General features: G+C 67.8%; 104 protein-coding genes, 1 tRNA gene and 4 pseudogenes (2 of these 109 only partly in view). 60 read left to right on the forward strand and 49 right to left on the reverse strand.

What is annotated here, in order from left to right; genetic code table 11:
* On the reverse strand, window positions 1–446 hold the 5' portion of the coding sequence (locus OG371_RS23150; protein ID WP_329072487.1) for a hypothetical protein. 1 nt of this gene lie to the left of the window's left edge; the window shows 446 of its 447 coding nt (coding positions 1–446); the start codon lies at window positions 444–446; the stop codon is cut by the window's left edge — 2 of its three bases fall inside, at window positions 1–2.
* Window positions 447–694: 248 nt separating this feature from the next.
* Between OG371_RS23150 and OG371_RS23155 the strand changes: the two genes are divergently transcribed.
* The 3 genes from OG371_RS23155 (at window position 695) to OG371_RS23165 (ending at window position 2,270) form a co-directional block, all read left to right on the forward strand.
* On the forward strand, window positions 695–1,078 hold the full coding sequence (locus tag OG371_RS23155) for a hypothetical protein (protein WP_329072488.1): 384 nt from the start codon (window positions 695–697) through the stop codon (window positions 1,076–1,078).
* A 232-nt stretch (window positions 1,079–1,310) separates the two neighbouring features.
* On the forward strand, window positions 1,311–1,730 hold the full coding sequence (locus OG371_RS23160) for a hypothetical protein (RefSeq protein ID WP_329072489.1): 420 nt from the start codon (window positions 1,311–1,313) through the stop codon (window positions 1,728–1,730).
* A gap of 21 nt (window positions 1,731–1,751) precedes the next feature.
* The gene (locus tag OG371_RS23165) at window positions 1,752–2,270 is read left to right on the forward strand and encodes a hypothetical protein (protein ID WP_329072490.1); all 519 of its coding nucleotides are present in this window, start codon (window positions 1,752–1,754) and stop codon (window positions 2,268–2,270) included.
* Between the two features lie 223 nt (window positions 2,271–2,493).
* Here the strand turns inward: OG371_RS23165 and OG371_RS23170 are convergent, their stop codons facing one another.
* Window positions 2,494–3,099 (reverse strand): TetR/AcrR family transcriptional regulator, encoded by a 606-nt coding sequence (locus OG371_RS23170; RefSeq protein ID WP_329072491.1) that lies wholly within the window; start codon window positions 3,097–3,099, stop codon window positions 2,494–2,496.
* 88 nt (window positions 3,100–3,187) lie between these two features.
* On the opposite strand from OG371_RS23170, the gene OG371_RS23175 reads away from it, so the two are divergent.
* Window positions 3,188–3,937 (forward strand): SDR family NAD(P)-dependent oxidoreductase, encoded by a 750-nt coding sequence (locus tag OG371_RS23175; protein ID WP_329072492.1) that lies wholly within the window; start codon window positions 3,188–3,190, stop codon window positions 3,935–3,937.
* Between the two features lie 53 nt (window positions 3,938–3,990).
* Here OG371_RS23175 and OG371_RS23180 read toward each other — a convergent pair whose 3' ends face one another.
* The 5 genes from OG371_RS23180 to OG371_RS23200 all read right to left on the reverse strand — a co-directional run bounded on the left by OG371_RS23180 (window position 3,991) and on the right by OG371_RS23200 (window position 10,310).
* Window positions 3,991–5,406 carry a M1 family metallopeptidase gene (locus OG371_RS23180; protein WP_329072494.1) on the reverse strand — a complete coding sequence of 472 codons (1,416 nt, stop codon included), beginning with the start codon at window positions 5,404–5,406 and terminating at the stop codon, window positions 3,991–3,993.
* 167 nt (window positions 5,407–5,573) lie between these two features.
* Complete coding sequence (locus OG371_RS23185) at window positions 5,574–6,353, reverse strand: ABC transporter ATP-binding protein (protein WP_329072496.1); 780 nt, start codon at window positions 6,351–6,353, stop codon at window positions 5,574–5,576.
* A complete protein-coding gene (locus OG371_RS23190) occupies window positions 6,350–8,155 on the reverse strand; it encodes a branched-chain amino acid ABC transporter ATP-binding protein/permease (RefSeq protein ID WP_329072498.1) in 1,806 nt (601 codons plus the stop codon). The genes OG371_RS23185 and OG371_RS23190 overlap by 4 nt, the downstream gene beginning before the upstream one ends.
* The gene (locus OG371_RS23195) at window positions 8,152–9,033 is read right to left on the reverse strand and encodes a branched-chain amino acid ABC transporter permease (RefSeq protein WP_329072500.1); all 882 of its coding nucleotides are present in this window, start codon (window positions 9,031–9,033) and stop codon (window positions 8,152–8,154) included. The genes OG371_RS23190 and OG371_RS23195 overlap by 4 nt, the downstream gene beginning before the upstream one ends.
* On the reverse strand, window positions 9,030–10,310 hold the full coding sequence (locus OG371_RS23200; RefSeq protein WP_329072502.1) for an amino acid ABC transporter substrate-binding protein: 1,281 nt from the start codon (window positions 10,308–10,310) through the stop codon (window positions 9,030–9,032). The genes OG371_RS23195 and OG371_RS23200 overlap by 4 nt, the downstream gene beginning before the upstream one ends.
* Window positions 10,311–10,462: 152 nt before the next feature.
* Between OG371_RS23200 and OG371_RS23205 the strand changes: the two genes are divergently transcribed.
* A complete protein-coding gene (locus OG371_RS23205) occupies window positions 10,463–11,383 on the forward strand; it encodes a LysR family transcriptional regulator (protein WP_329072504.1) in 921 nt (306 codons plus the stop codon).
* A 172-nt stretch (window positions 11,384–11,555) separates the two neighbouring features.
* Here OG371_RS23205 and OG371_RS23210 read toward each other — a convergent pair whose 3' ends face one another.
* The 3 genes from OG371_RS23210 to OG371_RS23220 all read right to left on the reverse strand — a co-directional run bounded on the left by OG371_RS23210 (window position 11,556) and on the right by OG371_RS23220 (window position 14,006).
* Window positions 11,556–12,185: a TetR/AcrR family transcriptional regulator gene (locus OG371_RS23210; RefSeq protein WP_329072506.1), complete on the reverse strand. Its 630-nt coding sequence runs from the start codon at window positions 12,183–12,185 to the stop codon at window positions 11,556–11,558.
* A 7-nt stretch (window positions 12,186–12,192) separates the two neighbouring features.
* Window positions 12,193–13,212 (reverse strand): NADP-dependent oxidoreductase, encoded by a 1,020-nt coding sequence (locus tag OG371_RS23215; protein WP_329072508.1) that lies wholly within the window; start codon window positions 13,210–13,212, stop codon window positions 12,193–12,195.
* Between the two features lie 170 nt (window positions 13,213–13,382).
* Complete coding sequence (locus OG371_RS23220) at window positions 13,383–14,006, reverse strand: TetR/AcrR family transcriptional regulator (protein WP_329072510.1); 624 nt, start codon at window positions 14,004–14,006, stop codon at window positions 13,383–13,385.
* Between the two features lie 176 nt (window positions 14,007–14,182).
* On the opposite strand from OG371_RS23220, the gene OG371_RS23225 reads away from it, so the two are divergent.
* Genes OG371_RS23225 through OG371_RS23235 form a run of 3 tightly spaced genes read left to right on the forward strand, consistent with a single transcriptional unit; the run spans window position 14,183 to window position 17,528 of the window.
* On the forward strand, window positions 14,183–15,850 hold the full coding sequence (locus tag OG371_RS23225; protein WP_329072513.1) for a class I adenylate-forming enzyme family protein: 1,668 nt from the start codon (window positions 14,183–14,185) through the stop codon (window positions 15,848–15,850).
* Window positions 15,847–16,731, forward strand: a complete 885-nt coding sequence (locus OG371_RS23230) for an amidohydrolase family protein (protein WP_329072515.1) — start codon at window positions 15,847–15,849, stop codon at window positions 16,729–16,731. Before OG371_RS23225 ends, OG371_RS23230 begins: the two co-directional genes overlap by 4 nt.
* Entirely contained in the window at window positions 16,731–17,528 is a 798-nt protein-coding gene (locus OG371_RS23235; RefSeq protein WP_329072516.1) for an SDR family NAD(P)-dependent oxidoreductase, read from the forward strand. Before OG371_RS23230 ends, OG371_RS23235 begins: the two co-directional genes overlap by 1 nt.
* Before the next feature lie 457 nt (window positions 17,529–17,985).
* On the opposite strand, the gene OG371_RS23240 is transcribed toward OG371_RS23235, so the two are convergent.
* Window positions 17,986–18,060, reverse strand: a tRNA-OTHER gene (locus OG371_RS23240).
* 229 nt (window positions 18,061–18,289) lie between these two features.
* Between OG371_RS23240 and OG371_RS47445 the strand changes: the two are divergent.
* From OG371_RS47445 to OG371_RS23255, 3 genes and pseudogenes are all read left to right on the forward strand, one after another.
* Window positions 18,290–18,470, forward strand: a pseudogene (locus OG371_RS47445) (IS66-like element ISFsp10 family transposase); the annotation flags it as partial.
* Window positions 18,471–19,007: 537 nt separating this feature from the next.
* The gene (locus OG371_RS23250) at window positions 19,008–19,130 is read left to right on the forward strand and encodes a hypothetical protein (protein WP_329072518.1); all 123 of its coding nucleotides are present in this window, start codon (window positions 19,008–19,010) and stop codon (window positions 19,128–19,130) included.
* 365 nt (window positions 19,131–19,495) lie between these two features.
* On the forward strand, window positions 19,496–20,386 hold the full coding sequence (locus OG371_RS23255) for a pentapeptide repeat-containing protein (RefSeq protein ID WP_329072520.1): 891 nt from the start codon (window positions 19,496–19,498) through the stop codon (window positions 20,384–20,386).
* 624 nt (window positions 20,387–21,010) lie between these two features.
* On the opposite strand, the gene OG371_RS23260 is transcribed toward OG371_RS23255, so the two are convergent.
* Window positions 21,011–24,772 (reverse strand): NACHT domain-containing protein, encoded by a 3,762-nt coding sequence (locus tag OG371_RS23260; protein WP_329072522.1) that lies wholly within the window; start codon window positions 24,770–24,772, stop codon window positions 21,011–21,013.
* 610 nt (window positions 24,773–25,382) lie between these two features.
* On the opposite strand from OG371_RS23260, the gene OG371_RS23265 reads away from it, so the two are divergent.
* From OG371_RS23265 to OG371_RS23275, 3 genes are all read left to right on the forward strand, one after another.
* Window positions 25,383–25,667, forward strand: a complete 285-nt coding sequence (locus OG371_RS23265; RefSeq protein WP_329072524.1) for a hypothetical protein — start codon at window positions 25,383–25,385, stop codon at window positions 25,665–25,667.
* Window positions 25,654–26,007 carry a hypothetical protein gene (locus tag OG371_RS23270; RefSeq protein WP_329072526.1) on the forward strand — a complete coding sequence of 118 codons (354 nt, stop codon included), beginning with the start codon at window positions 25,654–25,656 and terminating at the stop codon, window positions 26,005–26,007. The genes OG371_RS23265 and OG371_RS23270 overlap by 14 nt, the downstream gene beginning before the upstream one ends.
* A gap of 122 nt (window positions 26,008–26,129) precedes the next feature.
* Window positions 26,130–26,663 (forward strand): hypothetical protein, encoded by a 534-nt coding sequence (locus OG371_RS23275; RefSeq protein WP_329072528.1) that lies wholly within the window; start codon window positions 26,130–26,132, stop codon window positions 26,661–26,663.
* 168 nt (window positions 26,664–26,831) lie between these two features.
* Here OG371_RS23275 and OG371_RS47450 read toward each other — a convergent pair.
* Window positions 26,832–27,371 (reverse strand): annotated as a pseudogene (locus OG371_RS47450) (transposase family protein); the annotation flags it as partial.
* Between the two features lie 270 nt (window positions 27,372–27,641).
* On the reverse strand, window positions 27,642–28,538 hold the full coding sequence (locus OG371_RS23280; protein WP_329072530.1) for a pentapeptide repeat-containing protein: 897 nt from the start codon (window positions 28,536–28,538) through the stop codon (window positions 27,642–27,644).
* Window positions 28,539–29,217: 679 nt separating this feature from the next.
* On the opposite strand from OG371_RS23280, the gene istA reads away from it, so the two are divergent.
* From istA to OG371_RS23295, 3 genes are all read left to right on the forward strand, one after another.
* Entirely contained in the window at window positions 29,218–30,735 is a 1,518-nt protein-coding gene (gene istA / locus OG371_RS23285) for an IS21 family transposase (protein ID WP_329057900.1), read from the forward strand.
* Complete coding sequence (gene istB, locus OG371_RS23290; protein ID WP_442875988.1) at window positions 30,735–31,523, forward strand: IS21-like element helper ATPase IstB; 789 nt, start codon at window positions 30,735–30,737, stop codon at window positions 31,521–31,523. Before istA ends, istB begins: the two co-directional genes overlap by 1 nt.
* A 313-nt stretch (window positions 31,524–31,836) precedes the next feature.
* Window positions 31,837–34,107 carry a helix-turn-helix transcriptional regulator gene (locus OG371_RS23295; protein ID WP_329072532.1) on the forward strand — a complete coding sequence of 757 codons (2,271 nt, stop codon included), beginning with the start codon at window positions 31,837–31,839 and terminating at the stop codon, window positions 34,105–34,107.
* A 69-nt stretch (window positions 34,108–34,176) separates the two neighbouring features.
* Here OG371_RS23295 and OG371_RS23300 read toward each other — a convergent pair whose 3' ends face one another.
* Both OG371_RS23300 and OG371_RS23305 read right to left on the reverse strand, forming a co-directional pair.
* Window positions 34,177–35,199: a hypothetical protein gene (locus tag OG371_RS23300; RefSeq protein ID WP_329072535.1), complete on the reverse strand. Its 1,023-nt coding sequence runs from the start codon at window positions 35,197–35,199 to the stop codon at window positions 34,177–34,179.
* Between the two features lie 129 nt (window positions 35,200–35,328).
* Window positions 35,329–36,078, reverse strand: a complete 750-nt coding sequence (locus OG371_RS23305) for an SDR family NAD(P)-dependent oxidoreductase (protein ID WP_329072537.1) — start codon at window positions 36,076–36,078, stop codon at window positions 35,329–35,331.
* A gap of 865 nt (window positions 36,079–36,943) precedes the next feature.
* Here OG371_RS23305 and OG371_RS23310 point away from each other — a divergent pair.
* The 9 genes from OG371_RS23310 (at window position 36,944) to OG371_RS23350 (ending at window position 42,529) form a co-directional block, all read left to right on the forward strand.
* A complete protein-coding gene (locus OG371_RS23310) occupies window positions 36,944–37,171 on the forward strand; it encodes a hypothetical protein (RefSeq protein WP_329072539.1) in 228 nt (75 codons plus the stop codon).
* A complete protein-coding gene (locus OG371_RS23315; protein WP_329072541.1) occupies window positions 37,168–37,737 on the forward strand; it encodes a hypothetical protein in 570 nt (189 codons plus the stop codon). The genes OG371_RS23310 and OG371_RS23315 overlap by 4 nt, the downstream gene beginning before the upstream one ends.
* Before the next feature lie 208 nt (window positions 37,738–37,945).
* Window positions 37,946–38,215: a hypothetical protein gene (locus tag OG371_RS23320; protein ID WP_329072543.1), complete on the forward strand. Its 270-nt coding sequence runs from the start codon at window positions 37,946–37,948 to the stop codon at window positions 38,213–38,215.
* A 313-nt stretch (window positions 38,216–38,528) separates the two neighbouring features.
* Window positions 38,529–39,077 (forward strand): hypothetical protein, encoded by a 549-nt coding sequence (locus tag OG371_RS23325; RefSeq protein ID WP_329072545.1) that lies wholly within the window; start codon window positions 38,529–38,531, stop codon window positions 39,075–39,077.
* Window positions 39,078–39,447: 370 nt separating this feature from the next.
* Window positions 39,448–39,855, forward strand: coding sequence for an SseB family protein (locus OG371_RS23330; protein ID WP_329072547.1), 408 nt, complete (start codon window positions 39,448–39,450; stop codon window positions 39,853–39,855).
* A gap of 40 nt (window positions 39,856–39,895) precedes the next feature.
* Entirely contained in the window at window positions 39,896–40,237 is a 342-nt protein-coding gene (locus tag OG371_RS23335) for a hypothetical protein (RefSeq protein WP_329072549.1), read from the forward strand.
* A 2-nt stretch (window positions 40,238–40,239) separates the two neighbouring features.
* A complete protein-coding gene (locus OG371_RS23340; protein ID WP_329072551.1) occupies window positions 40,240–41,550 on the forward strand; it encodes a putative T7SS-secreted protein in 1,311 nt (436 codons plus the stop codon).
* A gap of 56 nt (window positions 41,551–41,606) precedes the next feature.
* Complete coding sequence (locus tag OG371_RS23345; protein WP_329072553.1) at window positions 41,607–42,014, forward strand: ankyrin repeat domain-containing protein; 408 nt, start codon at window positions 41,607–41,609, stop codon at window positions 42,012–42,014.
* Window positions 42,011–42,529, forward strand: a complete 519-nt coding sequence (locus OG371_RS23350) for a suppressor of fused domain protein (protein ID WP_329072555.1) — start codon at window positions 42,011–42,013, stop codon at window positions 42,527–42,529. Before OG371_RS23345 ends, OG371_RS23350 begins: the two co-directional genes overlap by 4 nt.
* A 115-nt stretch (window positions 42,530–42,644) precedes the next feature.
* Here the strand turns inward: OG371_RS23350 and OG371_RS23355 are convergent, their stop codons facing one another.
* A complete protein-coding gene (locus OG371_RS23355) occupies window positions 42,645–43,193 on the reverse strand; it encodes a hypothetical protein (protein WP_329072556.1) in 549 nt (182 codons plus the stop codon).
* A 770-nt stretch (window positions 43,194–43,963) separates the two neighbouring features.
* Between OG371_RS23355 and OG371_RS47455 the strand changes: the two genes are divergently transcribed.
* The 3 genes from OG371_RS47455 to OG371_RS23370 all read left to right on the forward strand — a co-directional run bounded on the left by OG371_RS47455 (window position 43,964) and on the right by OG371_RS23370 (window position 51,739).
* Complete coding sequence (locus tag OG371_RS47455) at window positions 43,964–47,158, forward strand: RHS repeat domain-containing protein (protein WP_442876134.1); 3,195 nt, start codon at window positions 43,964–43,966, stop codon at window positions 47,156–47,158.
* A 2,344-nt stretch (window positions 47,159–49,502) separates the two neighbouring features.
* Window positions 49,503–51,308, forward strand: coding sequence for an RHS repeat-associated core domain-containing protein (locus OG371_RS47460; protein WP_442876178.1), 1,806 nt, complete (start codon window positions 49,503–49,505; stop codon window positions 51,306–51,308).
* Window positions 51,308–51,739, forward strand: a complete 432-nt coding sequence (locus OG371_RS23370) for a hypothetical protein (protein WP_329072561.1) — start codon at window positions 51,308–51,310, stop codon at window positions 51,737–51,739. Before OG371_RS47460 ends, OG371_RS23370 begins: the two co-directional genes overlap by 1 nt.
* Window positions 51,740–51,765: 26 nt before the next feature.
* Here OG371_RS23370 and OG371_RS47465 read toward each other — a convergent pair.
* Window positions 51,766–51,846 (reverse strand): annotated as a pseudogene (locus tag OG371_RS47465) (hypothetical protein); the annotation flags it as partial.
* A 1,207-nt stretch (window positions 51,847–53,053) separates the two neighbouring features.
* Between OG371_RS47465 and OG371_RS23375 the strand changes: the two are divergent.
* The 4 genes from OG371_RS23375 to OG371_RS23390 all read left to right on the forward strand — a co-directional run bounded on the left by OG371_RS23375 (window position 53,054) and on the right by OG371_RS23390 (window position 56,210).
* The gene (locus tag OG371_RS23375; RefSeq protein ID WP_329072563.1) at window positions 53,054–53,245 is read left to right on the forward strand and encodes a hypothetical protein; all 192 of its coding nucleotides are present in this window, start codon (window positions 53,054–53,056) and stop codon (window positions 53,243–53,245) included.
* Window positions 53,246–53,586: 341 nt separating this feature from the next.
* On the forward strand, window positions 53,587–54,489 hold the full coding sequence (locus OG371_RS23380; RefSeq protein ID WP_329072565.1) for a hypothetical protein: 903 nt from the start codon (window positions 53,587–53,589) through the stop codon (window positions 54,487–54,489).
* Between the two features lie 85 nt (window positions 54,490–54,574).
* Window positions 54,575–55,573, forward strand: coding sequence for a hypothetical protein (locus OG371_RS23385; RefSeq protein WP_329072567.1), 999 nt, complete (start codon window positions 54,575–54,577; stop codon window positions 55,571–55,573).
* A 67-nt stretch (window positions 55,574–55,640) separates the two neighbouring features.
* A complete protein-coding gene (locus OG371_RS23390; protein WP_329072569.1) occupies window positions 55,641–56,210 on the forward strand; it encodes a hypothetical protein in 570 nt (189 codons plus the stop codon).
* 321 nt (window positions 56,211–56,531) lie between these two features.
* Here the strand turns inward: OG371_RS23390 and OG371_RS23395 are convergent, their stop codons facing one another.
* A complete protein-coding gene (locus tag OG371_RS23395; RefSeq protein ID WP_329072571.1) occupies window positions 56,532–56,921 on the reverse strand; it encodes a histone-like nucleoid-structuring protein Lsr2 in 390 nt (129 codons plus the stop codon).
* A gap of 746 nt (window positions 56,922–57,667) precedes the next feature.
* The gene (locus OG371_RS23400; protein ID WP_329072574.1) at window positions 57,668–58,333 is read right to left on the reverse strand and encodes a hypothetical protein; all 666 of its coding nucleotides are present in this window, start codon (window positions 58,331–58,333) and stop codon (window positions 57,668–57,670) included.
* Between the two features lie 960 nt (window positions 58,334–59,293).
* Here OG371_RS23400 and OG371_RS23405 point away from each other — a divergent pair.
* Together OG371_RS23405 and OG371_RS23410 are read left to right on the forward strand one after the other, a co-directional pair.
* Entirely contained in the window at window positions 59,294–59,425 is a 132-nt protein-coding gene (locus OG371_RS23405) for a hypothetical protein (RefSeq protein WP_329072575.1), read from the forward strand.
* 150 nt (window positions 59,426–59,575) lie between these two features.
* On the forward strand, window positions 59,576–59,929 hold the full coding sequence (locus tag OG371_RS23410; RefSeq protein ID WP_329072577.1) for a hypothetical protein: 354 nt from the start codon (window positions 59,576–59,578) through the stop codon (window positions 59,927–59,929).
* A 94-nt stretch (window positions 59,930–60,023) separates the two neighbouring features.
* Here the strand turns inward: OG371_RS23410 and OG371_RS23415 are convergent, their stop codons facing one another.
* The 5 genes from OG371_RS23415 to OG371_RS23435 all read right to left on the reverse strand — a co-directional run bounded on the left by OG371_RS23415 (window position 60,024) and on the right by OG371_RS23435 (window position 63,789).
* On the reverse strand, window positions 60,024–60,917 hold the full coding sequence (locus tag OG371_RS23415) for an aminoglycoside phosphotransferase family protein (RefSeq protein WP_329072579.1): 894 nt from the start codon (window positions 60,915–60,917) through the stop codon (window positions 60,024–60,026).
* Window positions 60,914–61,102, reverse strand: coding sequence for a hypothetical protein (locus tag OG371_RS23420; RefSeq protein WP_329072582.1), 189 nt, complete (start codon window positions 61,100–61,102; stop codon window positions 60,914–60,916). The genes OG371_RS23415 and OG371_RS23420 overlap by 4 nt, the downstream gene beginning before the upstream one ends.
* A 170-nt stretch (window positions 61,103–61,272) precedes the next feature.
* A complete protein-coding gene (locus OG371_RS23425) occupies window positions 61,273–62,034 on the reverse strand; it encodes a class I SAM-dependent methyltransferase (RefSeq protein WP_329072584.1) in 762 nt (253 codons plus the stop codon).
* Window positions 62,031–63,593: an asparagine synthase C-terminal domain-containing protein gene (locus tag OG371_RS23430; RefSeq protein ID WP_329072587.1), complete on the reverse strand. Its 1,563-nt coding sequence runs from the start codon at window positions 63,591–63,593 to the stop codon at window positions 62,031–62,033. Before OG371_RS23430 ends, OG371_RS23425 begins: the two co-directional genes overlap by 4 nt.
* A gap of 70 nt (window positions 63,594–63,663) precedes the next feature.
* On the reverse strand, window positions 63,664–63,789 hold the full coding sequence (locus OG371_RS23435) for a hypothetical protein (RefSeq protein WP_329072589.1): 126 nt from the start codon (window positions 63,787–63,789) through the stop codon (window positions 63,664–63,666).
* A gap of 210 nt (window positions 63,790–63,999) precedes the next feature.
* Here OG371_RS23435 and OG371_RS23440 point away from each other — a divergent pair, with 210 nt between their 5' ends.
* A complete protein-coding gene (locus OG371_RS23440; RefSeq protein ID WP_329072592.1) occupies window positions 64,000–65,478 on the forward strand; it encodes a helix-turn-helix domain-containing protein in 1,479 nt (492 codons plus the stop codon).
* 333 nt (window positions 65,479–65,811) lie between these two features.
* On the opposite strand, the gene mycP is transcribed toward OG371_RS23440, so the two are convergent.
* The 3 genes from mycP to OG371_RS23455 are packed head-to-tail and all read right to left on the reverse strand — an operon-like array spanning window position 65,812 to window position 68,155.
* Complete coding sequence (mycP, locus tag OG371_RS23445) at window positions 65,812–66,897, reverse strand: type VII secretion-associated serine protease mycosin (RefSeq protein ID WP_329072594.1); 1,086 nt, start codon at window positions 66,895–66,897, stop codon at window positions 65,812–65,814.
* Between the two features lie 20 nt (window positions 66,898–66,917).
* Window positions 66,918–67,682: an SGNH/GDSL hydrolase family protein gene (locus tag OG371_RS23450; RefSeq protein WP_329072596.1), complete on the reverse strand. Its 765-nt coding sequence runs from the start codon at window positions 67,680–67,682 to the stop codon at window positions 66,918–66,920.
* A 29-nt stretch (window positions 67,683–67,711) separates the two neighbouring features.
* Entirely contained in the window at window positions 67,712–68,155 is a 444-nt protein-coding gene (locus OG371_RS23455) for a hypothetical protein (RefSeq protein ID WP_329072599.1), read from the reverse strand.
* A gap of 482 nt (window positions 68,156–68,637) precedes the next feature.
* Here OG371_RS23455 and OG371_RS23460 point away from each other — a divergent pair, with 482 nt between their 5' ends.
* From OG371_RS23460 to OG371_RS23470, 3 genes are all read left to right on the forward strand, one after another.
* The gene (locus tag OG371_RS23460; protein WP_329072601.1) at window positions 68,638–78,111 is read left to right on the forward strand and encodes an HYD1 signature containing ADP-ribosyltransferase family protein; all 9,474 of its coding nucleotides are present in this window, start codon (window positions 68,638–68,640) and stop codon (window positions 78,109–78,111) included.
* Window positions 78,108–78,398 (forward strand): DUF6881 domain-containing protein, encoded by a 291-nt coding sequence (locus tag OG371_RS23465; RefSeq protein WP_329072603.1) that lies wholly within the window; start codon window positions 78,108–78,110, stop codon window positions 78,396–78,398. The genes OG371_RS23460 and OG371_RS23465 overlap by 4 nt, the downstream gene beginning before the upstream one ends.
* 246 nt (window positions 78,399–78,644) lie before the next feature.
* On the forward strand, window positions 78,645–79,358 hold the full coding sequence (locus tag OG371_RS23470) for an ESX secretion-associated protein EspG (RefSeq protein ID WP_329072605.1): 714 nt from the start codon (window positions 78,645–78,647) through the stop codon (window positions 79,356–79,358).
* Between the two features lie 316 nt (window positions 79,359–79,674).
* Here OG371_RS23470 and OG371_RS23475 read toward each other — a convergent pair whose 3' ends face one another.
* The 9 genes from OG371_RS23475 to OG371_RS23515 form a co-directional block, all read right to left on the reverse strand.
* A complete protein-coding gene (locus tag OG371_RS23475) occupies window positions 79,675–80,607 on the reverse strand; it encodes a phosphotransferase family protein (RefSeq protein ID WP_329072607.1) in 933 nt (310 codons plus the stop codon).
* 328 nt (window positions 80,608–80,935) lie between these two features.
* Window positions 80,936–81,430 (reverse strand): S1 family peptidase, encoded by a 495-nt coding sequence (locus OG371_RS23480; RefSeq protein WP_329072609.1) that lies wholly within the window; start codon window positions 81,428–81,430, stop codon window positions 80,936–80,938.
* Entirely contained in the window at window positions 81,427–81,840 is a 414-nt protein-coding gene (locus tag OG371_RS23485) for a trypsin-like serine protease (RefSeq protein WP_329072612.1), read from the reverse strand. Before OG371_RS23485 ends, OG371_RS23480 begins: the two co-directional genes overlap by 4 nt.
* Window positions 81,841–82,178: 338 nt before the next feature.
* Window positions 82,179–82,361, reverse strand: a complete 183-nt coding sequence (locus OG371_RS23490) for a hypothetical protein (RefSeq protein WP_329072614.1) — start codon at window positions 82,359–82,361, stop codon at window positions 82,179–82,181.
* Window positions 82,362–82,442: 81 nt separating this feature from the next.
* Window positions 82,443–82,604, reverse strand: a complete 162-nt coding sequence (locus OG371_RS23495) for a hypothetical protein (protein ID WP_329072616.1) — start codon at window positions 82,602–82,604, stop codon at window positions 82,443–82,445.
* A gap of 180 nt (window positions 82,605–82,784) precedes the next feature.
* A complete protein-coding gene (locus OG371_RS23500) occupies window positions 82,785–83,342 on the reverse strand; it encodes a hypothetical protein (protein ID WP_329072618.1) in 558 nt (185 codons plus the stop codon).
* 349 nt (window positions 83,343–83,691) lie between these two features.
* Window positions 83,692–84,288 (reverse strand): HAD family hydrolase, encoded by a 597-nt coding sequence (locus tag OG371_RS23505; protein WP_329072620.1) that lies wholly within the window; start codon window positions 84,286–84,288, stop codon window positions 83,692–83,694.
* Window positions 84,289–84,949: 661 nt separating this feature from the next.
* Entirely contained in the window at window positions 84,950–85,684 is a 735-nt protein-coding gene (locus OG371_RS23510; protein WP_329072622.1) for a helix-turn-helix domain-containing protein, read from the reverse strand.
* Window positions 85,677–86,558 (reverse strand): hypothetical protein, encoded by an 882-nt coding sequence (locus OG371_RS23515; protein WP_329072624.1) that lies wholly within the window; start codon window positions 86,556–86,558, stop codon window positions 85,677–85,679. The genes OG371_RS23510 and OG371_RS23515 overlap by 8 nt, the downstream gene beginning before the upstream one ends.
* A 17-nt stretch (window positions 86,559–86,575) precedes the next feature.
* Here OG371_RS23515 and OG371_RS23520 point away from each other — a divergent pair, with 17 nt between their 5' ends.
* Entirely contained in the window at window positions 86,576–86,875 is a 300-nt protein-coding gene (locus OG371_RS23520) for a hypothetical protein (protein WP_329072626.1), read from the forward strand.
* A 418-nt stretch (window positions 86,876–87,293) separates the two neighbouring features.
* Here the strand turns inward: OG371_RS23520 and OG371_RS23525 are convergent, their stop codons facing one another.
* A complete protein-coding gene (locus tag OG371_RS23525) occupies window positions 87,294–87,815 on the reverse strand; it encodes a hypothetical protein (protein WP_329072628.1) in 522 nt (173 codons plus the stop codon).
* Window positions 87,816–88,087: 272 nt separating this feature from the next.
* Between OG371_RS23525 and OG371_RS23530 the strand changes: the two genes are divergently transcribed.
* Together OG371_RS23530 and OG371_RS23535 are read left to right on the forward strand one after the other, a co-directional pair.
* Window positions 88,088–88,978 carry a helix-turn-helix domain-containing protein gene (locus tag OG371_RS23530; protein ID WP_329072630.1) on the forward strand — a complete coding sequence of 297 codons (891 nt, stop codon included), beginning with the start codon at window positions 88,088–88,090 and terminating at the stop codon, window positions 88,976–88,978.
* The gene (locus OG371_RS23535) at window positions 88,975–89,196 is read left to right on the forward strand and encodes a DUF397 domain-containing protein (protein ID WP_091629145.1); all 222 of its coding nucleotides are present in this window, start codon (window positions 88,975–88,977) and stop codon (window positions 89,194–89,196) included. Before OG371_RS23530 ends, OG371_RS23535 begins: the two co-directional genes overlap by 4 nt.
* A 136-nt stretch (window positions 89,197–89,332) precedes the next feature.
* On the opposite strand, the gene OG371_RS23540 is transcribed toward OG371_RS23535, so the two are convergent.
* The 3 genes from OG371_RS23540 to OG371_RS23550 form a co-directional block, all read right to left on the reverse strand.
* Entirely contained in the window at window positions 89,333–89,740 is a 408-nt protein-coding gene (locus OG371_RS23540; RefSeq protein WP_091629146.1) for an Imm1 family immunity protein, read from the reverse strand.
* Window positions 89,737–90,411 carry a DddA-like double-stranded DNA deaminase toxin gene (locus tag OG371_RS23545; RefSeq protein ID WP_329072634.1) on the reverse strand — a complete coding sequence of 225 codons (675 nt, stop codon included), beginning with the start codon at window positions 90,409–90,411 and terminating at the stop codon, window positions 89,737–89,739. The genes OG371_RS23540 and OG371_RS23545 overlap by 4 nt, the downstream gene beginning before the upstream one ends.
* Window positions 90,412–90,506: 95 nt before the next feature.
* Window positions 90,507–90,770 (reverse strand): DUF397 domain-containing protein, encoded by a 264-nt coding sequence (locus OG371_RS23550; protein WP_329072636.1) that lies wholly within the window; start codon window positions 90,768–90,770, stop codon window positions 90,507–90,509.
* A 294-nt stretch (window positions 90,771–91,064) separates the two neighbouring features.
* Here OG371_RS23550 and OG371_RS23555 point away from each other — a divergent pair, with 294 nt between their 5' ends.
* Window positions 91,065–91,673, forward strand: coding sequence for a GNAT family N-acetyltransferase (locus OG371_RS23555; RefSeq protein WP_329072638.1), 609 nt, complete (start codon window positions 91,065–91,067; stop codon window positions 91,671–91,673).
* A 76-nt stretch (window positions 91,674–91,749) separates the two neighbouring features.
* Here the strand turns inward: OG371_RS23555 and OG371_RS23560 are convergent, their stop codons facing one another.
* Together OG371_RS23560 and OG371_RS23565 are read right to left on the reverse strand one after the other, a co-directional pair.
* Window positions 91,750–92,223, reverse strand: coding sequence for a GNAT family N-acetyltransferase (locus OG371_RS23560; protein WP_329072640.1), 474 nt, complete (start codon window positions 92,221–92,223; stop codon window positions 91,750–91,752).
* The gene (locus OG371_RS23565; protein ID WP_329072642.1) at window positions 92,220–95,276 is read right to left on the reverse strand and encodes an orotidine 5'-phosphate decarboxylase / HUMPS family protein; all 3,057 of its coding nucleotides are present in this window, start codon (window positions 95,274–95,276) and stop codon (window positions 92,220–92,222) included. Before OG371_RS23565 ends, OG371_RS23560 begins: the two co-directional genes overlap by 4 nt.
* 201 nt (window positions 95,277–95,477) lie before the next feature.
* Here OG371_RS23565 and OG371_RS23570 point away from each other — a divergent pair, with 201 nt between their 5' ends.
* From OG371_RS23570 to OG371_RS23590, 5 genes are read left to right on the forward strand one after another with little or no spacing between them, the layout of a single operon-like run.
* Window positions 95,478–96,536, forward strand: coding sequence for a thymidylate synthase (locus tag OG371_RS23570; protein ID WP_329072644.1), 1,059 nt, complete (start codon window positions 95,478–95,480; stop codon window positions 96,534–96,536).
* Window positions 96,533–97,087: a nucleoside-diphosphate kinase gene (locus OG371_RS23575; protein ID WP_329072646.1), complete on the forward strand. Its 555-nt coding sequence runs from the start codon at window positions 96,533–96,535 to the stop codon at window positions 97,085–97,087. The genes OG371_RS23570 and OG371_RS23575 overlap by 4 nt, the downstream gene beginning before the upstream one ends.
* Window positions 97,084–98,346 carry a hypothetical protein gene (locus OG371_RS23580; protein ID WP_329072648.1) on the forward strand — a complete coding sequence of 421 codons (1,263 nt, stop codon included), beginning with the start codon at window positions 97,084–97,086 and terminating at the stop codon, window positions 98,344–98,346. Before OG371_RS23575 ends, OG371_RS23580 begins: the two co-directional genes overlap by 4 nt.
* Before the next feature lie 30 nt (window positions 98,347–98,376).
* Window positions 98,377–99,039: a 3'-5' exonuclease gene (locus OG371_RS23585; protein WP_329072650.1), complete on the forward strand. Its 663-nt coding sequence runs from the start codon at window positions 98,377–98,379 to the stop codon at window positions 99,037–99,039.
* On the forward strand, window positions 99,036–99,854 hold the full coding sequence (locus OG371_RS23590; RefSeq protein ID WP_329072652.1) for an aldo/keto reductase: 819 nt from the start codon (window positions 99,036–99,038) through the stop codon (window positions 99,852–99,854). Before OG371_RS23585 ends, OG371_RS23590 begins: the two co-directional genes overlap by 4 nt.
* A 357-nt stretch (window positions 99,855–100,211) precedes the next feature.
* Here the strand turns inward: OG371_RS23590 and OG371_RS23595 are convergent, their stop codons facing one another.
* From OG371_RS23595 to OG371_RS23610, 4 genes and pseudogenes are all read right to left on the reverse strand, one after another.
* Window positions 100,212–101,516 carry a helix-turn-helix domain-containing protein gene (locus tag OG371_RS23595; RefSeq protein WP_329072655.1) on the reverse strand — a complete coding sequence of 435 codons (1,305 nt, stop codon included), beginning with the start codon at window positions 101,514–101,516 and terminating at the stop codon, window positions 100,212–100,214.
* Window positions 101,513–101,923 (reverse strand): hypothetical protein, encoded by a 411-nt coding sequence (locus OG371_RS23600; RefSeq protein ID WP_329072657.1) that lies wholly within the window; start codon window positions 101,921–101,923, stop codon window positions 101,513–101,515. Before OG371_RS23600 ends, OG371_RS23595 begins: the two co-directional genes overlap by 4 nt.
* Before the next feature lie 332 nt (window positions 101,924–102,255).
* Window positions 102,256–102,594 carry a sulfite exporter TauE/SafE family protein gene (locus OG371_RS23605; RefSeq protein WP_329072658.1) on the reverse strand — a complete coding sequence of 113 codons (339 nt, stop codon included), beginning with the start codon at window positions 102,592–102,594 and terminating at the stop codon, window positions 102,256–102,258.
* 35 nt (window positions 102,595–102,629) lie between these two features.
* Window positions 102,630–102,812, reverse strand: a pseudogene (locus OG371_RS23610) (YkvA family protein); the annotation flags it as partial.
* A 1,369-nt stretch (window positions 102,813–104,181) separates the two neighbouring features.
* Between OG371_RS23610 and OG371_RS23615 the strand changes: the two are divergent.
* Both OG371_RS23615 and OG371_RS23620 read left to right on the forward strand, forming a co-directional pair.
* Window positions 104,182–104,373, forward strand: a complete 192-nt coding sequence (locus OG371_RS23615; protein WP_329072660.1) for a hypothetical protein — start codon at window positions 104,182–104,184, stop codon at window positions 104,371–104,373.
* Window positions 104,374–104,583: 210 nt separating this feature from the next.
* Window positions 104,584–104,937, forward strand: coding sequence for a hypothetical protein (locus OG371_RS23620; RefSeq protein WP_329072662.1), 354 nt, complete (start codon window positions 104,584–104,586; stop codon window positions 104,935–104,937).
* Between the two features lie 47 nt (window positions 104,938–104,984).
* Here OG371_RS23620 and OG371_RS23625 read toward each other — a convergent pair whose 3' ends face one another.
* Complete coding sequence (locus OG371_RS23625) at window positions 104,985–105,632, reverse strand: A24 family peptidase (protein ID WP_329072664.1); 648 nt, start codon at window positions 105,630–105,632, stop codon at window positions 104,985–104,987.
* Window positions 105,633–105,902: 270 nt separating this feature from the next.
* On the opposite strand from OG371_RS23625, the gene OG371_RS23630 reads away from it, so the two are divergent.
* A complete protein-coding gene (locus OG371_RS23630) occupies window positions 105,903–106,469 on the forward strand; it encodes a hypothetical protein (protein ID WP_329072666.1) in 567 nt (188 codons plus the stop codon).
* Between the two features lie 457 nt (window positions 106,470–106,926).
* Here OG371_RS23630 and OG371_RS23635 read toward each other — a convergent pair whose 3' ends face one another.
* Window positions 106,927–107,226 (reverse strand): hypothetical protein, encoded by a 300-nt coding sequence (locus OG371_RS23635; RefSeq protein ID WP_329072668.1) that lies wholly within the window; start codon window positions 107,224–107,226, stop codon window positions 106,927–106,929.
* Between the two features lie 377 nt (window positions 107,227–107,603).
* Between OG371_RS23635 and OG371_RS23640 the strand changes: the two genes are divergently transcribed.
* The 9 genes in view from OG371_RS23640 to OG371_RS23680 are tightly spaced (at most 57 nt apart) and all read left to right on the forward strand, a layout consistent with a single transcriptional unit that may run on beyond the window.
* Window positions 107,604–108,314 carry an SAF domain-containing protein gene (locus OG371_RS23640; protein WP_329072670.1) on the forward strand — a complete coding sequence of 237 codons (711 nt, stop codon included), beginning with the start codon at window positions 107,604–107,606 and terminating at the stop codon, window positions 108,312–108,314.
* The gene (locus OG371_RS23645; RefSeq protein ID WP_329072672.1) at window positions 108,314–109,246 is read left to right on the forward strand and encodes a MinD/ParA family ATP-binding protein; all 933 of its coding nucleotides are present in this window, start codon (window positions 108,314–108,316) and stop codon (window positions 109,244–109,246) included. The genes OG371_RS23640 and OG371_RS23645 overlap by 1 nt, the downstream gene beginning before the upstream one ends.
* A complete protein-coding gene (locus tag OG371_RS23650) occupies window positions 109,233–110,615 on the forward strand; it encodes a CpaF family protein (RefSeq protein ID WP_329072674.1) in 1,383 nt (460 codons plus the stop codon). The genes OG371_RS23645 and OG371_RS23650 overlap by 14 nt, the downstream gene beginning before the upstream one ends.
* Window positions 110,603–111,547: a type II secretion system F family protein gene (locus tag OG371_RS23655; protein WP_329072676.1), complete on the forward strand. Its 945-nt coding sequence runs from the start codon at window positions 110,603–110,605 to the stop codon at window positions 111,545–111,547. Before OG371_RS23650 ends, OG371_RS23655 begins: the two co-directional genes overlap by 13 nt.
* A complete protein-coding gene (locus OG371_RS23660) occupies window positions 111,544–112,434 on the forward strand; it encodes a type II secretion system F family protein (RefSeq protein ID WP_329072677.1) in 891 nt (296 codons plus the stop codon). The genes OG371_RS23655 and OG371_RS23660 overlap by 4 nt, the downstream gene beginning before the upstream one ends.
* A 57-nt stretch (window positions 112,435–112,491) precedes the next feature.
* Complete coding sequence (locus tag OG371_RS23665) at window positions 112,492–112,692, forward strand: hypothetical protein (protein WP_329073252.1); 201 nt, start codon at window positions 112,492–112,494, stop codon at window positions 112,690–112,692.
* A 2-nt stretch (window positions 112,693–112,694) separates the two neighbouring features.
* Window positions 112,695–113,141, forward strand: a complete 447-nt coding sequence (locus OG371_RS23670) for a TadE/TadG family type IV pilus assembly protein (RefSeq protein ID WP_329072678.1) — start codon at window positions 112,695–112,697, stop codon at window positions 113,139–113,141.
* A gap of 53 nt (window positions 113,142–113,194) precedes the next feature.
* Window positions 113,195–114,184: a hypothetical protein gene (locus tag OG371_RS23675; protein ID WP_329072680.1), complete on the forward strand. Its 990-nt coding sequence runs from the start codon at window positions 113,195–113,197 to the stop codon at window positions 114,182–114,184.
* On the forward strand, window positions 114,181–114,446 hold the 5' portion of the coding sequence (locus OG371_RS23680; protein WP_329072682.1) for a TadE/TadG family type IV pilus assembly protein. It continues 205 nt past the right edge of the window; only the first 266 of its 471 coding nucleotides appear in the window; the start codon lies at window positions 114,181–114,183; the stop codon falls past the right edge of the window. The genes OG371_RS23675 and OG371_RS23680 overlap by 4 nt, the downstream gene beginning before the upstream one ends.

Here is a 114,446-nt window from a genome sequence, read left to right on the forward strand (position 1 = left end):
CAGCCGACGACGCCGATGGCGAAGCTGGTCGAGCACACGTGCGGGCCGTCTCCCCGGAACAGGGCGAGGGTCGCCATCCCGGTTTCCCCGAGGTTGAAGTCGGCGACGAAATACGTGCCGTTGGGGTCGACCGAGTAGACGTGCGACCGGCCGGCCGCGCTGGTGACGACGGCGTCGCCGACCTGCGAGCCGATCCAGGCGCCGACGTTGTGGTACTCGATCCGGACGCCGAAGTTGTCGTCGTTGTCGGGCGGGCCGCCGAGGTAGCCGTGGTCGAAGGTGCCGCCGCAGTCCGGGTACGCGGGGGCGGCCGGGGCCGCGGACGCCGGGCCGGCCACGATGCCGAAGCCGAGCGTGGCCGCCGCCAGCACGGCGGCACCCTTGCCCAGCGTGGGCAGCAGTTTTCTCTTGATGGAACTCGAGTTCGATTCGGTCGAAATGGTCACCAATACTCCAATGATTCCCTGAGGGCACAGCAAAACCGCGTCGCGAAGAGCAGGTTCCGGTCGTCGCGAACGCGGGCACGAGAACAGTTCTCGTTGATCGAGAGGTGAGATGACGGTTTTTGCAGCAAGGCCAATCCTGGTGTCCCGCAGTGGGCGCGGCAACCCTTTTCATCGACGTCGAAACCTTTGTCGCGGCCGTGGTCCTGGCTGGAGGATCGAGTTCGACCACGACGAACAGGGGAGAGGTAATGAACAGGAAACGAACGATGCTGGCGGGTGCCGCGGTGGCCGGGCTCGCGCTGGCCGTGCTTCCCGGCGCCGCCTCGGCGGCCCCGGCGGATTCGGTGTACCAGTACTGTCCGAACACGACCCAGTGCGTAACCGGTGAATGGCAGGCCGCGGCCGGCACGATCTACGTCGACTACGACATCACCGCACAACACGTCGGCGGCGGACCGGCGGACACCGGCCAGGTGTGGCTGCTGTACAACAACGACTGCGTGGCGAACCTCGACATGACCAGCGGCCACCGGGCCGGGACCATCACCTGCCACACCGACGGCGGCACCGTCCAGGTCGTCGCGACCATGGGCAAGTTCGACGCCGACATCAACATCGGCTGGCACCAGTAACCCCGCGCGCCTGCCGCCGGCGAGCCGGAGGGCGACTTTGGTAACGGTTGCGGCCACGGGGCTTCAGCCGGTAACGGTCAAGTGGTCGGCTGCGTCATAGGCGGTACGACGAGTACGCATAGCCCAATTTGGCTGGAGGCCTATTCAGGACGGCCATTCTTTTTGCGTTCCGCAGGTAGTCGCGACACGATTGCCTGCGGTTCGTGAGTAACTCTCTGCCCAAAGAGGAATCATGCAGTTCACGGGTATGGCAACCAAGGTGGGAGTGCTCGCGGCGACCGTAGCCGCCCTCGCCATCTCGCTCACCGCATGCGGAGGCGCCGCCACTCCGGCGCCCGCGGCACCTGCCCAGCAGCCCGGAACCGCAGTGGGTCCCGGTGGTCCCGGCGCCTGGTCAAGCGATCAGCTCAGCAGTTTCGAGGCAACACCCGGCGCTGGGGCCGACGCCTGCACTGGGCCGGCAATCGCCAAGACCATGGCCTACGCCGACGCGATGAAGGTCGTGACCGTCCAGGTCGGGTCTGCTCCCACTCGCCAGGACGTCCTCACGGCCCTCACCGCCAAATACGGAGCCGCGGAGGCGCAGGTCGACTTCACCCAGTTCTTCGCGGCAGTCGACAACTCCGGCTGTCCCGGCACCGCCAACGGCTGAGACAGCACGAAGGCCGGATTGATGAAGAAAACCTGTTTCGCGGGCGCCGTCGTTTTGGCTTCGGTGCTCAGCGCGTGCTCCGGCGCTTCTCCGGCGAATTCCCCTTCGCCGCATCTGCCGCCCCCATCGTCCCCCGCCGCGCCGACCTCCCCGCCGAGCAGTGTGCTCGGGATCTGGAAGGGCACCTACACCTGTCAGCAAGGCCTGACCGGTCTCACACTCGACATCGCGCAGGCCCAAGGAAACGACGCCGGCCTCGACGCCGAGTTCGACTTCTACGCGGTGGCCGCGAATCCGGGCGTCCCGTCCGGCCGCGGCACTCAACGGGGGACGTACACGGCCGGACGCCTGATCCTGACCTGGCAGGCATTCACCACCCAGCCGGCCGGCTACGGCGGCGTCAACCTGAACGGCTCCCTCACCGGCTCCGGCACCACCCAGACACTCAGCGGCACCGTGGCCGCGGTATCCGGCGGAACCGCCTGCACGACTTTCTCCCTGACGCGCACCTCGTCCACGGGCACATCCGCCAACGGATGACCGGCCGTCAGAGTCTCATGTGGACGGTAGCTCCGAGGTCCACCCGAGAGTGTTGAAGCCCCACGCGCGCAGCTCCGGTACGAGTCCCTCGCGCAGCCATCGCCGGCGCGAGGATCCGTAACGATCGGCGAACAGGCCGGCGTTGTGGGGGTACCGCAGGTTCGTGTCGTCGGCATGGACGACGCCGATGGACAGGAACGGTTTCCATGCCAGGACCGCCGGATCACGCGGATCCGGTGCGCCCGGCCAGCGGCAGCGCCGCCAGTGAGGTCGTGGCGATCGTGGTCAGCTCGGCGCGGCCGACCCCGGCGGCGGCGACCACTTCCATCCCCCGGGTGACGGCGACGAAGTACGCCGCGAGGGCGTGCGGGTCGGCGTCGGCGGCGATCTCGCCGCTGTGCTGGGCGTCGATGACGCAGTGGCGGTAGATCCCTTCGAGCCGGGTGAATCCGTCGAGCGCGGACGCGGCGACGTCGGTGTCGCGGTGCCCCAGCTCGACGGTGGCCTTGGTGAACAACGAGCCCTGCCGGTCGTCGTCGCTCAGCACGATGGCGACCTTCAGCATCTGCGCCTTGATCCGCTCCAGCGGCGTGGCATCGGGGCCGGACAACGCCTCGTCGACGGCGGCGATGGCATCGGCGGTGCTCGCCAGCAGTGCCTTCATGAACAGCCCGCGCTTGCCGCCGAAAGTGTTGTACAGGCTCTGTTTGCCGAGCCCGGTCGCCTTCGTCAGGTCGTCGATCGTGGTCCCGCCGTAGCCGTTGCGCGCGAAGGTCTCGCCGGCCGAGGCGACCACCTCGTCCTCGGCGAACTTCCTCGGCCTGGCCATGACGGCGACCCTACACCTTTTTTGACTTTCTCGTCCATAACCGTATTGTGGACCATACAGTCAATAACTCGGGAGCCAAGGAGCCGACATGGCACAGCTGGATTCGAAGACCGCCCTCGTCACCGGCGGCACGTCCGGGATCGGGCGCGCGGTCGCGACCCGACTGGCGGGCGAGGGCGCGCACGTCTTCGTGACCGGGCGGCAGCAACCGCAACTCCAGACGCTCGTCGACGAACTCGGCGACCAGGTCACCGGTATCCGCGGTGACGTCTCGAACCTCGACGACCTGGACCGGGTTTACGCCGCGATCGCCGAACGCGGCGACGGTCTCGACATCGTCGTGGCGAACGCCGGCGGCGGCACGTTCGCCACGCTGGAAGAACTCAAGCCCGAAGACTTCGACCACACCTTCGGAATCAACGTCCGCGGCACCGTCTTCACGGTGCAGAAAGCGCTTCCCCTGCTCAACCCCGACGCGGCGGTGGTGATCACCGGATCGACCTCGGCTTCGAGGGCGACCGCGGCGTTCGGCGTCTATTCGGCGAGCAAGGCGGCCATCCGCCAGTTCAGTCGCGTGTGGGCGATCGAACTCGCCGAGCGTGGTGTCCGGGTCAACACGGTCACGCCGGGACCGACCGAAACCCCCGGGCTCGCCGGTCTGGCGGCCGATCCGGTCGAGGCCCGCGCGTTGCTGGACGCCGAAGCCCGCCGCGTCCCGCTCGGCCGGCTCGGGCAACCCGCCGAGATCGCCGACGCGGTGCTCTTCCTGGCCTCGCCCCAGGCGAAGTTCGTCACCGGCACCGAACTGTTCGTCGACGGCGGCGAATCCCAAGCCTGACCTATGTGGACGGTGCCGCTCGGGAAACACGCCCTGGCGGCACCATCACACAGTCAGAGCGTCGGCTGGCCCGGCTGGTAGAGCCAGGTCTGGAAGAACGAGTCGAGGTTGCGGTTGGTCAGGCGCTCGACGAACTGGATGAACTGCTGCGTCGAGACATTGCCGTATCGGTGAGCCGTCGGCCACTGCGCGAGAACCCGGAAGAAGTCGCGGTCGCCGATCTTCAGGCGCAGCGCCTGCAGTGCCATCGCGCCGCGGTTGTAGACCAGGTCGTCGAAGATGTGATCGCGTCCGGGGTCGGCGACGGCGCCGGTCCAGTCCTTCTCGTCGGCGTAAGCCTTCTCGAAGGTCTGTTGCACCGGGATGTTGTTGAACTTCTCCTGGTAGAGCCATTCCGAGTAGGTCGCGAAGCCTTCGTTGAGCCAGATGTCCGACCAGTGCACCGGAGTGAGGCTGTCGCCGAACCACTGGTGGCCGAGTTCGTGGGCGAGCAGGTCGCCGTCGACGGCGCTGGTGCTCTGGTCGTAGACCGGGCGGCTTTGGGTCTCGAGGGCGTAGCCGACGTTGACGTCGGCGAGGATGCCGCCGGTCGAGTCGAACGGGTACTGCCCGTACATCGAGGACTCCCACTGGACGACCTGCGCCGTGGTCTGGTTGAACACCTTGCCCTGCCCGGGTTTGGTGTCGATCGACTGGCCGATCGCGGTGATGTTCGGCAGACCGCCGGCCGCCACGCCGCGGGTGACGTTGTAGTCGCCGATCGTGAGCATGCTCAGCTCGCTGGACATCGGCCGGTTCATGCTCCAGCGGAAGGTGGTCTGGCCATCGTGCGTGGTGGTGGGCCCGGGTTCGCCGTTGGCCAGCACGGTGAGCCCGGCCGGGACGGTGATGGTCTGGGTGTAGGTCGCCTTGTCGTCGGTGGTGTCGTTCACCGGGAAGTAGGTGGCCGCGCCGATCGGCTGGTTGAGCGCGACCGCGCCGTCCTTGGTGGCGACCCAGCCGGACAGGCCCAGTGCCGGGTCGTCGATCTTCTGCGGGACGCCGGCGTAGCTCACCGAGACGACGAACGGGCTGCCCTTCCGCAGACCGGACGGCGGCGTGATCACCAGCTCCTGGGCGCCGCTACGGGTGAAGGCGGCGTTGCGGCCGTTCACCGAGAGCTTGCTGATCGTCAGCGGTCCCTGGAAATCCAGGTCGAAGCGGGACAGGTCCTGGGTGGCCGTGGCGAGAATCGTGGTGGTCGCGTCGATCGCCCCGGTTGCGGGGCTGAACGCCAGCCGGATGTCGTAGTGGCCGACGTCGTAGCCGCCGTTGCCCATGTCGGGAAAATATGGATCCCCGGCGCCTGGCGCGCCGGGGGAGTACCGCGGTGCCGCCTCCGCTGCCGGGCTCGTCGCCGCCACCAATCCGGCGGCCAGCGCACAGGAGATGATCACCAGGTGGCCACGTCTACGGTTGGCGCCTCGCATTGGTCCTCCTCGGCAGGTCATCGACGCTGAAGACTAGGACCGACCCGACACCCGGATCAACCCTGTTGCGGCGGCCGACGAACCGGGGCTCGACCGCACGGGCGCTGGAGGCGGGAATACGGCTCAGCTCGGCGAAGCGCACTGCGCACCTGTGTTTCCCTTGCCGGCTAGGGCGTTCGCCCGGGGACGGCGGATTCGCGATCCGGCCGGTCCCCCTGGGCACCGGAGTCACCGTGCCGCGCGGCGCCGAAGAACACGTCCATCAGATCCGGCTTGTCCCGGATCTCCTCGGCGGTGCCGGTGAGCACCACCCGGCCCGCGCTCATCACCGTGGCCCGGTCGGCCAGCGCCAGGCCGAACCGCACGTTCTGTTCGACCATCAGCACGGTGACGCCGGAGGCGTGCAGGGCTCGCACGCTGTCGCGGATGATCGCGAGGCTCAGGGGGTCGAGGCCGAGCGTGGGTTCGTCCAGCAGCACCACTTTCGGCTCGAGCAGCATCGCACGAGCGAATTCGACGGTGCGCCGCTGGCCGCCGGACAGGGAACCGGCCGGGGCGGTCGGCCGTTCGGCCAGGATCGGGAACTGTTCCGCCAACTGGTCGTACCGCTGCTCGAGGTGCTTACGCCGCCTGCGCTGGGTGTAGCCGCCCATCAGCACGTTGTCCCGCACGGTCAGCTTCGCGAACAGCGCGTTCTTCTGCGGGACCTGGACCACGCCGGCCCGCAGGATCGTCGCCGGCGGTTTGCCACCGAGGTCGACGCCGTCGATGACGATCGAACCGCGCCGAGGCCGGAGCAGTCCGCTGATCGTCTTCAGCACCGTCGACTTGCCCGCCCCGTTCGGGCCGACGACGCAGGTGATCGAGCCCTGATCCACACTCAGCTCGACACCGCGGAGGATGTCCAGACCGCCGTAGCCGGCCCACAGCCCGTCGAGGTGAATCATGCGAGGCCTTCCGCGGCTGCCGGGACGAGGGAGTCGCCGAGATAGGCGTCGATGACGGGCTGCTCCGCGCTGACGTCGGCGACCGAGCCGTGCGCGATGACGGCACCACGCGACATGACGTAAACCTGCCCGCAGAGGTCCGCGATGAACGCCAGGTCGTGCTCGACCAGCAGCACGCTGGCCCCGCGCCCGCGCAGGGACCGGACCATGTCCGCGAGCCGCGCGGAGAGCGCCGGGCTGATGCCCGCGGCGGGCTCGTCCAGCATGACCAGGACCGGATCCAGCCAGAGCACCTGCGCCAGCTCGACCAGTTTCCGTTGCCCGTAGCTCAGCCCGGCCGGGCTTTCGTCGGCGTAGGCGGCGAGTCCGAGCTCGTCGAGCACGGCCAGCGCCCGTGCGCGCTCGGCCGCGGTGACGCGTCTGGTCCAGAGCCGGCCGAAGGCGAACCGCCGTTCGGGAACGACGAGGTTTTCGACCACGGTGAGCCCGGCGAACAGCCGGGGGAGCTGGTAGGTGCGGGCGAGTCCCGCGTGCGCGCGCCCCGGGCGCCCCGTCCGTTCGAGCCGGCGGCCGCCGACGGTGATGGTGCCCTCGCGGCTGGGGACAGTGCCGTCGATGAGGTTGAACAGCGTCGTCTTGCCCGAGCCGTTGGGGCCGATCAGGCCGGTGATCTGCGCGCCCGCGAGATCCAGGTCGACACCGTCGACCGCACGGAGGCCGCCGAACGACTTGCGCAGACCCCGCACCACGAGTGCCTCGGGCGAATCAGTGCCGCGCCCGGCCGGCGAGTCCGCCGTCGGCGACTGGCCGGCGACCGTCGGGGAACGTCCCGCGCCGCGCGCGAACAGGCGGCGGAACCAGGACTCGACGACCGGCAGGACACCGCGGGGAAGGAAGAGGGCGACCGCGCCGAGCAGACCGCCGAACAGCAGCAGCCGGACGGCGCCGGCGTCGGCCCCGCCGAGGCCGGTGCTCGTGAAGTTGCTGATCGGCGCGACGATGAACGCGCCGAGGACGGGTCCCCACAGCGTGCCCCGGCCGCCGAGCAGCACCGCGAGGACGATCAGCACGCTCGTGATGATGTCGAAAACGGCCGCGGTGTTCAGGAAAGTCACGTAGTAGGCGTAGATGCCCCCGGCGATGCCGACGAAGGTGCCGCCGAGCACGAACGCGATCATCTTGTACAGCGCGGTCCGCAGGCCGAGTCCCGCGGCCTTGTCCTCGTCGTCTCGGATCGCGAACAGGCCGAGGCCCAGCTTGCTGCGCCGCACCCAGGCGGACACGGCGACGGTCGCCACCAGCAGGCCGAGCATCGGGTAGTAGAACGGCCAGTCCTGATAGGACAGACTCCACGTCGGCAGCGGCAGCGCCAGGCCCTGGCTGCCGCCCGTCAGGCCGGACCAGGTCGTGGCCACCACGCCCAGCAGCTGCATCGTCGCGAAGGTCACGATCACGAAGTACATGCCCCGGGTGCGCCGCGTGACCAGGCTGAGCAGCGCGGCGCCGATCGCGCACACCAGACCGCCGGCGAAGCAGCCGAGAAACGGCGAGATGCCGGCCTTGGCGGCCAGGATGCCCGTGGTGTACGCGCCCAGCCCGATGAAGGCGCTGTTGCCCAGCGACAGGTACCCCGCGTAGCCGCCCATGATGTTCCAGCCGCTGGCGCCGATGGCGAGCATGAACGTCATGATCAGCAGGTTCTGGTAGTAGAGATCGCCTGATACCAGCGGAAAGCCGATCAGCGCGGCGAGCGCGACCGGTATCCACGCGTAGCGGCGCCAAGTGGGAGCGGGAGAAGTCATGAGCCGGCGTCCTGCCGGGTCGTCCGGGTGAAGAGGCCCTGCGGGCGGATGGTCAGTACGACGAGGATCAGCAACGTGGGCACGGCGGTCGCCCAGCGCACCGAGACGTACGTCGTGGTCAGTGCTTCGGCCAGGCCGAGCAGCAGCCCGGCGGCGAAGGCCCCCGGGACACTGCCCAGCCCGCCGACGATCACCACGCTCAACGCCAGCCCGAGCCAGAAGTCCTGCGTGTCCGGGGTGAACTGGTAGAGGAAGCTCAGCGCGGCGCCGCCGAACGCGGTCGATCCGGTGGCGATGGCGAAGATCCACGCCCCGACGCGTGCGGGCTCGACGCCGATTAGGCGGGCGCCCTCCGGGTTCTCCGACGCCGCCGTGATCGCGCGACCCAGCCAGGTCCGCTTGATCGCCACCTGCAGCACCACCGTGATCACGATCGCGAGCAGGCAGCCGTAGAACTGCGCGCGCGGGATCACCAGCGGGCCGAGGTGGATCGCCTGGTTGAAGTACGCCGGGGTGGTCGTCTTCTGGTCGGGTCCCCAGATCAGCGCCAGGAACGCCTCCGCGATCAGCGCCAGCGCGAACGTGGCCACGATGGTCAGGCCCGGGTCGATGCGCTCCAGCCGCTCGATGACGAGTTTGTAGACCACGAGCCCGAGCGCGGCCATCGGGACCATCACCAGGAAGGCGGCGAGGATCGGGTCGAGGCCGAAATGCTGCCACAGCGCGTAGCACAGATAAGTGGACACGATCAGGAACGCGCCCTGCGCCATGTTGACGATCTTCATGACGCCGAAGGTGAGCGTGAGCCCGGTCGCCATCAGCGCGTACACGCCGCCGATGAGGATCCCGAAGATCAGCGTCTGGACGAGTTCGGTCATCGGGTGGACCAGCCCGGCTTCGGGTAGACGACCGTGCTGCTGGTGGCGGCCGACTTCGGCGCGACGACCTGCAGGGTGCCCTGCTGCCACTGCGCGAGCATGGCGGTGCCCACCGGAACGCCGGTGGCGTCCCACTTCAACGGCCCGACGATGGTGCCGACGCTGTGGGAGTGAAGCCAGTCGGCGAGAGCTTTCTGGTCTATCCGGCCCACCGCCTTGACGGCCGTCTCGAGCACCTGGGCCGCGGTGTAGGAGTTGGCCGCGTCCTCGTCGGGCGGGCTGCCGAACATCTTCGTGTACGCCGAAACGAAGGCGGCGTTGCCCGGATAGGCCGCCTTCGGGCTCCACGCCTCGGCGGTGAACACGCCTTCGGTGTTCTTCGCGCCGATCGCGCCCGGGTAGGTGTCGTCGGCCGGCGCCCTGGTCTGGAAGAGGATCTTGGGGCTGAAGTCCAGCTTTTCCAGCGAGCGGACGAAAGGCGCGCCGTCGTTGCTCACCGCGCCCTGGATGACCATGTCCGGCCGGGCGTGCGCCACCCCGGCGGCGATCGAGTCGAAGTTCGACGTGCTCGGGTCGTAGGTCTGGTCGTAGACGAGGGTGACGCCGAGCGCCTGGAGCCTGGTCTTGAAGATCGCGATCGCCGGACTCGCGCTCGGGTCGTCCTGGGTGAGGTAGGCGGCCGTCTTCGGGCGCTGGTCCGCGGGCAGCGAGCCGAACCACTCGAGGAACAGGTCGGGCAGGCTCTCCGTCGTCCCCGGCTGCGCGAAGAACAGGTTCGTGAAACCCCGGGTGAACAGGGACGCCGCGCCCCCGGACGGTTCGATGTAGAGCATCTGCTGGCGCGCGGCGATCGCCGAGGCCGGTGCGTTGAGCAGCGACGAGAACGTGCCGAGGAGCAGGTCGTCCTTGTTCTGGCTGATCAGCCGCGTGTAGTCGGTGCCGGTCTGGTTCGGATCGAACCCGTTGTCGAGGACGTCGAGGTGGACGTTGCGGCCCAGCAGGCCGCCGGCGGCGTTGACCTGCGCCGCCCACAGCTTGTAGCCCTGGTATCCCGACTTCGCCACGTCGGCGGCCGAACCGGTGAGCGGCAAGGACATGCCGATGTTGAGCGGTCCCGAACCCGGCCCGCCGGACGTCCCCGTCGCGGCGCAGCCGGCGAGCGCTATCGCCGTCGTGGCCGCGATGGCGATGGCGCGGGACGAGCCACGCCCTCGGCGGCGGTGGGCGACGGACCTGGTTCGAAGCGGCGTGCCTGGGGGATAGCGGTCGTCACTCATCGCGCGACTCCTTGGCGACCTCGTTGTCGGTGTGCTCGGCGTGTTCGGCGGAACCGGGGCACGCGCTGCTGACAAGTACAGGCACGCCGAGGCGCCGAAACAAGTAAACTGACGTTACGATCGATGACCCTGAGCGTTAGGGGAATTGACAGATGCTCGATGTCCGCAAGCTCATCACGTTGCGCGCGATAGCGGCCGAGGGATCCATCGCCGCGGCCGGGCGCGTCCTGCGGTACACCCGTTCCGCCGTCTCGCAGCAGCTGACGGCGCTGGAAAACGAGACGGGTACGGCACTGGTCGACCGGACCGGGAACCATGTCACGCTGACCCCCGCCGGACGCATGCTCGTCGAGCACGTCGAACGCATCCTCGTCGAGTTGCGCTCCGCCGAGGCGTCGCTGCCCAGTGCTGTCGCGGGTCTCACCGGGCTGCTGCGGGTCGGCGTGCCGTTCCACGAGGGCCCGCGCATCATGAGCCGCGCGCTGACGGAGGTCCGCCGCCGGTTCGCCGAGATGGAGATCAGGCTCGCCGCTGTCACCGACGAGGAAGGCGCCGACGCGGTGAGCCGTGATCAGCTGGACATGGTCATCGTGTCGCGGTACGGCGTCGCCCAGGCCCCGGCCGCACCGGGCCTGCGCGAATGGGTTCTCGGCAACGACCCGCTGCGCCTCTGCGTTCCGGCGGGACACCCCCTGGCGAACAGCCGCAGCTGCACAATGGCGCAGCTGCGGGACGAATCGTGGATCGTCTGTCCGGACAGCACGCTCGGCCGGCTCACGATGAGCTTGTGCATCACGGCGGGTTTCCAGCCGAAGGTGACCGCGACCGTCAACGACATCGGCACCGCGATCGGCCTGGCCGGCGTCGGCTGGGGCATCACGATCGCACCGGAGCTGACTCCCGTCGGCACCGAGGCCAAGCTGGTCCGGCTCCCGATCGACGGAGTCGACACCTTGCGGCACAACGTCGTGATCGTCCGCGACGGCGAACACCTCTCGCCGCGCATCGCCGCGGTGATCGCCGCCGTCCGCGCGGTCAGCGCGCTTCCGCCCGAGGCCGGCCAAGGCGCATGACAGGCCACGACGACGGGCGAAATCGGGTCGGCAAAGGCCTTCGCAGCCGAGGACCGCTGGTTGATGCGCACCCTCGTTTCCCAGCGAAGGTGGTCAGGCCGGCGCCATCCACGGCGACGTGCATTTTCACCAGCGGGTCCGGCTCGCGGCGAGCAAGCCGGCGTACCGGTGATCATCCGGTCGCGAACATGCCTCGCAGGTGTGCCAGGTCTGCCTCGGTCAGCGGCTGCCCGATGGCATTGCGCCAGACGACGGTCAGGTGCAGCGCGGTGAGATCAGGCGAGGCGGGAAGGGTTCCGGTGCGCGCGAAGTACAAGCCCGCCGACACGAGTATGTCGGCGAGCAGTTCGAGGCTTGCCGCCTGTGGGACGCGACCGTCCGGATTCGCCTGGAGGCCTCGTAGCACCGGCTCGACGTAGAGGTGCCGAAGCCTCGACCGGAGTGGTGCCGCGTCCTCCTCGAGTGCGATGACCTCTTCGAGCAACAGCCAGAGGCTGCGCTCGGGGGTGATGAGAGCGAAGAACTCCCGCAGGGTCATCCAGAGTCCTTCGACGCCGGGCGTGATGCGCCAGATCTCTCGAGCGCGTTGCCGGCCTTCTTCGGCCATGTCTTCGAGAAGGACCGACACCAGCTGGCGCTTGTTGGCGAAGTGGAGATAGAACGTGCCGTGTGCGCGATTTGCCCGCCGGGTGATCTGGACGACCGAGGTGCGGGCGTAACCCACTTCGCGAAGCAGCGAGCTTCCCGCCTCCAGAAGTGCCTGACGCGACTGCTCGTTTCGCTCCTTCTGGGTCCGCCTCACGGCCATATCATAGCGGGTCATCCGCCAACCGGATGATCGCCTTTCCGATGTTCGCGCCGGTGAGCATGCCCGCCAGCGCTTCGGGAACGGCCTCGATTCCTTGGCTAGCGGTCTCCCGATAAGTCAATCGGCCGGTCTCCAGCCACGATTCCACCTGAGCGCCGAATTCCTCCCGAAGGTCCTCGTGGTCGAACGCGATGAATCCCTGCAGGCGGAGCCGCTTGGCCACGATTTTGAAAGCATTTACCGGCACCGCGTCGTGTTCGGCCGAATTGTAGGTCGAGATGGTTCCGCACATCGCCACCCGCCCGGATTCATTGAGCACCTCGACGGCCGCGGCCAGGTGATCGGAGCCCACGTTGTCGAAGAAGACGTCGAATCCATCGGGGAACGCGCTCCGCAGCTGATCCAGAACGGGACCGTCCTTGTAGTTGAACGCCGCGTCATATCCCAGCTCGTCGACGAGGTACCTCACCTTTTCGGCACTCCCTGCGCTCCCGACGACCCGCGTGGCGCCGGCCAGCGAGGCGAACTGTCCCACCATGCTGCCCACGGCACCGGCCGCGCCGGACACGAAGACCGAGTCCCCGGGCTGGAAGCCCGCGCTGCGGAAAAGCCCAGCGAAGGCCGCGAAACCGGGCCCCCCGAGGACGCCGAGGTGGTAGGAGCTCGGATACCGCCCCTTGTCGACCACGCGACCCGCCGCGGCGTCGACGACCGCGTGCTCTCGCCACCCGGCTTGATGCACGAGCCAAGATCCCAGGGGGACCTCGTCGCTCCGCGTCTCGATGACCTCACCGACGGCGCCACCGGTCAGGGCCTCGCCGAGCTGGAAAGGAGGGACATAGGACGGCACGTCATCCATTCGCGACCGCATGTAAGGGTCGACCGAGAGGACGAGGTTCCGCACCAGGCACTGGCCTGGCCGCAGGGCCGGGAGCTCACGCTCGACCAGCCGGTACGTCTCGGGTGCAGGGAGTCCGGCCGGTCGTCGCGCGAAATGCCACTCACGTGTCGTCAGGGACATCGTCAGTCCTTTGTGGAGTCAGAGTGGGAACGAGTGGCCACCGTCGACCGGCAAGCCGGGACGACTTAATGACACGCATGTCAGTATAGCGACGGCGCGACAGGCCGGTCAACGCCGCCATCGTCCGCGCGCGGGACTGTCGCCGGCATCGATCGCCGGAACCAGCGCCACTAACGCGGTGTCGCGTCGTTCCCAGGTGTTGCCGCAGTGTCGTATCCGAGCGTGAGCGACCAGCTCGTGGCGATCTCCTCGGCCATCTCGTCCAGCGTCCAGCTGCGGTTTTCCTGATGGAAGGCGCGAGTGCTGTCGGAGAGCATGGCCGCGAGGATCTGCGCGAGAACCTCAGGATCGAGACCAGGCGGCAACGCCGGGGTTCCGGCGGAAGCCATGCCGTGCCTGATGCTCGTCACGAGCCGGCGGAACCATTCGTCGCTCAGCTTCTTGAAGCTCGGTTCCAGGCTGCTGCGCTGGTCGAGGAGCAGCCAAAGATCTCGGTCTTCGCCGTATGCCTCGATGAACCTGCGGACGGCCACTCGCACATCTGCCCCGGGCTCGTCCCATAACCACAAGGTTCTCGACTCGAGTGACCACCGGGCCATCGCGTCCTCGAGCAGGGCTTGCAACACCGCTTCTTTATTGGCGAAGTGCAGGTAGAACGAACCATGCGCGCGGCCGGCGCGTTTCACGATGTCGGCGACGCCGGCGTGGGGATAGCCCTTCTCCGCGAACACCTCACGGGCCGCGGACAGCAGCCGTCGCCGCGTCTCGGCGTTGCGCTCTTTCTGCGTGGCCACGGGACGAGCGTAGTGCGGTTCCCGCGCCGGTCCGCACTCACTGCGACATGGGTCCTGACGCTTCAGAAGCGCCCGCAGCGGCCAAGAGCACCGGTCTTGACACCTGCGTGACGCCTCGGCATAGTCGTCCACAGTTAATGACAGACATGTCAGTAAGTGCCGCCGGAGGGATTGCCATGGCCATCAGCCGAGAGGACACGCTTCTCACGCCGGAGCTGATCGAGAAGTACACGGCTGCGGGCTACTGGTCGGACGAAACCCTCGCCGATGTGTTCCGGCGCAACGCCTTGGACTCTCCCGGCAAGGTCGCGTACGTCGATGACCACTCGCAGGTCACGTGGGGCGAGTTGTGGCAGATCAGTGGCGAGGTGGCATCGGGTCTGGCCCGTCGCGGCGTCCGGCGCGGGGATGTCGTCGCGGTGCAGCTGCCGAACCGTCTCGAGTTCGTGTTCGTACTGGCCGCCGTGGCGCGCCTGGGCGCGGTGTTCTGCCAGTTCCCGCCGGACTACCGGGCCCGGGAGATCGAGTTCATCCTGGAATTCTCCGGAGCGCACACCATCGTGGTGCCCCACACGTTCCGGGGCTTCGACCACACCGAGATGATCGACAGCATCCGGGGCAGGCTGCCACGCCTGGCCAACACGATCGCCGTCGCCACGCCCGGTTCCGAGGTCGCGCTCGACCGGGACGCCTGGGTCACGCTCGGCCGGCTCCGTCGCGACCTGAACCCCGGAGATCCCGCCCCGGACCGGCCCGGCGACGCCAACGACGTCATGCGGATCGCGTTCACCTCGGGAACGACGGGCGAGCCCAAGGCCGTGATGCACACCGCCAACACCACGCTCACGATGACTCGACGCGAGAACGAGGCGCGGGGCGTCGACGGCGATGCCACCGTCCTGGTGCTCCTGCCGGTAGGCCTGAACGCTGGGTTCGGCGCCGTCGTTCAGGTGGCCAATGCCGGGGCCCGGGGAGTGCTGATGGAGAAGTTCTCCTCGGCTGCGTTGCTGGACCTGGTGGAACGCCACCAGGTGACGACGTTCCTGGCCGCACCCTCCGCCCTCCTCGCCATCCTCACGGACGACAGCCTCGACGGCCGGGACCTGTCCTGCCTGCGCGTCGTGCAGACCGGCGGGTCGTCGACGCCCGTGAAGGTGCTCAGCGAGGCCAACGAGCGGCTCGGCTGCCCGGTCATCGACCTGTACGGCATGCTGGAGACCGGCGTGACCTCGTGGACCGATCCGGGCGAGCCCTACCAGGAGTGGGTCGGCACGGTCGGCCGGCCGTATCCGTTCATGCGGGTACGCATCCTCGATTCCGATGACCGGGAAGTACCGGTGGGCGTCGAGGGCGAGATCGTGAACACCGGCCCGACCGTCTCGGTCGGCTACTACCGCAACCCGGCCAAAACCAGCGAGAGCTGGACGACGGACGGCTGGTTCCGGTCCGGGGACCGCGGTTTCTTCGACCCGGCAGGCAGGCTGACGATCTCCGGCCGTTCCAAGGACATGATCATCCACGGCGGCGCCAACATCTGGCCCCGCGAGCTCGAAGAAATCCTCGTCGGGCACCCCGACGTCGCCGACGTCGCGGTCGTCGGCATCCACGACGACTACTTCGGTGAGAACGCCTGCGCCTGCGTCGTTCCCCGGGCCGGCGCAGCACCCACCCTGCAGGACCTCATCGCCTTCATGAAGGACGACGTCGCCAAGTACAAGCTTCCCCAGCACCTCGAACTGTTCGAGTCCTTCCCCCTCGGGCCTACCGGCAAAGTCCTCAAGCACGACCTCGCGAACGACGTCGAGGCGCGACGGTCGGCCGCGTCCGAAGGCGCCGCACGATGACCACACCGCGGCCCCGGCTGATCGACTTTCACTCCCACTGGGGGACCGAGCAAGGCTGGAAGGGCAGTCCGTTCGAGACTTCCGAGGCCCGGGAGGCGATGCGCGGCTATTTCAAGTGGGACATGGCCTTCGTCAGCGAGGAGGAGCAAGCGGCCCGGTTCCGCCAGGCCAACACCAGGGTGATGCTCGACCTCGCCTACACGTACAAGATGGATGCCGGTGCGATGCGGGACCAGCATGACTACGCGTTCGACTACGCCCGCAGATACCCCGACGTGGTGCTCGGCAACTGGATCAGCATCGATCCGACCCGGCCGGATCATGTCCAGGAGCTCGAGCGCTGCCTCACCGAGGGGCCGGGCCTGGTCGGGATGGGACTCCACCCGTTCTCCGGGGCGGGCACACCGGACCAGCCGGCCTGGGAAAAGTGCCTGAATCTGTGCATCGAGGCCAACCGTCCCGTGCTGATGCTCGTGGGCATGTCGGCGAACGGCGCCGGAACCCGCGGTGGCTTCGGCCTCGAGCTCGAGACCTGCCACCCCCGCTACGTCGACCGGATCGCCGCCCGCTATCCGGACCTCAACGTGATCGCGGCACGGGTGGCCTGGCCCTGGCAGCCGGAGATGATCGCGATCGCTCTGCACAAGGCCAACGTCTGGATGGAGTTGCACGGCTGGGCTCCGCGCTATTTTCCCGAGGAGCTCAAGCGCGAGATCGGCCGAAGGCTCCGCAAGAAGGTGTTCTTCGCCGCCGACTACCCGATGCTCGGCCATGAGCGGCTGGTGAACGAGTGGCAGGAGCAGGGCTTCTCGCCGGAGGTCCTCGACGACGTCTTCCACGGTAACGCCGAAACGTTCCTGACCTCGATCGGAGCAGGCTGATGGACCTTGGGCTGGCAGGTAAGGTAGCCATCGTCGGCGGCGGAACCGACGGACTGGGCTTCGCAATCGCCGACCGATTGCTGAGCGAAGGTGCCTTCGTGACGATTTTCGGGCGCCGCGCGGAGAAGGCCGCCGCGGCCGTTGAAGAGCTTTCTCGCAGACACGGAGAGGGCAAGGTCCTCGGGCTGGCCGCCGACTGCTCGAAGGCGGACGACATCGACCAGGTCACGGCTTCGACGGTCGATCGGTTCGGGCAAGCCGTGCACGTCCTCGTCACCAACGACGGCGGGCCGCCCGTTCTCCCGATCGCGGAGCTGACCGACGACGTCTGGGCGACGGCTTTCGAGCGGCACTTCTACTACGTGGTGAGGTCCGTGCGAGCCACGCTGCCGTACATGACGAGCGAAGGCGGCAGCATCCTCAACATCGTCTCCGCGGTCGCCCAACGACCGGCCCTCGGCATGGCAGCCCCGGTGGCCGTGTGGTCGGCGGTGATCGGATACGCCCAGACGCTGGCCCTCGAGGTCGGAAGGCATGACATCAGCGTCAATACCTTGACCGCTGGGCTCTTCGACACACAACTCGTCGACAAGATGATCGACCGGCAACCGGAACTCTCGAAGGATCGGCTTGGTGCCAGGGTGCCGCTGGGGCGCATCGGAAATCCTCGCGAGCTGGCGAACGTCGCTGCGACGCTCGTGTCACCGAACTCGAGATTCATCACGGGGTCGGTGACGCCGGTGGACGGCGGGTCCCTCGTCGGAGCAGGCTTCGGGTCGCCGAGCACCTCGGGCTGAGTTCGAGACCGAGGCTCGGGGCGCCAGGAAATTTCTCCCCGGGGCTCCCCGGAAACCTCGCGGCTTATACCGCTCTTGCCGTCCTGTTCGCCGCGCGGCACGCCTGTCTGACACCAATGCGGTATCCATCGGACCTCAGGTGTGCTTACTGGAACCCGCCCCACCCAACGCAACCACGTCGGGCGTCCGGGGGCGAAGCCCACCGGGCGGGGTCTGGGGGTTGCACCCCCAGATAAAACAACGGGGCGATCCGGTTGGCGCTTTCCGCCAACACAACTCGCCCCGAGCGACGTGGACCTTGCGGGTGCTTACTCGAATCCCGCTCCACCCAACGCGACCACGGTTGGGGGTCCGGGGGCGAAGCCCTCCGGGCGGGGTCTGGGGGTTGCACCCCCAGAAAACACTACGAGCGAGGAATGTCCGCGTTTTCTGCGGACATTCCTCGCTCATGAGCGAGTGGAGCTAAGGGGACTCGAACCCCTGACCCCCTCACTGCCAGTGAGGTGCGCGCGGGCTTCTGACCTGGGCTTATGGAGAACCTGCTGGTCGGCTGGTGCAGTTGATTGCCGTTGGCTGTGATTCGACGGCGTTGGGCGTCGTTGTGATCGACGCTGTGCTCCAGATTTGCTCCAGGAGCACATGGTGGGCGCCATCGTCGGACCGGATCCAGGCTGAAGCCGGCGCCGGTGCGCGATCGGGCCGTGGACCCCGAACCCGCCGGTTAAGAGTTCGCTGCCCTCTCTGTCGGATGGTGTCGAGTGATGTCGAACAAGACCTCCGGCGGTGCCTGGCGCACCCTGCAGGGCCTCATCGACTTCGCCGTCATCCAGTCCTATCTGGACACTGCCACCAAATGGGGCCACGATAAACTCGACGCCCTCCGAGAGCTCTTCACGACTGCTCCCCTGGCCGCCGTCGGCGGAGTGCACGCCGCCACCAGGCCCGGTGCTGAGACCGGTCTTTGCGCGGTCCTGCTGGATCTTGGCCGCGTGGGAGACCGGTTCGCGCGCCCGGTTCCCGGCGGACGCGGACGCGGTGATGAATCAGCTCGGCTTCGCTCCGAGGGCCTCCGGCGCTGCGTGCCCGAGGCCGCGCTCGCCGATCTGGTCGGCCTGGTGCGCCTTGTGCATATCAGCGATACCTTGCGGGAGTAGCGCGGTGTTCTGTCTGGCGGGCCGTCACGCGGCTCCGGTCTTCTCGGTGTCGCCTGTCCGGTGATCGTGCCGCACTGGGCCGAGGCCGACCTGTTGGTCGCCTCCACGCTGATCGAGGTAAGAGCCGTTGCACAGCTCGACTGCGCCGCGATGTCTCGGTGGCTGTGGACGTTGCTCGCCCTTATGGGGCTCGACACCCACGATCGGCACGAGATCCGGTCGGTCGGCGTGTACCTGGCGCGCCACGGTGTCACCGCGAGCTGGGGCGCCATCACCTTCGCAGACCTGCTGCTCGGCGGCACGGGCCGGGCCGGTCGCGGTGCCCGTGGCGACTTCCTCCGCCTCGCCGGCGGTGATCGCCGACGAGGGCGCCCCTCCGCTGACCGCGTGGACACCCCGGGAGAAGGAGGCGCACCGCCCGCGGTACTTCGCGGGCAACGCCACGTGACCCGACTTGTCGCACCGACCACACGTTCCAGCCGGCGCAGCGCCCGTTCGTCTGGCGGGCATCTGGACGGAAAAGAGTGTCGACAGGTCGGGGGCCTGCCGACACTCCAACGCGGGACTTGCGTTGCCCGCTGTCCCGGGAATCGATCGCAAGGGCTCGGGCGTTGCGGGCTCCGTCGAGCTGGTGGGTGCGGATGATCCGGGTTGTCTCTGCAGTTGAGGCTACGGGCGACTCGGCTGTTTGGTGGTGCCGCGTAGCGGACCGCCAACCCGGACGACGTAGTCGGTATGAAGCTGATGAAGCAGGCACGAGCAGGTCTAGGACGGCACTGGCGCCGACGCGGGGGCACGTGGTGGTGGGCGATTATGGTGATCGTGGTCCCGGTCGCAGTGATCGCCGCGGTCGCTATGACGGTGCTGCTGACATTCGTCAGCAGCGGCGACCCGAAGGACCGGATCGAGCTGATCAAGACCGGACTCACGGTCGGAGCAGGCGCCGGTGGCGTTGTTGCGCTGGTCCTCAGTGGCCGTCGGCAGTGGTCGACGGAGCATGACGCCACGGAGCGGCGTCTCACCGACCTGTACGTCAAGGCCGTCGAACAGCTCGGTTCTGATCGAGCAATGATTCGCCATGGCGGTATCTATGCGTTGGAGCGCGTGGCCCAAGACAATCCCAGTCAACGGCAGACAGCAATCGACGTGTTGTGCGCGTACCTTCGTGCGCCGTTCTCTCCGCCGGCATTCGACGGGACGCGCCGCCTGGGGCGCACGCGGCCCGCGCACACCAAGAGGAAGGCCGGCGGGCCGACGGCGTCCGTCGCACAGCCCAGTTCGGCGACCTTGGTCCAGCAACACGAGGAAATGGAAGTGCGGCTGACCGCGCAGCGTGTCCTCGCGCGCCACCTGCGGCCTGGCCCCGATTTGGAACGGCCGGCTGACACCTACTGGCCAGGCATCAATCTTGACCTTACCCATGCAACGCTGGTCGACTTCGACTTAAGCAAATGCAGCGTCGGTCAGGCGCTGTTCTGGACCGCCACCTTCCACTTCGAGACTGACTTTGCTGATGCGACGTTCGCCGGAGTGGCGGACTTCTTCCGGGCTCGATTCACCGGTAGAGCCCGGTTCGACCGGGCCGTGTTTCACAACGGCGCGGGGTTCAACCTGACAGAGTTCTCGAACGAGCCCAGCTTCAAACACACGGTCGGGACACTTGCTGGATATGGGCCTCCGAGCGAAAAGAACCATCGCAAGTAAGAGGGCAACGGTCCAGGTGAGATCGGGCCAGCAACGGTCTTGGCCGGCGTCGACAGGTCGGCCATGGCCGTTTGCCGCCCAGAACAGCGCCCGTGCGGACCACCGCCCCCATCAGACGCGGAGCAACCGCGCAAGGGCCAAGTCCGACAACGGGATGGACACAGGAGCTGCCAGGCTTTGCGGCGGAGTCGGGCCTCCTCGACTGTCAACCGCTCCGCCGTGGCTGCTGGTGCATATGGGTGTTGATCCGTCCCAGCGGCCGTCTCGTCGGAGTTGGTGTCTCGGAAAGCCTCGGCGGGGCATGTTCACGGCGCCGCGCTCTTGGGGAGGTTCGTGGTCGGTCTGTATGGCGCCCACGGAATGAGCGGCAGGACGTGGTCGCTGCTAACTCCGGTCAACGGTGTTGAAGGAAGCAAGATGTTGGTGAACCGAGGCGAATGGCCTCGATGTCGTCTCAGGTGCGCCGTCGGACCACACTGGTGGCGGTGGAAGGCTCTGCTCAAAGCACCTTTGGGGATCCACCTGTTTGAGGGACGCTGCTGGGGCACTTCGCGTCACCCCATTTTGCCGCCGTCGGTACGGTGCTCCAGCCCCACCACGCTCTGAACGTGGTGCGCGACGGTCTCAGGCATGCGCGACGCTTCTGCACCTACTCCTCAAACCAACCCTCCTCTGAGGCGGCAGTGAACATCGGCCCCTCCTGAACGGACGATGCAAGCATCTTTCAGCCAAGGTAACCGCTCGCGGCGGGAATCGATCCGGTTCGCTAAAGATTCTGCGAGCGTGATCGATTGGGATCTCGAAGCCGGCTCCCTGGAAGTGTGGGATAGCTGAGGAAGGGCAGTCTTGTAGCGCTTTGACGGAATGCTCACTCGGCGTACGAAGGAGACGTGCCATGAGAGCGCAACCCGCGGTCCAGCCAGCCTGTCCCCGCGATGCCATCGCTGTGAGACTTTCGGTCTGTAGGGGCTGCAACGGATCGTATGCGACGGTGTTAGTCACGTAGTGGCTGAGAAGAAGGAGCACATCGGGACTATAGCGGCCCACGTCACGGAACGAAGTCAAGTCCAGGGGGCGACAGATTTGAGCCATGCCGAGGTTGCTTGATGAGACCAGAAGCGCCCGTAGGCGCTCGGGCGGCACGTCAGTGACGGCGGTCTGGAGCAGGTCGGGGCAGAGCTGGACCACAGCCGGTGCGGCTGCGGCAACCAGAGCGAGGCTCCACGTGCAGCGCGAGAGCGGGTCCGGGTGGTGATAAAATTGTTCAAGCCACCAAGCGCCTTCATTGGAATTCGCCCGAATTGCGGTCAGCAATCGGCCGTAGTCTGTAGCCGGCCCTAGGGAACTCGAGCCTGGAGTGATGTCAGCACTGGTCTTCAGGGCGTCGGGATTGCTTGCTGCGCCAATTACCGTGATCTCCGCGGCTAGCCAGCACGGTCCATAAATCGCTGCGAGAGAGCGTGCGGAGTTAGCCCACGGAGCAGTTGTGTTCTGCTGCCCCTTCCCGAAGAGCATCGCAATAGCCGTTTCGCTGAACCTCTCGTCACGTGCGACCAGGTTCTCCAGATCAGTCAGAACGCTTGATCGACGCGGCGACGACAGATCTGTTCCGCGAGCAATCTCTCCTCGATGAAGATTCATTATATTCTGAGCGGACGCGACAAAACCGCGGGGATCAAACACTCGCAACAGCTGGCGTGGGAAGCCTGCAAATTCCTTGGGAACAATCGTGCAATGCCCGTTTAGCACTTGATTGGTCAAAATTATCTCGGAGGGAGAGTTTTCGTGAATCGGAGCGCTCGTCGCCAGCAGGTAGCTTGCGGCGGCAGGGGCAGTCAAGGTCAGACGCGAGAGAATGTCTTCATGCCAGACTGTCTGAGGAATATCAGGGCTGACTGTTGTGAGGTGTAGCCACGCAGCCTCGGCATAGCCTCCCGCAGCCGAACGCATCTGCTCTTGCCACCAAGGTATGAATGAACTCTCGATCTCGTTCATTCGTCGCATAAGAGAGGCGCGTACGACGTTCAATTCGACTGCGGGCCGGTCCGAGATCAACGTGCGAAACCGGTCAAGCAGATATGCGCCACCATGATCGCTGCTCAACTGAGGTAGCTGGTTTGAGCCGCGGTGGAAGTTCGTCAAGATGGCCGCGCTAACGTCAGACGTAAGCAGTTCAGCTACCTCATTTTGTGTCCGTGGCCTTCGGCTGAATACTCCGTCAGCCAACAACGTCCACGTGACGAGCCGGAGGTGTGCTGGGCGATGGTCGACCTCGAATTCCTCCTTTAGAACGTCGGCAAGCGTGATCAGTTCGCTGACTGTCGCGAAGCCAGCGTAAAATCGACAATTGTTCATCCAGTAGGGCCGTCGCACGAGCTGACGAAAGATGCGAGTTTTGTCGAAGTCGCGACTCCCGGCGCCGGCGACATCGTATAGATGTTTGGCGGCGAAGTATTCCTGGAGTGGCTGGATATCGAACTGAAAGGTACCTTGCTGCTTACTGGACAGAGCCCAGACTCGATCAGTCACAGCTGTAAAGAGATCGTCAACTAGCGTCACGTCTTTTCCGACATCGTGGAGGTAAAGCAAGATAGATTTCTTTACGGCAGCGACAGTGAGTCGGCCGTGCACTTCGCCAGACTCGCTTTGCTCCTGTAGTAGCCAGCCAAGGTGGGCAGTGACCTCTTCTAGGTCCGATCGATGCCGGTGCACCGCTGCGCTTTTCTCTGCTTCTCTGTCCAGGAACGTCTGCATGTAAGAGGAGTACAGCTCGGTACGGGCGCGCGGAATGGATTCGCCGCGTTTGAGGATGAGAAAAAGTAGGATCGTCAGCTGCATAGGGTTCTCGGCCAGACTAGCGACGTGGGGTTCGACAGAGTGCGTGTCGAAAATCTGGCGTAACGACTCGCGGTCTTTTTCTGCTAGACCTTGAGCTCGGCTCCACAGGTCAAGATACGCGCTGCGCAACCCATGACTCAGCGGTTGAAGGCTGATGGTCTCAAACCAGTCGGACGAGGGCTCGGCGAATTCGCCGGCGTTCGGACGCATGGTGACTACGACCTGTGCTCGTTGATCTCCTGCGCGGGCGCGGGCGCAAAACTCACCGATCTGAGCGACGACCAGTCGCCGCTCGGCAGCCTCGGCGACCTCGTCCAGGCCGTCGAGGACCAACAGCAGCGGGAACCTGGCAAAGATGCGCTGCAGTGTCTTGCCGGTGACCGGTGTCGCGCCACTCTTTGCCTGGGCCAGTCGAACGAGGAACGACTCAAGAGACGGGTCGTCAACGTGCTCAGAGTGCGGGGGGTTGCGCGGCGCGGCGGCTGCGAATGGGTCCCCTCCTGAGAGCCACAATGCGTAGTCTCGGAGGTCTACTCGTAGCGGTAGTCGCGGTGTGGTCGGTGTCTGCACGCCGGGCGGGGTCGGGAAAAGGGACTCGTTGTCGAGGAAGATGGCGCGGTGAATCTGGCAGAGATACTGCCCGAGTGTCGATTTGCCCTGTCCTGGCGCCCCGAGTACTGCAGTATGCAAATAGTCCGCCTTGAGGAGGTACGCCGCGGCGCCGCCCAGTGCTAATGCTCCGCGGTGAGCGGAGTCTTTGTGCCCACTGCCGGGACTGTTAAATCGGGTAGCCTCGACGTCGACGAACAAGTCGCTCAGCGCGGAGGATGCGAGGTCGACTTGCTTGAACTTGACCTTGGAGTCCTCCTCCCACTGTGTCGCAACAATTTGACGAACAAGATCGCGTAAAACGTGGTCCTGTTCTGCCAGCGTGCCGGATCGGTTAAGGTAGCGAATAAGATCCCATCCGGCGAGCATGTCCCCGTAAGACCATTTCAGAGCGTCAGGAGCTGCGTCGATGATCGCGTCGAGGTTGGCGCGCCACCAGCACTCGACGGTGACTCCGAGTGTGGCGGAGTGGCGATTGAGCTCTTCGCGTAGTTTGTCTATTGTTCCCCTGCCAGGGACCGCGGTGCCGGCCACGCTGGTCAACAGGACGTAGGACTCCGCACCTTCGGCGACGAGCCGTTCGATGTTCGCGCGTTCCCCGTTGATTGCCTCGTTCAGCCATCGAACGGGGTTGCGAGGCGGGGACGCGGCCCACTTGACTTGGTAGACAATTAAACCTCGGTCGTCATCGGACCGCATGGCGTCGCGCCCACCGTCGCTGTGTCCTACCGGCATACAGGTGACACCGGGAAACCTGTGTACCAGGAGTGCGTTGCAGAGACGCTGAAAAGTCTTCTCACCCAGGCGCTCGTACAGGTACCGGCCAGAGGCGCCCGACAAGTGGCTGTACTCGATATCTTCAAGTACCCTTGCCCATTCTGGCTGTCCGGCAGCTTCTTCCTCGGACTGCTCTTCGGGGGAGTCTCCTTGAGCGCTCACATGCTTCAGACTAGCGAATCCCCGTTGGCGCCTGGCCCGAGTACGGCCGATGGCCGAGTTGCAGATCGAATCCATGTTCGACTACCCGTCGGAACGGCGCTCGACCAGCACGCCGAACGCCTCGACGTCGCCGAGTCTGGTTCGTCGGTCGAGGTCCTCGTCGAGGTCATCAGCTCCGTAGGTAAACGCTACGTGATGCGGCGGCCGCTGATCGTCAATCAGTACGGCGGTCGCCCGTCCGCCGCCAACCAGGCGAAGTCCACGATGCGCTCATCCTGTAGGTGCCGAGAAATATGTCTGTGCAGGTCAGCGGGTATCGGCGTGTGACTGGTTGCCATCCGGCATGATCGCGGCTCGTGCTGGTCCGCTTCGCTTACCTCGCCGTTGCCCACGCTTTTGCCGCGCGACGGCTACTACGCAAGAGCGACCTTCGGCGAAGATCGCGGTCTGTTTCAATCGCTGCTTACTGAAGTTCGTCGGCTGGTTTCGGTAGGGTGGCGCGGCGCGAGTGCGACACGACCTCTGGGTCGCGATCGGTCGCGTCCGTCTGCCTGGTGCCGGGTGGCCGATCACATGGGGCTCGGGCGGGCCCAAGACGGGGAGGCAGCGGATGAGCGAGACAGCGGCGGAGGGGCTGGCGTCGGAGCGGTTGCGTGAGGCGGCGGCGACGGTGCGGGTGAATGGGCAGCTGGCGATGCAGTCGCCGCTGGACACGGCGCTGCTGCGGGATGTGCCTGTGGGCTCTCTCGCCGACGTTCTGAGCGCTGCGGTGAACCACTTCGTGCTCTATGAGGGCCGCGGCTGGGACGAGGCGAAGATCAACAACCGGGTAGACGGCACCGCGCTGGCCGCGCTGCGGCTTGCCGACACCATCCTGGGCCGTGCGCGTGACTGACTTCCCCTGGCTGCATGTCGTCGCCGTCGTGAAAGGCACCGCTGAGGGAGACTCGACCCGGTACTTCGGCTCCCTGCTCGGATTCAGCGAGTACGTGGCCCGCGCGGCTTCGCTCGGGCTGGTGCGTCAGCGCCCGGCCGCCGAGCTCGGAGAAGACGATGACGAGCTCGTGCTCACCGAGCACGGTGAGGCCTACTACCGGGACTTCGCCCTCGGCGCGCTGCCGCGCGTCCGCGGCTACAACTGGCACACGCTCGCCCCGGAGCTCATCGGGCCTGCTGCGCAACAGCTCGCCGACCGCTGGGCAACAGTACGGGCGGCAACACCCGGGCCAGCCTGACGAGTTCACCGTTCGCTGCCAAGCAGAACGTGGCTGATCTGTCGGCGTGCCGGTGGGGGAGGGTATCTCGTCGGCGCACTGCGGGTGCTCTAGCCGTCCAGGCCCCGAGCAGGGTGGGCATAATGGCCAGCGTGAACATCTCAGAGGCGAGCCCGCTGCTGCAGGCGCAGGCACGTCTGGCCACGCACGTGACGGAGGCGGCGGGCATTCACCCACCGCGGCCAGAGTGGCGGCACAACAGCGTGGAAGCCCTGCTCCTGAGCCACGGACGATGGTTCCGGCCGGCGCCGATGCCTTCGGACCGGCCCCTCGGCGTCGAGGGGCTGTGTTTCGCCAACGCGGCTCAGCACGCCGCCCGGTTCGGTTTGGCGTATGTGGAGGGCTACGCGCTCGCGAGTGGCGTCGTCGGGCTGCCGCACGCCTGGTGCGCCCACCCGGACGGCACCGTGGAAGACCCGACCTGGAACACGGACGGCCATGCCTACCTCGGCATCCCCTTCACTGAACTGTACCTGCGGGAGCAGGAACAGCGCGGCAACATCAACCAGTTGTTGTTCGAGCAGCACCTCAACGGCTGGGACCTGCTCCGCGACGGCGTTGACGGAGCGATCGCAGCCAACGTCGGCCGGCCCTACACGACCGCGTCGAACGGTTGACCCTGTCAGCTGAGGGGTTTCGCGCCTGTCGGCTCGGATATCGCCGCATCGCAGTGGCGGCGACCGTGCAGGGTGAAATACGCGTCCGGTGAGTGCACGATGCGCGGCAGCGGCGTCAGATCGGGCAGATCCTGTCGGCACCACACCCTTGGCCTCGATCGGCGTGACTTACGGGAACCTCACAGTGGCCGCCATGTCGGAGCCCAATGCCGCTTCGCCGGGCCTGCGTGCCCGCTGGACTCGGTGTCGGTCCGTTGTCTGGTTGCCTGGAAGCCCGGTGGCCTGATGCTCAGCCTGGATTACGTTGGCGTGCAGGCTTTTGCGCCGAAAACGCTGAGGGTTGGCAGCGATCCTTGGATGGCGGAGTGGGCGAGGAGGATCGCGCCGGCGGTCCAGGTGGTGCGTTCTCGCGGCCACAGTGTCGTCCGGTCCACCTTGATACCCAGGTGTGCGGCCAGTCGTGCCCCGGCACTTCCGGCCAGAGCCAGGCCGACCTGCGCCAACGTGGCGAGCAACGGGACCGACCGGCGGCGGTGCCGTTCGGACAGACCCTCCACCTGCTCCACGAACGTTGCCGCCACACAGTCGGCGTTTGCGACAGTAGAAGCGACGCACAACCAACATGATCGTCACCGGCTGCCCGCCGACCGGGGCGTCAGACACGCGTCGCACGTAGCGGCTGTGCACCCGCTCGGACCACGCCGCGCACCCCCGGCACGGTCGCCCGTCGCATCGGACCGCGCGAAAACCGTTACACCGTCGCCCGCAGCCTCCACCCGCTCAACGACCAGCTCACCCAAATGCGGCAACAACGACTCAAGATCAACAGGACACTGGCGACATGATCACCGACCACGCTCACAGCCCGTCACCGGACCACGAAACCCGCGCCAGAGCCAAATTCGGAGAGCGCCAACATCCCCAACCAAGTCCCTGTCCGACGAACTCGCCAGCCAGGCCAGCAGGATCGCCCACAGCTCAGCGAGATGAGATCTCTCCCCATGAGATCGTCGCGGGCAGTACGGTGCCGTGGTTGAGCTGCGCCTGTCGGAGCTGCCCTGGGCTCAGCCCTTTCGCGGCGCGGAGATCGACGTCCTCGAGCACGGTGCCACGAAGATCGGCTCCGATAAACTGAGCGTTCGTCACCGTCGTACCGGCAAGGTCCGCTCCTGCAAGGTCGGCGTCGCGAAGGTCCGCGCCCGTGAGATCCGCTCGTTGCATCCGGGCGTCCGACAGGCGGGCGTGGGCCAGATGGCTATCGGTCAGGTCGGCCCCGCGCAACGACGCTCCGGTGAGGTCGCCGTTGCCGATATATGCCTTGCGTAGGTCCGCGTGATCCAGCGTGGCCCTCGCCAGCAGGATGCCGGAAAGCCTGGCTGCCGCGAGATCACATCGCGACAGGTCGCAATCAGAAAGGTCGATGGCTCCCGCCGGCGCGTGCGCGCCGAGTTCCTTGACCGCAGCCGCGAGGTCAGCGGTTGACCCGCGTCTCACTTCCGGATCCGCCGGGTTCCCGTCCGAGGTACGAGAACGGGCCCAGTGCAGAAGGAGGTCCCGGACCGGCCTTGCATGTTCTGGCGACTCCCGCCGCAGCATGCCTAGCGCGCCAATGCCACTCAATCGGGTGGCCATGTCGGGGCTGATGAGGTCTCCGGCGGCAGACCGAAATAGCTCGGCCCGCCGCAGGGCGTCGATCGCACTCTCCCCGCCCGCACTGCCACGGGCTACAGCGAGCCCGCCGGCCAAGACCACGATGAGCAGGAAGAGCACGGTCGCCCACAGCGCCGAGCTGCCGATGGAGCTCAGCGTGAGCACCCAGGCCGCAGCTCCTATCACTGTCGCGGTACCGCCCAACGCACCCCACCATTTCTTCATCTATCCATCAGACCCGGTCAACCCACTGAACGTCCAGCCCGGTGGGCACGGCCGCCGTTGCCTACGATGGCAGGCCCGGAGCCGGTTCCAGAAACGTTGGCGATCCACCCGCGCACGGTCTCGCAGCGCTGCGGCATTTCACCTGCGGCGGGCGACCGTGGGGTACGTCTTTCCCCTCGGCTCGTCGTTCGGGCTGGCCCTCCGCAGCGCGGACTGCGCCGGCTCGCATGCTTATTACGGTGCTCACATTGCAATCCCGCAGTTTCATGAGCGCTGACCCTGAGTAGTCCTTCCAGTGTGTTTGAGTAGTCCTACCTGGATCTCGTCGCCCATACGAGGTAACCATCTGCCGACCTGTTGTCAGGCGGAAGTTGATCAAGGTATCCATGACGGCAGGTGATCGCGCCGCCTCGTGGGGAGGGTGGCCGCGTGACTTCGGGTTCGCTGGCTGAGGACGCGGTCACCCGGTAAGGACAGTGTCATGAATAGTGTTCATTTTTCGGTTGTGGTCTTCTCCCAGCGACGTCGAATCACGACATCGCGCCCGGTGTCAGCGGCCAGTGAATACTCCCCATAGGCGGCCAGATAAGGCCCCGCTGATGGCCACCGGGTTCCCCGTGGACGGCCAGATATCTCCCCGGTAGACAGTCCGGGATGTCGTGCGGCGAGGCTGCGCGACGTGAAGAGCAGCAGGGAGATCATGGAGATCCTCGAGGCGTATGACCTCACGGGGAGTTACCGCGCCGCGGCAGAACTGGCCGGGTGCGACCACCACACTGTCGCGCGGTATGTGGCCCTGCGGGCGGCCGGCGAGGCGCCGGTGGCGCGGGAGCACCGGCTTCGCCCGATCGACGAGTACCTGCCCAAGATCGAGGAGCTGGTGGTGCGGTCGAACGGCAAGGTCCGCGCGGACGTGGTGCATCGGCGGATCACCGCGATGGGCTTCACCGGCGGTGAACGCACCACCCGCCGCGTTGTCGCGCAGGTCAAGCAGCGGCTGCGGGCCGGGCAGCGGCGGGTCTTCCGGCCATGGGTCGTGGAGCCGGGCCTGTGGTTGCAGTGGGATTGGGGCCACGGCCCGAAAATCGGTGGGCGGCAGACGCAACTGTGGTGCGCGTGGCTGGCCTGGTCACGGTTCCGGGTGGTGATCCCGGTGATGGACAAGACCCTCCCGACGATCGTGGCCTGCCTGGACACCACGCTGCGGCGGATTGGTGGTGTTCCGACGTATGCGTTGACAGACAACGAAAAGACGGTGTCGGTGGACCACGTCGCCTCGATCGCGGTCCGCAACCCCGACATCGTCGAGGTCGGCCGCCACTACGGGATGACGATCCGCACCTGTGTTCCGGCGGACCCGCAGACCAAGGGCGGGTCGGAGGCGACGGTGCGGATCGCGAAGGCGGACCTGGTCCCCACCGACACCAACCTGCTGGATGCCTATCACAGCTTCGGCGACCTGGAGGCCGCCTGCCGCGAGTTCTGCGAGCAGGTCAACGACCGGCCGCATCGCGAGACCCACCGCCGCCCCGTCGAGGCACTCGCGGAGGAACGGACGCGGCTGCATCCGTTGACCCGCAAGCCGTTCACCGTCGCGTTCGGCACCACCCGCCGCGTCAACTGGGACGGCACCGTCTCGGTCGAAGGGGTGCGGTATTCGGTGCCGCACCCGCTGGTCGACTCCCGGGTCTGGGTCCGCTTCCACGGCGACGACCTGATCATCACCGCGGTCGACGAGAACGGCCCGGCCGAGGTCGCCCGCCACGCCCGCTCGACACCGGGAAACCCGTCGATCCAGGACGAGCACTACCCGCCGCGCGCCGATCACCACGGCGATCGCATCCCGCGGGCCACCTCGCCCGAGGAAGCCGCGTTCCTCGCGCTGGGCAGCGGCGCGGCGGCCTGGCTGACCGAGGCCGCGGCCGCAGGCGTCCGCCGGATCCGCCCGAAAATGGCCGAAGCGGTCACCCTGGCCAAGCTGCACCCGGCTGCGGAGGTTGATCAGGCGCTCGGGATCGCGGCGATCGCCGGGCGGTTCGCCGAGAACGACCTGATCCGCATCCTGACCCACCACACCGGCCGCGACGCGGGCGAACCGGCGCGGGCCAGTGAGGACCACAGCCTGCAGCCGGGCACCTCCGCCTGGTCGAACTTCGGTCTTCCTGCCAGCGACAATGACTCTGAAAGTGATCTGTGATGACCTCTGGACTGCGTGTCGCCGGCTCCGCCGGCGACCCACTTGCCGAAGCTGTCGCTTTGACGAAACGGCTGAAGCTGCCGCACCTGCGGCGCGCGTTGACCGACCTGATCCCGACCGCGAAGGCGCAACGCTGGGACCCCGCGGAGGTCGTGCGGGTGCTGCTCGCGGAGGAAGCCGCTGGGCGGGACGCGGCGAACCTGCGGACCCGCCGCAAACGCGCCGCGTTCCCCGCGGGCAAGACCTTCGGCGACTGGGACGAGCAAGCCTCCTCCATCGCTCGCCCCACACAGGACTCCCTGAAGACGCTGGAATGGGTGCGGAACAAGGAAAATCTCTGCATCTGCGGGCCGTCCGGCACCGGCAAGTCACACTTTTGTGAGGCGCTCGGGCAGGCCGCGATCGAGGCCGGGCTGACCGTCGCGTGGTTCACCATCGAAGACCTCGGCGCGTTGGTCCGCCGGCACCGGGTCGATGACTCCATCACCCGCGCCCTGGCCCGGCTGATCCGCACCGACCTGATCATCATCGACGACATCGGCCTGCTGCCGGTCAGCCCCGACGCCGCCGAAGGGTTCTACCGCCTGGTCGACGCTGCCTACGAGCGACGCGCGCTGGCCGTCAGCTCCAACCTGCACCCCTCCGGGTTCGACGAGATCATGCCGAAGACCCTGGCTACCGCCACGGTCGACCGGCTCCTGCACCACGCCCACGTCGTCGTCACCCAAGGTGACAGCTTCCGGCTCGCGCAAGCCACCTCCGGCCAGGGGGTGAGACCACTGCACTGACCACGAGCTCCACCAGGCGGGGAATTATCTGGCCGCCGTTGGGGAGATCCAGCTGGCCGCCACTGGGGAGAACATCCGGCCGCCTACGGGGAGAACAAACTGGCCATTGACAGCCCGGTTCATCGTTGACGCAAGCACGATCGACACGGGCGCGCGGTGGCCTCAGTCGAGGCTGCCTCTGACTGTGCACCCACGTGTCGTTGCCACGTGCTCGCCACGCGGTATGGCTCGGCGCTCGATTCGATGCACGTCCACGTGATCAGCTTCAGGTAGGGATCTGGAGCGTGTCGCGTTGCCACGGGGAGAGCAACCGATGAGAGAAATCACTAGCTTTTCTGCGGCGTTTCACCGTATTCGCCGAAATCGCCACCTCAATGTCAGCGAGGTTGCGGCGAGGACCGGCTACAGCGCCAGCTATGTGTCCAAGCTGCTGCATGGCCATCGGGCCTTGCTGCCGGACGTTGTCCGGCAGCTGGACGAGGCGCTCGGTGCCGCGGGGGAGCTCGTGCGCATCGCGGCCGAGGCACACGACGGACCGGATCACTGGGTCCGGCCGGCGCAGCTGCCGTCGACTGTGCCCGATTTCATCGGGCGAGGATCCTTTCTGCGTACGCTGGACGGGCTGGCCTCCCTGCGCCACGACCGGGATTCCCCGCGGACGGCCGTCATCGAAGGCGGCTTCTGGGTCGGGAAGACCGCGCTTGCCGTGCGCTGGGCCCATCAAGCGCAGGCGGACTTTCCCGGCGGGTGCCTGTTCGCCGACCTGCATGGATTCGCCGCCGGCCCCCCTGCCGACCCCGGGCAGATCGTGAACGGGTTCCTGCGTGCGCTCGGCGCCGGGGGAGAGGCGTTCGCGGGCACGGTGGATGAGCGTGCCGCGCACTACCGCTCGCATCTGGCCGAACGGCCCGCGATCGTCATCCTCGATAACGCTGCGGACTACGACCAGATCCGGCCCCTGCTTCCCGGGGGAAACTCGGTTGCCCTTGTCACCAGCCGCGAGCACCAGACGGACCTCCTGGCGCGCAGCGGTGGTCTGCATCTGGAACTGCCCCCGTTGACCAAGGACGAGGCACTCGGGCTCTTACGCAAGCGTCTGGGCGAGGCGCGGGTTGCGGCCGACCTGCCTGCGGCCGAAAGCATCGTCCGGCGGGCCGGCCGTCTTCCGATGGCGGTGCTCATCGCGGCCGAGCACGCCGCGCATCGGGGTGTCAGCCTCGAGCGGGTCGCGGCCCAGCTGCGCAGCGCTCACGAGCGCCTGGAGATGTTCACCTCGCCCGATCCCGCGGTGAACATCTACGGCGTCATCGACGCCTCCTATCTCGCGCTCCCGTCCCAGCCGGCGAGGGTCTTCCGCCTGCTCGGCGCCAGCCCGGCCAGCCCCATCAGCGCCGCATCGACCGCGGCACTCGCCGACATCCCACCCGTAGCGGCACATGCGGCGCTTGACGTCCTGCGCCGGGCCCATCTCATCGAGCCCGCCGCTGGCACCCGCATGCGCATGAACCACCTGCTGCGCGCCTACGCCTACGAGCGCGCCGCCGCGGATGAGCACCCCCGCGAGCTGGAGCGGGTATGGCAGCGGCTCCGGCAGTGGTACGCGACCACCGCGGCATCGGCCAGCAACGCGCTCGCGCCGGGCTGGGCCGGCCCCGGACTGCTGCCCCCCGGCGCCGCTGACAGCACCGTCGCGGGCTTCGCCGACGGCGACTACGACGGCGCGATGGCGTGGTTCGAAGCCGAGGCATCCGCGGTCCTGCAGGTCGCGCGCAGCGGCCCGACCACCGAGCTGAGCTGGCAGCTCCCGGCGACCCTGCTGCCGTTTTTCTACCTGACCAAGAACTGGAGCACCTGGCTCTCGGCAGCCGCGCAAGCGCACAACGCAGCCCGCCACACCGGAAGCCGCCTGGGCACGGCATGCAGCGTGCTCAGCCTGGGATGGGTCCGGCACGAGATCGGCCACGCCGCCGACGCCGCCATCCTGCTGACCAGCGCGCTGCAGCTGCACGACCAGCTCGACAACGACTGCCTCGCCGGCTGGACCGCCGTCGCGCTGGCCGCCGCGCAGACCATCCTGGGACAGCACGAGGACGCCCGCACGCTCTACCTGCGTGCCGACGCGCTTTTCACCAGTGCCGGCCTGACCTTGGGCACGGCGGTCGTGCGGGCCATGCTCGCCGGCACCCAGCAGGAACTCGGCGACCCGCAGGCGCCGGCCACCGCGCACGATGCTCTTGCGCTCGCGCAGGAGGTCGCGTCGAATCCGGTCCTGAGCCTGGCCCATCACCAGCTCGGCCTGGTGCTGCACGCGCAGGGATCACACCGGCGCGCCCTGACGCACCTGGACAGCGCACTGCGGCTGCGCCGGACCGGCCGCGAGCGCTGGGGCGAGGCGGACACGCTCGTCGCCCGCGCCGGCGCGCTGCACGCTCTCAACGAGCCCGTCGCGGCAGTGGATGCCTATCGCGATGCCGCCTCGATCCTGGACACGCTGCACGACCCGCGCGCGTTCGACGTCCGGGAGCGCCTCACCGCCCTCCGCGCGAGCCTGGGATTGCTGGGCAACGCCGACGCCGCATCATGAGGCAGCGCCCGGGCCAGAACGGAACCCCGCACTGGGCCCGGTCCGCAGCATGACCGAGCGGGCGGCGCGCTAGCCGCTGTGCCGGTCTTCGGCGGGGGCCAAGCGGCAGAGGATGAACCTGCTGTGCGGATTCGCGCTGTCGCTGATACCGACCGCGTGGACTTGGGCGTGCCACCAGCTCCCGTCCTGTCGTCTCACGGCGGCCGGCACCGGCGGGACCCGATGCGCCGCCCGTGTCGCGGCATCGTGAATCAGGCGGAGGACCGCGTCCAGGCTCTCGGCGCGGACGACCGCGGCGAGGGCGCGGTCCTCGGGCAGGTGAAGGTCCGCCGCGAGGTAGTCGTCGCTGGTCATCACGATGGCGTCGTAGGTCGTGTCGACGACCATCAGGGGATCGGTGATGATCGCCGAGAGCCCGGTCAGCTGCCGTCGCAGCGGCGAGTGCAGCTCGTGCTCCAGGTCCTGGGCGCGCACCCGCATCGAGAACCCGCAGTACAGACGGTCGGCGGACTTCCAGCCCACGGCGCGGATGACCTGATACTCGCCGGTCGCGGCGTTGCGCTGTTCCATGATACGAATGATCGGCTGGTCGACGGCGGCGTTCCGGAATTCCTGCATGATCGCGGTCGTGGGAACGCGGCCCTCGTCGACGAGGATGTCGTTGATGAAGCGGAACGGGTCGCGGCCGCTGGGGCCGCCGGTCCAGCCCGGCTGTGGCGGGGCGACGCCGTAGAGCCCGGGAGCGTGCTCACTCCACCAGTGCCGAAAGGGCCCGCCGCTGCCGGGCGGCGGCTCCTGCCACTCCCACGCCGCCACCAGCGGCGGCGGCGTGAAGCCGGAGCCGGCCCGCGCGTAGCAGGCGAGGATCGCGATCGGTGTCCCGTCCCGGCCGCCGAGAACCGGCCGTAGCGCGATGTCGAACTCTTCGTTGGCGTAGTGATGGCGCTCGCGCAACGGTCTCCGGGTCTGCCGCACGATGGTTGCCGCGGGTGGCAGGAGTTTGCGCGCGATGTTGTCGGCATTGTTCAACGACAGCCCCGTATACAGCCGCTCAGCGATGGCGTACAGCCTGGCGTCGGCGTCGAGCACCATCCACAACCCCATGTCCCGGTGGGGAGACGGGGTCTCGCCGGACCTGGAAGTGCCCATCACCGCAGCGTAGGGGGTGGGCGCCGCTCGACTGCCGTGCCGCAGCGCACTGTCACCGATGGGATGACGCGATCAGAACGTGGCCCCGCCGTCGAGCTGCAGGACCGATCCGGTCACGAACGCGGAGTCGTCGCTAGCCAGATACAACGCCGCAGCACGGATTTCCCCGGGATCCCCGATGCGCCGCAGCGCAGCCGTCCGCTCGAGCAGCGCGACCGTCTTCTCATCCCACCCAGCGGCCATCTTCGTCCGGAACGGCCCGCACTGGATCGCATTCACCCGCACCCCGAGCGGGCCGAAACTCTGCGCGTGCGCCTGGGTGAGCGTGTTGACCGCCGACTTCGCCACGGCGTAGGGCACGAAGGGATCCTTGGGTCGCACCGCGCCGGTCGAGGTCACGTTGATGATCGACCCGCCGCCGGCCTTCGCCATGTGCGCTGCGAATCCTTGGGACAGCGCGATCGTGCCCATCAGGTTGACGTCCAGCACCTTGCGCCACATCCGCTCGTCGAGATCGTCGACGCTGCGGTACGGGATCGCCATCCCGGCGTTGTTCACCAGCACATCCGCACGGCCGAAACGCGTGTGCACGCTGTCCACCAAAGCACCGCACTCATCCCAGGACCCGACGTTGCACGAGCGCGCCAGAGCCTCGACACCATGGTCCCGCCGGACCTGCACCGCCGCCTCCTCGCAGGCGACGCCGTTGCGACTGGCGATCACCACGGCCGCGCCCTCGGACGCGAACACCTCGACGATCTGACGGCCCAGCCCCGTCGCCCCGCCCGTGACCACCGCGACACGACCTGCGAGCTTCCCCATCGAATCCCCTCGTACGCTGCGCTCCGACGACGGCTCCGGACGCTACCAGCGCACAACCTCATGATCCACTGACGCGCCCTCCGCGCAGGCGAACCAAAACATTCACCACAAGTCCCCCGGAGTGCCTGCAGAAGCAAGGTGGAAACAATTTCCATCTTGACAAGTCTGGCACACATTCAGCACAAGATCAGCACACATTTGTGCTCGTCATATCCTTCCCTCCGGGCGGCACATTCGCGATGGTTGATCCATGTGAATCGACCACCTCCCCCTCCGGCGATGCCCGGCCCCGGCGCCACTGGGTCACCGCATCGCCAGGCCGATTCGCAGCGCTGCTGGGCGGCACCCTCGGTGTCGTCAGGCGCCGCCCAGCAGCGCGAGCCGCACCGCCCGTGGACCTTGTCCAGCCCGGCAGAGCCACCACTGCCCGGGCATGCCAGACGCGGTGGACCCCAACGCCCACGCGGGGTCCACCGCGTCGCACCAACCTTGTCAACCTCGGAACCTCCATCCGGCCGCCCCTGGTGTCCAACCTGCGCCACCTAGAAGCCGGCACACGGATTCATCGCCGCGATGGACGACGTGGAGTCCATCGCGGGAAAATAGCCGCCCTCTCACCTCTCGCTATTCGACGTTCTTCTGAACGGTTTCCGATTCCGCAGATAACCTGTCTAGGGCGAAAACATGTTCACATCCGGTATTGTTCGCCGCTCACTGCTCATCGGGTTCGCCACCTTGGCCCTCGGAAGCGCGGCCGCCGGCGAGGCCTCTGCCGCCGTAGCCCCCGAAACCCGCGTCGGCCGCGGAAGCGTGCGGCTACCTCGGAGACGGCACGTTCCGGCACTGTGACGGTGGGACCGGCTCGATGGTGATGCTCGACGTCGAGGACCGCTGGGGGTCTATCTACCACTACTGCGTCGGCCCGGCACGACGGACATCCAGCCGGTCATTCCGTGGCGCATTGGGGACGCCTGGTGGAACAGCGGCGTCGGCTGCCAGCCCGGGTACGACGGCCCTGCCTGATCCCTCCGCGGCGTGGCGGGCGCCCCGTGCTGGGCCCGCCACACCGCCGACCGCGTGGAGGCTCCGATGACCCGCATCAGGTGCACGGTCGCAGGCCTGATGATCACCGCCACGGCCGTCGCCGGCTGCTCGAACACCACGGTACAGTCGGCCGTTCCGCCGAGCCTGAGTGTCGTGTCGCCCTCGTGGATTCCGACGCCCGAACACGCCATGGCAGGGGCCGCGCTGCAGGTGTACCGGCAGTACTGGCAGCTGCGCGAGCACGCCGAAGCATCCCCGGGCGCCCAGGACTGGCGGGCATCGTTCGCGCATCTCCTGGCCGAGCCGGCGCTGACGACCATCGTCGATGAACTCGCGGACCTCGCGTCCATCCCGGCGCACATGGCGGGGCAGTACCACCGCGCGCCGAAAGCCCGGTCCGTCTCCACCGTCGAGCCGGCCCGCGTGGTGATCGTCGACTGCCTCGACGCATCCGCCGAGCGCCTGGTCAGCGACCGGCCAGGCGATGCCGGTAAGAACCTCGCCAACCCCGGGCAGCCCCGCCGCTACCGGCTCGAGGTCGAGGTTGTGCGCTGTCCCGCGCCGTACCGCTGGCTTGTGCGCACCATCCGGCCACAGCTGGACGAGGCATGCTGAGTCATCAGCGTCAACCGCAGGGTCTGCGTGACGATCCCGGTCGGCGCCGCCCAGCGCGGGTTTCCTCTGCGGGGCGCCATGTGGCCTGCGGCGATACCGCAACCCGGCGTTGCGGCCCGCTACTTAGAGAGCGATGATATCGAACATGCGTTCGACATCATCAGGTCCAGCGGGCTGGCGGCGAATCGATCCACCTCGGCATGTCTGGGTGAACGTGCCGAAGTTGTTCCCGGTCTCCCCGCGCCACCTGCACGAGTCGATACCGGGCGGCGTTCAGACCAGCTACGAAGCTGCGGGGATCCTCGTGGCCGAGGTCTCGTGGGCGAGCGGCGGGCGGCTGGGCCTGGTGAAGTACCAGCTGCTCTCGGCGGACCGGCAATGGCAGACGGTGGTGGAGCACTACGTGCCAGCCCACATGTACCGGCCGATGACCCGACTACGGCAAGACCGGGACTACGGACGAGGACACGGCCACTAGAACGCCGCCCGGCTTCAGGAGCAGCTCGTCGGCGATCTCCGTGGAGGCGGTCATGTCGTCAATGCGGCGCACCTTCTGAGTGCCGGCGGCCGAGCCCGACTTGCACGACTGCCGCCCGGGTCGCCGCAGTCGACACGGCTGGATACAGTCTCGGACGGGCCGGCACGCAGGCCTCTCTCCGAGCGCCATGGTCGCCACGCCGACCTCGGGTGCGCCGAGGACAAGGTCCGTGATCGCGTGCCCCCGGATGCCAGCGACACGTGTTCGCGCGACCAGCGGGGAAGCGTGGTTCCTCGTGGTGAGGCAGCAGAACATGACCCACGATCAGGCTTTCAAGACCGCCGCCCGGGAGCGCGCGGCCAGCCGGGGCATCAACTACACCGCGGCCCGGCGGGAAATCCTCGACCAGCTCGCCGAAGTCGCCGAGTTCGGGCACCTGCCGGTGATCTGGGAGAGCGCCCGGGTTCGTGTCCCGTTCGTCAGGCCGCCCCGTGAGCGGCACCAACTGGCGCTCGGTGCGATCGAGCTTGCGATCCGCGAGAGCGGCGCTCTCGAGGGAGCGATGCACCGCGACCGGTGGCGCACGCTCGACAGCCACATCGATCTCGACTGGGACGGCGGCCCGTACGCGCACGAGGTGCTGCGCGAGCTGATTGCCTTCGCCGAGGCCCCGGACACCGGCACTGTCGACCCGGGGCAACTGCGGCCCGGGGTGAGCTTGTTGGGCGACCTCAACGCCGTGTGGATCAGCGGCGTGCGCGTGCGGTTCCGCCCGTACAAGCCGATCGGCGCCGAAACCGCACGTGCCCAGACGCTCGCCGGGATCCGCGCCCGGACAACCACCGGCGGAATCACGGCCTAGCGCCGTCGGGGTGCCGTCGCCTGCGGATGTGGTCCGGAGCGACGGCCCTTGAGCGCCGCGGTCGCGTTGGTGTTGGGCCCGTGGATGGCCGGCGGGCTCGGCGCGGCGACGGCTCGTCTAAGCGCCGGGGAGCGAGCCGGCGCCGGAGCTGTTCGAGCTGGCCCACGGGGACCCGGCTCCTCCCGGCTGCGCGTGCACCCCCGCGGCCGGGACGTTGCGCCCCACTCCACCCCGGAGCCCGCCGTAGTTCGTGGTGCGCCAGTCGTTCTGTCGTGAGCGGTCTGGAGAACGTGATGTCGATGTTGCTGCACGCGGGTGAAGTATCCCTCGGTTGTTGAGTCGAAAGATCACGGCCAGTACTGTTCCGCCCGTGAATCGTGACCGGGGGGAGGCTGAGTCACGTCTGGCGCTGATCGCGCGCGACATCCGGGCTGGCCTGCGTGGCCCCGGTGATTTCATGGATGCCTTCGCTGGCGCCAATGTGTTTGTCCGTCGGCCGGAGCAGCCTGGTCTGCTGGTGATGGATCTGGCGGAGCGTGGGCGATGGATGGTCGCGTTCTCGACGCTTGCGCGGCTTGCAGCATATGAGGGTGAATGCGACTACTTCGCCACGACGGGCGCGGATCTACTCGAGCTGATTCCGCCGGGCGTGGGCCTGATGGTCGATCCGGATGACCAGCACCGGTTTCCGGTGCTGGCCCGGATGGCGCCACCGGATGCCCTGGCGCGGGCATGGGCGCAGGTGCTTACAGCAGGGCGTACTACGGCGCCAGCGTGACGGGCTGGTCGTCGCGGTACGAAGGGGAGGAATAGCAAAAGTGGATGGGCCCGGCTTTCATGTCGAGGTCGACGTGCTGGAGAGCGCGTCGACGAGCATGGGCGAGATCGTGCATGACCAGAGCAGCTTCCAGTTGCGTGGTCTGTGCGGAGAGCCGCCGCTGTACGGGCACGACGGTGTCCACGGGGCGCTGGCGGAGTTCTGTGGCCGGTGGAGCGTGGGCCTGGACGCACTCGCCGACCGCGCCGGCGACCTCGGTGACCTGCTCGGCAAGGCAGCCAAGGCCTACCGCGGCGTTGAACACAGCAACACCGCAGCCCTGAAGGACGATCCAGGCCGGGACGCGGTCACCCCGGACGAGCCGGGCCGCGGGGCGGTTTGAGCGTGGCGGAACTCGGCCAGACGACCGACCCGAAAGCCCTGATCCCCGGCGACCCGGACGCGGTGTTCGAGAACGCCAGGGTCTTGCACGGACGCGCGCGGGAGGCGCTCGCCGCGGGTGATGCGCTCAACCGGATCGACACCGGGGCGTGGCGGGGACCGGCCTCGGACAAGTTCCACGAGGACCACCAGACCGAGGTCCCCCGCTGGGGCAACGCCGGTGACTCCCTGGACAACGCCGCTCTCGCGCTGACGGATTTCGCCAACTGCCTGTCCTGGGCACAAGGCCAGGCCGCTGAGGCGATCGCGCAGTGGCAGCAGGGCGACAACGCCACCCGCCAGGCCAGGACCGACCACGACCGCGCGGTCGCCGACGCCGACACCAGGACACGGGCGAATGCGCAGCACGGCGACCCGACCGTGGTCGCGGCCCCGCCGTTCACCGATCCGGGCGAGGCCCAGCGCCAGGCAGCCCGGGACCTGCTCACCCGGGCCCGTCAGCAGCTCACCGGCGAGGGCGACCGGTGCGCCGAGGCGCTACGCGCTGAGGCGGCGCTGGCGCCGCAGGACTCCCGCAGGCAAGCCGACGCGAACTTCTTCGGCGGCATCTGGGACAGCGTCAAAGGGTTCGGCGAGGGCGTCTACGACCTGATGTCCGACCCGGCCGGGACGGTCGCGGCGATGGCGGTCAGCGTGGCGCACCCGGTGGACACGTTCAAGGAGATCGTCGCCTGGGACGACTGGGCCGCGGGCCGCGGTGACCGCGCCCTCGGCAAGATCACCGGCGACGTGCTCGTCGGGTTTGCCACCTTCGGTGCCGGCAAGATATTCAGGGAACGCGTCGGCGGCCACAGCGAGGACGGCGAGCCGAAACCGGACGGACACGACGGTCCCGATCAGCCGGCCGCACCGGCACCCCGCCCGATCTACGAACCGACCCGCAACCGGGTCAAGCTGCGCGAGTCCACCAAGCGGGCGATCTATCGCGATGCAGAGCGGGAACCGGACGGGACGGGTGACTTCGTGTGCCAGGCGACCCGTGAACGGATCCCGGCCGCCCACAACCCGGACGGCAGTCTCGTCAAGGTCAGCCCTGACACCGGCAAACCGGACCCGAACGGGATGACCGTGCCCGAACCAGGCAAGGCCGAGTTCGGGCACCAGCCGGGCGACGAATGGTGGCGCTACAAGCAGGAAGCCGAAGCGGGTGGCTACGACCGGCAACGGGTGATCGAGGACCAGAACGACCCCGATCGCTATCGGCTGGAGAGACCCGAGGCCAACCGCAGCCACCGCTACGAGCTACCACCGTGATGACCGGTGACGCTGAGGTACCGTGGAAACGCGAACAGGGAGCGGGGTGAGACGAGATGACAGAGCTGGATCGGGAAGGCCGGGACCTGCTGCACTACGCCGCCAAGAACGACGACGTCGCCGGTGTGCAGGACCGCTTGGCCGCCGGGGTCGACGTCAATCTGGCCGAGTCGCGCAGCCAGTACACGCCACTGCATTTCGCCGTGCAGGACGGTGCCGTCAACGCCGCAAGGGCGCTGCTGGAGACGGGAGCCGACGTGCAAGCGGTCTACTCACCCGGCGCGACCCCGCTGCATCTCGCCGTGATCCGCTGGCGCAAGTCACCCGACGGCACGATGATCAAGCTGCTCCTGGAGCACGGGGCAGACACGTCGGCACCGGAAAAAAACGGCCGCACCCCCGCCGAGATCGCCAAAGGACAGTACGAGTTCCCTGACGAGCTGGCGGAGATGTTGCAGCGGTGAACGATTCCCGCATCGACGAGCACCTCACCCGTCACCTCGGAGCCGGCGAGGTCGACACCCGCATCGGGAACGTGGAGATCTGGCGGCACGAACGGCCCGAGTTCGTCAGCTTCGCCACCCACGGCCTCGCCGGGCTACCCATCGCCGCGGTGTATCCACAGGAATTCGTCTGCTCCGTCAAGCCAGGACAGGACGGCGCCGCCCTCTACATCGTGCGCGCCACCCTCGAGCTTGTCCTGCAGGGACGCAGAGGACTGGTCAACAACCAGATCATCCCGAACGGGCAGCCACTGCTGGCACGCACCGACATCAGCGGAATCCTGGTCGGACCGCACCCCTACCTGGAGGACACATTCAGCGTCGTCTTCGACGGCGATCGCCAGGTCCTGGCCGAGATCATGACCCTGATACCGCTGACCAGCACCGAAATCGCGCGAGCCAGCGAAGCAGGCGCAGACGCGCTCATCGACTTCCTCGAGGAAACCGATCCACCTCTGCTCGACGTGACACGGTAACCGCGAAACAGACCGGATCGCGACCGCGCGGGGGAAGCACAAGCCGAGTCGGCTGCCACGGGCCCGGCCGCGGCAGCCAGGGCACGGCCTGTGTCACCCTGCCCCGGCCGGGTGGTCAGCCGATGCCGAGGACGGATTCGGCGGTGGTCCAGTCGGTAAGGAGGGCGTGCTGGGCGGCGGAGAGGGTGGCCTTCTTCGCGCAGACGGCCTTCTTCACCGCGTTCTCGACGGAGTCCTTGCTGCGGGAGTTTTCGTTGCCGGAATGGGGTTCTGGCCAGAGGTTCTTCGGGTCCCGGGGCGCGCCACCGACTTCGAGCGGGAGGAAGTGGTCTTCCTCGTAGTCGCTCATGTTCGTGTCTTTGTAGCCGTAGTCGGCGATGCCCTGCTTCTTCAACGCATTGGTGTAGGACGTGGGCGGGCGGACCGTGGCGGTCCAGCCCGACACGCAGATCGTCGACCCGATCGTGGCCTGCGTGACGTCCGGGTTTGTGGCGCCCGGGGTGCAGGCCGGGTCCGGCAGCGGCAGGTAGGACTGCGAACAACTCGCCGCCCTGGCCGCCGGCGTGTGCGCGACGGTGGTGGTGGCATGCGCAGCCGGCATGACCAGGCACAGCGAACCGGCCACCAGGACAGCCGGCACCGCGAACCGTGAAAGTCGAGACATCGGAATGCTCCTCCCCAGAAATCAGTGCCCTCAGCGTCCGGCACAAGCAGAGCAAACGCCACCGACCTTCGCAGGAAGCCGTGAAGAATTTACCTACAGCTCAACCAATCTGACCGCAAAGCGTGCAATCAGGCAGGAATCGCCGCGACGACGCGGGGCGGTCCCACGCAACCCGAGGTTGCCGGAGGCCGCGGGTTTCGTCCTGGGCCTCGACGACAGCTGGCAGGATTCAGCAGTGGCTTCGTGCCCATGCGCGGCGCCACCGAGGACGGCGAAGTCCATGTCTCGCCGACGTTGTCATCCTCAAGATCGACCCTGCCGATCACGGCGACCAAGTCGCCTTCGCGAACGCCTTGGGTTACTCCGCCCACCAACACTGGACCGGCTTCCGCGTCCGCCACGACGAACCGGCCACCCACCTCGACTTCTGGCTCGACAACACTGCCCGTCTTCCACCACGGCGCAGGTCCGTCCGGGGGCGCGAGCGTGTCGGCCGAAGAGACATTAGGCGACGCAGAACAGCCTGTCCGCGCGCCCGCCGTCGGTGTTCTTCCACGTGGCGTGGGTGCTCAGCTGTTGCAACTCGGGTCCGGGTCGGCGGGCTGGCATGGATGGGCGGCGGTGGTTCCTGCCTATGGCCTATCGCTGTGTACTTTTTGCCCTGTTGCGTGAACATTGTGCTGTTTTTAGGGAAACAAATGCTGTTGTCGCCTAACGATGACAGCGGGCTGGCGATCACGTTCTCTGAGTGAGCGACTGGGGGGACGTCGATGGCCGGACGGTTGATGCGGTTTGTGCTGGTGTTGTCGTTGCTGGCTGGGTTGGTTGCTGCGTTGCCGGGGCCGGCAGCGGTTGCGGCGGGGCGGATGGGTGCGGCTGCGCCAGTGAACAGCGTGCCGGAACAGCCACCGGTGGATCTGGGCAAGGTCTCGGTCGGTTCGCGAGCGGTGACGGAGTTGCCGCCGGTGGGTTCGCCGCAGCGCAAAGACCTCGATGAAGTGCGCGCCGCGGCGGATGCCGCCGCGGCGCGAGAGCGCACGAAGTTGACGCAGGTGCACGTCGCGGGTGCCGCGGCGCCGGTGACGTCGGCAGCTCCGGCGACCGCACGGGTGTCCTGCGGGGACGGGGGTGTGCCCTATGACTTGCGTTGGCAGGACCTCGGGCTGACGGCACCGCCGTTTCTGCCGACCGGGGGCCGGCAGAAGCTGCGTTTGACCATGACCGGCGCAGGCTCGCTCGCGGCGGGCGCGGCATACGTGAGTTATCACCTGGGTGGGCCGTCGGGTCTGCCGTGGGTGCAGTACGACGGCAATCCGCAGCAGGACATCACTGTCGCGTTTGGGCAGGGACAGACGGTCGACGTCGAAGCTTCGTTGGCGGGCTTGAGCCCGGGCAGCCATTACGTGGCGTGGGACGTGTTCGTGCGCGGTTATGGCTGGCTGAGTGAGCACGGGGTGTGCGCACTCGGTATCCAGTACAACGTGCCGAATCGCCCGCCGAACATCACGGTGCTGGGGCCCCCGAACGGTGGTACCTCGCTGTCCCGGACGCCGACGCTGGCCGCGGTGGCGGATGACCCGGACAAGTACCCGAACGGTGAGTCGCGTTACCGGTTCACCATGTGCGGCGACCAGGCGATGACGGCGTCTTGTCGCGACAGTGGGTGGCAGGACCACTGGGCTTACCAGGTGCCTGACGGCTACGCGCGGTGGAACGAGACCGTGTGGTGGAAGGTCGAGGCCACAGATGGCGCGTTGACCACGACGTCGCCGGTGCTGTCGGTGACGGTGGTGCCGCCAGCGCCGGATCGGTGGCGGACTGTCGGCAGCGGTCTCAACCTGGCGACGGTTCAGGGTGTCGTGCTGCCGTTCGGGATGTATACGCGGCAGTCGACCGATCTTGCGGTGGCTACCGAATCGGCGCCGAAGCTGGAAGTGACACGTGGCTACAGCAGCGCCGCGACGGTGGCGGGCTACGTCGGTGCGATGGGGCGTGGCTGGTTGGGTTTGTTCGATTCCCAGGTCAGCTGGGACGAGGGGCAGCAGGCGCTGACGGTGACTTATCCCGATGGTCGTCAGCAGGTGTTCGGGAAGAACACGGACGGCAGTTATGCCTCCAGGTTGGATACCGGATCCAGCAACACGGTGCGGCTGGTGGGTGGTTTCTACGAGGTCCAGACCGGCGGTGGCGAGGTGCTGCGGTTCGCCGGCGGCACCGGCCAGCTCACCGAGATCGTGGTGCGTCCCGCGATCTACAACAAGAGCCTGCGGCTCGATCGGGACGGTGAGGGCCGAGTCGTCGGGCTGACCCAGCTCAACTCCGGCCGCCGGATGCAGGTCGAGTGGAACCCGCCGGGTGTCGACCAGGGCTGCCGGAGCCGGGAGTTGCTGAAGGCGATCACCACGGAGGCGCCGCAGCCGGGGCAGGCGCCCACCCGGATCGAGTACCACTACACGGGGTGCGACCTGCTAGACGAGGTGTGCCAGATCGGGGTGGGATGCGAGCGCTACAGCTACGACAGCGCCGGTCGGCTGGTGGGCGGGACATCACGGGCCGGCCGGCCGCTGGACCGGGTTGTTTACCGCGCACCGGGAGCCGCGGAGGTCGCGCGGGTCGAGGTTGCGGCCGACACTGCGCAGGGCACGGATTTCCAGTATTTCGATCTGCCACCGAATGATCCGGAGCAGCAGGACTATCTCGATCATGTCAACCGGTGGGCCGGCCGCACAGTGCAGACCAGCGACGGCAAGGACCAGACCTACAAGTTCGACGAGCTGAACCGGCTGATCGAACTGGACCATGTGCCGGTGCGTACCGCGACCACGAACTACCGGTTGTGGAACTACAGCCCCTACACCGGGCGGCTGGAGACGTTCTTCAACGAAAACTTCGAGGTTACCCACATCATCCCGAACCCGAATGGTGATATCGGCACGCGCTGGAGTTACCGCAGCCCCGATCACATCGTCGGCGTCAACTACTCCTACGACTATTTCGCTGACGCGACCGATCCCCGCAATAGCAGGATGACCTCGGCAGCACCTTATGATGAATACACAAAGCCGTATGTACCGGAGACCTTCGCCTACGCCGATTACCACGGTCTTCTGCAGTCTCGGACCCCGGCCCATGACACCGGAACGTCGGTGGGTGCGGAGCAATACAGCTACACCAACGGCATTGGCTCTCCGGAAGACCTGCTCTTCAGTGTGACGAACGGCGCGGGAACCACTACCTACGGCCGCAACGCGGCGGGCGATGTGACCGAACTACGCAATACCGCGACGGGCGCCCGGATAGCGGTGGAGCGGGACAATCTTGGCCGGATGCTGGCAAAGGTGGAGTACTCGGCGGCGTATCCGCAGGGCGCGCGCACCACCTACCGCTATGACACGGCTGGAAACTTGTCCGGTGTCACCGAGTCGTCCACCACCGATGCGGTGACCGGGGAAGCCCATCAGCTGGTAGTGGATCGCGTCTTCGACGGTGACGGCCGGTTGCGGTCCGAAACGGACTCCGACGTGCCCGCGTCGGCACGCTGGCTGGCGGCACATCCCGGGCAGGCCGATGCAGATCCCTATATCCGGGTGTCGAGCTACCAGTACGCCGCGGACGGCACACTGGCCGAGCTGAGCAACCCCAACGGAGCGGTCTACCGCTACACCTACGTGCGGGGCCAGGTCGCGACGGGTCACCGACCCGGCGGGCAACGTCGACACCTACCACTACGACAGCCAGGCCCGGCTGTTCCAGGTCGACCGGCGCAGCACGGACGGGGTCGTGCGACCGACATCGAAATACGGACACGACCCGGCGGGCAACCTGCTCTCCGAGATGGACGCCACCGGTCAGGTCACTCGCTACCGCTGGAGCAGCGACGGGCTGCCGACTCGCGCGGCCCGGGTTGTCCCCGCCAGCGGCACTACCGCGGAACGCGAAGTGGAGCTGTGGACCCGCGCTTATGATCAGCTGGGCAACGTCACGTCCGAGGTCGCGGCCGCCGGCACACGAACCACGACCAGCAGCTATTCCGTCGCGGGCCACCTGACCGACCAGGTCCTCGACCCCACCGGTGTGCGTCGCGCCGCCCACTACACCTACGACCAGTGGGGCCGCCCGATACAGGCCACGCTGTCGGACCAGTACCGCAGCGAAACGACCAAACTCGGGTACGACGACGGCGGGCGGCTCACCGAAACCCGCGTGGTCGCGTCGACCGGTGACCTGGTGACCACGAAGACCTACGACGAGTACGGCCGGGTGCTGACTATCACCGATCCCCGGGGCGCAGCCGGGACCCCGGAGGCCTTCACGACCAGTCTCCGCTACGACGAGACGGGCCGCGTCGTGGAGGAGCGCGGCCCGCCCCACGAGGTCGAGGACTACAACGAGGCCGCCGCCACGATCAGCTCGATCACCACGTATGGCTACAACGCGTTCGGGGAGCAGGAGCACCTGCGAGACCCGCGCGGAGGCGTGACGACCGCCGAGTTCGACCGCCTCGGACAGACCCTCGCAGTGCACAGCCCGACCTACACTGCCCCCGGCGGCGCCCCGACCGACGGGGTGGTGCGGTACCACTACAACCTGCTCAACCAACTGGACGCGAAGACCGACGCGGTCAGCGGGCTGGTGACCTACACCTACGACGCCTATGGCGACCTGACCAGCCAGACCGGCCCGAAGGACGGCGACAAGACGCCGGTCACCCGCTACGACTACGCACCGGGCGGCCTGCTGAGCCGGATGACCGGCCCGACCGGGGCAGTCGTCGACTTCGCCTACGACGCCTTCAGCCACGTCACCGCGAAGACCAGTGTGGTCCGCGTCGAGGGCTCCGAACCGGTCCGCTACAGCACGACGTTCGTCTACGACGACGCCGGACGCCTGATGTCCCAGACCGATCCCGACGACGTGGTCATCCTGTATGGCCACAACGGTGCGGGAGACACGACCAGCGTCGATCCCGGCCGCGGCAAGATGACCTACCGCTACGACTTCGCTGGCAACCTCGTCTCCCAGAGCGACCAGTTCAACCGGACGGCGGCCACCACTTACGACGACGCCGGTCGGCCTACTCAGACGAGCGTCTTCGGCGCCGGGCCGGGCCAGCAGCTTCCCGGTCCCACAACCACCTATGACGCGGCCGGGAACGCGATCACCATCGTCACCGGTGAAGGGCGCCGCAGCGAACGGACCTACGACTCGGCTAACCAGCTGCGCTCCATCACCGAGCACCCCGACCCGGACACGACCCTGACCACCTCCTTCGGCTACGACGCCGCCGGCAACCGCACCCGGGTCACCGACGCGGAGGGCAACACGACCTGGCAGACCTACACCCCGTGGCAGCTGCCCGAACGCGAGATCGACCCGCCGACCGCCACGTTCCCCGCCGAGGCCGACCGCACCTGGACCACCGGCTACGACCCGTCCGGTCTGCCGAACACCGAGCAACGCCCGGGCGGAGTCACCGTCAGCCGCGTCTTCAACGCGGCGGGCAACCTCACCAGCGAAACCGGCGCCGGCCCGAACACCCCTGCCGCAACCAGAACGCTCGGCTACGACCCGGCCGGTCGAGTGACCTCCGTCATCGACCCTGGCGGCACCCAGACGTTGACCTACGACGACCGCGGCCTGCTGCTGCACTCCGAGGGCCCCGCGGGCGCCTCCACGTTCGGCTACACCGCGGCAGGGCGAACCAGCGAACGCACCGACGCCAGCGGCACCTCCGACTTCTACTACGACCAGGTCGGCGACCCGTTTTTCGAGACCTACGCCAACGCCGGAGCAGTCACCACCCATTACAACGACGACGGCAGCATCGCCACACAGGACATCAACAACGCCACACGCACACCCAGCTACGACGACTTCGGCCGCACTACCGGGCACACCCTGTCCGCCAACGGTGCCCCCGTCGACACGTTGACCTACACCTACGACCGTGACAGCAAGGTCACCAGCAAGACCAGCACTGCCGACCTCACCTACGGCGGGACCTACCGCTACGACGGTGCCGGCCGGCTGAAGACCTGGACACCCGCGGACGGTGCACCCTCGCAAACCTACCGGCTCGACGGCGTCGGCAACCGGCTCACGACCACCAGCACCGCGACCGGTGCCAGCCCGGTCATCACCGAACACTCCACATTCGACACCCGCAACCAGCTGCTGTCCCGTGAGTTGCCCGGCCAGTCCACCACGACCTACGACTACACGGCGCGCGGCACCACCGCCGGACGCACCACCACCGACGCCGCCGGCTCCGCCGTGTCCGCCTCGACCGTGTTCGACGGGCTCGACCGGATGGTCAACGACCACGGCATCGGCTACACCTACGACTCACTTGACCGGATCGCCAGCCGTAACAACGTCTCCTTCGGCTACGCCGGCGGCGAAGACAACCCCGTCCTAGCCCCCGCCGCCGACCCGGCACAGCAGGAAACCATCACCCGCGGCCCCGGCGGCGCAGCCACGGGCGTGAGCAACTCGGGCGGCTCGAACCTGACCCTGCCCGACAACCACGGCGACATCCGAGCACTGCTGGGGGTCGGCAACACCTTCGAGGGCACCCGGTCGTTCACCCCGACCGGCGAGTCCCGTGCCGCCAGCGGAACCACGACCGCGGCAGGGTTCCAGGGCGACTGGACCGACACCGGCACCGGCTCGGTCTGGATGGGCGCCCGCTGGCTCGACCCGCAGAGCGGCCGTTTCACCAGCCGTGACAGCAGCGCGCTGTCTGCAGAGAACGCGGCCGGCACGAACCGGTACCTCTACGGGGCCGGCGACCCGATCGGCACCGTCGACCCCAGCGGGCACTCCGCCTTGCCGTGGGACTGGGGTGCCGGCAACTGGCTGGACGACGTCACCCGAACTATCGGCGGCTGGGCCGGGGACCTCGGTGCCGCGGTCGGCGACAGCCTCGAATGGCTCTCGAAACTCCCGGTATGGGCGAAAATCCCGGCCAAGATCGGCGGCCGGTTCGTCCCGGTGGTCGGCTGGGGCCTGCTCGCTCTCGACGGGATCGAGTTGCTGCAAGGACTGCTCGCCACCGGCACTGACGCCGTGAGCATCCCCACCGTCGCCGCACCCGTGCTTGCTCAGCCTTACGTCACTCCCGCCGCGGTCAGACCCCCACCACCGCCTCCGCCGACCGTGGTGAAGACCGTCACGCGGCGGGTCCCGGTGTCCTGGATGGAGCCGGAGAAAACCACCTACGCCCCCGGCTACCGCATTACGACCTACACCCAGCACATCGACACTTACAAATACATCACCCTCTACTGGTCCAACGGCTTCACCCAGCCACTCCCGGGGTTCCTCGACGAATGGGCCACCTACACCTGGTCCGACGCGATCCCCACCATCGACCCCAGTCAAGCCGAACGAGTCATCGTCGGCACCTCCGACGACATCTCCGGCCACACCGACGTCGGCTCACCGATGGACCATCTCGGCGGCTGCGGTCTGCAAGGCACCGAAATCGACTGCCTCGGCGAAGCACTCGGCCCCACCCTCGGCGGCTGCTTCACCCTCACCAGCACCATCCAAGGCTGCTACCCCAACACCCCCAACCCTCAGGCCGGCGCTGGCAAGCAAGAACAACGCGGCACCCACGAAGACTCGGTTGTGGCAGGTGCCGAGGGCCGAGCCGGTGCGCCGGCCGATCCTCCGACAACAGTTCCACCCGCAGGACCCGGTGCGGGATCCTGTATGCCCGATCCAGAGGATGGCGACTGGGTAGATCCGAACCTGATCAACTTCTCGCAGCGGACCGTTTCGCCGAACGATTACGTTTCATCGATGCTGGATGGAAGCTGGGACTGGAACCGGCCGGGCACAGCGCTGAAGGTACTTGACCGTGCTGGCCAGTTGGTCAGTTACGACAACCGAAGGCTGGACGCTGCGCGTGAAGCTCGGCAACAGATACCAGGCTACAAGGCTAAGGTTCAACGTCTCGATCCGAATTCGCCAAACCCGGCTAAGACGTCGGGAATGAACTGGGACAAGAGCTTTGAAAAACGCATGACTAGCAAGCGTAACCAAGACGAGAACGGGTGTCGGGTACCCTGGCAGGGCCTCTACGAGCGACCTGACATTGAGGGGAAGTAGTGAACAAACGCCTTCTTCGGCTGTGGGCCTCGGGCGCCACTCCTGCTCGCGACGGGCTCTACAGGGTCGACGGCCCTGCCTGGGCGGTCGACGTTGACGGTCCTGCATTGTCGTGGTTCGAGATCGGCGCCCCGCTCGACCTGAATGACGTGCTGGCCGACCCTGAGGATGTCCTCGATATCGATGTCAGCGCCGAGGCGTCCCTGCCCCGAGGAGGCTCGGTGGTCTGCGGTGAGGGTGCCATGGGATCGGAGGGCTTCTTCGCGCGCCTGGATGCCATGGGAAGCCTGGTCTGGGTCGTGTCACTGCTTCACTCCAACCCGTTCTACGGGGTAGCAGTGGAAGAATCGGTGGCGACGTTCACCAACAACCACGGGAACTCGATCGATATCCGGCTTGATGCTCCCGAATTTGAATTGATTGAGTTATGAGCCAGGAGGGTGAGGATGCCGAGCGGAACGGATGGGTTGCTGGCAACGTTTCGCCGTACGTCTGCGGACTCGTCTTCCGCGGGGATGCGCAGGATCGGCTCCGCCACCGGGGCATTTGACGGTCAGGTCCGCGCGGACCTGACCGTCACGCGACGGCGCCCAGCTGTTCGGGACGCGGCAGGCCCGCGCCTTGCGGTGGTCACTACAAGTGATGACTGCGCCCGGGCCAGCGCGTCACACACCGCACTGATCCTGGCCGCCAACTCCTGGACATCCGCGCCGTCAACACCAACCCACAGCGCGCCGTCCAGCCCCGCCGTAAGCGTCACCGCAACGCGGCCGGCTACCGGCGCAGCGCGCCCATCACGTCCCTCGCCAGGTCCGAGAATCGAATCGGTCGACATTTCTTCCCAGTCACCTCGTCCATGCACCCCAGGCTTCTACACAACCTGAGGTTACCCAGCTGAGTGCCCGGGCCGGTCCCTGCGTACCCCGAAGGTGGGCCGATACCAAGGCATGACGACAGCCCACCTGGGATCGTCTCGACACTGCCGTCGTGGCACGGTTGCGCGGTCTGTGAGCCCTGCCGTTCCCGGGCTCGGGCACAGTCGCGCTCCTACAGAGTCGACAATAGCGTCGGCCACGAGCGGTTCAGTTCCTTCGAGGAGAGAGCGTCACGATGACCAGTCGCAAAATGCCCCTCAACGCGGCTCAGCGGGAAGTCCTCGTGTGGGTGCGCGACGGGAGTCTACGACGATTGGTCACACCGTTCGGTGGCTCGGGCGCTGCACAACCGAGGCTTGCTCGCCGTGAAGGGCCACGGCCCATCATGGGTTGCCTCGATCACCAAGGAAGGCGTCTATTACCTCGAGAACAACGCATACCTGCCTATGGAAGACGGCCGCCACCGTTCGTCGCCTTCTGACGCCAAGAGACCTGAACAACCCCCCAAGGCTCCAGCGCCGGGCACGCGGAAGCGGCCCGAGCCAAGCACAGCCGGACCTACTGTCACGCCGGCTACGAAGCTGGTTGCGCAGAAGCGAGGACCGGTCGACAAGCTCATGCAGAAACTCCAGGACGCAGTCGATCATCGCGTCCTGGTATCGACTGACCAGGCACCCAAACAACGCCAGCTCGCGGCTTTAGCACGGCGGTTCGGGCGGATCCCAGAAGGGATGCGGCTGTCGTTCGAATACTGTCGACAAGACACCGGATACCGGCTGGCGATCACGCTGGAATCGCCGCCCGAATGGGAAACCAGGCTGCTGAATCAAGCCATGTCTACGACACCGCCGGACCCCGTTACGGCCGAACGTGGAGTGGCGCACCGATCAGGACGACTACGTGCTCGTGGCCCGCGACCCGCAGGCCACCTCCGCGCGCGTGACCGGGGTGCTCACCGAAGACAGCAACGACCTGACAACCCAGGGCGAGATGGCCGTCCCCACCGGTCCGCTCGTGGACGCCGCAGACCTGGTCAAGACGGCCTTCCTGAACGAGCACTGACTCTCGATCCGCGCGGACCTACATGCACCGGTCCGAACCTCGGGCGGACGCCGCCCTGACCGTTGGGCTACGCCTCGCCGAGTTCGTGCCTAGCGGGCTGCATCAGCGGCTGAGGCCGGTTCCGGCGGTTAGACTGCACGGCCGAGGGAGGCGTCTTGTTTGATCGCCGACAACTGGACGGTGCGCGACTTCAGCATCGCCGTGGTGGTGAGCAGTGGCAGGGGGGCATGTGAACGCGGAAGATGACGCGACGCCGTCGGCGTCGCAGAAGCACAACGACTGGCAGTATCGGCGGGCTCGCATCATCTGGCCGGGGACTGCGAGCCAGCACCGGGGCATCCGTGACGAGTGAAGTTGTTGATGGCACGACCGACGGCGAGGACACTCGGCCTCGCGCTGGTCGTACGGGTTTCGCAGCCGACCTTGGTGCGGTAGCGGTATTCGGCTCGGCCGCTGCGTACGCGCTCGGGTACGCAGCTCAGGACAGTTTCTTCAGCGCGTTCGGGCTGAACCCGGATGAGGTGGGCATCGACAAGCTCTCGGCGTTGCTGCGGATCGTGCCGCTCGCTTCGATTTTCGGGTTCTGCCTGGTTCTGCTGTTCACGATGGGCATCGGCGTAGGGAACCTCATCCACAAGAAGCTGCCCGAACGGCTCAGCGCACGCTGGCCAGTCGCGGTGACCGCGCCGGTTCTCGGCGTCGGCCTGGTTATCGTCATGGCAATAGATCAGTCGTTGCCTGACCTGCCCGTGATCAGTGCGGGGGTGAACGTGTTGTGCTGCTGGTTAGGGACTGCGGTCGTGTGGATGGTTTTTCGCGCGGTCTGGGGCCTCCGGGCTGCTTCCGCGGCTGCCGCAGCCGCAGTAGTGATCCTTGCGACGGTCATCCTCTACGAATGGATTCCAAGCGGCGCCCAGTTCCTTCGCGCATCCGGGCAGGCTTCCGTGCGGCTCGACTTGATCGGTATCCGCTCGGGCTGGGTCGACGTGCGCTGGCACGATCCGCGACGACGGCCGCCGGAGCTGGCGGCGAATCCCCCAGGTTATGCGATCATGCCGCCGCCGCAGGTGCAGTTGCCTCGCCTGTTGGTGGTGCTTAACCAGTCGGGCGGCGTGTCGACGCTGTGGGACTGCGCCGCGAGCCGCATCTACACCGTGCGCGACGCGGACGCCGACGTGGTGCACATCCTTCCTGGTCGTGCCAACGGGACGCTCATTGCCGCCTGGACCGGATGCGCAGAGTAGTGCTGGCCAGCGTCGTTTCAGCATTGAGCCGCCTGCCCTTGCCCATGAATGCCGAGGGGATATGACGTTTCCACGCTGGTTGAGGTTGTTGCTGCTGTCGCCGTCCGTGGTGGCGATTGCGGTGGCCACTAGACTATTGCTGATCGCGAACCTCGACCCGACGGTGGCGATGAAGATCGCGACCACCGGCGGTCTGGTCGGCACGCTGGTGGGTACGGTCGTGCCGCTGCTGCCTCCGTTCTTGCCATTGTTCGTGGTGTGGCTGGTCATCGCCCGCCGATACTTCCTGGCAGTCATGGCCGCCGTGTCGACAATTCTCGTGTCTTCGGCCAAGGTCACCTGGCGGGAGGGTTGGCAGCACATCCTCGATCAGGGGCCGGCGTTTCTGCCCGTCCAGTACACCTACCCGGGGTTGTGGGTCGTCGCGCTGCTGAGCTTGATCGCGGCGTGGGCGGCGACACCGAAACCGTTGAGGTGGCCCTCGATTGACGCCCTGGAGAAGGACATCGAGGAGAAGGTCAGGAAGATCGACAACGAGGCCACTAAAATTGATCTCCTCCAAGAGGGGTTCAACCATGTGACTGGTCGCCGTGAATTCACATCTGTCGATCTGCCATACATGAAGGCCACCCCGCAGCAGCGAAGGGAGTGGATTGCGTTGGAACGTGACGTGCTGCGGTTGGACGAGAAGGACAAGCGGCGTCGGAATGTCAAATGGCGTGTGCTCTATGCGATGGCTGTCGCTGCGTTCAGCGTCCCGCTGGTAGGTGTCGTCGCCGAGTTCTACGTGATCCCGGCGACCGGAAGCGATCCTGCGTTCATCCTCCGGCGGCCATGGGTGCCGCCGGAAATCGTGACCACGAAAGCCGGGCGGCCAATTGTGGGTTATGTGCTGTCCACTGCCGACAAGTGGTTCACCGTTCTCGTCGAAAAGGACCGGACGGTCAGCTATATCGCTGCCGACAACGTCATCGGACGTTCGGTGTGCACACTCGACCCGGGCGTCAGCGCGAGTGCCGGCCCTCTGGTCCGCCTGCGCGGCGTCACAGGCCCCAACAGCAAACCCTGCCCCCACGTTTCCTGACTTCGATAAGCGTTGGCTATTGGCGCTCCCTGAAAGTGGTCCTGTCGCTGATTGCGAGACCAACCCCATGTTGATCACGCAATCAGCGACAGGAACAAATTCGGAGAGCGCCGTCATCGATCCTCTCCAGACGTTGGCGCTTCTGCTCTGCGGCCTGCTCCGCCGCCAGTCGCTCCCGCTCCGCGACCTGCCAATGTCGTTGTTCCTCTTCCCAGCGCTGCCGGTCGCGCTCTGCTTGAACCGCCCACCGTCGCTGCTGCTCGGCGCGCTGTTGCTCGCGCTGCTGCTCCAGCCGGATTCTCTCGGCTTCGCGTTCGATCTCACGCTGCCGTTCCTCGGCTTCCCGGCGCGCCTCGGCTTCCTGCTGCTGCCGCTGCTTCCACGCCTCCTGGCGCTGACTTATCACCTCGTGGCATTCTTCGGCGTCGATGCTGGCAAGACTGGCCCAGAGCATTCGCCGCCGCGAATAGCTGGCGGCACTGACCCGGATCCGCCGGTACCGGGGCAGCACCTCGTGAAACACGACCGTCTCGTCCTGAACTCGACCAAGGTCACGCGCCGGGTCATCCCCCACGAGCCCTCCCTGAAGTTGAACTCCGCAACGCTGTCGACGACGACGAACGGGGCGCCGGCATGACCGCCGCCACAGGCCCAGGCAACGCCGATCAGGTCGCCGTCTTCATCGACTTCGAAAACCTGGCGATCGGTGCCGCCAACAGCTTGCCCGACCAGACCAATCCGGTGCCGTAGGCGGCGCTTGAGCTGGTCTGCCGGGGCCACAGCAATGCCTCCATCCGCCGGGCCTACGCCGACTTGGCTAAGCCACAGTTCGGCAAATATCAGCAGGACTTGGCCATCAACGGTGTTGACCTCATCCAGCTGCACCGCTTCGGGATCCACCGACGGATAGTTTCACGTCCATCGGTCGATCCGGTTTCCGGTTTCGAGTCGAAGTGCGCTATTTCTTGCGGCGCGTTCGCGATCGAGGCTGGGTGGTGACGGTTTCTTGCTGGGCGGTGTCGTACGCGGTGAGTACTTCGGCGGGGATGCGGCCCCGGTCGGAGATGGGCCAGCCGTTCTCGCGGGCCCATGCGCGGACGGCGCGCGTGTGTTCTCGGTTGGTGGCGACCTTGGTGCCGTTGGTGCTCGGTGTCGTTGAGCGTGTCTTGCGGCCCCCGGTGCGGCGTCCCGCCGCGACGAAGGGGGCGAATTCGTCGCGCAAGCGTGCGGCATTGTCGTCGGACAGGTCGATCTCGTAGGTGACCCCGTCCAGTGTGAACGGAACGGTCTGTGCGGCATCACTTCCGTCGATGTCGTCGACCAGGTCGACTCGGACTTTCTGCGCCATGGGCATCCTCCAGTCTTCTTTTATTCTCCGAACATAATTCCCCTGCGGGTAACAATTCACATTAGCTCCGGTCAATCAGTACTCTCGATGCGGGTCGCTATATCCTGTTGTGGTCCGGTCGGGAGCCGTGCGGCCGGTCGAGGGTCCGCTGCTCGCAGTGGCTGGTGGAAGGTCCGCGCAGGGTTTCCAGCGGCTGGTCAGCGGCAGCTGGACCGGTTGCCAATGCCAGCGTTGCGCGAGCATCCTCGGCTATCGTGCCTGCCGACTTGACTTGTTCCCCAGCCGCCTCCGCCTGACTCGAAGCCGAGCGAACGCCCTGCGCCAGCTCCCCGACGTACCGTCGCGTACCTCCTCGCCGACCTCGGAGATCACGACGGTACGTCGGCGTACCGACGAGACCGGCCAAGACGCAAGGAGCTGTATGTACTGCTACCAGGAAGAAGCGTTGCGGTCTGAGATCGCAACGCTTCTTCTGGTCTTCGCCGATGCGGGCCCGCTCGGTCCGGCCGTTTCGGGCTGGGTCAGCAGCCTGCAGTTTGGGCGGAATGCCGCGGCGCCGGCGGGTCTTGGGTCATGGCAACGGCTTTCAGACGGAAGGGCAAAGGGTGAGGGAGGCGGCCGGCTGGAGGGGGAATGTGCCTGGCCGCCTCCCTCGGGATGGTGTCCGTGGCACCACTCGATCCAGGTGCCGCGGCCACGAGCTCATCGGCCCGGCATGTGCCGGGCGACGGTCGCGACGGGGCACGTCAGCACCAGTTGACGTCTCCCGGGGAGTACGCGCGGTAGAGATCCGAACGCATCCATCCGTAGCTCCACGAGCCGTCGGAGTGCTGCACCCCGGTCCAGCCCCAGGTGTAGCCGCCGTTCGGGATCTGGCAGCTGACGTAGGCCGCCATCCCCGGGTAGGCCACGCCGGTCACCGAGCCGCTGGGCACCGACGAGCGCAGCCGCGCGCCACTGACCAGGATCTGGACGTAGGAGCTGTTCGCGCTCGCCGCGGGGAGCGCGAAGCGGCTGGCGTGTCCGGTTCGTTGGTGCTGGGTCAGCGGACCGGTGGTCGACGAGACCGACCAGATCCGCTTGCTGTCCGGCGCGGCGACGAACCGGGGCTGTGCCTCGCTGGCGACTCCGACGTCGAGGCCCCGGACATTCCCGGCGGCCTCCGGCGCCTGGTGCGCGCCGCCGGAGGTGGCAGCGCCCGCGGCGCTGACACCCGCTAGCAGGCTCGAGCCGGTTCCGCCGTCACAGTGCCGGTAATCGCCTCCGCCGAGGTAGCCGCACGCCTCCGTGACGGAGGCGTGCCGGACCGGGTGTGCGACGGCAGCGGAGGCCTCTCCGGCGCCAGCGCATCCGAGGGCGAGGGTTGCAAACCCGATGAGAAGCGAGTTGCAAACCATGCTGGATGCGGACATAGTTTCTCCCTGGGAAGTTTGTCGGATCGACTGAGAAACGTTCAGGTGAACGTCTACAAGTAATTTTTGGATTCTTTTTTCGCGGCAGATTAAAAATCGTCTATCGCAGCGGTGATTCACGTATCGGTTTCCCGTGGCGCAAGGTGGCCTCCGGGGCGACCAGATGGGAGCCGCGCCGAGGGCTGGGGGTGTCTGGCCGTCCTCACGTGCTTCTCGGTTCGGGCCAGAAGCCGGATTTGTCAGGCGAAGACTGCATGGCCGGCACGGAGCGGCGGGCCCCGCGCCGGGGCGAGGTCCACTGGGCCTGACTGCGTCCCGACCGGCCTGGACGAGACCCAAGGGAGACCTGGTTCGCGCTGCCGGGCGGCGTCTGACGACACCGATGGCGTCGCCCAGCAGTGCTGCGCGTCGACCGGGCGATGGGTTGACTCGGCAGTCCGGGGGCGAGCATCGCCGGGGAGATGGTTGATCCGCATGGATCGACGATCGCCGATACATCGCTCCTGGAAAAGAAAATGGCGAGCACAAATTTGTGCCGATCCGGTGTGAAAGTTGTGACACTCTTGTCAAGGTGGCAATGATTTCCGATAACTTGGAACGACGACCGAAAAGCCTAAGCTGAAAGTGTTTCGCATGTTCGGAAGTAACAACGATGGATCGTGAGATTTTTCGCTGGCAGCGTCGAGGATTGCCGTCGGAGTGTGAGCTAGGAGAAGCGCATGAACAAGCCGGTGAGGACAGCGACCGCGGACTTGTGCCTGAGTTATGGCCAATTCGTCATCAGGGACTACAGCCCGGACTATCCCGCCCCAGGCCTTGCCTATCCCCACGGCCTGGTCGGGGCGGATTTCAGGGGCGTCCGTCCTCGCCGGCATCGACACAGGCTGGGGCACCGTGCCCCTGCGGGGTGCTGGACTCCGAGCCTGACTCGGTGGAGCTCGACCAGTTCTGCAGGATGCCTTGTTTCAGGACAAGCACTACGAAGGGCTGCTCCATCGCCCGATCGCGTTGCCAGGCATGGGCGCCGAGGGCTGGTTCGGCGAGTTCGGCAACGTCCCGACCCGCGACCCGCAGCGCGGATTCCGCCGCTGACCATCCGCGCAACCTCCCGCAGCCGTAGACCAGGTGGAGAGGCCTGAACTGCAGTTATTCCGCGGCCCGGTCGTCTGCGCGGGTCGCGGCACGGCAGCGTGAGTGCGATCATGGATGGTCTATCTGTCGCGAGTGAATGGGGAGTTCACGATGGTGACGACGACGCGCGAGGATGTTCGGACCGGATTCTGCGCCGCGATCCTGCTCGGGATCGGCGACGACGACAGCGTCGATTGCGTCGCGGAGCGGGACTTCGGCACCGAGGACCAGGCCCGCCGCTGGATCGAGCAGACCCTGCCTGCCGCCGCGATGCCGGACTGGGTGCACCAGCGCCGGCACGGCACGGCCGGTGTGTTCCTGTTCGGCGCCTATCAGGAAGGGGTCCGCATCCATGAGGACGGCGTCTCCTACTGGGTGCCGTTCCCCGACGACGCCGAAGAACGGACCGCCGATCTGGTCGGCGGGACGGTCCGCTGGTGGCCTGCTGGTCGGAAACGATGGTGAACCGCCCAGCACGCCAGGCTCATCTTCGGTACCTCGGCCCCATACGGCCGTTCGCCGCGACGTTGACGTCGGCCGTCGGTGTGCGGCGGGAGGGTTAGGACGCAGGCGACCAGGACCAGGGGCGGGGCCCGTTCCGGCCGCGTAGGCAGGTAACACGGAGTCCGGCTTCGGGCTGAGCGCGGGGGTTTTCTGCGGCGTGTTGGGCGAGGTAGCAGGTCATGCGGAGTTCGCGGATGTCTCGCAGAAGCGCGAAGCCGTCCCAGGTGGTGACGTCGTGGCCGTAGCGGTGGCAGAAGTCGCGGTAGTCGGCGGCGGTGATCCAGGCGAAGCTGGTGTGTTTGATGGCGGTGGAGACGAGGTCCCATTCGGGTGGGCCGATCGAGGCGCGTTCGAGGTCCAGCAGCACGACCTGGTTGTCGTTGGTGGCGACGACGTTGCCGACCCAGGCGTCGCCGTGCAGCACGGTGTGCGGCAGGCCGGCGGGCAGCTGGTCGTAGCGGTCGCGCAATGTGGCGAGGTGGTGGTGCAGCCAGGGCGGTCGTCGTCGGTGAGGCTGGTGGCGGCGGTGATGCGTTCTTCGAGCCGGACGAACGGCTCCAGCGCGGAGAACGGGTGCTAGCCACTGACGACGGGCAGGTCGTGCAGCCGGCGCAGAGCCGTTGCGACTTGAGCGGGGGTGCCGTTGTGGTGCTCGGGCAGCTCGTGCCAGAAGGTCACCGTGCCCGTGCGCCTCAATGGGTTGGCCGAGGTCGTCGAGGGCACGGACGGCGGGGATGTCGTGGTCGGCGAGCCATCGGGCGATGCGGACTTCCCGGGCAGCAGCGGCGTGCTGGCCGGAGCGGGCGATGCGGGCGACGATGCCACCGGGGAGCCGGAGGATCGCGTTCTCCCCGAGCCGGATGGGCTCAGCGCCCCGCGCGTCGATCCCCGCCTGGTCACAGGCATCGCGCAGCACCTTTCCGGCCTTCTCAGTTCCGGTCGTGGTCACGACGCGGCGACCACCGTGTGGATGCGCTGGCGCAACGCGGCGACCTCGGGCGTGCGGCAGTGGCGGTGGGCGTAGCAGGACAGCTCGCGCAGATCGTCGGTGGCCCGGCGGGAGCGGACGGTGCCCGCGGTGTCGAGTGCGGCCTGGCTGATGACGGCGGCTTCGGCGGGGTCACCGGTGGCCATGGTCAGCGTGGCCAGCTTGGTCTGGGAGATCGCGCGGGAGCGGGCGTAGGCGTCGGTGTGCCCGGTGAAGGCATCCGAGAGCCGGGCCGCGGCCTCGCCCGGCCGGTATCCGTGAACGGCGAGGTCGAACAGGGCGTGGCCGGTGTCGCCGTCGAGCTGGCCGCGGACTGCTACTGCGGCTTCCGCCGTGCTGAGGTCCCCGCAGGGTCGTACGTGGCGACGAAGTGTGCGGTGGAACCGGTGAGTTGGCCGATGTGGTTCTGCGGATCGGTGAACAGCGCCGTGGCGCGGAATCCGGCGTGGGTGGCGTAAAGCTCGAGTTCGCGGGGGAACAGGATTCGGCGCCGGATGTGGTCGGTGTCGGTGGTGCCGTTGTCGTGGTGCCAGGTGCGGTGCAGGGTGGCGATCTGGGTGCGGGCGTCCCAGCCGTGCTGGGTGGTCACGTCGGCGTGGATGCCGGCGGCTTCGATGCGGCCGCGGGTGGGTGTGGTGGTGTGGGTGGGGGCGATTTGGGTGACGATGATCAGCAGGGTGCCGGGGTGGGCGTGGGCGGTGAAGGTAGTGAAGGCGGCTTGGATGTCGTTGTTGTGGTGCAGGTAGGCCAGGGAGTTGCCGAGGCAGAGGATCGTGTCGAAGGTGCGCTCGAGCCGGATGGTGCGCAGGTCGCCGACGTGCAGGTCCAGTTCGGGGTGCTGGTGGCGGGCGTGGTTGATGAGTGCGGGCTGGAGATCGACGCCGACGCGGTCGTGGCTGTGGGCGAGTGCGGCGAGGTCGCGGGCGGTGCCGCAGCCGAGGTCGAGCACGCTCCCCGCAGGACCGGGCCCGTGGTCGTTGATGAGGCGCTGGCAGGTGGTGGCGGTGGTGCTGTCGTGGGTGAGGGCGTCGTAGAGGTCGGGGCGCCGGTAGGCGATGTTGTGCTCGGCCAGGTTCATGCGACCGGCGCGGGGTCGGGGGTGAGCAGGGAGCGGAGGCCGACTTCGAGGGCGAGGGTGTCGCACAGCACGGACGGCACGGTATCGCTCTGGTGCGCGTCGCGCACGGTGCGCTGGAGCGCGTCGGGGTCGATGAAGCCGTGGTCGGTCAGCAGCATGCCGTCGCCGAGCAGGCGGTTGGCGAGGGGGAGTCCGTGGTGGCGCAGGCCGTGTTGCATGAGGTCCCGGAAGTTCTCCGTGCGTTCGGGGTGGGTGACCGAGCGGGGGAGACCGGCACGGGTCAGGAAGTCCCGGTAGAGCTTCTTGCCGCGGCGCATTTCGAGCGGAAGTTGTTCGGCGAACCGCACCAGGCGGGGGTGGGTGAATGGTGTGACCGGCCAGATTCCCGCGCGCAGGTAGGCGGGGTGGTGGATCGCGAACCCCATCAGGGTCGGTGTCGGCAGCACGGCCGACGGCGCCAGGTTGTCATCGATCGTAGCCAGGGCGTCGCGGGCGCGGGGCCCGAGCCAGGACACCTCGGCCAGGCTCTGGGGCGGTGGCGGGGGTAGTTCGTCGGGGCGGGGTGCCATGATCTCGTCGCCGCCGTTGCCGGTCAGCATGATCGTGACCCCGTGGCGGGCGGCGCGGTCGGCAAGGGCCTCGAACGCCTCGCGGTAGAACTCGCCGCCGGGATCGTGCGCAGCGCCGCGGGCGCGGATGCCGCCGGCGCAGAATGGGGCATGCTCGTGCGCTCGCAGGACATCGTCGGTCGCGCGGACATGCTCGGCGATCGTGAGCCGGCGGCGGTGCTGCTCCGTGCCGAGGGCTCCCTCGATGAGGAGCCCGAAAGTCCGCAGCGCGGGCCCGGCGGGCTCGTGTGCGGCGATCGCGACGGTGGCGGAGTCCAGGCCGCCGGACAGTTCCAGCCCCATCAAGGCCCCGCCGGCGCGCCACGGATGGATTGCCTCGGTGAGCAGGTGGGCGAGCGCGTCGAAGGGGTCGGCGCCGGAGCGCAGTTCGCGGGCGCGGGTGACGTGTTCGGCTGGGGGCGGGTAGGTGAGCTGGAGGCCCGCGGTGGTGAACGTCGCGGTCGCGCGTTCGGTCAGCATGGTCACGTCGGTGAACAGGGTGTCGCTGCTGTAGCGGTGCCGCCGCGTCAGGGCACGGGCCACGGCACGATCCCGCAGAGACGAGGACCGGAGGAGACGACGTAGCGCGGGTAGGTCCCACGTGCCGTACAGGAACTCGCCCTCAGCGGCCAGGTACAACGGCACTGTGCCGCCGATGCCGGCGCTGATCGTGATCCGTCCCGGCTGCAGATGCAGGACCACCGCGTCGCCGCGGGCAGCGCCGTGTGTGCCCTTGCGGCCGGGTTCGGGAGGCGTCGGTCCCGCCAGGGTCACCGGGCTGGCGAGGTCACGCACCAGGATGGTGGTGGTGTGCTGGGCGTGGTGGATCTCGTTGCGCAGAGCGGGATGGGAGATCGGCTGGACCCAGCTGCCGCCGCACCGCCACCGGTCGTGGTCCCCATGCCAGGCTGCTCGGGCGAGGTCGCTCAGCGCCAGGCGGAACGAGAGCATGTCGGGTCCCTAAGGTTGGTGCGGCTCGGGCAGCGGAAGCTGCCCGAGCCGCAGTGGGTGTGGCGTCCGGTCAGCTGGCGCAGTGGTCGCCCTTGTTGTTGCCGTCGGCGTCGCCGGGCATCTTCGGCGTGTAGAGGCTCTCCGTCGAGGGCACATCGAGCACCAGGTCTCCGGTGAACATCGCGTCCAGGTCCATCTCGACTCCTTCGTGTACTGAACCCGCGGCGAGCGGGGTGGGCCCGCCGTGGTGAACGCGCCGGTCGACGCGCTCACCTCATTCCACCAGCGGTTTTGCCGCTGTTCGAGCCCGCATGGTGGGCGGGCGGTACCCGAATCGTGGACGGTGTGGGGACGGGTGGCGGACTTCGGCACCTGCGGGGCATCCGGGCTCGCTTACTGTGTGCGTATGGCTGGTTCCTCCGATGCGTTCCGCTCGCCGAACGAGGTTCTGATCGCCCTGCGGGCTGCGCAGGCCCTGTCTCAGCAGGAGCTGGCCGGGGAACTCAACCGGCTGGCGACCACCCAGCACCACCGGCACTTGACGCTGACGAAGAAGTCGGTGTACCGGTGGGAGTCCGGGGAGACCGAATCCCCGAAGCGGTTCTATCAGCGGCTGCTCGCCGAGTACTTCGGGGTCTCCATCACCGAGCTCGGGTTCCACCGTCCCCAGCACCAGCCCGGCCGGTCCCTCGACATCGACGGGGCTGCCGTCGCGCCGGTAACGCCGGGCCAGGACCCGGATGTCGTCGAGGACCGGCGGCGGTGGGTCGCGGTCCGTACCGCGCTCGGCAGTACCCGGCGGGCCCTCGCGCTCGTCGCCGAGGGCCTCTACCCGGACTATCGTGTCGCCGGGCTGGAACACACCGGCGTCATCGCCCGGTCGGACTGGATCCCGGCGCTGCCCGTGCCGCTGGCTGACGTGGCGCTGAGGCTGGACGTCGACGCAGCCCGTCCCGTGCTCACCGGCGGCGAGCCCGAGACCGCGCCGGCGCGCCCGCTAGCCAACCCTGCGCACCGTTTTCGCCGCTACCACGACGCGATCCGTGAACTCGCCGCACCGCGATTGTTCGAGAACAGGTTGTGCTTCCGGCTGACCGGCCTCGACTGGTCGGCACCCACGATCCGGATGACCTTCGGGCACATGGGCTTTTTCGACTCGATGGACACCAACGAGGCCCTTGCCCACGAAACCGCCCTGCACCACCTGGCCAGAGATCAGCACGAGCAGGTGATCACCACCAAACCGTCGTGGCGCAACCTGGCGTTCCGCAAGCTGATCGCGGACCCGTTCGACCTGTCCCGCCGCCCGCTGATGGGTGCCGTCGGTACGCTCACGATCCGCGGCGGCGAATCCCCCAGCATCGTGCTGCACCAGCGAGACGGCGGCAGAGTCGCCGGCGGCGGGGGCATGACCCACCTCATGCCAGCCGGGATCTTCCAGCCCTCCAGCGTCCTGCCCGCCGCCGTCGCCGAAGACTTCTCCCTGTGGCGCAACATTGAACGAGAATTCGCTGAGGAACTGCTCGGGCACGACGAGTACGACGGCAGCGGGCACCCCATCGCCTACAGCGACCTCGAACCCTTCGCCACCCTCGATGACGCCTACCGTCGTGGCGACATCCAGGTGTGGTGCCTCGGTGTCACGCTCGACGCGCTGACCCTCTGCGGGGACATCCTGACCGTCGCCGTCATCCAGCCAGGCCTCTACGACACCCTGTTCGCCGGCGCCGTCAGCTCGAACTCCGAAGGCACGGTCTCGACCCACGCCCTCCCCTTCGAGGAAAACACCCTGCGCGAATTGTACGAACACGGGAACCTCTCACCCGGTGCGGCCGCAGCGCTGCATCTGGCGTGGACTCACCGCGCGACCCTCTTTCCCCGATAAGGCCAACCGGCACGAGATGCACCGAACGGCGCGGGCACGTTAGTTCAGAGCCCGGCACCGGTTGCTGTCGAATTGCCCTGGCTCGATGTTCTCGCTCACCGACCCGTGACGGCATGGTGACGCCCGTGCCGAAACCTGGCGGCATGGCCGAGTTCGCCGCGCCCTGCCCAAGGCCGCGCCGCCGGAGGTGCACGACGTGCTGCGGTCGCCGGGCGAACCGCGCCAGTTTGTTCTGCGGGATGCTTGGGCGACCAGGTCGAGTAGGCGGCTGACACAGGGGACGCCGGGGGTCGCCGTCGACGGCCCGGTGGGTGCTGGGCGTAAGAGCTCATCTCATGGGGCTCGTCTTCTCCGCCTACGGCGGCTGAACATGAGAACTCCGGCCAGGACGAGGACTGCGGCGAGGGCTGCTCCGCCAATCACGAGGAGCCAGTTCGGTCCAGGAGCGGCCGGCTCGAGGACGGGTATTCCGGAAGTGGTTGTGACTGGTGTGGTGAGTGCTCGTAACGGGTTGACAGTTCCGAATCCGAATTGATCGTCACGCTGGTTGCCGTCGTGGCGGTCGGCGGTGTTGATCATCTGGCGGGTGACTTGTCCTGCCGTCATGCTCGGGTGTTGTGACCACAGTAGTGCGGCGGTGGCCGCTACGTAGGGGGCTGCGTAGCTGGTGCCGTCACCGTGCAGGTAGCCGCCGTGGTCGTTCGCGGAGCGGATGTCCACGCCCGGGGCGGCCAGTGTGGTGTGCGGTCCGGAGGCGCTGCTGGGCCAGAACTGGTTGCCGGAGTCGATACCGCTCACTGCGACGACTCCGGGAAAGGAGGCCGGATAGTTGGCGGAGTTTCCCGTATTTCCGTTGTTGCCGACAGCGGCGACGACCAGGGCACCGCGCTGGAAGGCATGCTCGACCGCGGCGCGGACGTTCGGGTCGGGTGTGGTGGTTCCTAGGGAGACGCTGATGACCTGGGCACCGTGGTCGGCTGCGTAGATGATTCCTCGGGCCAATGCCACGGGCTCGGCCTGGGTGCCGGTCGAGACTCGGATGGGCAGAATCTTGGCCTGCGGTGCAAGTCCGAACATCCCATTGCCCGCGGGGTTCTTTCCGGTTCCGGCGATGATTGCCGCGATCGAGGTTCCATGGGAATCGGAGGAGATGTCGGTTCGCCCGTCGTCGCCGGTCACGCCGACGAAACCCGTGCCGGGAAGGATTTGTCCCGCCAGGTCCGGGTGGTCGCTTTGGCAGCCAGTGTCGACGACGGCGACGGTGACGCCGTTTCCTTGTGAATGCTCCCACACTTGATCCGCCCGCAAGTGCTGCTCGTCGAGTGGCCATTCGCCTACGTGTGAACCGGCTGCCGTCGCCGGTGTACCTGCTGCCAGCACTATCCCAGCCGATAGCGCGAAGGCGATTATTCTGTGCATGGCTGCCTACTCGTTTCGGGTCAGCAGACGGATGCGATGGCCGATGCCCAGCCCCAGTAGCCGCCGTATTCGATGAGGTTTCCGGCGTCGTTGAGGTGGATGTTGTCGGCGGTCCAGGGGCTGGGATTGGGGAGATTGGGGTTTCCGGCCGGGGGGACGTATTGGCGGAGGTCGATGAGGGCTTCCTGGGTGTTGACGGCGGTGTTGTAGATCTGCTGGGCGTAGGAGTCCCAGGTGTAGTTTTCGGTGCCGGCGTAGGGGTTGGGGGTCCACTTGAGCTGTGGGTAGATGGACAGGAGGATGGTGGCGCCGGGGGTGGCGGCTTTCACGTCGTTGACGACGGTGGTGAGGTTGGCGCCGAAGGTGCTGGGGGTTACTTGGGACCAGAATTCGTTGCCGCCGAGGTCGATGATGATGAGGTTGGGTTTGGTGGTGGTGATGTCGGCGAGTGCGGCGGTGGTGTCCGGCCAGCGGCCTCCGGTGAGGTAGTCCATGGCCATTGCTCCGTTGTGGGAGTGGTTGGTGGTGACGGTTCCCCATTGAGAGGCGAGGCTCAGGTTGATTTTGGTGGTCCAGCCGTAGGTGGTGGGGCGGTAGGTGTCCGCGTCGGCGGGGTAGCCGGTGGTGCCGTAGCCGGTGTCGGCGGAGGTGCCGAGGATCGCGACTTTGTCGTGGGTGGTGCACCAGCTTGCGTCGGTGGTGGCCGCGTCGGTGGGCGACGTGCCGGCAAGTACGGCCACGAGCGCTGAGGTCAGGGCGGTGGCGAGTACGGCGATGCGTCTCATGCGTCGTGTCCTTGTCTGGCCGGAATGAGTCAGTTGCTTGTGCGGGCTGCGGTGACGATGGCGGTGGTCAGGTCGGCCGGCCGGGCCGGGATGGTGCTGACGTTGGCCGCCGTGGGTTGCGCGGAGGTGAGGAAGTGCTGGTCCGGGTGGGCTTGTGCCGCGGTCGCGGCAGGCGCGGCGAGATCGGGGCCGGGGGCGACGATCAGTCGGCAGTGCTGGGCGATGAGGCTGTTCAGGTAGGGGGTGAGCTGGTCGGAGGTCCCTGTCGGGGCGGTGACGCGCTCGGCGTTGATCGGCGTGCGTGTGGTCGCGGCTTGGACGGCGGGCCAGAGCCGGTCGGCCTGGACGGCGTCCGTGGTGGTGGACAGCATGCAGACGCGGTAGTTGCGGGAGACGTTCGCATAGGCGACGGCCTCGGGTTCCGGGCTGGGTGTGAGTACGACGACGGCGGCGACAATGGCAGTGATGAGCACAACTCCGGCTGGTAAGGTTATTTTCCAGTTTCGCCGTGACCTGGACACTAAGTTACGTAACTTATTTACCAATGGAGGAGGCCTTCCGTGAGTGGTGACACGGGAGGCTTGTCGCGCGGTCGTGCCGGATCTGAACGGTAATGGCCGTGGCGGGCTGCGAGAAGCCATGTCGCTTGGTACATCCGGTTGAATCCCATTGATTCGACAGAATCCGGATTACGGCGGATGGTCCGGATTGCACTACGTCGAATGGCCCTAACCCGGCTAATTACTGCAGCAACGAAGCGTTTCTAATCGCCGATAAATCACCGACCATTACCGTGATCTCGATCACAGTTGCTCCTGGTGGTGTGGCCGTGTGAGATCCGTTCCGGGTGCAACTCCATGAGGGAGCGGCCCGTGGGTGGAGGGGCGGGCCGATGGCTATTCCGGGGCGCTGGGCGAGACCTGATCGAGGCGTCGGCAGGCCGTTCGGGTGGCGTGTGCTGTCGCTGGTGGTCGCCGTCGTCATGGTCGTCTCGGTGGGGGGCCAGTCGGCGTGGGCTTCGCCGGCGCCATCGTCGCCGCTGACGCCGCAGCAGCGGTCGGGCTCGGCGGCGGGGGCGTCAGATGCCGCGGGTTCGGCGCTGGGTTCGACGAAGAAGGGCGCTTCGCCGGCGACGCCTGCAGGTGCGGCGGCGGCGGCGGACACGCACACGGCGTCGCCGGATTCTCGTCTGTCCAATGTGAGCACGCCGGCGAACGCCCAGCCGGCAGCGTCGGGGCCGCGCAGTGCGCCTGCTGCGGTGGGGGACGAGATCGTTGCCGACCGGACGGCGACGAGGTCGGTGTTCAAGAATTCGGATGGGACGCAGACCGCGAAGGTCTATCCGCGGCCGGTCCACTACCGCACCACGACCGGCAACTGGGCGGACATCAACACCGCTCTGGCCCAAGGCGACAATGGACGGTGGGGGGAGAAGGCCGATTCGGCCTCGACGACGTTCGCCGCGACGGCCGACGATCCGGCCTTGGCATCGGTGCCGGTGGGCCCGGGGCAGAGTATTGCGTTCGGGTTGCAGGGCGCGGCACACACCACGGGGCTCGCGTCGGGTTCCACGATCACGTACCCGGGGGTGGCGGCGCACGCCGACCTCAGCTACGTGGCCACCGCGAGTGGCGGGGCCAAGGAGACCTTGACGCTCGCCAGCCCGGATGCGTCGGATACGTGGGTGTTCCCGCTGACGCTGTCCGGGGTGACGCCGTCGCTGGGCAGCGACGGCAGCGTCGTGTTCACCAATGCGGCCGGTGCGGTGGTGGGCACGATCGCGCACGGGTTCATGCGGGACTCGAACATCGACCCCCGCTCCGACGAGGGCGTGTTCTCCACCGGAGTCACGTACTCCCTGACGACCGTCGGTGGCCGGCCGGCGCTGCAGGTGAGTCTCGATTCGGCGTGGCTGCACGACGCATCCCGAGTTTTTCCCGTGCAGGTGGATCCGTCAGTCGGGAACCAGCAAGCCGGCGGGTCGACCTATGTGATGTCGCCATTCAACAACGACTACAGCGGTAGCGCCGAACTCGATGCCGGCACCTACGACGGCGGGGCGCACGTTGCGAACTCGTACCTGGGATTCGATGTCAGCGGCTTGAACAACAACTACATCAAGGCTGCGACGCTGAATTTGGACGAGATCTGGTCGTATTCGTGCCAGGCGCGTCCGGTGTATGTCTCGCCGATTACCTCGGGCTGGTCGGTCGGTGGGCAGAAAACCTACCCGTGGGTGTCGATCGGCGGCGCGATCGGCAACAGGGACCTGGCGGTCGGCCACGACAGCGGTTGCCCCGGGCCTGCGTGGGTGTCGATCGACCTGGGTGACAATCCTACCGCCGAGGGCACGAAACTGATCGAGTCGTGGACACACGGCGGGGCCAACCATGGCCTGGCCGTCACCGCGGACAGCCACGACACTTACGGGTGGAAAAAGTTCGACAGCGTGAACTCCCCGAATCCGCCGTATTTGTCGATCACCTACAGCCCGTACGGCGCCTCCTACAGCGCACCGGTGAACTACGTGCAGCCGACCGGGACCGCGAGCGGGTCGCAGCAGGTCACCGTCACGAACCTCGGCACCAGCACATGGACAACCGCCAATAATCACTTGTGGTACCAGCTGTACGACCTGAACTGGAACAACCTGCACATCACCAATCCGCCCGATCCGTGGACGAATCTGCCGGGATCGGTGGCGCCGAACCAGCGGATCACGATGACCGGCACCATCGGCCCGGTCACGCCAGGCCAGTACTACCTGTGCTGGGACATGTTCAACGGCACCACGTCCTTCAACATCAGCTATGGCGTGGACTCGCCCTGTGAGCTGATCAACTCGGCGAACACCCCACCGCAGATCGACACGGCCAGCCCACCGTCCAACGCGGTGCTCTCGACGCTGCAACCGCAGCTGTTCGTCACCGGGCACGACCCGGACAACTACCCGGGCAAGGGCATCACCTTCGACTTCCGCGTCTACTCGGTGCCCGCCGGCGGGGGAACCCCGGCGCTGGTGGTGGATTCGGGGGCTCAGACAAGCGGCAATTACCGTGTACCGACCGGGAAACTCGCCTGGAACCAGTCCTACTACTGGACGGTGTCGGACAACGACACCGTGGGATCCTCGGCATGGTCGACGCCGGCGTACTTCTCCACAGCGGTCCCACAGCCGCTGATCACGGCCCACATAGGCGCGAACACGGGCAAGCAGAACTTCGACCCCGGCGTCGGGGACTACACCAACAGTGCCACCGACGCCAGCGTCGCCACTGCCGGTCCCGCGCTGGCGATCATCCGGTCCTATAACTCGCTCGATCCGCGCACCGGCCTCTTCGGCACCGGCTGGTCCACTGTGTACGACATGGTCGCGAGCCCGGACGCGGACGGCTCCGGCAATGTCGTGGCCACCTACCCTGACGGCCATACCGTCCGGTTCGGACTCAACCCGGATGGCACCACCTACACCCCGCCGCAGGGCACGTACGCCACCTTCGGCGCGCTCTCGGGCGGCGGCTACACCCTGACCGCGCGGGGTGGCTCCACCTACGCCTTCGCGCACCAGGTCGGCGCGACCTGGCGGCTGACCTCCATCACCGATGCGGCCAGCCGCACCCAGACGCTGGCCTACGACGCGAGCGGCAACCTCGCGACCGTGACCGACGTCGGCGGCAACCGGGCGCTGCACTTCACGTGGTCGGGTGGGCATGTCGCGACGGTCAGCACCGACCCCGCCACCGCCGGCGGGTCGCCGCTGACTTGGACCTACACCTACGGCGGCAGCACCCTGACCACGGTCTGCCCGCCCACCTCGAGCACCGCGTGCACCGGCTACTCCTACACCACCGGCCCGGCTCCCGGGTCGCATTACCGCTCCACGGTGCTCGATGCCCAGCCGTATGCCTATTGGCGCCTGAACCAGGCCTCGAGCGGCACGACCGCGGTCGACGAGGTCAGCGCGAACCTCGGCGCCGACAACGGGGCGTTCACCACGGTGTCGCCGAGTGATTCGACCCCGCACCCGGGCTCGCCGAGCGCCTCGAGTTGGTTCAACGGCGCCGGATCGCTGCAGCTGCCCAACAATCTCGTCGCGTCGGCGACCTATGCGAGCACCCAGCTGTGGTTCCAGACCACGCCGAACGGCCCGGCCGGGGTGCTGCTGTCCACCGGGCACAGCGCGATCGGTGCCGCGAACCCGAACCAGGGCGCGATGCCCATGCTCTACGTCGGCACCGACGGCAAGCTCTACGGCCAGTTCTGGACCGGCAGCGTCGCTCCGATCGTGTCGGCGAACAAGGTGAACGATTCGGCGTGGCACCAGGTGACCCTGGTCGGCCAGGGGGACACCCAGGCGATGTATCTCGACGGCGTGCTCGTCGGCACCCGCGCCGGGAACCTGTCCAACACCGACCCGATGAACTTCGTCGGCGCGGGCTACGTCAACAGCAACCCGTGGGTGAACGGGCCCGCCGCCGGGTGGAGCCACTTCACCGGCAACATCGCCGATGTCGCCTTCTACACCCACCCCCTCGGCGCCCCCGCGGTCATGCAGCAGTACGCGGCCGGAGCTCAATCCACCGCGGAGCTCACGTCCATCACCACCCCGGCCGGCAACACCCACGCCCGGGTCGTCTACGACAACGTCCTCGACCGCGCCACCCAGGTCACCGACCAGTACGGCGGCGCGTGGACGCTCGCGCCGCCGAGCTCCAGCGGATCGTCGGCGCAATACCGCGGCGCGGTCTATGCCAGCAACCCCACCGATTTCTGGCCCTTGACCGACACCACCGGAACCCAGGCGGTCAACCAGAACCCGACGAGCGCGATCAGCGCGACCGCCGACGGCGACGGCGTCTACGCAGGGGTCACTCTCGGGCTGCCGGGTCCGATGCCGACCACCGGTGACACCGCGGTCTCGTTCAACGGCACCACTTCCAGCCTGACGATTCCGGTGCAGAGCACCGCCTGGACGGTGGGCGGCAAATCGCTCGGCCTGTGGTTCAAATCCTCCACCGCAGGCGGAGTGATCACCGGCTGGGGCGGCAATGCGCTGCTCTACATCGGCACCGACGGCAAGCTGTACACCTGGTACGGCAGCGGCTACCTCAACAGCCCGGGCGCCGTCACCGACGGCAAATGGCACTACGTCGTGGTCTCCCAGACTGCGGACTTCGCCCAGAACAGCATCTCCCAAACCGAATTCCTGGACGGCGCCGCCACGGCCACGGCGACCGCTCCGATCATCAACGCGCCCGGCCTGCAGACCGCCACCATCGGCTCCGGCCCCTGGGGCAGCGGCGCTCCGGCGAACAACGCCGGGGCAAACCCGGCCGGCCACTTCACCGGCTCGGTCGCCGACGTCGCCTTCTACAACACGCCCCTGACCGCCGGCCCCGTCAGCGGGCTCTACGCCGCGGCGCAGACCGCGAACTCCAGCCCCACCCCGGCCACCACCGCCACCGTCACCGACCCCGGCAGCCACCAGCTGTCCTACCGGTACGACCCGCACAACGGCTCGAGGCTGATCGCCGCGACCGACGGGCTGGGCAACACCACGCACTACACCTTTGACACCAACGGGTTCGCCAACACCACGACCTATCCCGACAGCAACTACGTCACCGTCACCCACGACCCGCGCGGCAACGTCCTGTCCCGCACCACCGGCGATTCCAGCGGCGCCACCGCGACCAGCTACGCCACCTACCCCGCCGCCGACACCTACGCGGTCACCGACCCGCGCAACGACGAACCGCTGACCACACTCACCGCCGACTCCGCCGGCCCGAGCGACGCCACCTACCGCACCAGCTACACCTACAACCCCGCCGGTGCGCTGCTGACCACGACCGATCCCGCCGGGTCGGCCACCATCAACGCCTACACCGCCGGCACCGAACCCGCCGTCGGCGGCGGTACCGAACCCGCCGGACTCCTGGCCACCCAAAAGGATCCGCTCGGACACATCACCACCTACAGCTACACCGACGCGGGCGACTCCGCCGGCGTGCTCGCGCCGTCCGGGCTGTCCACCACCAGCACGTTCGACGCTCTCGGCCGCAAGCTGACCAGCACGCAGACCTCGGACACGTTCCCGAATGGCGTCACCACCGGCTACGCGTGGGACAACCAGAACCGGCTGAGCACGCAAACCGGGCCCGCCGCCACCGACGCGGTCACCGGCACCACCCACACCCGGCAGACGAGCTACACCTACGACGCCGACAGCAACCTCCTCACCCAGGCCACCGCCGACACCACCGGCGGCGACCCCACCCGCACCACCACCAACACCTACAACCCCCACGACCAGCTCGCCACGACCACCGACCCGGCCACGCGGCAGACCAGCTACGGCTACGACAGCTACGGCCACCGCACCAGCACCACCGACCCGGCCGGCAACACCTACACCGACAGCTACGACGCCGACGGCCACCACACCGGCACGACCCTGACGAACTGGACCGGCGACCCGAACAACCCGATCGCCGCCACGAACCTCGTGCTGGATTCCCGCGCCTACGACCCGGACGGGCTGCCCGCGTCCGACACCGACGCGATGGGCCGGACCACCCGCTACACCTACGACAACACCGGCCGGCCGCTGTCCGCTGTCCTGACGAACTACCACGACGGCCACGGCACACAGGTCCCGGTCAGCGTGGCCACCGCGTTGTACGACCCGGCCGGGCACCCCACCTCGCAGTTCGACCTGTCGTCGGCAGCCGGGGCGGCCACGAAGACCTACGACCCGGCCGGCCGGGTCACCACCAGCACCGACGCCGACGGCCACGTCACGACATTCACGTATGACGCGAACGCTCAGGTATCGACGACGACGGTCGCCAACGGCAGCGTGAACGAGGAAACCGACTACGGCTACGACAGCCTCGGCGACCGCACCTCCACGACCGTGCACAACGGCGCCACAACCCTCACCACCACCGCCACCTACGACGAGCGCGGCGCCCTGACCGCCACCACCGACCCGCGCGGCACCGTCACCGGAGCCGACCCCGCCGCCTTCACCACCCGTTACACCCACGACCCCGCCGGCCGGGTCATGACGCTCACCGGCCCGACCGTGAACACCGAAACCAACGGCGGCACGGCGACCGCGGTTCACCCGATCACCGAGTACGGCTACAACACCTTCGGCGATCAGACCACCGCCTCCGACCCCGATGGCAACATCACCACCAACACCTACGACGCGGACTCCGAACTGCTCGGCGTCTCCCAACCCGCCTACACACCACCCGGCTCCACGACGTCGATCACCCCGCTGACGACCTACACCTACACCCCTCTCGGGCAGCCCGCCTCCACCACCGACCCGCTCGGCCACACCACCACCTACACCAGCGACCAGCTCAACCACCGCGTCACCACCACCCAGCCTGCGGTCGACGGCACCGCCCCGATCTCGCACGCCACCTACGACACCGACGGCGAACAGCTCTCGGCCACCGACCCGACCGGTGCGCAAACCCAAGCCACCTACGACGAACTCGGCCAGACCCTCACCACCACCGCGCTGGTCCGCCAACCCACCCCCGCCGCCGACACCACCACCTACACCTACGAGCCCACCCAAACCACCAGCCCCGACCCACTCGGCCAGCCCTTGTCGGTCACCACTCCCGGCGGGCAGAAAACCCAGCTGGGCTACGACAAGCTCGGCCAGCTGACCTCCACCACCGACCCCCTCGACCACACCACCCGCACCACCTACGACGCCGACGGCAACATCACCCAGACCACACTCCCGGACGGGTCCGCCACCACCGCGACCTTCGACCCCGCCGGCCGCCACCTCGGCACCGCACAGCTCGACCCCGACGGAAAAACGCTGGCCGCGACCAGCGGCACCTACGACCCGGCCGGCAACCTCGCCACCAGCACCGACCCCAACCAGGCCACCACCACCTACACCCACGACGCCCTCAACATCCTCACCTCCCGCATCGACCCCGTCACGACCAGCACGTCCATCACCACCAGCTACGGCCATGACGCCGCCGGCCACACCACCCGCTCCACCGACGGCGCCGGCAACGCCACCACCTTCACCTACAACACCCTGGGGCTACGGGAATCGACGACCGCCCCGCACGTCGAGGGCTACACCACTCCTGCCGACAGCACCACCACCCTCGCCTACAACGCCGCCAGCCTGCCCGTGACTGAAACCCAGCCCGGCGGCGTCACCACCACCATCGGCTACGACCCGCTCGATCGCCCCAGCACCGAAACCGGCACCGGTACCCCCGCTTCCACCGCCGACCGCCACTTCGGTTACGACGGCGCCGGCCGGCTCACCTCGACCAGCGCGCCGGGCGGGGACGAGAACTTCACCTACGACGACCGCGGCAGCGTGCTGACCGCGACCGGTCCCGGCGGCGCAAGCGAGTCCGGGTACAACAGCAACGGCCAGCTGGCGACCCGCACCGACAAAGCCGGCACCGCGTCGTTCACCTACGACGATGCCGGCCGGCTGAAAACCGACACTGACCCACTGACCTCTGCCACCGCGACGTACTCGTATGACTCGCTCGACGAGCTCACCGGCATCTCCTACGGCACCGGAACCGCCAGCCAAACCAACATCTACAACACCCAGCACCAGCTCACCAGCCAGACGCTCGCCGCGCCCGGCGGTGCGACCGAAGCCTCCATCACCTACGGCCACGACCCGGCCGGGCACACCACGAGCCAGACCACCACCGGACTCGCCGGCGCGGCCAGCAGCACCTACGGCTACGACCAATCCGGCCGCCTCACCTCCGCCACCACCAGCGGCGCCACCACGATCTACGGCTACGACGACGCGGGGAACCGCAACCAGAACGGCAGCACCACCGCCACCTACAACGCCCGCAACCAGCTCGTCAGCCAAGGCGGCACAACCTACAGCTACACCGCCCGCGGCACCCTCTCCAGCACCACCACCGGCAACGCCACCACCAGCTACAGCTACGACGCCTACAACCAGCTCGCCTCCGACGGCACCAACAACTACACCCACGACGCCCTCGGTCGCATGCTCACCAGCGGCCCCAACACTTTCACCTACGACGGCACCAGCCCCACCCTCACCGGCGACGGCACCCACAGTTACAGCCGGGGCCCCGACGGATCACTCTTCGCCGTGGCCGGCGGAAACCAAACTGCGCTCGCCTTCACCGACGCACACGGAGACCTCAGCGCCACCTTCACCGCCGCTGGCACCACCCTCGACGGATCCACCAGCTATGACCCGTACGGTCAGCCCACCGCCCAAACCGGTACCAGTTACGGCCTGGGCTATCAGGGCGGCTGGACGAGCCCGACCACCGGCGACGTCGCCACCGCCTCCCGCTGGTACGACCCCAGCACCGCCACCTTCACCAGCAAAGACACCCAACTCGCCCTCGACGGCCCCGCCGTCACCGCCAACCAGTACGCCTACGGCGACGACGACCCCCTCGACAACCTCGACCCCACCGGTAACAACTCCTGCACCCCACACCCGCGCGCACATCCGGCACCGCGGCACCGAACCTCTCCCGGCAGGTCGCACGGGCACGCCCCCACGCCCGGCGACAACCCCTCCTTTACCTACTACCCCCCGAACCGAAACTGGGAATACAACCACGCCAACGACCCGACGGTCAATTACCCGGCTTACCAGCCGCCGCCGAGTAGTTCGCCGTTTCCGAAACTTCCTGACATTCATTACGAAAATCCAGATCTTCCGATCGAATTTTACGATCCTATGGAGTTCTTCTTCCCTTTTTCTGCGGGAAGCTGCGACGAACCGGCCAATAGATCTGCGGCACCCAGGAAACCCAACGGCGAAGACAACATCTACAAGACCCCTATCAATGCACGCCCTTCGGGGCAGAGTGCGCCAGCGAACCAGCCTGGCACTAAAACTCCGGGTACCGGCGCCGCTGATGAGCCGATCACCACTGACCTCGTCGCTACCCCAAATCCCGACGAAACGTCCAAAATTTATGATCCACAAGTCCAGCCAGACGGCCCGGGTAGTTGGGCTGCCGGCGTCCCGGGTCCTGACGACAGTTACGTCAGCGCGAGTTCACCTCATCGGACGCTGTTCCACTATACGAACGAGGCCGGCCAGCGGGGCATCCTGGACAGCGGTAAGCTGATGCCTTCGTTGAAGGCTCTCAATCCAGCCGACGCACGCTACGGCGATGGCCAGTACTTGTCCAACATCGTACCGGGCACGCGGACGAACGCTCAGCTGTCGCGATCGTTCATCGGACAGCCTTTCCAGGGATCAAGGTTCTCGCACTATATTGAGATCGACGTTTCAGGGTTGGAGGTCGTGCAGGGTCGGGACAACGTGTTTGTGGTCCCTAACGACGGACCACTTGATCTGACTGGTCGGATCGTGAGCTGGGGAGGCAACGGATGACGCACTACCTACGGGTCGCCTGGCATCACAACCTGGTCGAAGAACCCGTCGACTTACTCAGTGAGATCGACGATGATGGCTGGGAGATTCGCAAGGTCGAGGTCTACCGTGACGGTCGTGCGGATTGGGCTGATCGATCGGCGGCGACAGGGAGGACGATGCTGTCGGAGGCACGGATGCCTGAACTCGCCGAGATCGCCGCGCAGGTCGAGTTCACTCCCGTCGTTATCAAGGCGGAGGAGTTCGAGGCAGCCTGGGCCGACGCAAGGCGGAGTAGGTCATGGTAGGGATGTGATGGTTATGGTGGGAGCCATGAGCCGTGTCCTGCCGTGGACCGCCCTGCTCTTGGGGTGGAGAACTTTCCACCATGGAATTTTACGTGCCGGAAGGGCGGTTTTAGTTCAGTTTCGAAGCGTGTCGACTGCCGAGGAGGGTTATTCACGCGGGGAGTTTGTCGTGATTTCGGCGTCTTGAAATGATGCGACGGCCCATTTGTTGAGAGAATTGAGTTACCACACACAAGACTCACGCAAATGGACCGCCTGACATGTTCGATGGTCGATCTTCCTGACCCGCACGTGGTGATCGGCACTGGACGCGACATCTGGTCCGACGACGATGGCACCCACGAGCTGCACCGCTCCACCATGGACCTGCTTCGGGACCACGGGCTGGCACGTGCCCGGCTCAATCCATTGTGGATCAACACCCTGACGTTGATCGCAGGTGCGGCGCATGAGCTGTATGTGTTCGGCCAGTATCGCGACCGCTCGCACGGGGCGGTGCTGCTCGCCGCTAGCGGCGACGACGCGGTACGGGTCGTCGCTGATCGTGCTGTGGTGATCGTCGAGCCGATCTCCGCACGGTGGCTGGCAACCACCCTGGTGGACTCGTTGCCTTCGGTGCCCGGCGCGAGGGTGCGGCCAGTGACCATCACCGGGGATCAGTGGGGCAACCCGGACACCTTGCCGAGTGATCCGCTGGCCGAGCCCGCCGGCATCAGCGATTGCGACGATCTCGCCGAGGTGCTGGCTGCCCCGAGGGACGCGGTTCACCAGATCTATGCCGCCCGCCGCATCGACGGGCAGCGGATGCGGTCCAGCCCGATCACCGCGATCGACCTCGTCCGGCGCGGCCGGGTGCTCAACTACACCACCGCAGGTGACGACATCGTGATGACCTCGGGCACCCCCCGGGAGATGGTGGTGACGATCAATAACACCACCGCCGGGCTCACCAGCGACTAACCTCCGGAACATCGGGTCTCGAGCGGGAAGGTCCACCCTGGCCGCCGTCGCAGCGACATGTGCTCGCGTGCCGACATGCGGCCGGTTCGTGAGCGTCGGCTTCGGTGGTGACGCGCCTGACGGGCCGCCGTCGAGGCCCTGGTTCGGAGCTGGGCATGCTTTGGCGGTGGTGGCCGGCGACGAGTTCGGTATCAGCCGCGGCGCAGTGAGGGCCTCGCGCGGACCAGCAGCCGCTCCGTACGATCGTTGCCCTTTCTCGGCTCGATGGTGTGACTCACGCGGATGCGGCGACAGTTGTGTCGGTTGTGGCGGTTGCTCAGGTGAAGTCGCTGGTGCAGAGGTCTCGGACGCGCATCGCCTGGTACTCCGTATCGGCGGAGAGGGTGTCGCGGTTTGTCCAGAGCACCGCGAGCCGGTGCAGCGCGATGGTGCGTTGCGCGGCGAGGAAACGGCGGCGGGCCAGTGGAGTGTCGATGCCGAGGGCGGGCAGGTATTGGGCCCAGGTGTGGTCGTCGATGGCGCGGGCGCTGGGATGTTCGACGAGGCCGGCGGTGTCGTAGGCGGTGTCGCTGTGGCCGGTGAGCTCCCAGTCGAGGAGGTAGACGCCGGTGTCGTGGTAGTGCCACTTGTCGAGGTTGGAGTCCCCGCGGGACAGGACCGGCGGTGCTGGCTCGGCGAGGATGCTGCCGTCGGCTCGTGTGCGCCAGGTTGCCAGCAGGCGTTGCAGGTCCTTGCTGCGCGGGTCCCGGGAATCGTGTTCCAACTGTGTGGACCAGGCGGCGATTCGGTTCAGGATGGAGGTGGCGGAGCCGCCGCGAGCCTCACGGGCAAACGGCCCGAGCGGCGACGCGCGAAGGAGCTGCTGGACCTCGACGATTGACGGCAGGAGCTGAGCAGGCTGCGCGAGCGTGGGGATTGGCCTTCCGGGTATGAGGGTCATGGCGACCGCGGGCAGGGAGTCGTCGGGTGCGTGCCACAAAGGACGTGGCGCGAACGTGTGCCCGTGGGAGGCGAGGTGGCGCAGCGCCGCATACTCGGCCCTCGCGCGGTCACCCCGGTCAGCGCGGTAGAGCTTCAGGCAGACGGGGTCACCGGGGCTGTCATCCCATCCGAATACCCAGTTGTTGCGACCGCCGGACAACCGCCGCAGCCCAAGGCCTGGCAGATCGTGGTCGAGTTCGCGGGGGTCGCGGCGGTGACGGGCGCGCAGCTCGGCGAGTAGGACGTTGGCAATCGGTTGCTGCGGCAAGGATTCTCCTCGAGAGACGGAAGGTTCTGCTACCTCCGAGCAGAACGCGCTCGGTGCCGGCGAGAGCGGCCCAGGCCCGGTTGGTCGCGTGTGCGCCGGACCGTTCGGTGTCGGCATGTCCCCGGTCCAGCTCGCGAACCGGCCGGTGGGTGCGGTGTTGGTCCTCGATCCAGAGGACGCCTCGCGTCGGCCGTCGTGGAGTGGTGGCCGGTGGGCTGCTGGTGGAGGTGGGCGCACTGGCGTTGGTGTTCCGGACGGTGCTGTCGTGTTCTGGTGAGCTCGGGGTGCCGCGTCATGCACTAGGTGGCGCGGCACCCCGAGTTGTGGGTCAGGTCGCGCTGCCGGTACGGGCGACGTGGTAGATCCAGTCCCGGAAGTCCGGGGAACTGGTGTAGACGGCCGGCGCGGTGCCGCAGAACTCGTTGGCGGTGCGGCTGGCGCTGCCGACGAGCTGGGGCACACCGTCGATCGTGGCGAGGGCCGGTCCGCCGGAGTCCCCGTAACAGCTGCCGTCGGTGCTGGAGGGATTGTCGGTGCAGATCTCGCCGGCGGATAGACCGATGTCGGCGCAGCGCGAGGGCGCGGTGACGCGGGTGTCGAGCTGCTGCAGCCGCAAGGGCAGCCCGGTGGAGGTGCTGTCGGGCTCGGTCACGCCCCAGCCGTAGAGGCTGATCGTGCTGCTGCGCCGGGCGGTGTTGCGGGCGAGCTGCACGGTCGGTTGCTGGAGCAGGTGGTCGAGCTGGAGCATGGCGATGTCGAAGACCTGCTTCTTCGGCGCGCCCCGGGCCCAGTTCCAGCCCGGGTGGACCACGATCTTGGTCACGGTCGCGGTGTCCCCGCCGGAGAGCCGGTCGAGGCTGCCGACCCGGACGTGGAAATGTTGTCCGCGGTCGGGATCGGTGCCGCGTCGGCGGTGAACCGCTGGATCGCGGACGACCTGGCCGCCGCGCCCGCGGGCGGGTCGGTGACACAGTGCGCGGCGGTGACCACCCAGCCCCGGAACACCAGGGCCGCGCCGCAGGTGTGGTAGTCGATGTACTTCTCGCCGTACGCGGGTGCGTCGTACTGCAGCGAGGTGATGCCCGGCGGCGCGGTCGCGGCCGGGTGACCGCCGATGATCCTCGGTGCGACCGGCGGCGGTGTGTCGGCGACGGCCGTCCCGGCGGGAGCGGTCAGCGCGGCGGCGATGCTCGCCGTCACGGCTGCTGCGGACGACAGAATCTTTCTGTTCACGGACTAGTCTTCCCGTCTGAAAACAACATGGTCGGTTGTCTACAATGGATTTATGCAGCCTGGTCGCGGGAGGCCTGCGTCCAGGGTGAGCGAAGGGCATTGTCAGACGGCTGCGCTACTTGCCGGCGTCACCGCGTTCGGCGACATGGTGCAGCGATGTGGACGTCTCCTGCTCCAGCGGTGAAATCCGACATGGCGCCACGCAGTCCTTTCGGGACAACGGCGCTCGACTGCGGGGATCCGGTGATCCGTCCGCGGATGCAGCCCCGCGGAACGCGCCGGCGAGTGTCCTGAACAGCGCGATTCGCTTCCGGCGTGACCTGGGGTAGTCGCCGTGGTCATCCGGCTTGCTCCTGCGTGCTGCGGGCTTCGTCATGGGAACACTTGGAGAACAGCTCGAGGTAGACGTCCGCGTCGTCGGACTCGCAAGCGGCACGGCGGGGCTGGTCGAGGTCAACGCCCCACACCTGAATGTCGGCCTGCTCCGGGTCGGCCAGCCACTCGGCCGCGTCGGCGAACACCTGTGCGCAGTCGCGACCCCTGAAAGTGGTGCAGTCCACGGCACTGTGGGGTTTTTGTCCGCGTAGCATAAGAACCTTCCTTTACGGCATGACTTTACGATCGGCGAGTGCCATTGTGTCGTCGACCGGTACCTCCCCGGCTGCCTGTTCGGCCGTGACGCTGGTCAATGAAGTTTGGTGCGCCGCCGAAACCATCGAATGGTGGGCAGGTCGTAATTTCTCGGCGGAATCGGCGATGCTCACAGGTGCTCACCCAACGTCATGACCAGTTGCTGTCAGCGCAGCCTTCGCGGCGGGCGGCGCAACGCCTAGGGCTACGGCGGCGCGAACGATCCATTTTTCCCGCGCATCCAGGCCCAGAGTATGCGCAAATTCTGCTTCATTTCTTGCATGCGAGACCTACTTTTCATGGTACCTCCTCACTTATTTCGACGTACTATCGAAGCAGGTGCGGACTGTGTACATCACTTTTCCGGCGTCGGGGATCACGGGAAACCGTGAAGGTGGCTGTTTCCAGGCGGCTGAGACGCGCGACGTGATCCGGGCTGGCGGCAGGGGTATCCAGCTCGCCCCGGTGATCCAGCGGCATCCCGGTGGAAGGGGTGTTGCGTGCTGCTCACGATCCACAGGCGAGGTCAGGACAATCCTGCGACCTGATGCCGCCACCACTGGACCGAGCAGCCGGGCGGTCTGGGCGGCGAACACCGTCTCCGGTATCTCCATCGCGTCGATTCCGTATCCGCACACCAGAAGCACCCCGTACGGTGCTTGCTGCCACCATGCGTCGACTTCGGCCACGGTCCAGACGGGTTCCCGCCACCAGGCCGGCGACAACGGCGTCAGTCCGACGGCATGGGGGTGGCCCATCCACCTGCCTCCGGTATCCAGCTCGGGGTGCGTGGCGGGGGTGATCGGCCAGCCTCGGAGAGCAGCGTTGTGCGCCGCCTGCCAGACGCTGTGGTCGTCGCGCTCGTTCAGCATGGACGCCGCCGACGCCGGCAGGTGCGTAGGCGAAGGAGCAGCCCCGGGGCCACCACATCACCAGGCCGTACGCCGGGACGGCGATCAGGGCCACCATCAGCGGAGGGGATCCGATGCGGAGAACGCGGCGCCGGCGAGGCCGCAACGACACCGTGCTTGGCGTAGCGGACGGCCGCCACGCAGCCGAACATGGTTCGCTCGGGCGGGCACCGCACTAGCAGGCGTGCAGCGCAGGTGAACTTCCCGCACATCAGGTGGGGAAGGTCGTCGGAATCGCCGACGTTCGACGCGTGAGCGGGCGACCAGGGGTCATCGGCGGGGACACGCCACGCGATCGCCATGCTGGTCCTCACCTGCGCCGGGCCCAGGCCACCACGACAGGGACCGCGTCAAGCAGGCTCGGCACCGTCGCCACCCGCTGGTCGTTGCCCTTCGGGTAGTGCGCTGGTTCGTCGCCGGGTCGGTGGATGTGGATGACGCGTGCCCCGGCGGAGAGGGCGCCGCTGACGTCGGCGTCGAGCCGGTCGCCGATGTGGATCACGGCCCCGATGTCGGCGCGGTGGTTCGCCGCGACGATCTGCCACAGCCACGGCTCTGGCTTCGCGCCACCGAGCTGGAAGCTCGTGTACACCTTGGCCAGCACACCCGGATGGGCCGCGTTCACCGCCGCGACCCGTTGCGGCCCGCCGGTGACGGCCATGTTCGACAGCGCTACCACCGCGGCTATCTCGTTCAGCATCCACAACGCCTGGGCGGTGTCGTGGTAGGGCGTGTATCCGCGGTGCCACGTTGATTCGGCAGGGAAGTCCGCCGGTGAGATCAGCAGCCGCTGGCACACCCGTTCGATCAGCTCGTCGGTGAGCACCGGGGCGCGGTGCAGCAGGGACCGCACCGTCTCGGCGATCCGGTCCGGTCCGATGACGTGCGACGGCGCCAACTCCGCCAACCTGTCCTTAGTGGACACTCCGGTGAATGCCCCGAGGGTTCTGCCGATATCGACCGTGATCAGTTGGACCTTGTTCCCCACACATGCTCCTGTTCGTCGAAAATCGTTGGTGTTCATGGTCATTCAGGTCGTCGTGGGTGGGCCACGCGGCCACGGGGTCGGGCATCTGTGCCGCCGTCCATTCATGCAGCGGCCGGTGGCGTGGCCGGTAGAACAGCGCACCGAGCACGATCGGCTGCTCGGCCGGGGATTTCGGCGGGGCGGCACGGAACTGGGTAGGCGTGCCCAGCCAGGGATTTCGGTCGGCGGCATAGCGGGGAACAGTGGCGTTTGCGCGGAAACGCGGAACCAGTCGTTCATCGCCCGAGGCCCCTTCCTCGTGACGGCCGGGCCGGCTGGACATGTGCCCGCTGCTGTACTCCCGGGCCGCCGGGGGAGAAGCAGCGTGGACACCACGTGAACTCGTATCGCTGAGGCAGCGCCCGCCGCGGGAAGCACATGACGGCGCAGCTGCTCAGCCCGATCCACATGCGGTTCCAGCGCAGTAGCCGCATTTGTCCTACAGGGACTTTGTGCATGATGACGACGCGGCGGAGCAGGAACGAGGCCAGCGCGGGGCATTGCTCGAACGTCGGCGAGTGCCGGCCCGGCTGGCCGGGCATCACGCAGCGCTCAGGATGTCGAGCAGCTGCGGCAGCTCGACCCCGCACACCACGGCCAGCGCGTCCTGCGCGGATCGGGGAAGCGTCGCCAGCCCCGTGTCCGATGCTTCCGGTTCGGCCAACCGCAGCGTCGCCCACCGGGCAAGCTGCGGCTGCTCGCACCCGGCCAGCACGGCCAGGTCCACGATCACCGTGTCATCCGGCTGCCCGAAGACGTCCTGGTACACGCGATCGAAGATCTCGCCGGGTTGGACGCCGAGTACTGCGCAGTACTCGGCGAACTGGCACACCGACATCGCCCGAGTGCCTCGCTCGTGGCTCGCCAGCTTCTGCACCGAGCGGTCCAGGCGCAGCCTGCCGTTCATGATCTGGCGTGTCCAGCCATGCTTCTGCCGTTCCTGGCGCAGGGCATCGCCGATGCCTGCGGCGAACTGCTCCAGCGTTTCCTCCGAGACGGGCGTGGCACCCCGCTTCCCGCGGCCGCGTTTCCTCTGCCTGGCAGCGGATGCCCGGTCCGGCACACCGTCGGCGTCGGCCCGGCGCAGGACCCGGCGGATGCCCCCGATCGGGAATCCGAACCGGGCCGAGATGGCGCTGCGCGTCATCGCGGCCTCCACACACCGCAGCAGGAGCTGCTCCAGCAGCGGGCCCAAGATCGGGTCATGCTCAATGTGACGGAACTCCATGTTCGCCACCGCCCAGCCGAGATCGGGAACCACCGTCGCCTCAGCCACGAGACCACCCCAGAACCTCGGCGATCACGTCCACAATGGACCCAGGTTTCGCCGTCTCCTCGGCAGGCGGCACGTGTTCGCCCGAAGCCTCGGCGAACGTCGTGGGCGCGGCCTCAAGGGGGTAGCGCGCGGCCATCGAGTAGGCGCCCTCGTTGAGCGCGAGATACACGAAGTCCGCGCGCTCACCCGCAGTGCGCACGTAGGTCAGCCGCTCCGGCGCGTCAACGGGGCCATCGGCGTGCACGAGCTGGAAGCCCGCCGCCGCCAGTTCGTTCATCGCCGTCGTCTCGGCCGCGTAGTCCGCTTCCGGGTCCGCCGCTGCGCCGAGGGTGGCGTCGGGCTCGCCGAATTCGCCCCACCAGAACCGCTCGGTGCCCCACATGCCGCACTCGCCCCAGACCAGGCATCCGGCCACCGCGTCCCGATCGATCTCCCGGGCCGTCCGCTCGGCCGCGTCGAGCAGATCCGGCAGCTTCGGGGCGTCCACCGGACACCAGTCTTCCCGGACGGCATGCTGCGCGCAGCCGGTGTGGACACCGCAGTGGCCGATGCGGACTGACCGGTCGGGCTGGATGCCGACCCGCAGCGTCACCAGGCCCTTGTCCAGCAGATCGTGCACCAGCAGATGCCGGCCACCGAAGGACAGGTCGTAGGTCCAGACGTCCCCGCCGTGCTCGCCGACGTATCCGGCTCGCCAGCCCGGTCGCGTCCTCATCACCTGCCACAGCGCGAGATCCGCGGCCAGCCGTTCCGGCTGATCGAAGGTCTTCGCGTGATAGGCGCGGTATTCCTGGTCGGACACCATCCGCTCCGGCAACAGCGGCTTCGGCACGTCCGCGGCGGTCTCCGCCGGCCTCGGCTCGTCGGTGCTCATCGTGACGCCCTCCCGGCGTGTCGTGGATCGCGGCGAAGGCGGAGGCGGCAATGCCGCTGCGTTTGCCGATGCTGCGGGGCCCGCACCCGCCGGACAGGCACCAGGACAAGCTGTTGAACCTCGCGTTGCGCGGCTGGGGACTGACGCGCGATCAGCCGGCAGGCCCGGCAGGCGGGTCCGGGTGCCGTGGTGGTGAGAGACATCTCGACCTGGTGCCCGCACACCGCGATCACCGGGACGCCTTGCTCCCGGGCCGCCTGAAATGCCTCATCGGTGACCTCGTGTTCATGCGCGTCACCCGCGCAGGTGCAGCGTGAGGTCCATAAGCGATCGGCTTTGCTGGTCATGTCGGAACACCTCATCGAGGGAATGGAAGGCGGCGGAGGTGGCAGGTCGGGGCGCTGCCACCTCCGCCGCCGCTGATGGGCGGCAGGCGAACGAGGGTGCCTGGGCGCGCAACTCCGCAGATCCGGGGTGCGTCAGCCGTCGGGCTCAACCTCGTCCGCCCGCCACCAGGGATCCCCGGTGGCGCCTGCGTGCCAGCACGCGCGCCGGGGTGGCTGATCACGGCGTCCGCAACACCGGTATCGACCCTCATCGCCTCGCCCGTACCGGCGGGCGGATAACCGGCGCGGCCACGGGAGTTCAGCGTTCGGCGCCCGCAGCGCGCTTCTGGGTGACCGGCACGCTGGCGACCCGCCGGACCGTGACCGTGGGGTCCCACGACGGACATGCTCACGCCACCGACTTCGCGCTCGACACAGGCCTGGGCCGTGGGCGCAGGCCCCGGTAGGGCCGGTTACGCGACGGGCGCCGCTGCTCCGGAATACCCCACACAGAGATCGGCTCAGGTTCTGGCGCCGTGTCGGCGATGACCGCGAATCCGGTGGTCACCGCGTTCGCGTTCTCGTCCTCCACGGTGGGCCAATCCTCCGCAGACACCGAAGCCACCAGCCGCGCGTCCTCCTCGGCGGCGCGCCGCCTGGCGGACTCCTCCGCCCTCGCACAGAACTCCTGCCGGAAGGCGGCTTCCCGCTGCAGTTGCCATTCGAGGTGGTCACGAGCCTGCCGGGCCTGCAGCTGTGCCACCGTCAGGTAGAGCGAGCCCGCCGCCGTAGCCACCAGAGCAGACCGGCGCGCCTTGAACTGCCTACGCAGGAGCCAGCCGGCGCCGATGACAACCAGCGCAGCCACCGCCAAACCGGCGACGATGCCCGGCTCCCACGCAGCGAGGGAATCCCCGAACGAACGTTGCATGCGATCAACCCCTCAAAGCGGCGGCGCCGAACTCAGCTGCGTCTCCGCGAATCCGTTGTCGTGGCCAGGCAGGCGGGGACGCCATCGAGGGATGAGGCGGCACCCGCCTGCCTTCGGCTGGCTCGGGACCGGCGAGTGGCGGTTGCCATGGACGCCACCCGCCTACCGCCTGTCATCAAGCCAACACAACGCACGATAGACCCGCGCACGTGCGCTACGCAATATAAAAGTGCGCACGTGCGCGAATTAGCGCAAGCGCTATGCTCCGGGCCATGCCGACCGCAACCCGAGCAACGCGCCGCCTGGGTGCGTTTCTGAGGAAGAAGCGCGAAGCCGTCCCGCTCATCGCAGAGCAGGTCGGCAGGCATCTTGATCAATCGCCGTCGACTGTGAGTCGCTACGAGCTGGGTACGCTGCGCTTGACCTGGCCGGTGATCAAGATGCTCCTCGCCTTGTACGGCCACACCGAAGAAGGCGACTCGGTCGTTTTGGAAGCCTGGGCGCTCTACCAGGCGACGAAGGACGAACCGAAGCCGGTCCGGCTGCCCAAGGGTGCATCTCCGGCGTTCCGCCGCCTTGTTCAGGAGACGTTCGTCGCCAAAGGGTTTCGCGAGATCGCCACGAACCTCTTGCCGGGAATGCTTCAGACCGAGGGCTACATGAGGGCCCTGGCTCAGACGCTCCACGATCCGTCGCGACGTGACGACAAGACCTTCGAGGTTCGGAAATCCCGGCAGCGACGTCTCGACCCGGCTGACCCGAATCCGATCTTCTATCACGCCGTTCTCGACGAGATTTGCCTGACCAGGCTCGTCGGTGGCCCGGCTGTGATGCTGCCGCAACTCCGACACGTCCTGCATGTGGCTGAGGATTGGGACAACGTCACCGTTCAGGCCGTGCCCAAGGAGGCTGGCGACTACGGCGCCGCCACCGGCGGCCTCACGATCGTCGACTACGAAGAAGGGCAGCCGTCTTGGGCGTACTTCGAGTACCAGGCGGGCGCTGACCTGGTGGAGAATGAGGAGGACGTGCTGCGGTTTGCCAAATTGCACGAGGACGCCGCACGTGTCCCGGAGTCGCCCGACGAAGGGGCGATCGCCTTGTCACCCGACGAGACGATCAAGTTCATCCGCCGACAGATTGAGGTACTGGAAACCAGATGAGCAACCCCACGCACGACGCACCTGAGGCGTGGATCACGAGCAGCTACTCCGGGAACGACTCTGCCACCACGAACTGTGTCGAAGTCGGTTTCGGTAAGGCTGGCGCCCACGTGCGCGACAGCAAAGACCCTGAGGGAGGGTCCTTCTACCTTCCGGCCGAGGCCTGGACACAGCTCCTGGCTATCGCGTCGAAGATCCAGGTCCCTCCCGCCGAGTAGCCGACGCACCGACTAGGGGCGGGTCCCAACGTAAGCCCGGGGACCCGCCCCTTGCTGCGATCGGGCCGCCTGGCGCTGGCTTCTCCAAGCCCAGTCGGTGCGCCGGGGTGCGTTGTCCTGGTTGGAGTCCACGTGCTTAGGCGTCCTGCCAGGCGACGCCGGTGGGTCGGGTTCCGCCGATCCGTAGGAACTCGTGGGCAGCCTCCCTGGCATCCGCAGCGGGGATTTCCGCGTCATCAGGAAACTCGGTGTCGGCGGACATGCAGTAGTACAGGACGCCACCCTCGGGAGCAGTGAACCGCTGCTTCGTGGCCCTGCTGGTGGAGCCGCCCATGTCGTCCAGCCCGGCGTAGCGCAGGACGCCGCGATCCCCGTTGAGCCCCACTGCGAACTCGACCTGCTTCGGCTCGTCCGCGTCGTAGAACTGAACCAGTGCCGGGCCGTCGAGCGCAGCCACCGCGTCGAGCACGGCATCCAGCTCGGCCGGTGTCTCCACGATCGTCCCCTCGTCCGCGTCCTCGTCCCACCACGCTTCGAGCTTCACAGCGTCGCCCCTCCGGTGTAGCGCTTGATGATCCGCGTACCTGCCGGAGACTCACCATAGACGGTCAGGGCCGACTCCTCCGGTAGAAGCGCGGGGATCACCTTGTCGCAGCTCCAGGGCCCTTTGCACGGCACGTTGTTGATCGTCAAGGTGACGTCGGTGAGGCTGTTCGCCGCCATGTGCGCCGCGATCTTCGTCTCCACATGCGCGGCCACCGCGCCGTTCGCGATACCGAGGCCAGCCAACTGGTACTCGTCCTGCCTGCTCACGATGGCCTGCATGCCAGCAGCTCCGTCGCCCGCGGCCCAGCGGCCGTGGGTCTTCTGCCCGCTCCTCGGCTGCACCGGCGGCGCCACCTCCTGCCGGGCTTTCCTCACGTGCTCCGGCTCGTTCCGCGGCCCCGGCGGAACTGAAGGCGCCGGCGGCTTCGGCTCAACGCGCGGAGTGGTGGTCGCGGCGGAATCCCCGGCAAGCCCGGCCGCATACGCCGCGAGGTCCGCCGAGACCCGGCTTAGCAAGCCCATGATCCCGGGGATCGCCTGCGCTGCCTCCGCCGCCAGCCCCATCGCCTGGCCGACCTCATCGGCGGCGGTGCCCTGCGCTGCCAGCTCGAGCAGGCGTTGGAACTCGGCCAGCGGCTCCCCCGCGCTCGTGAGGTGCTTCGTCGCCACGTTGACCTTCTCGACCGTCCCGCTGACGGGATCGACAACCTCCGCTCCAACCCCCGCCATCGAGCCCCTCCGAACAGCTTCTGCCGGCCCTGCTGTCACCCGGGCAAGTCGAACTCCCCATCCCGAACGCCTTTCACGAACGCGTCCCACTCCGAAGGCGTGAACACGAGCGTGACCCCGACCGTCCTCGACTGCCGCAGCGCTACGTAGGTGACTCCGTCGCTGTGTGGCACGAACGCGTACTCGGCCCAATCCTCGACGTCACCCGCATCCGCTGGGGCCGTCGAACGCCACTCGACCTGATCGAGGTCCAGTTCGTGCCGAACGTGGGCCTTGTCATCGGCCGGCGGAGTACTCATGAACGTCACCGTAGAACATGACTACGACCGACGAACGAGCCCACGTCGGCGATCTCGTCCCACTGGCCGAAGAGCACGACGAAGTGACGTGAAGCAGTTTCCTGCAAAGGAGGGCGGGCTCAGCGCACGAGGGGGAGGGATGCGCCAAGCCCGCGTGGTCGAGCGTAGCGGCCAGAAGCCACGTTCCGGGCGAGCGTCGCCTTCAGCTGTCTCGCCCGGCGGCGCCCGATCGGGCTCACCCGGGTGAGGTCCATCTCTGGACTGGGCCGTTCGATACCTTGCATACTCGAACGCGTGAGCGAGTTAGGCACGGTGGGTACCGCCCCGGACCCCGGCTACCCGTTTCGCGCCCCAGGCCCTCACGCACGGTGTCTGAACGGCCACTCGCTCGACCTCGCTGGTCAAACCTTGCCGTATTACCACGTCCTGGACTTGGATGCCACGCTGTGTAACCTTTGCATCGAACTCCGGCTCGACCGGCCGGGGTGGTTCCCCCTCGACCACACCGCGGTCCGTCGCGTCGATGTTCCGCGGAAGTACCACCGCCCGATCGTCGAACTGGTCGCACATCCACCGGACCAGCCCGCCGGCGTCGGCTACATCGCGCTGCAGATCAGCGAGCGCAGCGTCGCGGACATCGACGTACAGATGTGCGGCATCGACCGGCGCGGCGTCATCGAGCAGATCCGCGTGGACGATACCTACCGTCGACGGCGTATCGGCACGCTCCTGGTCGCCGCTGTCCTCGCGCGCGGCCCAGGATTCCAGTGGTCGACGACGAAGGTCGACAACTCGGTGAGCGCGCGAGCGTTCTGGGCATCCCAGCAGTCCGCCAGGTCGCTGAGCCTTGGCAGGCCGGACTATTGCCCACACATGAAGATCGTGAACGGGGAAGGTCTTTAGCGCGGTGGTCGGCGTCGCTTCCCAGAGACGGCCTGCGCCAAGGCTCAACCGCGCGGCCTGGCCCAGTGCGTCACGCTCAGATCAGGAGTTCGTAGACGGCACGGTGCTTGCCGGGTCCTTTGTAGTCACTGATGACGGACACGCCCTCGATCGTCTGATCGCCGGGGACGTTGGTGAAACCTCGTCGTGTCCAGGTGGTGTGGGCTGTGGTGTTGTCGGGTTCGGAGGTGAGGTAAAGCCTGCGGGCGCCGAGAAGTTGGCTGCGTTCGCGGACCGCGTTCAGCAGGGCGGTGGTGACACCGGCGCGGCGGTGCTCGGGGTGGGCGATGACGTCCTGGAGATAGACGTCGTCGGGATTGTCTTGGCTGCGGAAGGCCATGATCGCGCCGACGAGGTGATCGCCGTCGCGGGCGATCGGGCAGGTGGTGGAGAACAGGGTGGCGTAGAGCCAGTAGTCGGAGGCGGTGCGTGGCCGGATGTAGGGCGCGCCGAGGCTCATCAGCTCGATGACGTCGGCGATGTCGTGCTGGGTCAGTGGGCTGATCTTCATCGGTGCCTTTCGCTGAGGTGGACCAGTTCGACGAGGTTCTTGGCGGCAGTCGCGGGGTCGAGGGCGTCGACGACGCTGCGGCCGACGATGAGGATGTCCCAGTCCGGGCTGGCCAGCACCGCGGAGTCCGTGGTACTGAAGCCTCCGCTGACGGCGACGGGGAGCGCGGTCCAGTGCCGTAGTTCGCGTGCGACGTCGAGCGGGGTGGTGCTGCCGATGCCGACATCGATGTTGGTGGTGACGGTGAAGCCGTCGACGCCGGCGCGTTCCATCTCGGTGATCCAGCGGTGGCTGGCCTTCACCGGAACGTCGAGGAGGATGGGGACGGCGAGGCGGCGGCCGGCATCGACGGCGGCACGGACGCTGGCGGTGGTGGCCGGTCCGATCAGCTGGACGATGTCCGCGCCGGCTTGAGCCGCGAGCACGACCTGGTCACGGCCCCAGTCCGCGGACATCATCTCGGCGATCACCGGTGTGTCCTCGACGGCGCTCTTGATCTGCTCGATGGCCCTGACACCTGCTTCTTTGATCAGCGGGTCGCCGACCTCGATGAAGTCCGCGCCGGCGTCGGCCGCAGCTTCGGCGATCTGCACGGCGCCGGCAACGTCGTGCAGATCGAGTGCGATCTGCACCGACCGGTGGTTGCGGATGCGGCGGTACCGCTCGCGGACGCGACGCGGGTCGTCGTCCTCGGCAGGGTCGGTCATCGCGGCGTGTTCGGCTTCGCGGCGCACCAGCCACCGGTCGCTGCGCCGTCCGCCGTCGATGAGCCGGTCACGGACGTAGTCCGGAGGGGTGAGATGCCCGGTCCGGATCTCCCGCAGGATGGTGACGATCGCGCGGGGGTCGTGTGCGAAAGCGGCGGCCTCCTCGTTCGAGGCCGCCGCGTCACGGGGTGGCGCATGGAGAATACGGAGACGATCTTGGCTTGGACGGATGTGGCCGGGTGTTCGCGACCACGCTGGTTCGGTGGCCAGGATGTCCAGCGCGGCCTGGATGAGGTCGGGTCGTCGGGAGGGAAGTCCCAGCCGGTCCAGGCCTTGCAGCGCGCGCTCACGCACGTGCCAGTTGTCGTCGTTGAGCAGCACCGTCAGGTGCGTCACCGCGGCGTGGCCGGGTGCGCGTCCGACATCGGGAGCGATGGCCGCGCGGACCTTGTAGTCGGTGTCGTGCACGAGCCTGGTCATGACGGTCAGCCCGGTGTCGTCGACCGATACGGTGTCGTCGCCGAGCGCTTCGGCCAGGGCCGCGCGGACGCGCCAATCGGTGTGGCTGAGGAAGATCTCCAGGGTGCTGTTCGCGGCGTCGGCGAAGAAGAGATAGAAGTGGCGGGCGAAAAACGTTGCCTCGGCGCCGTCAGCAAGGTTCGCGAGGTCGAGGAAGGTGTACGCGTCGGTGCTGTCGAAGTTCTCCTCGACGAACGACGTGACCTCGGCCCACAGCGTCACACCGAACTGCCGAAGCAGAGCCAGCAGCCACCGGTAGCGGCCGGGACCAAGCGCGTGGTGCAGGCGCGGGTTCCCCAGCAGGGCACGGCTGAGCGCGGGATCGTTGTCGTGCTCCGCGCGAGCAGCACAGGAGCGCAGGACTTCGGGTGTCAGGAACCGTGCCTGGCCGGCCACCGACATCATCAGAGGCACGGTGGTTCTCAGTGATGCGGTGGGCGCGGTCGCGATCGCCTCCAGCAGAGCGGGGGCGAGCAGATCGAGGCGCTCGAGGACGAGGGCGAACATGCTGCGGGCCGCGCCGGACGTTGATGCGCGGTCGGCCAGTTCATTGAGCGCTTGCACGGCTGCGACCGAGCGTCCCTGGCGATGGAGCAGATCGGCAATCCGAGTGCTGAGGAAAAATTCGCGCAGGACGTCGTGGGAGAACTCCACCTGCCGGTGCTGGGTCACCCGCAGCAGCGTTGCAGGCAGATCGGACGGCAGCTCGGGAACCGGGTGGGCCCCGTCGTCGAGGACGTTCAGCGCGGCGGGGAGATCGTCGTGACCGTAGCGGTGCGCAAGCTCGGTGAGCAGCGGGAAGTAGCGCTCGGTGCCGTCGGTGCCCAGGACGCGGCGCACGCAGTGATCCACGAGCGCGTAAGCACCGAGGTCGCCTCCGCCGGCCAGCGGTGGAGCGGCAAGAGCGAGCTTCATGTACAAGGGCGTGCGCACCAGATGCTGAATGCCCGCAGAGAGGCTGTCGAACGATGCGCCCGCGGCCCGCTCCCAGTGCGCGCGAGCTTCCCCGACCGGCCAGGGAGACAAGGCGTGACGCTCGTCGGCCGGAGTGAACAGGGAGGCATGCAGCAGCGGGTGGGCAGTGGTCTCAATCGCAGGCGGGGTTCGCACGGTCAGCAGGAACCGCAGCGCGGAGGCTGTGGCCTGGCGGAGAATCGCGTCGATCTGGCGGCCTACTGTCGCGAATGCCTCGTGGCTGGCGATGCCATCGACGAGCACGAGGCAGGGCCGGGTGAGCCGGGCGCTGTGTTCTTCCAGGGTGAGCAACGCGTCGTCGCCGCGTGGAATCGAGGCGTAGCGCAGGATCTCGGCTGCGATGTCCACTGTGGACATTTCCCAGCTGCCCACGGTCAGCAGTTGGCAGTCGGCCTCACGGGTGAACTGCTGGGCCAGGTGCCGGGTCAGGCTGGTTTTCCCGATGCCGGCCGAGCCGGACACGAGGAAGACACGTGCCGAGGACTCCAGGAACAGCCGGGCGGAGCCGACGACACCGGCTGGCGGGGTGTACGGGAGCGGAGCACCGGGCTCCGAATCGACAGTAGCCAGGATCGCGGCCGTCCTGACGGCCGACCCTGCACCGAGCCGGTGCACGACGACACCGCGCTCCTGATCGAATCGCTCCCGCCTGTCCGGTTCCAGGCGGCCGAGTTCCACATCGAGAACCTCGACCGTCTCGTGCTGCAGGGGTGCTGCCCGCTGCGGTTTCTCCCAGCCGACCACGGTGCTCTGGGCGTACCCCAGCCGCTGGGCGAACGCGCGCTGGCTGAGGTTCTGGACCTCGCGGAGCAACTTCACCTCGGGCGGCGTCCAGGTCGGGCGGCGGGTCACTGCACGTTCCTCCCGGCGGCGGTCTGATCGCACGAACTTAGCGAATTCCCAGCGTAGCGGGCCGTGCACCGCCGGGTACCGATCACGACCGATCACCACCCGCTCAGCGAACCCTTCCTCGCACCGGACACCGCCAGGCACGGTCATTCCACGCACTCGCCGTCCGTTCGGCGGCGGCGCCGTGCCGAGTGAGGAGCCGTGATGCCAGAGCCCGCACCGCCCGGAAGGCGCTCGTTGTCACCGTCGTCGTTCCGCAGCTTCCACGACGCGTACGCCGCGGTGCTCGCCGACCTCACCCGAGCGTCCGGACACATCAGCACCCGCGGCAACGCCGGGCCGGAACGGCTGAACGTGTCCTTCCAGCTGGGCAATCCCGCGGCGCGAGTCCCGATGTTCGCCTCCCGTAAAGCGAACATCGTGTTCAACCTGGCCGAGGTGTTGTGGTTCCTCGGTGGGCGCGATGACCTGGCGATGATGCGCTACTACGCGCCGAGGATGGCGGGCTACTCCGCCGACGGCGTCACCATCGCCGGCGCCGCCTACGGCACCCGCCTGTTCCGCACGCCCGGCCCCGGCCGGCGCTCGGCCTTCGACGCGACGCTGGACCTGATCCGCGAGGATCCCGACACCAAACGCGCGGTGATCCCGATCTTCGGCGCCCACGAGGTCGGCGACGGCGAGCACCCCGACGTCTCGTGCACCATCGCGTTTCAGCTCTTCAAACGCGAGGACCGCCTGCACGCGGTGTGTTACATGCGCGCCAACGATGCCTTCCAGGGCTTGGTGTCCGACGTCTTCTCCTTCACCTTCATCCAGGAGCTGGCCGCGCGTCTGCTCGGCCTTCGGCTGGGGACGTACACGCACCACGTCGGGTCGATGCACATCGGCGACCAGCACCTGGCGAAGGCCCGCGCCATCGTCGCCGAAGCTCGCCGGGCACGGCCATCGTCGCTGCCGGTGACGCCGATGCCGGCCAGTACCACGCGCGCGATGGTCGAGGAGGTCTGCGCGCAGGAAGCACAGCTGCGGGCCAACCGGATCAGCCACACCCTCGACTCCCTGGCCAAGACCGGGCTTCCGGCGTACTGGCAACGGCTGATCGCGCTGCTGGAGCTGCACCGCCACCTCATTCACCAGCCCGGGCGCCCGATCGACGAGGACATGCTCGCCTCGCTCGACCCCAGCCACTGGTGGCTGCTGCACCACAAATGGCCGGCTCGGGTCCCCTCGCCCGACGTTCTCGGCTGGGACAGACCATGACCGGCGTGCCCGTCGCCGCACCGGCGGACTGGACACAGTGGACTGTGGTGCTGCTCAAACCCGACTGCCTCGAACGTGACCTGGTGACCCCCGTCCTGGCCCGGGTCGCCGCCGCGGTCACCCTCGTCGTAGCCGAGCGCGTCACGGTGCAGGACTGGCAGATCTTCACCCACTACTGGGACCTGTTCGTCCACCGGCACCGGCTCGACGTCGATGTCGCCGGCTGCCTCCGGCACCGCTACGTCGGCCACCAGGTCGTCGTCGCCCTCGGCCACCACACTCAAGGCGACGCGCCCGCGCGGGCCCGTGCCCTGCTCGGCGACTTCGACCCGAGCGTCGCCGAGCCGGGGACCATCCGCGCCGATCTGGGCGCCGACAGCCTCGCCGCGGCACGCCGGGAGCACCGGCTGGTCGACAACCTCATCCACAGCTCCGACGACGCCACCGCGGCCTGGCGCGACTTCCACATCTGGCTCGGCGGGCACCGCGCCGCAGAACTACTCCGCCCACCCGCCACCGCACAGGACATTCCGGAGGTACCGCACCCATGACCCGTACACCCGTCGCGCTCGACACGGCCATCTCCCGTGGCACCCGCGCCCTGCGGATGATGCCGGCCGAGCAGATCGCACGCCTCGACCCGTACATGGCCCAGTTCATCGGTTACCGCAAGAGCGGCCTGTCGATGAACAACATCATCGGCTGCCCGCTGGACTGCGCCTACTGCGTCCGCCACTTCTGGGGCAACTTCGAGCAGAAGATCCCGCAGCTGATCGAAACCACCGCCAACGCCGTGCAAGCGCTCGTCGACCACCTCGGCTTCGCCCCGCACGTGACCCCGATCCAGCTCTACAACAAGGCCACCGACCCGTTCCTGCCCGCGGTCAAGCCCGAACTGTTCGCCGCTCTGCACGACCTGGACCGGCGCGGGCTGACGAACCTGGTCCTGCTGATCACCCGTTTCCGCGTGACCGACGCCGATATGGCCGAGCTGGAGTCGCTCACTCACCTGCGCGTCACACTGTTGTTCACCTACTCCGGGATCGAGGACGCACGGATCGAGCCCATCGCGAAAAGCTCGATCACCCTCACTTCCCTGCTGACCGCCGGCCGCACACCCGGCCGCCGGACCAAGGTCATCCTCTACTGGCGGCCGATCGTGCCGGGCTGGAACGACCACCCCGACACCATGGCCCGCGTCCTCGACGCCGGCCGCGACGCCGACGGCATCGTGTTCACCGGCTACTACCACAAACCCGAGAACGCGGAGTTCATCACCTCGCTCGGCATCCCGCTGCCCTACGGCCTCGACGACGTCGCACGCCGCAAGGCCATGCCCGCGGAGATCGACGCGAAAGTCGTCGCTGCGTGGAAGAAATCAGGCATCAGCACATCCTTGTACCGCAAGACATCCTGCGGTGTCGCCGCCGCACACAGCGTCGCCGACTACAATGGACACTGGGGCGTCAACGACCTCTGCGACATCTGCCCGCTCGCCCAGCAGACCCTGTGCCGCGACGCCCACCGCGCCCCCACCACCAGTGAGCTGGACGCCATCTTCGACACCCTCGGATACTCCTCACCGGTCGCGTTCGACGACGGACACGTCTGGACCCACGGCCTGAGCGAGCAGCAGCGCTACCCCATCCAGCACCAGACCGGCTACCAGATCTGGGACACGACCCTGCCGCACTTCCACGGCAACCACGGCCGCTCCCTCGTCGGCTTCACCCCCGATGAGGCAGATCAGCACCACATCGCGGAGGTTCGCCGTGACCTGGAGCACCAGACCCGCTTCGATGACGAGTGACCACCCCCGCACCGCGAACGGAGCCCCCCTGTGCCGGACGACACCGCCCCCTGGACCGACGCCCACCTCGTCGCCATCGACGTCGAAGGCAGCGGCCCGCAGGATCCCGCCGGCGAAGCACTGCTGGAGATCGCCCTGGTCCCGATCCGACGCGGCGCACCCGACGTGGACAAGGCGTTCAGCACGCTGATCAACCCGCAACGCACCATCACCCGCGGGCCCTGGACCTCACCCGGCATCACCAACACCGTCCTCCACGACGCACCCACCCTGGACGAGGTCGCCCCGGCCATCCTCGAACTGGTCGCCGGCGCGACGCTGGTCGGGCACAACGTCCGCGTCGACTGGCGCCTCCTGCACACCGTCCTCCCCGAGGCCGCACCGATCGGCCTGGTCGACACCCTGCGCCTCGCCAAACACCGCCACCCCCAACTCCGCACAGGGCACGGACTCCAAGCCTGGCTCGAACGGCTGTCCCTGTCCGACGGCATCACCCACGCCGCACCCGGCAGCCAGCCGCACCGCGCCCTCTGGGACACCGTCGGCACCGCGGCCCTCCTGCGCACGTTCATGCACGACGCCGCACCGGCGGAAGCCACGCTCGGTGGGCTCATGGCCGTGGCAGGCCTGAACCTGGACGGCACCGCCTTCTCCCCGCCGTCCGACCAACACTCCTTGTGGGACGACCTATGAACGCCTCAACTCGAACACCTGTACTCGACACCTTCTTGCTCGGCGGGGAAATCCCGGTCACCCGGCTCGGGCTCGGCACCATCCAGTTCACCGGCAACAGCGACCGCTGGGGCCCGCCCACCGACCCCGCGCACGCCACCCGGGTCCTCCGCGCCGCTCTGGACGCCGGTCTCAACCACATCGATACTGCCGACTGCTACGGACCCCACGCCTGCGAAACCCTAATCGCCAACGCCCTGCACCCTTACGACAGCACGCTGGTGCTCGCCACGAAGGGCGGCATCCGACGAACCCGCCCCGGCGAATGGGACCACTACGGCCACCCCGACTACCTGCGCTCCTGCATCGACCAAAGCCTCACACGCCTCCGCCGCGACACGATCGACCTCTACTACCTCCACCGCATCGACCCGCGAATCCCGCTCCACGACCAACTCGGCGCGCTGATCACCGCACGCCAGCAAGGAAAAATCCGCCACATCGGCCTATCCAAGGTCACCCTGGAGCAGCTGATGCAGGCCGAAACCCTCACACCGATCGCCGCCGTCCAGAACTACCGTGACCCCGCCAACCCCGATCACACGGTCCGAAACCACTGCCAGCGCAACAACATCGCCTACGTGCCCTACCGCCCCCTCGGAGGCGGTCAAGCACTGCAACCGGAACTGCCTGCGCGAGAACAACTCCACAGCATCTTCCGGTTCCATCTCGACTATTCACCACACGCGCTGCTGATCCCCGGGACCAGTTCGCTGACACACCTCAACGACAACATGACCGCCTTCGCCTCGGCGACCGCTCGACGAACCTCGTGACCTCAGCCGCTGCCGGAAAGTGCTTCGCGTAACCGATTGGCGCTTGTTCGCGAACTCCCGTAGCAAGGACTCGGTCGAGAACGCGGTGAAGAAGGCCGTGTGCACGAAGAAAGCCACCCTCTCCGCTGCCCAACACGCCCTGCTCACCGACTGGACCACCGCCGAATCCGTCCTCGGCATCAGCCGACCACCGGCAAGCCCAGGGCCACACACGGCTTGCCGGGCCACCACAATCGGCCCGCGCGGCCACCGACGCCGCAGTACACCCATGTCGGATGTGCTGTTGGCTCAATGGCCCTTGCCCGACGAAGCGATGCGGAGTATGGACGGCTGGCGCAGCAGGTCTGCAACGTACGGTCAGTGCGTGTGCAGTCCTCCAGCAGTTCCGTCTGCGGGCTGCCAGCCGAGCCCGTAGGACCGGGCCGGCTCAAGGTCGTGGAAACTCGTGTGGACCTCGGCCGCGTTGTCCGGCCACAGGGGCTTGCGCGGGGCCAGCGGATCTTCCGCGTCCATGGAGAACTCCCCATCGATGCGCCAGACCTTGGTCGGGGGACGGCCGCGGTCGAAGCGCACGTTGAGGTCGAAGCTTTCGCACGGGTACTCGGGGGTGCAGCAGTAGAACGGCGAGGGGAACTCGTCGACCCGGATCCGGAAGAAGAACTCGTGCTGCTCACCCGTGTCCAACGAGCTCGGAGGCCGCAGCCGGAACGCGACGCGGGTGGAGGAGACCATCCGCACGGAGTGCACTTCACCGCCGGCGACGACGTCGATGCCGAGGCCTTCGAGGGTGGGCAGCGGCCGGCTCGGCTGCAGCGGGCGGGTCAGCGAGATCGCGTGCTCGATCTCCTCGAGCCCGTCGACGTGGCTGATGATCCGCCGCGTTTCGAACACCTCCGCGCCGGTCGGGCCGAAGGTCAGGCGAACGGCCAGTGCCGAGGTGTGCCATGGGGTCTTGCGGCCCGTGCGGGCGGGCTGACCGAAGGGCGCCGGGGCGGCGTATGCGATTTCGGCGATCAGGTAGACGACGTCGTCGGCACGCCGCTGCATGGTGCGCGCGTTGCGGTCCGCGCTGTCGCCGAGCATCGCCAGCCGGTCGGTGTACCGCTGGCCGGGCGGGGTGCCGATGCCGAAGACCAGCCGGGCCACTTCCCACTGGGACTTCGGAAGCCGCGTGATCAGGCTTCGCATGGTCTCGGACACCTTGTCGCGGACCGTGCCGGAGCTGTCCCCGTCCTGGACGCCGCAGACCTGGCGAAGCCGGGCGCCGACGTGGTCGGGCAGGTTCGGCGCCTGAATGCCCAGCCCTTTGCGAAGGGCCTTCAGCTCCGCTGCAAGCTCGTTGATCTTCGCGTCGGCCGTCAGGGCCGTCAGGTTCGCCATCGCGCGGACGCGTGTGAGGGCGTCCTGCCATTCCACTACCTGTTCGTCGTCGACGGCGCAGACGTCGAGGATCGTCTGCAGTGAGTCCGAGGTTGGCAGGGAACTGCGGTTGACGTCGGTCAGGCTGTACGCGGTACTACGGGGCATGCCGCTCGCGGCTGCGATCTTCCCTGCCGTCAACCCGGATTGCTGGATGAGCGCCCGCAGCCGGTCTTTGAAGGCCGGCACGGTGTCGACGAAGGCAAGTTTCGACGGTGAAGCAGGAGGCTCTGGTGAGGTCATAAGCGCTCCGTCCCGTCGTTCCGTCCGCTCGAAGGCGCATCGCCAGGAGGATAGTCCGGCCACCTGCCGCCGAAACCGTCCGACAGTCTCTGCATCACGCGCGCCTCCTGCTGAAGGGCCTTGATCATCGCCGCAATCTGCGGTTCGAGCGCGCCGACACCGGAAACGTTCTTGAGGAACCCGCTGCCTTGAGTCAGATTCCGCAGACCTCGGCCGACGAACACCACGGCGACGAAGGACGTCAGCGCCAAGGTTGCCTGGCAGATCGCGGTGAACGGTGCAACGCCGCGGACGATCAAGAACATGGTGAAGGAGATCCCGATTACCACCACAGCGACGTCTGGCCAGCGGAGACGAAAGATCCCGCCGTCGCCGAGATGTTGCTCAGGCTCTAATGCTTCGAACATGGGAGACCTTTCTGGCCAGCACTTCGACTAGATAGTCATCAAGCCTGGCCAGCGGGCAAGATGCCGGAGACCTGCGACGGCGGGCTGGGAACGCTGTGGCGCGATAGCCCGGGGTGGTCTGCGTAGGCAGGTCACTGCCTACGCAGCAGTGAGTCTAGCAGACACGTAGACACTTCTGGCAGCCCTGGAACACGAAGTCAGTTCGGCAGCATTTTGCGAGTTAGCTGACCTGAACTTGGGTCGGAGGCGTGTCTATTTCTAGACTAGACATAGTCCGACAGGGCCGCTCTGGGCAAGGTGGTGCGGCCGTCGCGCACCAGGCTGGCCAGCACTCAGGAGCAGGTTCGGCGTCGCCAAAAGAGGGCATTGCGGAAGATCCCGAGCAGCCGGGTCGGCGGGGCAAGCGGTGCGTGCGCGAGGAACAGCCCGCCGGCGACGGCACAGGGGACGGCGCCGAGAGCGAACCAGCCGATCAAGGACCAGCGCGGTTCCCTGCGGTTGAACCAGACTCGTGAGCCGTTGCTGGCGATCTGGGTGAGGGTGAGCATCGGGACCGCGGCGCGTAGTCCGAACAGGATGGTGAACACCGGTAGCAGCAGGGCGCCACTGCTGAACCCGGCGACCGCGGACAGCAGCGCGAGCGCGAAGGCCGCCGCCGACGCGAGGAGCACGGTCGCGAAGAGGCTCGTCGTGGGACGTGCTTGTGCAGGTCGGTGAGGCGGGCCAGCGCAGCGAACCCGTCGTCGGTGCCGGGCCAGTGTTCGAGGACGGCGTCGAGGCCGGTGCGGCGCACCACCGAACGCAGGACCGCGGTGGCGATGATCGCGTCGTCGGCGTAGCCCAGGACGGGGACGAAGTCGGGGATCAGATCGATCGGCAGGGCGAGGTGACCAGCAGTCGCCCGCCACGCCCGCAGCCACGCCTTGCGCGAAGCGGTGTGGGCGCTGCTGACTTGTTGCTCCCGTACTTCTACCTGAGCAAGAACTGGGGCACATGGCTGACTGCGGCGACCGAAAGCCTCGCCGCGGCCCGCAGGTCCGGCAGCCGGCGCGGGATCGCCTGGTGCCTGCACAGCTTGGGCTGGGCACGTCATGAACTCAGACGTACCGACGAGGCTGTGGCGAATCTGCGCGAGGCGCTGCGGCTGCGCACCGAACTCGGTGAGGACGATCGCGTGCGGGGATGGAGTTCGTTCGCCCTCGGCGCCGCCTATCTCTCCCTCGACCTCCACACGGAAGCCCGAGACTGCTTCGCCGTGGCCGACGCTCTCTTCGCCGAGCAGGGCTTCGACTTCGGTCTCGCGTTCACTCGTGCCGTGTTCGCCCACGTCCACCAAGCATCCGGCTACACCGCCGCGGCGACCGAGGCCGCAGTCTCCGCGCTCAGCCACGCCCAGAAGGTGCCCTCCGCCCCCCCGTTCTCGGCCTGGCTCACCACCAGTACAGGCTCCTGCTGCTCCAGCAACAGCAGCACCGGATCGCACTGACCCATCGCGATGCCGCGCTCACGCTCCGCCGCACCAGCCGGGAACGCTGGGGCAAAGCCGAAACCCTGATCGCCCGCGCGGAAACCTTCTCCGCACTGCGCGAGCCGGAACCCGCCCGCTCGAGATCCGCTCGCAGATCGCCACCCTCAACGCCTGCCTGCGCTCCCGCGACGACCGAGCGATCTGACCACCGCACAGGCTTCCACGCCGTGCCCCGCGCCATCGGTGCGCCGGGGGAGGCGTGACCGTCGACGGCTCCGCACCCTGATGACAAGCTCGCAGCGGACCACGAATTCCTGGGCGAAGACGAACCCTATTCACGACCGATGTTCGCAGGATCGTCGCCCGGCTGTCGAGAACCGTTTTCACCTTGACAAAATGAGGACAGGTTCGGGACAAAAAGAGGACAAGTTTGTCCTCGTCGCTTCGTTCCCTTGAGCAGTGCAAGCGTCCAGAATGGAGCCGTGCGAATCGACCTACTGCACAGCATCGCCGGTACCTGTCGGGGGATCTGCGGGGCCGGTCGGCTCGCATTGGCTGCGTGGCACCCGGTTCGCCCGGGGTGTCGCCCGGCACGTGGCTCGCACGGCACGTTCAACGCGCGGCCGTGGCGGAAGGCAGCGACGTTGGCGCGACCTCCACTCGTGCTAGTCGAATAGTCACGCAAAATTGTTCAGCCATCGCGCAGCTTGAGCAGTGCGCGCGTACTCGGCCATGCCCGCGTCATCACGCATGGATCCATTGCGACGTCATTATTCTGGGAGGACAACCAATGCTGGCAACGACGAACCTTGCCCGCCGCCGCGTTCGCACCGTGCCCGGCGCCATGTGCCGGCACGGCGACGGCACCGGGCCCACCCTCATGCTCGAGGTCACCGACTTCTTCGGCGGCGACCGCACCCGCTGCGTCGGGCCTGAGGTCACCGATTTGCGGCCCGGCATCCGCTTCGACGGATCCGACTAGCGACCCGACAACGCGCTGGAGCGGTGGCGGATATCCGACGAACAACCCGCCCGGTGTTCACGCCGCCGACGTCCAGCCGTGCGGGAGAACCTCTCCTTGCTCCCGGACCAGCCCGGTGTGGCGGGCGTCGTCAACCCGCCCATGACCGCGCACCCGCGACACCGACCCACCTCCACTGACGCTTCCTCGGCTCCGGAAAGGAGCGCACCGATGGCCCACTACCTCCTTGCCTGCACCGACACTCACTCGCTGGACGATCTCGACGACGCCACCCTCGACGACCTGAGCGCCAATCCCGACACCCTGCCCCGCTACGTCTGGTGCGAGTCCTGCACCACCTGGCAGCCCGTTGCCGAACTCGTCATCTGCGCCGCAACCGGCAACCCCCACGCCGCTGACGAACCCGAACCCGTGCCCCGCCCACGCGCCTCCGAGACGGACCACGCCGACGCTGCCGTCGCCGAGGACTCCGCAGTACCCACGCCGGCCCGACCGGAAGGGCCCCGCCACGCGCGGCGTTCATTCCCTCCCGGCCACCTGGCCGATCGGAGTACTTCACGATGACCGCCACCCTGATCACGCCGGCCCGCGCCGGTGACCCGGGCATGGCCTCAGCCGCCGGTCACTACGACCGCGGTGAGCAAGCCGGCGAGCAAGCACGGCCCAAACGGCGCCGCGTTCGAGTCCGGCGCGCTCTTCCACCGTGCGAGCCGGAGGAGGCCGAGCAGCAGCGCCGCGTAGACCAGCGACATGAGCAGCGTTGCTGCCACGGAAGTCCAGCCCGACCAGCCCGCCACCAGCCCGGCAACGGCGGCCAGCCGCACGTCACCTGCCCCGATCCCGCCCGGAACGATCAACGCCCCCAGCAAGAACACGCCGCACAGCGCCGCCATCCCGGCCACCGCGCGAATACCCGGGGCAGCGTCGCCACGGACAAGACAGAGCACCACCGCGGCGCCCAGCAAACCGATCAGCAACGGGTACACCAGCAGCCGGGGAAGACGCCGATCGGTGAAGTCGATGATCGCGAGTGGCACGCCCAGCACCACCAGCAGCCAGTACAGCGCCAGCTCCCACCGCACACCGACCCGCCACCCCAGAACCGCGAGCACACAGCCGGTCACCGCGGCGGCCAGCCACCACGAGCCGACGACCCGGCCCGCACGATCGAGAAGCGAGCGTTGGGTCAACTCGCTCAGCGCCGCACCGCACGCCGCACCCGCCCCGGCATAGGCGGCCAGCCAGCCGACGGTCACCATGCCCTCGTCCTCCTGGCCACTGAAGCGGACTCGAGCGGCGGCGGCAGGAACTGGCCGAGCGCTGATGCTCTCCCCATTCCCTCATGCTGGGCACACCACGCGTGCGCCGCACAACCCATCACGCTAATGAGTGAACCTGCGGAGCGGCCCGAGGCCGTGACCAGCACGCCCCGCCCGGCTGGTCTTGAACCATCCACCGGTGCCCGGTGTATGACGGTCCTGCGGCCCGTCCGCCGCTGTCTGCGACCGTCACTGACCGGGGGGACCACCATGAACCCGCTCCGCACCGCACACCACGCCCTCGTCATCACCGCCACCCTGGCTCTGGGCCTGACCGCGTGCAGTTCCGGAGACACCACGAACCCCCCACCGTCCACGACGGCAGCCTCCCCGGCTCCCAGCTCGACGCCAACCTCACCCGCCGAGACCGCGAAACAGCACGCGATTGCTGCGTACCTCGGCATGTGGCAGGACGTCGCTGCGGTGGCCAAGACTTCGGACTGGCAGTCGGAACGGTTGGCGCACAACGCCACGGCAGATGCACTGTCGGTGCTGTCTCGCGCTATGTACGCCGACCACCTCAACGGGCTCGTGACCACGGGGCAGCCGATCAACAACCCCGAAGCCACATCGGCCGAACCAGCCAGCAAACCCACCACGGTGCTTATCAGCGACTGCGGTGACTCAACGAACTGGCTTAAGCACCGAGCCGACAACGGGCAGCTAGCCGACAACGAAGCAGGTGGACGCCGTCATATGGAGGCGGAGGTCAAACTCGCTGTCGACGGTAGTTGGAAAGTCACACGGTTTGCGGTGCAAGGAATAGGGACATGTTAGGCAGAAAAGCGACAGTGATCGTCGCAGTGACGACTCTATTTGTCATCGCGGCCAGCGGAACCGCCCTTGCCGGCGACTGGTGGGGATCGGTCGACTGCGGCCAAAGCCTCAGCCCCTCATGCAACCTCGGCGCAGGAGGAAGCGGTGATTCGCCGGCGCCGCCGGAAGCGAACCCCGGTGAGCCTGACCGGCAGCGTTCCTCCAAAGAAGGAAATGGCCAGCGCCTCGACCCTGGTGATTCTGTTGTTGGCGGCGATTCTAATCGTGCAAAATGCTCTTATGTTCGCAGTGACTACAGGCCGCCGGCGAATGGTGTTCAGACTGTTTCATTCCGTCCGCGTAGCTCCGGTGCCGGCGACATGCGGCTTATTTCACTGAGTAGCCACCGAGATGGCGGCGTCGTACTGGCGCAGGCGCCCGGCCAGGGTGGTGCTTGGTACACCTACCAGTGCTCTGGTCAGGGGGTCCGGGATGCGTTGTACCGGGCGCCGGTGTGGATTCCCGACGGCCAGGCGCCGGGCGCGGCGCCGCTGCCGTCGCCCGAGGAACTGGCGCAGCAGGCCCGGTCGCAGTTGCGGTTGCCCGTCCCGCGGATTGTGTCCAACCCTGCGGGGACCAAGCTGGTGAATCTGCCGACCTGGTTGTGGCTGGATCGCGGCGGTTGGGGTGCGCGGTCGGCGACCGCCTCGGTGCCGGGGGCGTCGGTGACGGCGGCCGCGACTCCGGCCTCGGCGTCGTGGTCGATGGGTGATGGCACCGAACTCACCTGCACCGGGCCAGGAACACCTTTCCCTGCCGATGCTGACCCTCAGGCAGCGTCTCCGGATTGCGGGCACACCTACCTTCGCTCTTCGGCCGGTGCGCCAGGCCAGGCATTCCCGACCTCGGCGACAGTGCACTGGACGGTGACCTGGTCCGGCATGGGAGCAGGGGGCACGTTCCCCGACCTGACCACCAGCGCGTCGGCGCCGTTCCGCGTCGCCGAGGCCCAAGCACTCGGAACCGGTCACCGCTAGCCGATTTCCCGGTTCTCGGTTTCGCACATCTGAATTCACTTTTCCTGTCCTATTCCGCATGCCTTTCCGTCTTTGGCGGTGGGTGCGTGGAGCGGCCGAGCCATGCCTGGAGAAGATCGTGACCAGCCCACACAGCCCCATTCGAACCGAGCAGGCGCCGGAGCCGGCCGGACCGGTGTCGTGGCTGGGGCAGAAGGGAAAACCCGCCGTGCTGCCGCGTGGCCGCGGCGGGAGCCGTCGCTTACCGCACCTGCTGGTCGGAGTGCTGCTGGTCGTGCTCTGCGTCGGCGGCGCGGTGTGGTGGACCAGCACCACCCAGGACCGGATGCCGGTGCTCGCGATCGCTCGCCCGGTGCAGGTCGGGCACGTTCTCGAACCTGCGGATCTGCGCAGCACCGATGTCTCCTTCTCCGCCGGTGTGGCGACCGTGCCCGCCGACCGGGCCGCCACGATGGTCGGCCGCCCGATGGCTACCAGCTTGGCGCCTGGGGCACTGCTGACCCCGGACAGCGTGGGTGCGGCGGCGATCCCGGCCCCCGGGCACGCGGTGGCCGCGCTGGGGTTGAAGCCCGGTCAGTTCCCGCCCGAACTCGCACCCGGGACGCCGGTCACGGTCGTGGTCGCCGCCGCGAGCGGATCTGCCGGCGCTGCGGGGCAGCAGACGGGGCAAGGGTCGTCGTGGCAGGCCACGGTGGTCGGGCTTGCCCTGGCGGGCACGGATCAGACCACGGTGATCTCGCTGCAGCTGGAGGCAAGCGCGAGCGTGCAGCTGGCGCAGGTATCGGCGGGTCAGGTGGCGCTGGTGATGCTGCCGGGCGGTGATCGCTGATGCTGATCGCGCTGGCGAGTCTGAAGGGCTCGCCCGGAGTGACCACCTTCGCCGCGGCGCTGGCCGCCCGCTGGCCCGCGCAGACACGGGGGCTGCTGGTGGAATGCGATCCCGCCGGCGGGGATCTCGCGATGCGGTTCGGGTTGCCCGCCGAGCCGAGCCTGGTCAGCCTCGCTGCGGCGACCCGTCGCACGGGAGATCCGGCGGTGGTGTGGGAGCACGCCCATGCGATGCCCGGCGGAGCGAGCACGATCCCGGCCCCGATGGGTGGGATGCAGGCCCGCGCGGCGCTGTACGCGCTGGTCACCGGCCCGCACGGTCTGGTGCTGGACCAGGTCGCGCGCCAGCCCGGGGTGGTGGTGTTCGCCGATTGCGGGCGCCTTGACGCGGGATCGCCCGCTGAGGCGATCGCGCGCCGGGCGGACGTACTGGTGCTGATCACCGGTACTTACGGGGACGAGCTGGCCCATGTCGCGGCCCGCATCCACGATCTGGGCCGGTGGGCGCGGCGTTCGTCGTTGCTGCTGGCCGGGCAGGGCTATCCCACGCCGGAGGTCGAGCGTGAACTCGGGATCCGGGCGATGGGCCGGATTCCCCATGACCCGGCCGCCGCGGCGGCTCTGGCCGGGCGCGCGGTGACGTCTTCGCGGCGCCGCGGCAGTGGTGGGCTCGCCCGCTGTGCCGCGGCTGTCGCCCGCGCGCTTGCCACGCCGGTCCCTGGGTGTGCGCCGGCCGGCCAGGCCCCGAGTCCGTTACCGGACACGGCCGGTCCGCCGCAGATTCCGGGGGTGCCCGCTCAGCAGGTGCGCTTTCCCGGTGTGCCGGTCACCGCGCCGCCGGCGCCACGTCCGCCCCCCGGCCGAGAACCGCGGCGCAACGGCCACCACGCACTCAGCAATCCAGGAAGGACCCTCGGGGATGACCATGCTTGACGATCACTACCAGGCTGGCGATCCCGCCCGGCCCGAGCCCGGGAACGCCGAAGGCCGTCTGCGCGACCGATTGCGCCAGGCGCTGACCACCGATCTTCCCGGCCGGGTCGAGGCCGCCGCCCGCGACGGGGGCGGACCGGTGTCGCGGGAACGGCGCCGGGAGCTTGGCCGCCACATGCTCGACGAGGCGATCGCCGCGCACACCGAGGCCGAGCTGCTCGCCAGCCGCAGCTTGGTGGACGCCGCGACCGAGCAGCGGGTCGCCGGGCAGGTCCTGGACGAGGTGTTCGGGCTGGGCGGGCTGCAGCCGCTGCTGGAGAACCCGGCGGTGGAGACGATCAACGTCAACCGCTTCGACCGGGTGTTCGTGCAGTACACCGACGGCACCCGTGCCCAGGTCGCGCCGATCGCGGAGTCGAACGACGAGCTCACCGACCTGGTCCGCACCCTCGCTGCGCGCGCCTCGTCCGAGGAGCGCCGGTTCGATCGCGGATCCCCGGCGTTGAATCTGCAGCTCCCGGGTGGGGAACGGTTGTTCGCGGTGATGGGGTTGACCGCGGGCGGGGTCACCGCGTGCTCGGTCCGCCGGCATGGCTACCTCACCGCCACCCTCGCCCAGCTGCGCGCTCGCGGCACCCTCGACCCCGGACTGGAACGGTTCCTGCGGGCGCTGGTGACGGCGCGCAAGAACATTCTCGTCACCGGCGGTACCGGCATCGGGAAAACCACGCTGCTGCGGGCGCTGGCCTCAGAGATGGACCGGATGGAGCGGATCGTCACCATCGAGGACGCCTTCGAGCTCGGCCTCGGTCTCGATCCCGCGCTGCACGCGGACGTGACCGCGCTGCAGGCCCGCGAGGCGAACGTGGAAGGCGAGGGCGCGGTGAGCCAGGCCGAACTCGTCCGCTGGGGGCTGCGGATGTCCCCGGACCGCGTGATCGTCGGCGAGATTCGCGGCCCCGAGGTCATCCCGATGTGCAACGCGATGTCGCAGGGCAACGACGGCTCCATGGCCACGCTGCATGCCTCGTCCTCGAAGATCGCGTTCACCCGGCTCGCCTCCTACGCCGCCCAGGGCGCGGAGCGGTTGCCGCTGGAGGCGACCGCGCTGCTGGTCGCCTCGGCGGTGCATTTCGTCGTCCACCTCGACAAAGCTGCGGATCGCCGCACCCGGGTCATCTCCTCCATTCGCGAGGTGGTCGACGCCGATGCGGGCACCGTGGTCTCCAACGAGGTCTACCGCTGCGGCCACGACCGCCGCGCCCGGCCGGTCGCCGGGGCGTTGCGCGCCGACACCCTCGACGACCTGATCGACGCCGGGTTCGACCCCGATCTTCTCCAGGCCCCGCAAGGGTGGTGGACGCCGTGATCACCACGGAGAGTGCCGTGGCTGCGCTGTTCGGCCTCGGCGCCGCGGCCGGCCTGCTCCTGATCTCCGCAGGATGGCGCGGTACCAGAGCATCGACACGGGACCGCGCGGGCCGTCAGCGCCTCGCGCGAGCAGCCGGGCACAGGACCCGGGACCGTCGCTGGGTGGTGCGCCTGGGCATCGCGGCCGGTGCCGCTCTGCTGGCAGGGGCGGTGACCGGGTGGCTGGTCGGCGTGGCGCTGGTGGGCGCGGCGGTGTGGTTCCTGCCGGGGCTGGTCGGCCCCGACCGTGCCCATGCCCGCCGGGTGGCGCGGATCGAGGCGGTGGCGTCCTGGACGGAGATGCTGCGCGACACCCTCTCGGCTGCCGCGGGTCTGGAACAGGCCATCATCGCGACCGCCTGGCTTGTCCCGGCCGCGATCCGCGGCGAGGTCACCGCGCTGGCCGGCCGGCTGGAGAACGGGCAGCGCCTCGCCCCGTCCTTGCGGTGCCTCGCCGAGGATCTGGCCGACCCGACCGCGGACCTGGTGCTCGCCGCACTCGTGCTCGCGGCCGAGCATCAGGCCCGCCAGATCGGTGCCCTGCTCGGTTCTCTGGCCACGACGGCGCGGGAGCAGGCCGCGATGCGGATGCGCGTGGAGACCGGGCGGGCCCGGACCCGCACCTCGGTGCGGGTCATCGTCGCCACCACGCTGGCGTTCGCGGCCGGGGTCGTGGTGTTCAACCGCGCCTACCTCACCGTCTACGACACCGCTCTCGGGCAGTTCGTGCTGCTGGTCATCGGCGCCTTGTTCGCGGCCGGGTTCGCGTGGCTGGCCCGCATCGCGGGCAGTGGCCGGCCCCGCCGGGTCCTGGACCTCACCCCCGCCGGCTCGCCCAGCGAGCCCGGGGAATCCGTGCCGAGGGCCGGCCGAGGCGGTGATCGCGCATGATTCCCGCGATCGTGTTCGGCGCCGGAACCGGGCTCGGGTTGTGGGCGTTGCTGGTGTGGGCGATCCCGCCCCGGCCCGCGCTCGGTGCCCGCCTCGCCCGCGCCACCACGCCACCGGCCGAGCCGATCGTGGCCACCCAGGACACCAGCTGGGCCACCACCCTCGGGCGCCCGTTCGTGCCCGGCCTGCGCGCCCTCGGGCTACCGGGCGCGAAGACCGAGCGGGACCTGCTCGTCCTCGGACGCGGCACCGACCCTCACGTGGCGGCCAAGGCGATCCTCGCCCTGGCCGGCCTGCTCGCACCTGGGCTGCTGCAGCTGCTGCTCGTCCTGGACGGCCTGTCGCTCGGGCTCGAGGTGCCGCTCGTCGCCGCGGTGGTGCTGGCCGCACTCGGGTTCCTCACCCCGGACCTGGAAGTCCGGGCGAAGGCGGCCCGGCGGCGCGCGGAGTTCCGCACCGCGCTTTCGGCGTTCCTCGACCTGGTGTGGATCACCCTCGCCGGCGGCGCCGGAGTCGAAGCCGCGCTGACCGACGCCGCCGAGATCGGCCATGGCCCCGCGTTCACCCAGCTGCGGCGCGCACTGTCCGCGGCGCAGCTGACCCGCACCGCTGCTTGGGCCACCCTCCGCCGGCTCGGCGAGGAACTCGGCATCAGCGAACTCGCCGAACTCGCGGCCTCAGTGTCGCTGGCCGGCACCGAAGGCGCCCGCGTCCGCGCCTCCCTCGCCGCGAAAGCCCAAGCCTTGCGCACCCACCAGGTCACCGACGCCGAAGCCGAAGCCCAAGCTGCCACCGAACGTATGGCGCTGCCCGTCACGTTGCTGTTTCTCGGTTTCCTCGGCTTCATCGCCTATCCGGCGGTGGTTCAAGTCCTTAATGGACTCTAGATAGCTGTCTGATACCTCGCGAAAGGCATTGCGCCACAATGGAAAGAAGGCATGAGCATGGTGTACTGCATCCGTTCTCTCTGGGAGCTGACGTGCGCCCGGGTCGCGCTGCTGCGGGCCGATCCGGAGCGCGGGGAGATCACCACCACCGTCATCGTCACCGCCCTGCTGGCCATCGCCGCGATCGCCATCGTCGCGATCATCGTGGCGAAACTGACGGCGAAGGCGAACTCGATCAACCTCGGGATCGGCGGCTGACGATGCCGGCTCCCTCCATCCGATCCCGCGCGCACGTTCTGGCCGAGCGTGTCCGGCGGGCGCTGCGGGGCGACCGGGGCGAGGCCACGGTCGAGCTGGTCCTCGCCACCCCGTTGCTGCTGCTGGCGTTGCTGGCGATCATCCAGTTCGCGGTGTGGTCCCACGCCACCCATGTCGCCCAGGCCGCCGCGTCCCAGGCCCTGGCCGCGGCCCGCACCCAGGATGGCACCACCAGTGCGGGGCGGGCTGCCGGCCGGCTGTTGCTCGATGACCTCGCCGCCGGGCCGTTGCGCGACCCGGACCTCACAGTGTCCCGCGGCGCGGCTGCGGTGTCGGTGAGTGTCCGTGGCGAGGCCGCGACGGTCCTGCCCGGCGTGCACCTGCACGTGCACGCCGAAGCCTCCGGCGCAGTCGAACGTTTCCTGCCCGACACCACACCCGCGCCTTGACATTTCCTTGCCGCAGCGGTGATTGCGGCGACCGGCCGAAAGGACACCACACGATGACAGACCAGCCACGGCCGGGCACGGCGACGCCGGTGCGCACGGCCTTGTTCCCTGATGGCCCGGATTCCTTGCTGCTGAACCCTGATGTTCCCGAGCGGCGGTGGCGTCGCGAGCGTGTCCGGGCCGCGCTGCACCCTCGAACTGTCCTCTTCGGACTCGGCGGGGCGAGTCTGACGGTCCTCGCGGTTCTCACGGTCGCGAAGGGCAGCGTTCTCGCCGCGATGCCGGTGCTGGGCATAGAGATCGTCGCGTTCGTCGCGTGTCTCCTCGTCGGCTGGCGCAGTGCTACCGGTGTGCTCGCCGACCATCGTCACGGCCCGGCGCGGCCCTGCCGGTTCGATCGTGTGCGGGGCGAGTTCTTTTTCCGCAGCCGCGATGTCGCGGGCCTCGGCACTGCCGGTGACACAGTGCGGACCCTGATCGCCGGTGTGGACGAGCTGCACCGCAGCCCGGCCCGCCCGTGGATCGATCCCGCTGTGCCGGGTGAGGTGCATCGGGTGGTGTGGCAGGCGTTGTGCTGCCTGGACCGCACCCGCGCCGCCCGGAGCCTGACCGGCGAGCTCGCCGACGATCCCGATTCCGCGGTCGGCGAGCTGGCCGCCGCGGCCCGCGAGGCGGTCACCGTGATCGACGACGCCCTGGACGAGGTGGTGCGGCATGTGCACGGCTGTCTCGTGCTGACCCGGGAGTGGGAGACGAAACTGCGACGCGGAGACCTCGCGGCCCGCACCGAGGGCATCCTCGCCGCCCTGCCCGGCGAGCGCGAGGTCCGGCAGGCCGCGCAGGCCGCGGAAGCGTTGCCGCAGAGCGTGTTCGCCTTCATCACCGCCGCCCGCGACCTGACCGGCGCCGGAGAGTTCCCGTGGGAACAGCACCCCTGCATGCGGGCACGCCTTCTCCGCGTCCTGCCCGGCGGGCTCCGCCGCGGCACCGCACCCCGGACAGCGCTGTTGCGGCTGGTGCGATCGGGCGAGGACCCGTCATGACCGGGCGCGCGCCGAACGTCACCGCGGGGTGGCTGCGGCGATGGTGGGCGGATGAGCGCGGCTCGGTGACCGCCGAGGCCGTGCTGGTGACCCCGCTACTGGTCATGCTGCTGGTGTTCCTGGCCGTGGTGGTGCACCGGGGCGTCGATGCCCGGTTGCGCCTGGACGACGCCGCCCACCAGGCCGCCCGTGCCGCCACCCTGCAACGCAGCACCCCGGCCGCCACCGCGGCCGCCCGGGACACAGCCGAAGCGGCGCTGGC

Origin of the sequence: Amycolatopsis sp. NBC_01480, from assembly GCF_036227205.1 — a bacterium.
Taxonomy (GTDB): domain Bacteria; phylum Actinomycetota; class Actinomycetes; order Mycobacteriales; family Pseudonocardiaceae; genus Amycolatopsis.

What these genes read in the sequence shown, in the direction of transcription:
- OG371_RS23155 (WP_329072488.1), top strand. Translation starts at nt 695, where the DNA reads ATGAACAGGAAACGAACGATGCTGGCGGGTGCCGCGGTGGCCGGGCTC.
- OG371_RS23160 (WP_329072489.1), top strand. Translation starts at nt 1,311, where the DNA reads ATGCAGTTCACGGGTATGGCAACCAAGGTGGGAGTGCTCGCGGCGACC.
- OG371_RS23165 (WP_329072490.1), top strand. Translation starts at nt 1,752, where the DNA reads ATGAAGAAAACCTGTTTCGCGGGCGCCGTCGTTTTGGCTTCGGTGCTC.
- OG371_RS23170 (WP_329072491.1), bottom strand. Translation starts at nt 3,099, where the DNA reads ATGGCCAGGCCGAGGAAGTTCGCCGAGGACGAGGTGGTCGCCTCGGCC.
- OG371_RS23175 (WP_329072492.1), top strand. Translation starts at nt 3,188, where the DNA reads ATGGCACAGCTGGATTCGAAGACCGCCCTCGTCACCGGCGGCACGTCC.
- OG371_RS23180 (WP_329072494.1), bottom strand. Translation starts at nt 5,406, where the DNA reads ATGCGAGGCGCCAACCGTAGACGTGGCCACCTGGTGATCATCTCCTGT.
- OG371_RS23185 (WP_329072496.1), bottom strand. Translation starts at nt 6,353, where the DNA reads ATGATTCACCTCGACGGGCTGTGGGCCGGCTACGGCGGTCTGGACATC.
- OG371_RS23190 (WP_329072498.1), bottom strand. Translation starts at nt 8,155, where the DNA reads ATGACTTCTCCCGCTCCCACTTGGCGCCGCTACGCGTGGATACCGGTC.
- OG371_RS23195 (WP_329072500.1), bottom strand. Translation starts at nt 9,033, where the DNA reads ATGACCGAACTCGTCCAGACGCTGATCTTCGGGATCCTCATCGGCGGC.
- OG371_RS23200 (WP_329072502.1), bottom strand. Translation starts at nt 10,310, where the DNA reads ATGAGTGACGACCGCTATCCCCCAGGCACGCCGCTTCGAACCAGGTCC.
- OG371_RS23205 (WP_329072504.1), top strand. Translation starts at nt 10,463, where the DNA reads ATGCTCGATGTCCGCAAGCTCATCACGTTGCGCGCGATAGCGGCCGAG.
- OG371_RS23215 (WP_329072508.1), bottom strand. Translation starts at nt 13,212, where the DNA reads ATGTCCCTGACGACACGTGAGTGGCATTTCGCGCGACGACCGGCCGGA.
- OG371_RS23225 (WP_329072513.1), top strand. Translation starts at nt 14,183, where the DNA reads ATGGCCATCAGCCGAGAGGACACGCTTCTCACGCCGGAGCTGATCGAG.
- OG371_RS23230 (WP_329072515.1), top strand. Translation starts at nt 15,847, where the DNA reads ATGACCACACCGCGGCCCCGGCTGATCGACTTTCACTCCCACTGGGGG.
- OG371_RS23235 (WP_329072516.1), top strand. Translation starts at nt 16,731, where the DNA reads ATGGACCTTGGGCTGGCAGGTAAGGTAGCCATCGTCGGCGGCGGAACC.
- OG371_RS23255 (WP_329072520.1), top strand. Translation starts at nt 19,496, where the DNA reads ATGGTGATCGTGGTCCCGGTCGCAGTGATCGCCGCGGTCGCTATGACG.
- OG371_RS23265 (WP_329072524.1), top strand. Translation starts at nt 25,383, where the DNA reads ATGAGCGAGACAGCGGCGGAGGGGCTGGCGTCGGAGCGGTTGCGTGAG.
- OG371_RS23275 (WP_329072528.1), top strand. Translation starts at nt 26,130, where the DNA reads ATGGCCAGCGTGAACATCTCAGAGGCGAGCCCGCTGCTGCAGGCGCAG.
- OG371_RS23280 (WP_329072530.1), bottom strand. Translation starts at nt 28,538, where the DNA reads ATGAAGAAATGGTGGGGTGCGTTGGGCGGTACCGCGACAGTGATAGGA.
- istB (WP_442875988.1), top strand. Translation starts at nt 30,735, where the DNA reads ATGACCTCTGGACTGCGTGTCGCCGGCTCCGCCGGCGACCCACTTGCC.
- OG371_RS23295 (WP_329072532.1), top strand. Translation starts at nt 31,837, where the DNA reads ATGAGAGAAATCACTAGCTTTTCTGCGGCGTTTCACCGTATTCGCCGA.
- OG371_RS23300 (WP_329072535.1), bottom strand. Translation starts at nt 35,199, where the DNA reads ATGGTGCTCGACGCCGACGCCAGGCTGTACGCCATCGCTGAGCGGCTG.
- OG371_RS23305 (WP_329072537.1), bottom strand. Translation starts at nt 36,078, where the DNA reads ATGGGGAAGCTCGCAGGTCGTGTCGCGGTGGTCACGGGCGGGGCGACG.
- OG371_RS23310 (WP_329072539.1), top strand. Translation starts at nt 36,944, where the DNA reads ATGGTGATGCTCGACGTCGAGGACCGCTGGGGGTCTATCTACCACTAC.
- OG371_RS23315 (WP_329072541.1), top strand. Translation starts at nt 37,168, where the DNA reads ATGACCCGCATCAGGTGCACGGTCGCAGGCCTGATGATCACCGCCACG.
- OG371_RS23325 (WP_329072545.1), top strand. Translation starts at nt 38,529, where the DNA reads ATGACCCACGATCAGGCTTTCAAGACCGCCGCCCGGGAGCGCGCGGCC.
- OG371_RS23345 (WP_329072553.1), top strand. Translation starts at nt 41,607, where the DNA reads ATGACAGAGCTGGATCGGGAAGGCCGGGACCTGCTGCACTACGCCGCC.
- OG371_RS23355 (WP_329072556.1), bottom strand. Translation starts at nt 43,193, where the DNA reads ATGTCTCGACTTTCACGGTTCGCGGTGCCGGCTGTCCTGGTGGCCGGT.
- OG371_RS47455 (WP_442876134.1), top strand. Translation starts at nt 43,964, where the DNA reads ATGGCCGGACGGTTGATGCGGTTTGTGCTGGTGTTGTCGTTGCTGGCT.
- OG371_RS47460 (WP_442876178.1), top strand. Translation starts at nt 49,503, where the DNA reads ATGGTCAACGACCACGGCATCGGCTACACCTACGACTCACTTGACCGG.
- OG371_RS23390 (WP_329072569.1), top strand. Translation starts at nt 55,641, where the DNA reads ATGTTGATCACGCAATCAGCGACAGGAACAAATTCGGAGAGCGCCGTC.
- OG371_RS23395 (WP_329072571.1), bottom strand. Translation starts at nt 56,921, where the DNA reads ATGGCGCAGAAAGTCCGAGTCGACCTGGTCGACGACATCGACGGAAGT.
- OG371_RS23400 (WP_329072574.1), bottom strand. Translation starts at nt 58,333, where the DNA reads ATGTCCGCATCCAGCATGGTTTGCAACTCGCTTCTCATCGGGTTTGCA.
- OG371_RS23410 (WP_329072577.1), top strand. Translation starts at nt 59,576, where the DNA reads ATGGTGACGACGACGCGCGAGGATGTTCGGACCGGATTCTGCGCCGCG.
- OG371_RS23420 (WP_329072582.1), bottom strand. Translation starts at nt 61,102, where the DNA reads ATGGCCACCGGTGACCCCGCCGAAGCCGCCGTCATCAGCCAGGCCGCA.
- OG371_RS23425 (WP_329072584.1), bottom strand. Translation starts at nt 62,034, where the DNA reads ATGAACCTGGCCGAGCACAACATCGCCTACCGGCGCCCCGACCTCTAC.
- OG371_RS23430 (WP_329072587.1), bottom strand. Translation starts at nt 63,593, where the DNA reads ATGCTCTCGTTCCGCCTGGCGCTGAGCGACCTCGCCCGAGCAGCCTGG.
- OG371_RS23435 (WP_329072589.1), bottom strand. Translation starts at nt 63,789, where the DNA reads ATGGACCTGGACGCGATGTTCACCGGAGACCTGGTGCTCGATGTGCCC.
- OG371_RS23440 (WP_329072592.1), top strand. Translation starts at nt 64,000, where the DNA reads ATGGCTGGTTCCTCCGATGCGTTCCGCTCGCCGAACGAGGTTCTGATC.
- mycP (WP_329072594.1), bottom strand. Translation starts at nt 66,897, where the DNA reads ATGCACAGAATAATCGCCTTCGCGCTATCGGCTGGGATAGTGCTGGCA.
- OG371_RS23450 (WP_329072596.1), bottom strand. Translation starts at nt 67,682, where the DNA reads ATGAGACGCATCGCCGTACTCGCCACCGCCCTGACCTCAGCGCTCGTG.
- OG371_RS23465 (WP_329072603.1), top strand. Translation starts at nt 78,108, where the DNA reads ATGACGCACTACCTACGGGTCGCCTGGCATCACAACCTGGTCGAAGAA.
- OG371_RS23470 (WP_329072605.1), top strand. Translation starts at nt 78,645, where the DNA reads ATGGACCGCCTGACATGTTCGATGGTCGATCTTCCTGACCCGCACGTG.
- OG371_RS23500 (WP_329072618.1), bottom strand. Translation starts at nt 83,342, where the DNA reads ATGCTGAACGAGCGCGACGACCACAGCGTCTGGCAGGCGGCGCACAAC.
- OG371_RS23515 (WP_329072624.1), bottom strand. Translation starts at nt 86,558, where the DNA reads ATGAGCACCGACGAGCCGAGGCCGGCGGAGACCGCCGCGGACGTGCCG.
- OG371_RS23525 (WP_329072628.1), bottom strand. Translation starts at nt 87,815, where the DNA reads ATGCAACGTTCGTTCGGGGATTCCCTCGCTGCGTGGGAGCCGGGCATC.
- OG371_RS23530 (WP_329072630.1), top strand. Translation starts at nt 88,088, where the DNA reads ATGCCGACCGCAACCCGAGCAACGCGCCGCCTGGGTGCGTTTCTGAGG.
- OG371_RS23535 (WP_091629145.1), top strand. Translation starts at nt 88,975, where the DNA reads ATGAGCAACCCCACGCACGACGCACCTGAGGCGTGGATCACGAGCAGC.
- OG371_RS23550 (WP_329072636.1), bottom strand. Translation starts at nt 90,770, where the DNA reads ATGAGTACTCCGCCGGCCGATGACAAGGCCCACGTTCGGCACGAACTG.
- OG371_RS23560 (WP_329072640.1), bottom strand. Translation starts at nt 92,223, where the DNA reads ATGAAGATCAGCCCACTGACCCAGCACGACATCGCCGACGTCATCGAG.
- OG371_RS23570 (WP_329072644.1), top strand. Translation starts at nt 95,478, where the DNA reads ATGCCAGAGCCCGCACCGCCCGGAAGGCGCTCGTTGTCACCGTCGTCG.
- OG371_RS23575 (WP_329072646.1), top strand. Translation starts at nt 96,533, where the DNA reads ATGACCGGCGTGCCCGTCGCCGCACCGGCGGACTGGACACAGTGGACT.
- OG371_RS23580 (WP_329072648.1), top strand. Translation starts at nt 97,084, where the DNA reads ATGACCCGTACACCCGTCGCGCTCGACACGGCCATCTCCCGTGGCACC.
- OG371_RS23590 (WP_329072652.1), top strand. Translation starts at nt 99,036, where the DNA reads ATGAACGCCTCAACTCGAACACCTGTACTCGACACCTTCTTGCTCGGC.
- OG371_RS23595 (WP_329072655.1), bottom strand. Translation starts at nt 101,516, where the DNA reads ATGACCTCACCAGAGCCTCCTGCTTCACCGTCGAAACTTGCCTTCGTC.
- OG371_RS23600 (WP_329072657.1), bottom strand. Translation starts at nt 101,923, where the DNA reads ATGTTCGAAGCATTAGAGCCTGAGCAACATCTCGGCGACGGCGGGATC.
- OG371_RS23615 (WP_329072660.1), top strand. Translation starts at nt 104,182, where the DNA reads ATGCTGGCAACGACGAACCTTGCCCGCCGCCGCGTTCGCACCGTGCCC.
- OG371_RS23620 (WP_329072662.1), top strand. Translation starts at nt 104,584, where the DNA reads ATGGCCCACTACCTCCTTGCCTGCACCGACACTCACTCGCTGGACGAT.
- OG371_RS23625 (WP_329072664.1), bottom strand. Translation starts at nt 105,632, where the DNA reads ATGGTGACCGTCGGCTGGCTGGCCGCCTATGCCGGGGCGGGTGCGGCG.
- OG371_RS23630 (WP_329072666.1), top strand. Translation starts at nt 105,903, where the DNA reads ATGAACCCGCTCCGCACCGCACACCACGCCCTCGTCATCACCGCCACC.
- OG371_RS23645 (WP_329072672.1), top strand. Translation starts at nt 108,314, where the DNA reads ATGCTGATCGCGCTGGCGAGTCTGAAGGGCTCGCCCGGAGTGACCACC.
- OG371_RS23650 (WP_329072674.1), top strand. Translation starts at nt 109,233, where the DNA reads ATGACCATGCTTGACGATCACTACCAGGCTGGCGATCCCGCCCGGCCC.
- OG371_RS23660 (WP_329072677.1), top strand. Translation starts at nt 111,544, where the DNA reads ATGATTCCCGCGATCGTGTTCGGCGCCGGAACCGGGCTCGGGTTGTGG.
- OG371_RS23665 (WP_329073252.1), top strand. Translation starts at nt 112,492, where the DNA reads ATGGTGTACTGCATCCGTTCTCTCTGGGAGCTGACGTGCGCCCGGGTC.
- OG371_RS23670 (WP_329072678.1), top strand. Translation starts at nt 112,695, where the DNA reads ATGCCGGCTCCCTCCATCCGATCCCGCGCGCACGTTCTGGCCGAGCGT.
- OG371_RS23675 (WP_329072680.1), top strand. Translation starts at nt 113,195, where the DNA reads ATGACAGACCAGCCACGGCCGGGCACGGCGACGCCGGTGCGCACGGCC.